Origin of the sequence: Jannaschia sp. R86511, from assembly GCF_042466345.1 — a bacterium.
Classification (GTDB): domain Bacteria; phylum Actinomycetota; class Actinomycetes; order Actinomycetales; family JBBAYJ01; genus Aquipuribacter.
On the sequence record NZ_JAXHCD010000001.1, the window covers coordinates 3,260,839 to 3,376,181 of the forward strand.

The window sequence follows — 115,343 nt, forward strand, 5'->3', positions numbered from 1 at the left end:
CGCGTGCAACCCGCTCGGACGGGGCGGTCGCCGTCGACCACCACCTGCGGGCGCGCTTCCTGGACCCCGCGCGGTCGCAGCGACCACCATCCGCCTGGCTGCCGGACGCCCGGTCCGTGCCCGACGCGGTCTGGACCGGCTACCTCGCGGGCATCGAGACCACCTACGGCCTGACCGCCTCCCGCCCGCTCGGCCTGCCGTCGTTCGAGCGGGACTTCAGCGCCGGCCCGGTGCCCGGCCAGGAGCGGCTGCGCACCTCCTACGCCCTGCTGCTGGACGAGCTGCGGGGCGCGGGCTGGCCGGCGATCGCGTGGTTCGGGCTGCTCACCCCGGTGCTGCTGGCACCGTCGGTCGCGATGCTGGCCGCCCGCGAGCTGCCGCACGCCCGCGCCTTCTTCACCGCCGACGCGGACGCCGGCGAGCGCGCCGTCTTCGAGCTGCTGACCACCGGCATGGGCGTGGGGGCCGTGAGCCCGGCGGTGTACTCCACCCTCGCGGCGGCCGTGCTCGGGGGCGAGACCGAGGCGGTGGTGACGTCGGTCCTGTTCGCCCTGGCGCGGACCGGTCTGGTGGCGGGCGGGCTCGGCACCGCCGGCGACGAGACCCAGGACGACCTGACGCGGTGGCTGGCCCTGTTCCTCCCCCTGGCCGGCATGGACGTGTACGCCGCGATCCGGGCGGGGACCGAGTGGAACCGCCACCCGGCCCTGGGCACCGTGCTGCTGCTGCAGACCCTGCCGGCCGTGACCGGCCTGCTCACCCTGGGTGCCACGGGCCTGCTCAAGGCCGCGGGCATCAGCCACGACTGGCCGTTCTGGCTGGCGTGGAGCCTGTTCACCGCGGGCCTGTGGCTCGGGGCCGGCATCCCGCTGTCGATCATGCTGGCCGACGACGGTTCGTGGCGGGCCTGGGTGCTGCACTCCCACCGCCGCCACCCGCTGGCGGACAGCGTGGTGGCCGCCGGCCTGCTGCCGCCCGAGCCGGTGGCGTCCGCCCGGGTGCTGGACGACTCCACGCTGTGGGCGGACCCGGACGCCCCCGCACCGGGCGACCTGGCGGGCATGGCCTACCCCCGGGGGACGTCGCCGCTGGTCCGCGTGTGGTGGCCCGGCCCGGGCGTCCTGACCGTGCGGTACGCCGACGACGTCGTCACGTTGCGCCGCGACGGCGGTGAGGTGACCGTGAGGCTGCCCGCCGGGACCGACGCCTCGGCGCTGGCGCAGCTCCTCGTCGCCGCGCTGCCCGGGGTCCAGGCCGAGGTGGACCAGCCCGGGGCCCCCTCCCCCGCGCTGCCCTGGCCGCAGTCCCTGGACGACCCCGGGGTCGACGGCTCGACGGCGGCCGAGGCCGTGGCGGCGGCCCGCTTCGTCACGGCCGGGTCCACGCGCAGCACCGCGCTGGTGCTGCGGCACTCCCCCCGCGCCGACCTGTCCACCCGCGCCGGTCTCGCGGCCCTCGACCCCGAGGCGTTCCCGGTGGTCCCCACCGCGGGGCTGGGTGACCTCGAGGGCAGCGGGCTGGGAGCCGCGGCCGACCTCGCGGTGCTGCTCAGCCTGGCCGCCGCGCCGTCCCTGGGCACGGTCACGGTCTCCGACGGCCTGCCCGCCCTGGCCGACCCCGCGGTGGGCGAGGTGGTGCAGACCTTCCGCCGGTGGAACCTCGACGAACGGCGGCTGGTGGAGTGGCAGCAGCTGGTCTCCGGCGGCGCCCCGGCCGAGGGCAGCCCGCCCGCGCCCCCGGACCCGCTGTGGCGCACCCCGCCCGCCGCCGGCTACGCGGCCCAGCCCGTGGGCGCCGACCTCGTCACCGCCATGGGCTGGGTCCCGCTGTGGCGCGCGTGGCTGCGCGTGGCGAGCGACCTGCAGGCCGACGCCGCTGCGCCGTTCGCGCTGGCCAGCACCCCGCTCGTGCGCTTCCCCGACGGCGCCGTGCGGCGGCCGACCAACGCCGAGCTCACCGAGGGCGTGCGGTACCTGCTCGACCTGGGGGCGACGTGAGCGAGGAGCGGGACCTGGCGCTGGGGCAGCGCGACGAGGACGGCGAGGACCTCGCCGCCCGCGCGTCGTCCGGGCCCGGCCAGCCGCCCCCGGACGCCGAGCTCGCGTCGTGGGCCCCCTCGCTGCTGCCCGCACGGACCGGGCGGGCAGCCGTCCCCCCGGCGGGCGACCGCGAGGTGCACCGCCCGGCCACCACCGTGGGCAGGCCGGCCTCCGCCCGGCACAACTGGGTGCCGATCGGCCCCCGCAACGTCGCCGGGCGGATGCGGGCGATCGTGTGCGGCGAGGACCCCGCGGGCGCTGACCCGCAGCTGTGGTTCGCCGGCTCGGCAGGCGGCGGGGTGTGGCGCTCCACCGACGGCGGCCGGCGGTGGGAACCGCTGCCGGGCTGGCACCGCCAGAGGAGCCTGTGCGTGGCCGCGATGGCGGTGGCCCCGAGCGACCGACGGTTCGTCTACGCCGCGACCGGCGAGTCCCGCCCGGGCAGCTTCATCGGGATGCGCGGGGTCGGGGTCGTGGTCTCCGAGGACGGCGGGCGGACGTGGACCAACCACGCGGTCGGGGCGGGCCAGAACCCGGTGCACGTCGGCGGGTTCGACGCCGTGGCGGTGCACCCGACGACACCCACCCACGCCTGGGCGGTCGGGCTCGACGGCGCCTTCCGCACCCTGGACGGCGGTCGGACGTGGGACCGCATCTCCCCCGCCCACCACACCGACGCCGTCTTCACCCCGGCGGGTGCCCTGTTCCTGGTCCCCGGCCGCGGCGGCGGGGCCGAGGGCGCCGTCCTGCGCCTGGACGACCCCGGCAACCCGAGCGCCGCCACCGTGACGGCGGCGCTGTCGCACCCCGACGCCCGCTCGGTGGTCCTGGCCGCCCGGGGCCTGCGCCGGGCCTGGCCCAGCGGGGGCAAGCTGGCGATCTCGCCGGGCTCGCCGGCCCGGGCCTACGTGCGCCTGGTCGACGAGGAGGGCCGGCACGCCGGGGTGTTCCGGAGCCTGGACGCCACCGCCGCCCGCGGGAGGGACCTGACCTGGACGCGGCTGCCCGAGCACGCCGACTGGCCGGCCGAGGGCCAGGGCATGTACTGCCTGTGCATCGCCGTGGCCTCCACGGGCGGGCACGACACCGTCGTCACCGGCATGGTGCTGCTGCACGCGGCCACCGACGCCGAGGGCCCGGCGGCCGGCGTGCGGTTCCACCGGGTCATGCACTGGGGGCTGCACTCCGAGGGGCTGCGCGCCCACCACGCCGACAACCACCACCTGACGGTGGCGGGCAACCCCGGCTTCGTCTGGCTGGCCAACGACGGCGGCATAGCGCGGGCCCCGGTGGCCTCCCTCGCCGCGACCGTCGAGCCGGACGGCACGCGCCCCCTGGGCCGGGGTGCCCCGGTGTGGGAGCGACGGGACGCCGGCATCAGCGGCGCCCAGGCCTACGACCTCGAGCAGAGTCCCCACTCCTCCACCGCGCTGGCGGTCGGGCTGCAGGACCACGGCACCTACCTGCGCTCGGGCGGGCTGTCCTGGCGGCCGGTGTTCGGCGGCGACGGCGGCTTCGCGGCGTTCGACCCCGACGACCCCTACCGGCTCGAGATCGGGTTCTACGCCGGGATGTTCTCGCTGCAGTACCCCGGCCTGCTGGACGCGCACTTCCCCGACGACGCCCGCGGGGCCGAGCCGGCGGTCGGTCGCCTTCTGGCCGCGGGGCTGGCCGACGACCCGCCCTTCGTGCCGCCCACCAGCCGGGACGGCCGGGACAGCGGTCGGGCCTTCCACGCCCGCCGGGGCCGTCTCTACAGCCTCAGCACCGCGCGCGGCGAGCTCTTCGTCACCGAGCCCGTCGGCCGCTCGTTCGCGCTGTGGGTCCGTCCCGCCGTGGCGGCGACGGCGGTGCCGGACCCGCCCCGGCCCCTGCGCAGCAGCCAGGCGATGCCGCCCGAGCCGCGGGTCGACGTCGAGGTGGCCGACACCGCCGGTGCCCGGGCGCTCGGCCTGGTGCCGGGGCGGAGCGTGACGTACGAGCACCTCGACGGGCTGGTCACCGACCGGTTGACGCTCTTCAGCCGGCTGGCGGCCCCCTACCGGGTCGGCGACGGCGACGAGGTCCGGATCACCCTGGACGGCACCGTGCACACCGCGCGCTTCACGGCCGCCGACGTCGCCGACCTCGCCGCCGTCACCGTCGGGGAGGTCCTGAGCAGGCTCGGCACGCTCGGCGGCGACCGGCTGGTGCCCGTCGCCTCGCTGTGGAACGTGCCCACCGCCATCACGCTGGTGACGCGCGGCAGCGGCCCCGGCCGGAGCCTGCGGCTGGGCGGCGACGCCCTGGACGCCCTGCCGGACGGGCTGTCCCGGCTGGGGCTGAACCCCGGCGCGTACCCCGGTGACACCGGCCGGCCGGCGTCGGTGATCCTCGCCCACGTCGGGGCGGACGACGCCGCCCGGGAGGTCAACCGCGACTTCTCCGCCGGCGCCGCCACGTTGGAGGTGACGGTCGACGGCGGCACCACACGACGGGTGCGCCTGGACGGCCCGACCTTCCCCGACCGCAGCCGCATCGGCACCGGACGGCTCGCGGCGGCGCTGCGCACCGCGCTCGCGGACGACCCGGTCGACGTCGTCGAGGGACCGCTGGACAGCTGGGTGCAGCTGGTCTCGGAGGCCGGCACGCGCGTGCTGCTGTCCGGCACCCTGGCCGACCACCTGTCGCTGCCCCCCGCCGGGGCGCCGCTGGTCCGGCTCGGCCCCAGGACCCGCGAGTCGGTGCACCTGGGCCGGCAGGTGCGCAACGCGGCCGGCACCCTCGACCTGCGGCCCGCCGCGGCGGCACCGCCGCTGGAGCTCGTCGTCTCCGACGGGACCAACGCCACGCCCCCGATGCCCGTGCGGCCCACGGACGTCGTGAGCCTGCGGGCCGTGACCCCGGAGGAGCTGTGCACGCTGCTGCGCCGCCACCTGGCCGCCAACCCGGCGGTGCGGGTCGGCGCCGACCTGGTCGTCGCACCCACCGAGGGCTGGGCCAAGGAGCCCACGTTCAGCCCGGCCGTGCCGGGGGTGGCCTGGGTCGCCTCCCGCGACGGCGGCCTGCACCGGACCCGGGACGGCGGCGCGCGCTGGGCCGACGTCACCGACCTGCGGATGCGCCTGGCCGACCTGGACGTCGAGGCCGTCGTCGCCCACCCCACCGACCCGTCGACCGCCTACGTCGGGCTCGCGGGCGAGGCCCGGCCGGTGGCGGCGGTCGGATCGGCGACGCCCGCCGAGGTCGCGGGCGGCCAGGCGGCCACGGTGTTCCGCACCGCCGACGGCGGCGCGCACTGGACGGCCCTGGGCCTGCCGGGCGCCGACGGCACGGGCGGGGTCGCCGTCGACGGGCTGGTCCTGGGCGTCAACGCCCTCGTGCTCGACCCCGCCGACGACGCGGTCCTGCTGGCCGCCACCGACGCGGGGGTCTTCCGCAGCCCCGACCGCGGGCTGACCTGGGCGCCCGTGAACGAGGGCCTGCCCAACGCCCCGGTGGTCGACCTCGCGGTCGACCGCGAGCGGCGGTTGCTGCGGGCCTGCCTGTGGAGCCGCGGCGTCTGGGAACGGCGCCTGGACGACGGGCCGCCAGACGACGTCCGGCTCGTCATCAGGGCCACCGAGGCCGACGACGGGCACCGGCCGGCCCGGCGGGCGCCCTCGTTCGGCACCGCCGCCGCCGGCCCGGTCACCCCCGGCTCCCCGGACCTGCGCGTCGTGCGGCGCCGGCCCGCCGCCCTCGGTCCGGACCCCACGGCCGACGAGCACGTGGACGGCGTCCTGGTCGACCTGGCCCTCGACGACGACGAGCTCGTCGCCGGGACCGCGGCCCACGTGGTCGTGCAGGTCTCCAACTACGGGCCCACCCCCGTACCGGTGGGCAGCCCGCCCGCTCCCGCCGAACGGGCACGGGTGGTCCTGCTGCTGGCCGAGGTGGACGCCGGCCCGCCCCTGCTGCCCGGTGACCTGTGGGCGCGGATCCGGGCCGGGACCCTGCCGGCGGGGGCGATGGGGGCCTGGACCGTGCTGGGCGACGGCGCGGTGCCCCGGACGATCGGGCCCGGCGACACCGGGGTCCTGAGCCTGCCCGTGGCGTGGCCGGCCCTGGTGGGGGTGCGCCGGGTGGGCCTGCTGGCGCTGGTGACGGCGCCGGCCGACCCGCTGCTCACGGGCCCGCCGGACGTCGAGACCCTCGTGGCCCGGGAGCGGCGCACGGCCTACCGCGAGCTGCCGGTCACCGGTCTGCCCGCCGACCGCACCCTGCAGCTGCGGACCACCGACGGCCGGGCGTTCTCGCTGGCGGCGCCCCCGGCGGCGGAGGCCCGCACGGCCCACACCGCGCTCGGGTTCGTCGCCGGCGACCTCGGCGGGGCCGGCGTGCTCGTCCGGACGGCGCCCACCGCCGCGGGCGACGAGGTGGCGCTGCCCACGGCGGACCCGGGCCCGGGCCTCGTCGTCCGCTCCGGTACGCCGCAGGCCGCCGCGCTGCTCCTGACCCCCGAGCCCGGCGAGGTGGCCTCGCCCACCGCGGTGACGCCCGGCGGGGTGGCCGGGATCATCTCGGCGCGGGCGCGCGCGGCCGGGGTCCCCGTCGAGGCGACGACGACGGACGTCGGCCTCCGGCTGCGCTGCCGGGGCGGCGTCCTCGTGCGCTGCTCCGGGCCCGCGGCGCCCGTGCTCGGCCTGACCGTGGGTGGTCCGGGGGCGCCGCAGCGGGACTCGGCCACCACCGGGTCCTTCGCCCTGGCGGGCGCGGCGAGCCTGACGCTGACCCTGGTCCTGCCCGCGGGCGGCACGCTCCCGGTACTCGTCGACCTCTCCGCCCCCCGCCTGGGCGGCCGGACCACGGTCCGCGCGCGCGACGTCGTCCGTGCGGTCGTCGAGGACCTGCGGGCCGCCGGTGCCGAGCCGCTGCTGCTGTGCCACACGGTCTCCGCGCTGGTGGTCCTCACCCCCGGGACGACGACGATGACGCTCGGCGGCACCGCCGCCGCCCCGCTGGGGCTCACGCCAGGGACCGGCGACTGGTTCGTCGGGGGCACCACGCCGGTCGACCTGACCGCCGGACCGGTGCTCGACGTCGCCGTCACGCGGCACGTCCTGGTGCGCTTCGACGCCGACCCCTCCCAGATCCCCGACCCGGCCCGCGCCCGGCACGCCGACGTCCGGCGCACCATCACGCGGGCGTGCGCGCTGGCCGACGTGCCCGTGGTGGCCGGCACCCCGACGGTGGACCTGCGCGTCGCGGACTCCACCGCCGGCCCCGGCCGGCACGACCCGGTGCTCGGCGACGCTCACCTCGCCGAGCTGGCGGTGACCACCGCGGCGGTCGCTGCGGCCGGTCGGCCCGGGCTCCTGCAGGTGCGCCCCGCGATTCGGCCCGACCGGCTCGTGGTCGGGGGCCCGAACTTCCTGTACGTGCGGGTGCGCAACCTCGGTACCGCCGACGCCGCCGACACCCAGGTGCGGGTGTTCCACCTGGTGGAGACCGGCGTCACCGTGACCGCCACCCAGGTGGCCGTAACCGCGCCGGGCGCGGCCGCCGTCGCCGGCCCCGGGGTGGCGGTGCCCGAGCTCGGCTGGGCCGCCGCGGGCGTGACGGCTGGCTCGCACCTGCTGCTGGTCGTCGTCGACCGGGTGGCCGCCCCCGTCGCCGTGCCCGCCGCCTTCGCCGACCTCGGGCAGGTGCGCCTGTTCGCCCGCCGCCCCGACGCCGCCCTCCGGCGCATCGACGTGGGGCCCTGACATGACCGACCGCCGGACACCGTCCGGGTGCAGCCCGCACCCACCAGCCAGGGAGTGACCATGCCCAGAGAGATCGACGTGCGACGCGAGCAGGGCCGCCCGGGGCGGGCCGGGGTGCGGGCCGGGGCCGTGGTCCCCGAGCGCCGTGAGGCGCTGCAGACCGCCGCGGAGGAGGCGTCCGCCCGCCTGCCGGGCGACCACGAGGTCCGCGTGGTCAGCTTCGACACCGACTCCGGCGGCGCCGCCGTGCTGGTGTCCGACGACGCGCCCGCGGGCGAGGGGGACTACGTCACCCGGGCGCTGCAGCACGTGCAGGTGGTGGGCGACGCCCTCGGCCTGACCCCCGGGCAGCCCGTGGAGTACGTGGCCGACCCCGGCTACCAGACGACCTCGACCGGAGGGGTGGCCGTCCACCTGCGGCAGCAGCTCAAGGGGGTGCCGGTCTACGACGCCGCCGAGACGGTCCGCTTCGGCACCGACGGCCGCCTCACCGAGGTGGCGGGACGCACCTACCCCGTGGGCGAGGACCTGGCCGTGTCCCCGCGGCTGACCGCGGCCGACGCCCTCGACGCCGCCGCCCGCCACCTCGCCACGGCCGAGGAGACCACGCCGGGAGAGACGCCGGTCGACGCGTTCGGCGAACCCGCGACCGAGCCGGTGCTCGACCTGACGGAGTTCAGCCACCGGCTGGTGACGGTCGCCCAGGACTCACCGGACCTGCCGACCGTCTTCGAGGCCACCGGCCTGGACGGGCCGGTGACGGTCTCGCTCATCTGGTTCCCCCTGGAGGACACCCTGCGCCTCGCCTGGCACCTGCGCGCCCAGGTGGTCGGCGGCCCCGAGTACCGGGTGGTCGTCGACGCCGCCGACGGGCGGACGCTGCTGGCCCGCCGGCTGACCCGCGGCCTCGGCGGCCGGGCCCAGATCGTGCTGGCCGCCGGTGGTCCGCGCACCGCGGTCGTGCTGCCGCTGGCCGCGGACTCGTACGGTCCCCCGCTGCCGCCCGACCTCCCGGACTCCTGGCCGGACCCCTGGCTGGTCGACGACACGACGTCGGGCAGCTGCGTGCGTGCCGTCAACGCGGGCTCCGGTGACGCCACCGTGGCCGGCAGCCGGCAGGGCGAGGAGGTCGTCTTCGCCGCACCGACGCAGGTGGGCTCGGACGACCAGCTCGTCGTCAACCTCTTCGCGTTCTGCTCCGCCATGCACGACGCGCTCTACCTGGTGGGCTTCCGGGAGGCCGACGGCAACTTCCAGCGCGACTCCATGGGCCGCGGGGGTCGCCCGGGCGACGCCGTCCTGGCCAAGGTCCACCCGGGCTCGGTCTGGGGCACCGCCAACATGGGGACGCGCTCGGACGGGCTCGCGCCGCTCATGAACATGGGCCTGGTCACCTCCACCGGCCGGCACACGGCGCTGGACCCCGACGTCGTCTACCACGAGTACGTCCACGGCCTGACGAACCGGCTCGTGGGCGGGCCGATGAACGACACGGCCCTGGACGCCGAGCAGTCCGGTGGCATGGGCGAGGGCTGGAGCGACTACGTCGCGTGCACCCTGCTGGGCAAGACGGTGGTCGGTGACTGGGTGGTCGACCGCTCCGTCGGCATCCGCCGCCAGCCCTACACCGACGACTACGTCGGTACCTACGCCGACGTCGGCACGCCCGACTACAGCCAGGTCCACGACATCGGGGAGCTGTGGTGCGCGGTGCTCATGTCGCTCGGTCGCCGGATCGGCACGTGGGAGTGCCTGCAGGTGGTGGTGGACGCGCTCAAGCTGACGTCGGCCAACCCGAGCCTGCTGGCCGCCCGCGACGCCATCCTGTTCGCCACCCGCCAGCGGGGCCGGGTGCGCGGCGACGACGACGCCGTGGCCGAGGTCGTGCACGCCGCCTGGGAGGTGTTCGCCCGCTACGGCATGGGGCCGGCCGCGCGTACCGACGGCGCCGCGCTCACCGGCATCGTCGCCGACTTCGACCCGCCGCCGCGGCCGTCCACCTCGACCGTGCGCGGGGAGGCCGGCCCGGGGCTGCCGATCCCGGACGACGACGTCGGCGGTGCCGTGTCCACCGTGTCCCTGCCCGAGGCCGGCCCGGTCCGCGGGCTCGTCGTGTCGGTCGACGTCGCGCACACCTACCGAGGGGACCTCGTGGTCACCCTCCAGGCTCCGGACGGGCGCACGGTCGTGCTGCAGGAGCGGACCGGGGGCCGCGAGCAGGACCTGCACGAGACCTGGGACGCGCGTTCCTTCCCGCCCCTGCAGGAGCTGTACGGGCTCGGTTCCGGCGGGTCGTGGTCGCTGCGCGTGGCCGACCACGCGGCGGTGGACGTCGGCACGCTGCGGCGGTGGTCCCTGGAGGCGGAGGTGGGTGAGCGGCGGCCCACGGTGCACGCGGTGGCCGCCCCGGGCCTGACGATCCCCGACGACGACAAGGCCGGCGTCCGCGTACCGCTGGTCGTCCGGGCCGAGGGCACCGTCAGCGACGTGGTGCTGTCGGTGGACATCACGCACACCCACGTCGGCGACCTGATCGTCGCCCTGCGCGCCCCCACCGGCAAGCGGCTGACGGTGCACCGGCGCCGCGGCGGCGACGCCGACAACCTCATCGCGAGCTACGGCAGCGGTCCCGATCAGCCCCTCGAGCCGTTCGTCGGGCTCGGCGCGGCCGGCACCTGGACCCTGGAGGTCTCCGACCGGGAGGGCCGCGACCTGGGCAAGCTCAACCGCGGGAGCCTCACCCTCGGCCTTTGACGACGGCGCGCAGCCGGTGGCCGCCGCCGGCGGGAACGGCCGCGCCCTAGTCTGAGCGGCCTCCGCCGCACCGGGCGGTCCTGGACAGGAGGGTGGACCGCGATGGTCGGGTCAGGTGGTCGCGTCCCGGCGACGCTGGAGTCCGTCGCCGCCGCTGCCGGCGTGTCCCGGGCCACCGCCAGCCGGGTCCTGACGGGCTCGCCGCGGGTGAGCGAGGACGCCCGGGCCAAGGTGCTGGCGGCGGCGAGCCGCCTGGCCTACGTGCCCAACGCCGCCGCCCGCAGCCTGGTCACCCGGCGCAGCGACACCGTGGCGTTCGTGGTGTGCGAGCCCGAGGACAAGTTCTTCTCCGACCCGTTCTTCTCGACCGTCCTCAAGGGCGCGCACCGGGTGGTCGCCGCGCACGGGCTGCAGCTGGTGTTCGTCCTGGTGGCCACCGACCCCGACCGCGACCAGCTGGAGCGGTTCGCCGCCGGCGGCCACCTCGACGCGGCCATGTTCGTGTCGCTGCACCACGGTGAGAGCATGCCCGCCCGGTTGCACGCGCTCGGCCTGCCCGTTGTGATGGCCGGCCGCTCGCACGATCCCGCCGCCGCCGGGCTGCCCGTGGTCGACGTCGACAACGCCGACGGTGCCGCCGCCGCCACGCGCCGGCTGGTGGAGCGCGGCTGCGCCCGGGTCGCGACCATCAGCGGCCCGGCCGACATGACCGGGTCGATGGACCGTCTCGCCGGCTGGCGGCAGGCGTTGACCGAGGCCGGCCGCGAGCCGGGCGACGACGACGTCGTGACCGGCGACTACACGGTCGAGAGCGGCCACCGCGGCATGCTCGCCCTGCTGGACCTCCGGCCCCGCGTGGACGGCGTGTTCGTCGCCAACGACCTGATGGCGGCGGGGGCGCTGCGGGCCGTCGCGGACCGGGGCCTGTCGGTGCCGGACGACGTCGCCGTCGTGGGCTTCGACGACGTCCCGATCGCGCAGGCCACCCAGCCGCCGCTCACCACGGTCCACCAGCCGATCGAGGAGCTGGGCCGCAGCATGGCGCAGTCGCTGGTCACGGCCCTGGTGGGGGGCGAGCCGTCGCCGCTGCACGTCCGGCTGCGCACCCACCTCGTGGTGCGTTCGTCCGCCTGAGGCGCACCGGGTGCGGCCACCCGCGCGCCGGCCGGCTGATCATGGGAACGCTCCCACGAATCTGACCCAGCCCCTTGACACCGTCGGAGGCGACGGTGGACTGTCGTCCCCGAGCGCATGGGAGCGCTCTCACACCTGCGCACGACAGTGGCGCCGGACCTCCAGGGGTTGCCTCGACGACGAGGCGGAAGGACTGATCACATGATGTCTGGTCGAGCACGCACGGCCATCGCGACGGTCGCGGCAGGAGCCCTCGTGGCTCTCGCGGGCTGCGGGAGCGGGGAGGCCACGGCCGCGGCCGAGGGCGGCGAGAGCGGCGGCACCGGGTCCACGGAGCTGACCGTCAGCCTCTTCGGCACCTTCGGCATGGACGAGGCCGGCCTCTTCGACCAGTACGAGGAGGAGAACCCCGGGGTCACGATCTCCTACGAGACGACCCAGGGCGAGGACACCTACTGGCCCGCGCTGCTGACCAAGCTCAACGCGGGCAGCGGCGCCGCGGACATCCAGGGCATCGAGGTGGCCCGGATCCGCACCGCCACGACCGACCTCGCCGACAAGTGGGTCGACCTCACGCAGACCGAGGCGGCCGACCAGCTGGGCGACTACGCGCAGTTCAAGCAGGACGCCGCCACCACCGAGGACGGCGCCGTCATCGGGCTCGGCACCGACATCGGCCCGACCGGCATCTGCTACCGCACCGACCTGCTCGAAGAGGCCGGCCTGCCGACCGACCCGGCCGAGCTGGCAGCGGCGATGGGCTCGTGGGAGGACTACCTCGCCCTGGGCGAGGAGTACAAGGCCGCGGCGCCCGAGGGCAGCGCCTGGACCGACTCCGCGGGCGGGCTCTACAACGCGATCATCTCCACCGAGACGGAGATCTACTACGACGAGGCGGGCGAGCTCGTCTACGACTCCAACCCCGCCGTGCGCGAGGCCTTCGACCTGGCCGCCACCGCGGCGGACAGCGACCTCACCGCCAAGTTCGCGCAGTTCGAGGACCCGGAGTGGAACCCGGGCTTCGGCAACGGCGCGTTCGCGACCATCGCCTGCCCCTCGTGGATGCTCGGCTACATCAAGGGCCAGGCCGGCGAGGAGGGCAGCGGCAAGTGGGGTGTGACCTCCCTGCCCGGTGGCGCGGCCGGCAACTGGGGCGGTGCCTACCTCGGGGTGCCCGCGAGCTCGGAGAACCAGGAGGAGGCGGTCAAGCTCGCCATGTGGCTGACCGCCCCCGAGCAGCAGGAGAAGGTGTTCGCCGCCGGCGGCAACTTCCCGTCGAACACCACGGCGATCGACGCGGTGGCGGACACCACGGACGAGTACTTCAGCGACGCCCCGATCGGGCAGGTCTTCGGTGACATCGCCAAGGCCGCACCGACCCAGATCCTCGGGCCGGACGACGGCGTGCTCAAGAACGAGATCACCAACGCGCTGCTGACCGTCGAGGTCAACGACATCGACCCCGACGAGGCGTGGACGTCGGCCCAGCGGGCCATCGACAACCAGCTCGGCTGAGACCGGGGTGGGCGGGCGCGCCCTTCCGCGCCCGCCCACCTCCCGAGCCCGTCCACCCGTCCGAGCCCGTCAGCGGCACCCGCGCGACCAGGTCGCCGGGCGTCCCGACCGAGGAGGCCGTCATGGCTGTCCAGACCCGTCCGCCGGCCAGCACCGACGACGCCCCCACCGCGCGCGCCCGCCCGTCCGCACCGCCCGTCGGGTGGCGCAGCCGGATCTTCCGCTTCGAGGCGAAGGCCGCGCCGTACCTCTACATCTCGCCGTTCTTCCTGCTGTTCTTCGCCTTCGGGCTGTTCCCCCTGGTCTGGACGGCGTGGATCAGCCTCAACGACTTCGAGCTCGGCTCCCCCATGGTGTTCGTCGGGTTGGACAACTACCGGTGGCTGTTCGACAGCCCGGAGTTCTACAACTCGCTGTGGCGCACCATCACCATCGGCATCCTGGCCACGGTCCCGCAGCTGATGCTCGCGCTCGGCCTGGCCCACCTGCTCAACTACCAGATGGTGGTCCGGAACTTCTTCCGGATCAGCATGCTGATGCCGTACGCGACCTCCGTCGCCGCGTCCACGCTGGTGTTCGCCCAGCTGTTCGGCCGCGACAACGGGTTCGTCAACTGGGTGCTGTCGTGGGTCGGCATCGACGCCGTCGACTGGCGCAACGGCGACCTGACCGCGCAGATCGCGATCGCCGTCATCGTCACCTGGCGCTGGACCGGCTACAACGCGCTGATCTACCTGGCCGGGATGCAGTCCATCTCCCAGGACCTGTACGAGGCGGCCTCGCTCGACGGCGCCAGCAAGTGGCAGCAGTTCCTGCACGTCACGCTGCCGGGCCTGCGCCCGACGATCCTGTTCACGATCGTCGTGTCGACCATCGGCGCCACCCAGCTGTTCGGCGAGCCGCTGCTGTTCGGCAACGGCCAGGCCGACGGCGGGGCGCTCGGGCAGTACCAGACGCTCGGGCTGTTCATGTACCAGCAGGGCTGGGACTACTTCCAGCTCGGCCGCGCGGCCACCATCGCCTGGGTCACCTTCGTCCTGGTGGTCGCGCTCGTCCTGCTCAACACCGGGATCGCCCGCTGGCGCACCCGCGACCGGAAGGCCACCCGATGACCGCGACGACCGTCCGCGACGCGGCGGCGGTGAGCCCGCTGGCCGACCGGCCCCGACGTCGGCGACGCCGCCGCAGCGGCGACCACGCCGGTCCCGTGGCCTACGTCCTGCTGGTGGTGACGGCGTTCCTGTTCCTCGCGCCGTTCTACTACATGGTCGTCGCCGCCAGCCGGCCGATGTCGGAGATGAACCAGTTCCCGCCGCCGCTCACCCCGGGCAACGGGCTGTGGCGCAACATCCTCAGCGCCTGGGACGCCCAGCCGCTCGGCCTGGCGATCTGGAACTCGCTGCTGGTGTCCGGCGTCATCACCGTGACCACCGTGCTGCTGTGCACCCTGTCCGGGTACGCGTTCGCCAAGCAGCACTTCACCGGCAAGAAGCAGCTGTTCGCCATCACGGTCGGCACGATGATGATCCCGCCGACGCTCGGCATCGTCCCGCTCTACCAGGTGATGGCCGCGCTCGACCTGACCGGCAAGCTGTCCGCCGTCGTGCTGCCCTCGCTGGTCACCGCGTTCGGCGTGTTCTTCATGCGCCAGTACCTGATCCAGTCCCTGCCCGACGAGCTCATCGAGGCCGCGCGGGTGGACGGGGCCACGTCGTTGCGGACGGTGTGGAGCATCGTGCTGCCGATCGCCCGACCGGGCATGGCCGTGCTGGCGATGCTGACGTTCATGGCCGCGTGGAACGACTTCTTCTGGCCGGTGATCGCGCTGGTCTCGTCCAACCCCACCGTGCAGGTGGCGCTGAAGAACCTAGGGAGCGGGTACGTGCCTGACCAGGCCATCATCATGGCGGGGACCCTCGTGGGGACCCTGCCCGTCGTCGTCGTGTTCGTGCTGCTCGGCCGCCAGATCGTCAGCGGCATCATGTCCGGGGCGGTGAAGGGGTGACCGCCGTCGAGGCCCGCCCCGCGCAGACGGAGCCGGCCGGCTCCCCCGCCGGGCTCCGCTTCCCGCCCGGGTTCGTCTGGGGTGCGGCCACCGCGGCGTACCAGATCGAGGGCGCGCACGACGAGGACGGCCGGGCGCCGTCGATCTGGGACACGTTCTCCCGCACGCCCGGCAAGGTGTTCGACGGCCACACCGGGGACGTCGCCGACGACCACTACCACCGCTACGTCGACGACGTGGCCCTGATGCGCCGGCTCGGCCTCGGCTCGTACCGCTTCTCGGTCGCCTGGCCCCGGATCACCCCCGGGGTGACCCCCGACTCGCTCGGTCCGGTCAACCGGGCCGGGCTGGGCTTCTACGACCGGCTGGTCGACGAGCTGCTCGCGGCGGGCATCACGCCGGCGGCCACGCTGTACCACTGGGACCTGCCCCAGGCGCTGGAGGACGGCGGCGGCTGGACCGACCGGCGGACCGCCGAACGGTTCGGCGAGTACGCCGCCGTGGTGGCGCAGCACCTGGGCGACCGGCTGAGCACGGTCATCACGCTCAACGAGCCGTGGTGCTCGGCCTACCTCGGCTACGCCAGCGGCGTGCACGCACCGGGCCGGACCGAGCCCGCGGCCGCGCTGGCCGCGGTGCACCACCTGAACCTGGCCCACGGCCTGGCGGCCCTGGCCGTGCGCGAGCACGCCCCCGACCTGCCGGTGGCCATCACCCTCAACCTGGCCTGGGTGCGCCCGGAGGACCCGGACGACCCGGCCGACCTCGACGCCGCCCGGCGCGTGGACGGCCTGCAGAACCGGGTGTTCCTCGACCCGGTGCTGCACGGGCGCTACCCGGCCGACGTGCTGGCCGACACCGCCCACGTCACCGACTGGTCGTTCGTGCGCGACGGCGACCTGGCCGTGGTGCACCAGCCGCTGGACGCCCTCGGGCTCAACTACTACTCCCCCACCGTGGTCCGGGCCTGGGACGGCGTGGGGGTGCGCGTCGAGGCCGACGGCCACGGCAGCAGCGCGTCCAGCCCGTGGGTGGGCAGCGGTGACCTGGAGTTCCCGGAGCCGGTCGGCCCGTTGACCGCGATGGGCTGGCCCGTGGACGCCGACGGCCTGCACCAGCTGCTCGTGCGGCTGCACACCGAGGCCCCCGGCGTTCCGCTGCACGTCACCGAGAACGGCGCCGCCTATCCCGACGTGCTCACCGCCGACGGGGCCGTGCACGACGACGACCGGATCGGCTACGTCGACGGGCACCTGCGCGCCGTGCACCGGGCCATCACCGACGGCGCGGACGTCCGCGGGTACTACCTGTGGTCGCTGCTGGACAACTTCGAGTGGGGCTACGGGTTCTCCAAGCGGTTCGGCATCGTCCACGTCGACTACGACACCCAGACGCGCACCCCCAAGGACAGCGCGCTCTGGTACGCCGAGGTCATCCGCCGCAACGGGCTGCCCGGGGCGTGAGCACCCGCCGACGACTGCCGGGGCGTGTGGGCCGGCCGACCGGGGGCGTCAGGAGGTGACGCAGGTCTCCAGCCCGCGGAGCACCTTGTCGAGACGGGCGGAGGCCTCCGGCGACAGGGCGACGAACTCGACCCCGAGCTCGAGGCCGTCCCCGTGGGGCTCGACCCGGACGACGTGCCCGGGCAGGACGGTCTCCCGGCCGTCCAGGACGGTCTGCACCTCGATCGGGGTGCCGGCCCCGACCCGGAGCGCGCGCGGCGTCACCACGCGGGTGCCGCCGGCCCCCAGGTCGGCGTGGCGGACGGTCATGCGGTCGGCCCCGAGCACGAGGACGGCGTCGACGACGAACGGGAACCGCTCGGTGCGGCGACGCTCGAGCTGGGCGGCGATGTCGCTCATGTCCTCGATGCGCCGCATGGTGCTGCTCATCGCCCGGTCGAGCGCCTCGACCACCTCGAGCTGACCGGCCGCGACCCGTCGCAGCGCCTCGGACGCCTCGTCGATGCCGCTGATGCCGGCGCTCATGCTCGTGATGCTGGTCGACACCGCACGGGCGTTGTTCTCGACCTCGGCGACGGTGGTGGCGATCTGCTCGGTCGAGCCCGCGGTCGCGGTGGCCAGCGCCTTGACCTCCTCGGCCACGACGGTGAAGCCGCGACCCGCCTCGCCCGCCCGGGCGGCCTCGATGGTCGCGTTGAGCGCGAGCAGCTTCGTCTGCCCGGCCACCCCCGCGATCGTGGCGGCCATGCCGGTGATGGACCGCAGCGACGAGGTGAGGGCCCCGACCACCTCGTCGGCCGCCCGGGCCTGGTCGACGACGCCCCGGGTGACGGCGTCGGCGGCGACGACGCGCTGGTCGATGGTCCCGGCGGCCGCCCGGACCGCGGCGACCTGCTGGACCACGTCGTTCAGCTCCTGGATGATCTCCCGCGACGCGGTGGTGATGACGGTCTGGGCCCGTTCGCGCGACTGCTTCTCGGCGGTCCTGGTGTGGATGAAGGTGGCCCGGATCTGCTCCTCCCGCTCCGCCGCCGCCGCGGCCAGGTCCGCCTGCTGGTGCGCGAGCTGCTCCCGGGCGCCGGCGACCGCGGTCCCGATGTCGCCGAACTCGTCCTTGCCGCCGGGCAGGGGCCTGGGCGTGAGGTCGCCGGAGGACAACGACGTCACGCCCGTGAGCACCAGCGCGACGTCGCTGCGGGTGCGCCACCAGACGGCCGCGGCCAGCCAGACCGCCACGAGCAGCCCGCCGAGCGAGACCAGCAGGGTGCGGGTCCGTCCCGCCTCCAGCCGGTCGATCCGGGCGCTCAGCAGGTCGTCGAGCACCTGCGTCGCGGACCCGGTCGCCGCGGCGGCCAGGTCGGCCAGCTGCTCGGGGTCGGCGGCGGCGGGCGAGTCCAGCGTCGTCGACAGCGTCGTCGACAGCGACGTCCCGAGGCGGCCGGCCTCCTCGGCCGCGAGCGTCATGTCGTCCAGCGGCGCGAGGCCGGCCGGGTCGGCGGCGGTGCTCTCGCGAGCGGTCGTCACGTCACCGGCCAGGGAGGCCCCGGCGCCGGACAGCGTGCCGGCCAGCACGGCCTGACGGGCGATGACGTCGGCGTCGGCCCCGGGGTCGGGGGCCGCGGCCTGCGCGGCGGCGACCAGGGCGCGAGGCAGCTGCACGACCAGGGAGTCCATGACGTAGAACGAGTCGAGGTCGGGGTCGAGGATCAGGTTCGAGCTGTTGCCCACCTCGGTGACGAGGGCCGCGACGGCCTCGGCCGTGTCGGCGCGACCCGCGGGGGTGCCGGCCTCGGGCGCCTGGACGAGCTCCTCGACGGCCACGAGCTGGTCGTCGACCCCGAGCCCGGGGTTCGCGGCGACCGCGGCGGCCAGGTCGACGGTGGACGGGTCCCGACCGGCGACGACGTCGGCGAGCACCAGCAGGGCCGGTTCCACGACCCTGACGCCGCTGCGCTCCTGCTCGGCGAACGACGCCTGGGCACCGACCGTCCGCGCGAAGGCGGAGGCGGACACCACTCCCGGGACCAGCAGGACGAGCACGAGCGCGACGAGCCGGGTGCTGGTGCGGAAGCGGTCGGTGACGGCCAGCGCAGGGCGCAGCGGACGTGGCGGCCGGGGCAGCGCACGGTCATCGGTCACGGGGCGGCTCCCGCCGGGTAGTCGGTTCTGCGGCACGTGGCGGGCGGAGCCCGCACCGACGACATCGGCACGAACGGTGGGGTACGCGCACGGACGTGGGCCGACGTCACCCGCCCGGGTCAGGCCCGGCGATCCGGTCGGCCCCGCTCGGGCCCGGACCGTCGGGGGCACCTCGTGGCACCATCGCTGTCGTGCTGACCGCCATCGTGCTGATCAAGACGACCACCGACCGCATCCCCGAGGTGGCGCAGGAGATCGCCGCGATCCCGGGGATCAGCGAGGTGTACTCCGTGACCGGTGACAGCAACCTCGTCGCCCTCGTACGGGTGCGCGAGCACGACGAGCTCGCCGACGTCATCGCCGACCGGCTGGCCAAGGTGGCGGGCGTCGTGGAGACCAACACCAAGATCACCTTCCGCGCGTACAGCCGCCACGACCTCGACGCCGCGTTCGCCATCGGCCTCGACTAGGTCGGGCGATCGGCCTCACGAGCGGGCCACGGCGCGAGAGGGCAGCAGCGGCTACGGCCCGGTCGTGCGCTCGGTGTAGAGCATGAACCAGTGGTCCCGCTCCGGGTCGTGGAGCATCTCGGTGTCCAGGTCGAGCCAGCCCCTCGACGGGTGTCGCACCCGCTTGAACGCGGACCGCCACACGCCGACCTCGCCGCTGTCCCAGCGTTGCTGGAACGCCGGGCTGCGCCCCAGCAGGTCCTCGAGCAGCCCCCGCAGGTAGGGGTCGTCGGGGTAGCGGGTCAGCGCGCCGCGCAGCTCGGCGGCGGCCACCCGCAGCAGCTGCTGCGTGCCGGCCTCGTCGAGGCTGTCGGTGAGCGCAGGGGACGTGAACGTCCGGTGGACGATGTTGCGGCCGTACGGCCCGGGCTCGGTCAGCGGACCGAACAGCTCCACGGCGGACGGGTTGGCAGCGACCACGTCGAGCCGGCCGTCGTGCACGGTCACCGGGATCACCGGGTCGAGGTGCGCCATCAGCCGCAGCAGCCCCGGCCGGACGGTGCGGGACGGCTCGGCCGGCTCGGGCGGCAGCTCGCCGGCGAGCCGGAACAGGTGGCCACGCTCGGCGTCGTCGAGGTCGAACGAACGGGCCAGCGCGGCCAGCACGTCGCGGGACGGACGCGGTGCCCGCCCCTGCTCGAGGCGCGTGTAGTACTCCACGGAGACCGACGCCAGCTCGGCCAGCTCCTGGCGTCGCAGCCCCGGGACCCGTCGACGGGAGGCCCGCGGACCGGCCGAGCCCCCGGACGGCGACATCATGGCCCGCCGCCGTCGGAGGAAGTCCCCGAGGTCCGGTCGTCCTGCGTCCTGCACGGCCCGAGTCTGCCCGCCCCGGCGTCCGGCGGGGTACCGCGAGGCTGGCCCTGCCGGTACCGGTCTCGTCGCGGCCTTCCTCCGGCGTCGCCCGCTCCCCATCGTGGTCTCGACGGCCTCTCGGATCGACCCGATCGCGTAGGCACGGACCGTCGGCGACGCACCTCGGAGGAACATCCCCATGACCGCACCGACCCGCACGATCGTCATGACCGGCGCCACCCGCGGCATCGGGCTGGAGGCCGCGCAGGACCTGCTGCGCCGCAGCCCCGACGCCCACCTGGTCGTCCTCGCCCGGGCTGCCTCGGCCGCGCAGGTGCTGCCCCGGTTGCTCGCGGTCTCCCCGCACGTGACCGCGGTCGACGTCGACCTGGCGAGCACCGCCGGCACCCTCGACGCCGCCGCACAGGTGGAGGACCTGCTCGACGCCGGCCGGCTGCCACCGATGCGCGGCCTGGTGCTGAACGCCGGGGTCCACCTGGACAGCGCCGCGCACGCCACGGCCGACGGCTACGAGAAGACCTTCGCGGTCAACGTACTGGCCAACCACCTGCTGCTGCGCCGCCTGCACCCCCACCTGAGGACGACGCCCGCCCGTGTCGTGGTCACCGTCTCTGACGCCCACTTCGGCGACCTCCGTCACACCGGCGGCATCTTCCCGCCCATCCGCTGGAGCACGCCGGAGCGGCTGTCGGAGCCCGGCGCGCACCCGCGGCCGACGACCGGGCGGGCCGGGCGGGCCGCGTACGCCACGAGCAAGCTCGCCGCCGTCTACCTGGTCCACGAGTGGGCCCGCAGGCTCCCCGAGGGGGTCGACGTCGTCGCCTACAACCCCAGCCTGGTCATCGGCACCGGGTTGGCCCGTGACGCCGGCGGCGCGTCCGGCTGGCTGATGGAGCACGTCGTGCCGGCGCTGGCGCTCACGCCGCTCGCGGACACCCCACCGGTCGCGGGCCGGCGGCTCGCCGACACCGTCCTCGGCACGACCAGGGCCGCCACCGGTTCCTACGTCCACCGCAGCCGGGTCGCCCCGTCCTCGGACGAGTCGTACGACGTCGACCGCGAAGCAGCGCTGTGGACCTGGCTGGAGCAGGCCGCCGGGGCGTGACTCACGACTCGCCGTGAGCGCAGGCCCGGATCGGCGGAACCAGGAGGTCGGGCGACCAGCCGGTCGGCCCGGATCAGCTGCCGGGTACGGGTGCCTCCGCCGGGTCGGCCCGGCGCTCGCACGACCTCGGCCACCTGACCTACCCGACGCCCTCTGGTCGGTCGGGCCGGGCCGCCTGACCGGGCGCCCTCGGCGGGACCCGCCTGCCCATCACTGCCCGGGCGCACCGGGCCCGGTCGGGGCGTGCATCCCCTCGGCCGCCGGACGGCCGCAGACCCGGCACAGCAGCACCGGCTCCAGGTCGTGCTCCGGGTTCTCGGCCCCTCCGTGCGACCACACGACCGGGGGCTCCTCCGACAGGTGCCGGTCACCGAAGGCCATGAGCAGGAGCAGCACCTCGCTGGCCTCCCGCCCGAGCCCGGTCAGGTGGTACTCCGAGCGCGGCGGCCGCTCGCTGTACGGGCGCCGCAGGACGAGCCCCGAGTCCTCCAGGGTGCGCAGGCGCTTGGTGAGGACGTCCCGCGGCGCCCCCGTGGCCCGGGCGATGCCGTCGAAGCGGTGCACGCCGAAGGTCAGCTCCCGCAGCACCAGGAGCGTCCACCGCTCACCGAGGACGTCCAGGCTGCGGGCGATCGAGCAGGGGCGGGGCGACAGGCTCACGCCAGCAGGGTACGCGAGTCGGTTGACAATCCAAACTCTCCATGCCTACCGTCATGTCAGTTGGACTTTCCAACTCACTTCGAGAGCGAGGACCCGCCATGACCACGACACCGGACCGCCACACCGCCCGCCCCGCCCCCGACCGGACGGGACGGCGGCTCGCGGACCTGTCCCCCACGCAGCGCGCCGTCCTGGCCAGGTGGGGCGTGGTCGTCGTGGTCTGGGGCGTGGTCGTCGCCGCCCTGTCGACCGCCGGCCTGCTGAGCAGGGTCCCGCTGCTCGTCCTGCCGACGCTGATCGCGGTCGGCATCGCCGTCCCGCTGCTCGTGGTCCGACGGTCACCCGTGCAGCGCAGCGTCGTGCGGGACCTCGACCTCGCCCACCTCACGCTGTTCAACGTCTGGCGGGTGCTCGCGGCCCTGGCGTTCTTCGCCGTGGGCGCCCAGGGCCTGCTGCCCGCCCGGTTCGTGACCAACGCCGCCTGGGGGGACCTCGTCGCGGGCGTCCTGGCCGGAGTGGTCGTCGTCGCGGGGACCAGGCTCGCCGGGCGGGGCCGTGTGCGGGCCTACACGGCCTTCCACGTCTTCAGCTTCGGCGACTTCGTCGTCGCCGTCGGCACCGGGCTCACCTTCACCCTGCTCGGCGACCCGCTCATGCGCACCCTGCTGGACACGCCGATGGCCCTCATCCCCCTCTGGGGGGTCCCGATCACCGGCGCGATCAGCCTGCTGGCGCTGCACCGGCTCCTGACCGCCCGGGCCTGAGGGGTCTACTCGTACCTGAGGGCTTCGATGGGCACCTTCCTGGCCGCTCGCACCGCCGGCATCGTGCCCGCGACGAACGCGATACCCATGATCAGGGCGACGACCGAGAGCACCGACAGCGGGGTGAACGCGATGAGCGTGAGACCGGGCAGGTCCCCCAGGAGCCCTTCGGCCAGGAGGCCGCTGGTCGCGGTGCCGACGACTATGCCGAGGACCGATCCGACGACGCTGCCGAGGAAGCCGATGAACACGGCCTCGACACTGAACATCGCGAAGATCTTCCGACCGCCCAGACCCACGGCCTTCATCAGCCCGATCTCCCGGGTGCGCTCCTGCACGCTCATGAGCAGGGTGTTGACGATGCCGAAGCCGGCCGCGACCAGAGCGATGGCGGCGAAGGCGTTCAGGACCAGGATCACTCCGTCGATCACGGTGCGGAAGGTGCCGATCTGCTCGCTCACGGTCTCGCTGTCGTAGCCGAGGTCCGTCAGCTCGTCCCGCAGGGTCGTGACGTCCTCGTCCGTCAGGTCGGGGTCGTGGGTCACGGTCGCTGCGGCGTAGCTGCTGGTCTCGGTCTCGCTCTGACCGGTCGACTGCAGGGCGTACAGCTCGTCGACCAGGGCGATGTTGGCGCTACCGGTGTTGGTCGTGCCGAGACCGGCTTCGGCCACGCCCACGATCTCCGCCTCCACCAGGTGCTGGACGTCTTCGCCGTCGGTGATGCCCACCGTGGCCGTCTCGCCGACGCAGCTGTCGGCGTCGTCGCACGACAGCGCGTCCAGGTAGTCGACCGGGATGACGAGCTCGAGGTCGCGGGAGTCGTCGTCGAGCTGGTCACCGGCGGCGAGCTGGAGGGTGGCGCCCGGCACGAACGAGCTGATGGAGAACTCGAAGGCGGTGTCGTCCCCGAGCCGGATGAAGTCGGTCCGGACGCTGACCTGGCGTTCCACGGACTCGACGTCGTCGAGGCCACGGAGCTGCTCGATCTCGTCCTCGGTGATCGCCTCGACGGTGCCGCCGGAACCGGGGCCAGGAGGCCCCGAGGTGTCCGTGACGAGGGTGGTGGCCGGGTCGTACTCCCGGATCCCCTCGTCGGTCTGGGTCGTGTCGTCAGGCGTCCTGCTCACCGTGAGGACGTTCTCCGCGCCGATCGCCGACACGGTCTCGGAGATGAAGGCGTTGATGCCCGTCCCGAGCCCGTTGGTGATCGTGATGGTGAAGGCGCCGATCACGATGGCGATCACGGTGAGGGAGGTGCGCAGCCTGCTGCGGAAGGTGGAGCGCACGGCCGAGCCGACGACGTCCGCCCGCTTCACGCGGCCAGCTCCGCCCGGGTGACCACGAGCCCGTCCTTGAGGTACACCTGCCGGTCGCAGCGAGCGGCCAGCGCCTCGTCGTGGGTGACCACGACGACGGTGATGGCCCGGTCACGGTTGAGGGCGAACAGCAGGTCCTCGACGACGCCTCCTGTGACGGAGTCGAGGTTGCCGGTCGGCTCGTCGGCGAAGATCACGCTGGGGTTGTTGACCAGGGCCCGGGCGATCGCCACGCGCTGCTTCTGCCCGCCGGAGAGGTCGGTCGCGCGGTTGCCGGCCTTGTCCGCCATCTCCAGCTGCTCCAGCGTCTCCATCGCCCGGCGACGACGCTCCCGGCGAGGCACCCCTGCCACCGTGAGCGGGAGCACCACGTTCTCCAGGACCGTGGCGCCGGGGACGAGGAAGAACTGCTGGAACACGAAGCCGAACGTCTCGTTGCGGGTCTGCTCGAGGTCGGCGGTCCTGAGCCCGGTGGCGTCCTGACCGAGCACGTGGACCGACCCCGCGCTCGGCTGGTCGAGCAAGGCCATGAGGTGCATGAGGGTCGACTTGCCCGAGCCGCTCTTGCCGACGACGGCCAGGGACTCCCCCAGCCGCGCCTTGACGTTCACACCTCGCAGGGCCGCGAACCTTCCGCCGCCCTCGCCGTAGTACTTGGTCAGGTTCTTGACCGCTATCGCTGCCGTGGCCATCTCGACGTCCTTTCCCTCGTGTGTGTCCCGACGCCACAACCCTTGCTCCCGGCGAGTCTCAGCGCGTCGTCCGAGGACCCTCAATGCGCCTGCCACCACGGGTGGACGCAGAGCGGTCAGCTACCGCGGACGCGGTAGGTGGTGGCGTCCCGGGGGTGGATGCGGCGTGGTCACCCGGTGGGCGACGATGGTCGGGTGACTCCCGCCCGCGAGCTCGTCGGACGCCCGGGGCGGACCGGCGTCGGTGCTGGGTGGCGGGCGCACCTGCTGACCGTGGGCGCCGGCGTCGTGGTGGTCGCCTCCGGCTTCGTCGCCGGCTCTCCCCCGTCGTCGCCGACCGCCCAGGTCCCGCCCTGGTACCTGGTCGTGATGCAGGTCTGCGCCGTCACGGCCCTGCTGGTGCGGCACCGTTGGAGCCACCTGGCGGTCGTCGTCACCGTCGGTGTGCTAGCGGTCGCCGAGGCCCTGGACGCCGTCTCGCTGGGCTTCTCCCTCGCGGTGGTCGTCTGCCTCGCGCCTCTCGTGGCGCGGCGGTCACGCGCCCGGTCGCTCGTCCTCGCTGCACTGATCCTCGTCGCCGTGGTCGTCCCGGCGCTGCTGGTCCGACCGGGGTCGGCTACCGACGGCACGCTCGTGCAGACGGCTCTGGTGCTCGGTCTCGCCACCGCCCTCGGCGACGCGTTGCGACTGCACCGGGAGCAGCTCGCCGGCTACGTGGCCCGGGCGGAACAGGCCGAGGCCTCCCGCGAGGCCGAGGCCCGGCGGCAGGTGACCGACGAGAGGCTCAGGTTCGCGAGGGACCTCCACGACGCGGTCGCTCACCAGATCGCGGTGATCAACCTGCACGCCGGAGCGGCCCAGCAGTCCCTGGCGCACCGCCCGGAGGCGGCGCAGCAGTCCCTCGCGATCATCCAGCAAGCGGCTCGCGAGGTGCTGTCGGAGATCAACTCGCTGCTCACGTGGCTGCGCCACGAGGAGGACGGCGACGTCACCGCCGCAGCCGAGACCCCGGACGGCCACCGTGGCCTCGCCGACGTCGGCCGCCTCGCCGACGCGATGACGGCAGCCGGGATGCCGGTGGACCTGGCGCAACGCGGACGGCCCGCCCGGCAACCGGCGCACATCGACCACATCGCCTACCGAGTGGCCCGCGAGGCGCTGACCAACGCCTACAAGCACGGCGACCGTTCGCGCGCCACGCTGTCGATGACCTGGACGGCCGACTCGTTGGTCATCGACTGCCGCAACCCCGTCGCGACGTCCTTGCCGGCCGGACCGCCGCGGGCAGGTCACGGTCTCACGGGGATGAAGGAGCTGGTCCGTACGGTCGGCGGAACCGTGGTCGCCGCAGCCACGGACGGCCGGCACCGGCTCGTCGTCACCCTCCCCCACCAGGAGCAGCCCACATGATCCGGATCGTCCTCGTCGACGACCAGGCCCTCATCAGGACCGCCATCAACAGCATCCTGGCCGGCACCACGGACATCGTCGTCGTCGGCGAGGCGGACTCGGGTGAGACGGCCCTCCGGGTGACGCTCGACCAACGACCGGACGTCGTCCTGATGGACATCCGGATGCCGGCCGGAGACGGCATCCAGGCCACGCAGGCCATCGTCGCCCGCCCCGAGCTGGCGGGCACGCGTGTCCTCGTCCTCACCACCTTCGAGGACGACGACAACGTGGCCCGCGCCCTCACGGCAGGCGCCAGCGGGTTCATCGGCAAGGGCATCGACCCGACGCAGCTGGTCGACAGCATCCGTGCCGTCCACCGCGGCGACGCGCTGCTGTCGCCCACCGCGACGCGGAGCCTGATCAAGCGGTTCCTCGACGGCACCCGAAAGGACCACCGGTCCCAGCCGTCGGTGACGCTGGACCTGTTGACCAGCCGCGAGGTCGAGGTGCTCCGGCACGTCGGTCTCGGCGAGTCGAACGACGAGATCGCCGCGGTCCTGTTCATCAGCTCGGCCACGGTCAAGAGCCACATCAACCGGAGCATGGCCAAGCTCGGCGTCCACGACCGGGCACAGCTGGTGGTCGCCGCGTACACGAACGGCCTCGTGTGAGCGACGGCACGGCCTCGACGCCGGCGACGCGGCTCGGTGCCCGTGCTCCCCTCGCGAGGTGCCGAGGTCGGAGGCAGCTTGCCCCCGGGGTCCTGGCGAGCCGATGACTTCTGGCCCGAGGCGACGTCTCCACAGGTGGTAGGACGCGCGGGTCGCAACGGTACCCGCACAGGAGCCACGGACAGGAGGCAGGAATGCGGGAGGACGCCGACCGCAGCAGGTGCAGCGCATGCTGAGGCACGTCACCCAGCACGTCCTCCTCCACCGGAGCGACCTGCTGAGGAACAACACCGTCGTGGTGCGGGGCCGATCGGGGGTGCTGCTGGTCGACCCCGGGATCACGAGCGCGGAGCTCGCGTGCCTCGTCGCCGACCTGCGCGACCTGGGCGAGACCGTCGCGGTGGGGTTCGCGACGCACCCCGACTGGGACCACGCGCTGTGGCACCCCGACCTGGGTGAGGTCCCCCGCCTGGCCACGGCCCGGTGCGCGGCGTTCCTGCGGGACCTGCGCGCGAAGCCCGACTGGCAGTCCCGCGTGGTCGAGGGCCTGCCCCCCGAGATCGCCGACCGGACGCCGACCGAGCTTTTCGGCCTGGTCACCGGGCTGCCCGACGGGACCACCCGGCTGCCCTGGGACGGCCCCGCCGTCCGCGTGGTCGAGCACCCCGCCCACGCCACCGGCCACGCGGCGCTGCTGGTCGAGGAGGCCCGCGTCCTGGTCGCCGGCGACATGCTGTCCGACGTCCTCGTCCCCATGCTCGGCGACGACGGCGACCCGGTGTCGGCCTACCTCACCGGGCTGGACCTGCTCGAGGCGCTGGTCGACGACGTCGACGTCGTGGTCCCCGGGCACGGCTCGGTCGGCACCGCCGAGCAGCTGCGCGCCCGCCTGGCGCTGGACCGGACCTACGTGGAGGCCCTGCGGGACGGCCGGCCGGTGGACGACCCCCGCATCGGCGCGTCGGCCGAGCCGGGGTGGGAGTGGGTCGCTGACCTGCACGACGCGCAGGTCCGCTCCATCGCCGCCCGCGAAGGCCGCACACCGCGGACTCACTGACGGGGGCCGGCCTCCACGCGCACGAGCAGCGACGCGACGACCGGCGTGAGCTGACGCCGGAGACCCCGCCCAAGCAGGAGCGCCCAGACCCATGCCGCCGGTCCGACGAACGCGACCTCGTGCCGCACGTGACCGGAGCCGGCAGCGTCCGCTGCAGCCCCAGGCGGGCGCCGACCAGCGGCACCTCGTAGACGCAGCGCCTGCCCGGCTCGAACTCGGTGACCAGGAACGGGGACGTGCGACCGGACAGGTCCGTCACCGTGCCCCGGGCCCCGACGACGAAGGGGCCCTCCGGCTGCGACCTCGGCATTCACCGCGCGGACGCCTCCTGAGCCCGACCCGGGGCGGGTAAAGGCCAGCTCACGCCGCGTCGAGCCAGGCCCCGATCTGCTGCTGCACCTCGGCCCGTGGCGTGCGGGTCGTGTCCAGCACCCATCCCCGGGTCCGCAGCCACGGCTCCGCGGCCCGGTAGCGGGCGACGGCGTCCAGACGCCACTGCCGCGCACCGGCCTCGACCTCGTCGGTCTCGATCCGGCGGCGCAGCTCCGGCTCCGCCACGTGCAGCAGGACGTGGCCCTGCACCACCCCGGCCGCCGCGACCCGCTCGAAGACCTCCTCGGCCCACGGACGGTGGAGCAGGCTCATCGGCGCCAGCAGGTCCCCGCCGTAGTGGGCCTGGAGCTGCACCGCGGTCTCGGCCACGAGCGCCCGCCAGGCCGGCCGGCTCTGGAAGTCGTCCACGGGCTCGACGATCAGGCGTCGCAGCAGGAACCCCACGAGCTCCGGGTCGAAGACCCGGGTGTCCGGCCGCGTGGCCGCACACCCCTCCGCCGCGGTCGTCTTGCCCGCGCCGAACGCGCCGTTCACCCACAGCAGCATGTGTCCCCCGAGCAGCCTCCGACGCCAGGACGGGTTCGCCCGGTGCCCTTCCCCACGGAACCCGGCCGCCTCAGAGCAGCGACCGCAGCAGGTGCAGGCAGCTCGTCACCGTCCGGGCTCGCACCTGCGCACGCCCGCCGCCCAGCCGGAGCTCGCGGTGCTCGGTGCCGTCCGGGCCGGCCAGAGCGACGTGGACGAGGCCGACCGGCTTGCCGGGCCGGGCTCCCCCGGGCCCGGCGACACCCGTCACCGACACCGCCAGGGTGGTGCCGAAGCGGGCGCGGGCCCCGCGCGCCATGGCCACGGCCACCTGCTCGCTGACCGCCCCGTGGGCCGACAGCAGGTCCGCCGGGACGCCGAGCTCGGCCGTCTTGACCTGGTCGCGGTAGGCGACCACCCCGCCCACGAGGTAGTCGGAGGAACCCGGCAGGTCGGCGAGCCGGCCCGCCAGCAGCCCCGCGGTGCAGGACTCCGCCGTGGCGACGGTCCACCCGCGCGCCCGCAGCCCGGCGGCGACGACCTCGTCCAGGGTCGACCCGTCGGTGCTGTAGACGGCCGTCCCGAAGTGCTCCTGCAGCGACCCGACCAGCCGGGCGTACGCGGCGTCCGCCTCGGGCCGGAACCGGGTGACCACCTCGAGGTCGCCGTCGCGCAGGCAGGTCGTCACCTCCAGGCCCGCCCCCTCGAGCGGGCCGTGGTCGGACTCGTGCCCGCGCAGCAGGTCGGCCAGCTCCGCCTCGGGCAGGCCGGTGGCCCGGACGGTCTCCTGCCGCAGCGACACCGGCTCGCCGAGCCGCAGCGCCGCGGCGACCACCGGGTCGGTCAGGGCGGCCCGCCACATGGCCTGCAGCTCCGACGGCGGGCCGGGGAGCACCAGGACGGGCGGGCCGCCGGCGTCCCCCGGCAGCACCAGACCGGGAGCCGTGCCCACCGGCTCCAGCACCCGGGCCCCGGCCGGTACCAGCGCCTGCTTGCGGGTGCCCGCGACCATCCCGGGTGACGTGGCGCTCCAGCCGCGGGCGGTCGACAACCGCGCCACCACCGCCGCGATCCGCCCCTGCAGCGCCTCGTCGACGACCGTCGGGCGGTCCAGGACGTCGGCGACCACCTGGACCGTCAGGTCGTCGGCGGTCGGGCCGAGCCCGCCGGTGGTCACCACGAGGTCGTGGCCGGCGCGCAGGTGGCGCAGCGCCGAGGCGAGGTCCTCGGGCCGGTCGCCCACGACGGTGACGGCGCCGATGTCGGCCCCCAGCTCGCGAAGCCGCTCGGCCAGCCACGGGCCGTTGGCGTCGGCCACCCGGCCGGTCAGCACCTCGGTGCCGGTGACGAGGACTGCTGCTCTGGCACCCATGCGGTGATCGTCCTACGCGCCCGGGCGCGCGGCACGGCGAGGACCGAGCCGAGCAGCATCCACGCCACCACGGCGATCCACACCGGGTCGTCGGCCACGGCGCACCACCTCCGAGGCGGCCAGCACGGCGCGGACCGGGTGCGCCGGGCCCGGGACCTAGGTCCCCGGACCGGTCCCGCCGCCGCCGCGAGGATGGCCGCGGGACGGCGAGGACGGGAGACGGACGTGAGCACGCTGCTGGTCGTCGAGTCGATGTGGGGCAACACCCGGCAGGTCGCGCAGGCCGTCGCCGCGCAGCTCGGTGACGACGCCCGGGTCGTGGACGTGGCCGACGCACCCACGACCCTGCCGCCGGACGTCGACCTGCTCGTGGTGGGCGGGCCGACGCACGCGTTCTCGATGAGCCGGGCCCGCACGCGTCACGACGCCGCAGCCCAGGGCGCGCCGGTGGCCGGGCTCGACGTGGGCATCCGGGAGTGGCTGGACCGGTTGCCGGACCACGACCCGGTGGACGTGGCGACGTTCGACAGCCGGGTGGGGTCGATGCGCCACACCCCCGGATCGGCCGCGAAGGCGGCGGCGCGGCAGGTCCGGCGTCGTCACCTGGGCCGTGTCCTGGACACGCAGAGCTTCTACGTCGCCGGTTCGGCCGGCCCTCTGCTGGACGGCGAGCTGGAGCGGGCAGGCGCCTGGGGCCGGTCGCTGCTGGCGCAGCGGGACCGTCCGGGCCGACGCCGCCGCTGAGCGCAGCCGCGCCGGGAGCGTGAACACGTCGGGGGGCGGGAGCGCCGGCGCGTGAGGGTGACACGCCTCACACCGGTCGGCGCTTGAGCCTGCCCTTGGGGCAGGGCTTCCCATGGCCGTGGGGCACCGACCGGTGACCTGTCCCACCGCCCTGAGGACCGCACGTGGAGCCGCCACCATGAGCCAGCACACCAGCAGCAGCACCACCACCGCCGCCGAGACGGACGTCGCGGCCGGTCCCCGCAGCTCCGGGGCCGTCATCGCGGTCGAGGACCTCGACGTGCGCTACGGGGACTTCCACGCCGTCCGGGGCCTGTCCTTCGAGGTCCAGCGGGGCGAGCTGTACGCGCTGCTCGGCACCAACGGCGCCGGCAAGACGTCGACCATGGAGGTCGTCGAGGGGCACCGCCCGGCGTCCTCGGGCACGGTCCGGGTGTTCGGCCGCAGCCCCTCGGACCGGCGGACGGTACGACCGAGGACGGGCATCATGCTGCAGGACAGCGGCTTCTCCCCCGACCTGACCGTGCTGGAGTCCGTCGAGCTGATCGGGCGCCTGACCGGGCGCCGGGACACCGCGCAGCGCGTGCTGGGCGTCGTCGACCTGGGCCACAAGACCGACACGATGGTGTCGCAGCTGTCCGGCGGCGAGAAGCGCCGGCTGGACTTCGCCACCGCGGTCTACGGCCGCCCCGAGCTGCTGATCCTCGACGAGCCCACCACGGGCCTGGACATCGCGTCCCGCGACGCGCTGTGGGCGGCCGTGGAGCAGCTGCGCGAGGACGGCGCGACCGTGGTCCTGACGACCCACTACCTGGAGGAGGCGCAGCAGCGCGCCGACCGCATCGGCCTGATGCACCGGGGCGTGTTCCGCCGGCAGGGCACCGTCGCCGAGCTCGTCCGGTCGCTGCCCGCGTCCATCCGCTTCCGGCTGCCGTCGCCGGCGCCGGCTCCGGCGGGCCTGACCCCGGCCGCCGACGGGTCCTACCTGCTGGAGACCTTCGAGCTGCAGCGTGACCTCAAGCAGCTGCTCAACTGGGCGGACGCCCACGCGGTCGAGCTGCAGGGCCTCGAGGCCGCCCCCACCCGCCTGGACGACGTGTTCCGGGCCGTCGACGCCGAACCCACCGGATCCTGAGAGAGACGAGGCCGCCACCATGCTGCTCATCGCCCGCAGCGAGCTGCTGCAGCTCCTCCGCAACCGCGCCGTCCTGGTCGCGAGCCTGCTCATGCCCGTCGCCGCCGCGGTGTTCTTCATCGCGCAGCGCGACGTGTTCCAGCGCATCGGCAGCCTCGGCTACATCGGCGCCGTGATCCTGATGACCATCGCGGCGTTCACCCTGTACGCCACCACGGTCACGACGCTGGCCGCGCGACGCCAGAACCTGTTCCTCAAGCGGCTGCGCTCGACCGCCGCCGGGGACCGGTCGGTCCTGTCGGGCCTGCTGCTGCCGGTGAGCCTCATCTCGCTGCTGCAGGTCGTGGTGCTGCTGGGCGTGTTCGCCGCGCTGACCGGCACCCCGGCCCGGATCCCGCTGCTGCTGCTCGCCGTGGTGGCGACGTTCCTCATGATGCTCGCGCTCGGCGTGGCCACCGCCGGGGTGACCCGCTCCCCCGAGCACGCCCAGGTCACCACCCTGCCCCTGAGCCTGGGCGTCATCGCCGTGGCCAACTGGGTGGCGATCACCGGTACCGAGGACCTGGGCCTGCTCAAGCGGCTGCTGCCCGGCGGGTCGGCCACCGAGCTGGTCGTGCAGGCGTGGAACGGGGGCACCCCGGTCGCCGACTCGCTGCTGCTGCTCGCCCCCACGGCGGGCTGGGTGGTCGTGGCCGTCGCCCTGGCCACCCGCATGTTCCGGTGGGAGCCACGCCGGTGACCGGCAGCGGTGGCCGGTCGGGCCTGGTTCTCTCGGTTCCGGTGTCCACCCGACCATCGGACGCCCTGCCCCGAGGGCAGGCTCAAGCCGAGGCCGTTGTGGCCCGCCTCACACGGGCGGCGCACGTCCGGGCGACGTGAGCCGCCGGGCGGCTCAGCCGACCCACGCCTGCCTGAGCGAGGTCCACATGTCGTCGAACGCCCCCTCCATGCTGCACAGCACGACGAGGTTGACGCCCTGCTCCGGCGACCGGCTGACGGCGCACTCCACCCCGGGGTCGCCGCCGCCGTGGCCGAAGCGGCCGTCGGGGGCCAGGTGCACGCCGTAGCCGCTGCGGTAGCCCGCGTCGCCCGTGTCCGCGTGCGGCTGCAGCAGCAGGTCCCGCAGCCCGCCCAGCAGGGTGCCGTCGTCGTAGGCGGTCAGGAAGCGGTCCAGGTCCCGGGCCGTCGCCAGCATCCCCCCGTCCCCGCCGCCGACCACGGGCACCCGGTAGACGTTGGAGCGCCAGGGCTCCTGCGGCGAGCGGCGCGGCAGATACCCCACGGCGACGTCGGGGTGCGCCTCGTCCAGGCGCAGGAAGCCGCTGGCCGTCATCCCGGCGGGCACCAGGACCCGCTCCTGCACCAAGTCGGCGAACGGCTGGCCGGTCAGCTCCTCCAGGACCAGCGCCAGCAGAACGAAGCCGGCGTTGCAGTACTGGTACCGGACCCCGGGGGCCCGGTCCGGCGGGAGGTCGGCGAACATCGGCAGGAAGTCGTCGGGCCGCTCCATCCGGTAGCTGGGCCGGTCGTCCCACAGGGCGCCGTAGTCCTCGCAGTACCGCGGGTGGTCCTCGTCCTCCTCGCAGTAGTCGGCGATCCCGGAGGTGTGGCAGAGCAGGTGGTGCACGGTGACGTCGCCGCGCAGGGTCGAGGGCCGGCGCGACGGCGGCAGGAGGTCCACGACGGGTCGGTCCAGGCCCGTCAGCAGGTCCCGCCGCAGCAGGTCGACCGTCGCCACCGCCGTCATCATCTTGGTCACCGAGGCCAGCCCGAACCGGGTGCGGGACGTGACCGGGGTGCCCGTGGCCCGGTCCGCCGGGCCGTAGCAGCCCTCGAGCAGCGTGCGTCCCCGCTGGGTCAGCAGCACCGTCCCGGCCAGGTCGCGCCGGTCCACCCAGGACCGGAACGTCGAGTCGAGCCGCTGCAGGGTCTCGTCGTCGAGCATGTGGCCACTGTCCCAGCCGCCCTGCCGACGGACCAGCGGTTGTGCCGGCAGCGGCCGGCGGCGCGGACCGTGGCGCACCGCGGACGACGGCGCCATGCTGGGCCGCACGGCCCGGCCGACGGCCCGGCCGACGGCCCGGAGGCGGAGGTGGTGGCGGTGAGCACGTTCGTCCTGGTGCACGGGGCCGGGGACGACGGCTGGTCCTGGCACCTGGTGGCGGCCGAGCTCCGGACGCGCGGGCACGACGTGGTGGTCCCGGACCTGCCCGCCGACGACGACTCCCTGACCCTGGTGGACTACGCGGACGCCGTGCTCCGGGCCGTGGGCGAGCCCCGCGAGGTGGTCGTGGTCGGGTACTCCTTCGGTGGCTTCACCGCCCCGCTGGTGGCCGACCGGCTGCCCACGAGGGTCCTGGTCCTGCTCGCCGGCATGGTCCCCGCCCCCGGGGAGGCGCCGGCGCAGTGGTGGGACGCCGTCGGCTACGGCGACGCGGTGACCGCGCAAGCCGGCCGGGACGGCGGGCTCACCGGCCACGAGGACCCCTACGTCGCCTTCCTGCACGACGTGCCGCGGGAGCTGGCCGACCAGGCCCTCGCGCGCGAGCGGGCCCACCCGTCACCGGCGGCCACCACGGCGGTCTGGCCGCTGGGCCGCTGGCCCGACGTGCCGACCCGGTTCCTGCTGTGCCGCGACGACCGGTTCTTCCCCGCCGAGCTGTTCCGGCGCCTGGTGCCCGAGCGGCTCGGTCTGGTGCCGGACGAGATGCCGGGCAGCCACTGCGTCGCGCTGAGCCGTCCGGTCGAGCTGGCGGACCGGTTGGAGGCCTACGCGCGCGACGCACCCACCCGCACCGGGTGAACCGGGCCCCGACCCGGCAAACCGGTTGCCGCGGCCGCCCCGGAGGGTTGCGATGGCCCCGTGGTCGACGTGCAGGGCTCCTGCGACGAACGCTTCCAGGCCGTGGCGGACGGCCTCGGCCTGCTGCTGGCGGGCGGGGACGTCGGGGGCTCGGTGGCCGTGCTGGTGGACGGCGAGCCGGTGGTGGACGTGTGGGGCGGCTTCGCCGACGCCGACCGGACGCTCCCGTGGCGACGGGACACCATCACCGACCTGTGGTCGGTGACCAAGACCATGACGGCGCTCGTCGCCCTGCTGCTCGCCGACCGGGGCGAGCTGGACCTCGACGCCCCCGTCGCGCGGTACTGGCCGGAGTTCGCCCGGGCGGGCAAGCAGGCGGTGCTGGTGCGCCACCTGCTGTCGCACTCGGCGGGCCTGCCGGACTGGGTCGGTCCCGTCGACCAGCTGTACGACTGGGCCGCGGTGACCTCGCGGCTTGCCTCCCTGCCCCCGCAGTGGGAACCCGGCACCGAGTCCGGTTACCACTCCCTCACCCAGGGGTTCCTCGTGGGTGAGGTGGTGCGGCGCGTGACAGGACTGAGCGTGGGGCAGGTGTTCGCCCAGCAGGTGGCCGGTCCCCTGGGCGCGGACCTGCACCTGGGCCTGCCCGCGGCGCACGACCACCGGGTCGCGCGGACGGTGCCCCCGCCCGGGCACGACGAGGACTACGCGGCGGCGGCAGCCGTCGGCGCGGCCCTGCCTGCGGGGGTCGAACCGGTGCGGGTGCGCGACGGCAACAGCGTCGCGTGGCGGCGCGCGCAGATCCCCGCGGCCAGCGGCTTCGGCAACGCCCGGTCCGTCGCCGAGGTGCAGTCGCTGCTCGCCTGCGCCGGCACCTCGGCCGGGGTCCGGGTGCTGTCACCCGCCGGCTGCGAGGTGGCGGGGCAGGTCCAGGTCGACGGCGTCGACCGGGTCCTGGGCGTCCGGACGTCCTGGGGCCTGGGGTACGCGCTGTTCGGCAGCGCGCTCGGCTGGGGCGGCTGGGGCGGCTCCCTCGTGCTGGTCGACCCGGCGGCGCGGATGGTGGTGGCCTACGTGACCAACCAGATGCGGGAGCCGGGTGACGACGACCGCGGCCTCGGGCTCGCTGTGGCCGCGCACGACGGTCGGGCCCCGGGGTAGGGCCCGACCGACGACGCGCTCAGCGGGGCCTTCTCACAGCCGCCGGCACTGGTCCTCCTTGTTGCCGCCGACGACGTTGCCGGTGCCGGTGGGGGCGGGCGAGTTCTCCTTGCACTGCAGGTTGCCGTTGATGCGGTTGGACGAGATGACCTGGGTGCCCCGGTTCGTGAACGACTGCACGTCCCCGGTCACCCGGTTGCTGCGCAGGTCGGCCGCCTTGCCCTGCTTGAGCTGGATGCTGCCGCCGACGGTGCTGGAGGCGACGTTGACCCGGGTGTGGCCCTCGGCCTGGATGTTGCCGACGACGTTGACCTTGCTCGCCCGGAGCGTGGCGTTGCCCTGCACGGTGATGGTGCCCTTGACCTTGGTGCCGGTCAGGGTGCAGGTCGCCCCCGACGGCACCCGCAGGTTGTCCACGGTGACGGCGCCGAGCGAGCCGCGGCAGGTCCGCTCGTCGGCGTGGGCGGGGGTGGCCGTGAGCAGGGAGGCGCCGAGGACGGCGAGGACGGCGGCGGCGGCGGCGAGGTGGTTTCGCATGACGGAGCCCTTCGGTGGGGGGCCGGGCCGGCGGTGGCGCGGTGAGGCCACTGTCCGCAGCGCTGGTGAGACAGCGATGGCAGGCCCGTGAGACGGCTGTCATCCCGGGGCGCGGCCCTGCGGCGGCCTAGAGCAGCCGCCCCCAGACCGGGCGCAGCAGCTCCAGGCTCGTGGCCGCGGCCGCGGCCGTCGGTCGGGCACCGTCGGCGACGGCGCGGTGGCCCACGGCCTGCATCAGCGCGGCGCCCATGGCGGTGACCAGGTCGGCCTGGCGCTCGAGGTCCTCCGGCCGCTCGTCGTCGCCGGCGCCGGCCCGCAGCCGGGTGAGCACCAGGCCCCGCACCTCGTGCAGCAGCGGCAGCAGCCGCTCGCCCTGCCGGCGGTACAGCGCGGGCGAGGCCGCGACCAGCCGCAGCCGCGCCAGCTCCAGCGCCGCGTCCGCCGGCGAGCCCTCGGGCAGCCGGACCAGCGAGACCGCGCCCGACAGCACTCCGATCCGGGGGTCGCTCAGGTAGTCGCGCACCCGCTCCTCGTCCAGCACGGGCAGGTCGAGGCCGAGCAGCGCGTCCTCCTTGGTGGGGAAGTGGTGGAAGAACGTCCGCTGGCTGATGCCGGCCGCCACGCAGACGGCGTCCACCGTGAGCGCGTCGGGACCGTGCTCGGTGGCCAGACGCACCGCGGCGGCCTCGATCCGACGGGCCGTGGCCCGGCCGCGGGCGTTGCTGCGGGAGCTGCTGCGGGCCGGCTGCACGTGGCCTCCTGCGTCACTCGTAGCGGAGCGCGTCGATCGGCGACTTCCGGGCCGCGGCGCGCGCCGGGAGCGTACCGGCCAGGAACGCGATGACCACGATCAGGGCGACGACCCCCAGCACGGACAGCGGCTCGAACACCAGCAGCTGCAGGCCCCCGAGGGCGGCCAGCGGGCCGTCGGCCAGCGTCGCGCTCAGGCCCGTGCCGACGCCGATGGCCAGCAGGGCCCCCAGACCGCTGCCCAGCAGGCCGATGAACGCGGCCTCGAGGCTGAACAGGGCGAACACCCGGCCGTTGCTCATGCCCATCGCCTTCATCAGGCCGATCTCGCGGGTGCGCTCCTGCACGGCCATGAGCAGGGTGTTGACGATGCCGAAGGCCGCCGCGAACAGGGCCACCGCCGCGAACGCGCTGAGCACGCCCGTGATGCCGGCGATCACCGTGGTCACTATGCCCAGCTGGTCGGCGACGGTCTGCCCGGTCATGCCGGCCTCGGCGACCCGGTCCTTGAGCGCCGTCAGCTGCGCCTCGTCCAGGTCCTCGTCGAAGCGGGCCGTCGCCACGGCGTAGCGCGCGGGCTGCTCGACCCCGGCCGCCTGCAGGTCGGCGAGCGCGTCTACCAGCGCGTCGTTGGCGCCGGCCCCCGCGGCGAGCAGGCTCGGGTTGGACACCCCCACCAGGGTGGCGTCGACCTCGTGCCGCTGCCCCAGGACGTCGGTCACGGCCAGGGTCACGCTGGCGCCGACCGCCTGCTCCGCCCCGCCCAGCCCGAGCGGTCCGACGTAGTCCACGGGCAGCACCACCTGCGGCCGGGCCCCGCCGCGGTCCAGCTGCTCCCCCGCCGCCAGGTCCGAGCGCGCGACCGAGGACGTCGGGGCCACGGACACCTCGTAGCGGTCCGTCGAGCCCGCCGCGGCCACCCAGTCCACCGTCACGGTGCTCAGCGGCTCGATGTCGCTCAGCCCGTCGACCTCGGCGAGGGCGGCGAGGTCCGCGTCGGTGAGCGCCCCGGCGGCCCCGGCGCCGGGCAGGGGCCCCGCCGCGGCACCCGTCGCGCCGGTCGAGCGCTCGGGGTCGAAGCGGGTGGGGCCGTCGCCGCCCGCCTGGGCGGTGGCCGTGACGACGAGCACGTCCTGCGCCCCGAGCGCGTCGACCTGGCGCGTGACGTAGTCGGTGACCCCCGCCCCGAGGGCCGTGGTCAGGGTCAGGGTCGACGCCCCGACCACCAGGGCCAGGACGGTCAGCGTGGTGCGGAGCCGGCTGCGCAGGGTGCTGGCAACGGCCGTCCGCACCAGGTCGCCGGTCCTCATGCCGCCACCGCCTCGTGCTGCTCGAGCCGGCCGTCCCTGACCGTCACCTGGCGGTCGCAGCGACCGGCCAGGTCGATGTCGTGGGTCACCAGCACCAGCGTGATGCCGCGTTCGGCGTTGAGGGCGAACAGCTCGTCGGCCACCACGGCGCCCGTCGCGGAGTCCAGGTTGCCGGTCGGCTCGTCGGCGAACACGACGTCCGGCCGGCCGACCAGGGCCCGGCACAGCACGGCCCGCTGCTTCTGCCCGCCCGACAGCGCGGTCGCGCGGTTGCCGGCCTTGTCCGCGAGGTCGAACTGCTCCAGCAGCTCCATCCCCCGCCGCCGGCGCTCGGCGGGCCGGACCCCGGCGATGGTGAGCGGCAGGACGACGTTCTGCAGCACCGAGGCGCCGGGGTCCAGGAAGAACTGCTGGAACACGAAGCCGAAGCGACGGTTGCGCAGGGCCCCGACCTGGCGGACCGTCAGGCGGGCCGCGTCCTGGCCGTCCACGAGCAGCGTCCCCGCGTCGGGGCGGTCCAGCAGGGCGGCGACGTGCATCAACGTCGACTTGCCGGACCCGCTGCGTCCCACCACCGCGAGCGCCTCGCCGTGGGCGACGCTCAGCGAGACGTCGGTCAGGGCGTCGAAGCGCGCGGTCCCGCTGCCGTACCACCGGCAGACCTGACGGAGCTCGAGCAACGGGGGCGTCGGTGACGAAGTCATGCCAGTCACTGTAGATACTTATGGTTGCTACTGCAATATCTCTGGGTCCTGGGGCCCTCGTGGCGGAGCCGCCCGGTCGTCTAGGGTTCGACCCACTGCCCCGGGCGCCCGGGAACCCTCGTCCCGACCGGGCCCAGGGAGGCGCCTGCGGCCCGTTGTCTTCGGTGGGAGGTGGGTGCGCCGTGGTCCCTGACGACCGACGCACCCGACGCCCCCGCCAGGACGAGACCGTCATCGACCTGCGCCAGGCCGCGGCGACCCGCAACCGCGGTGCCGACAGCCCGGAGGTCCTGCCCACGGTCGGCGACACGGACCTGGCGGCGGCCGACCAGGCCCTCCTCGACGCGGTCCGCCGGCACGGTGGCCCGGCCCTGCTCCCCGGGCTGCACGAGCTGGGCCGGCACGTCGGCGCCGTGGCGCAGCGGGCGCTGGCCGAGGCCGTGGAGGCCTCCCCGCCCCGGCTGCAGGCCTTCGACGGCCGCGGCGAGCGGGTGGACCGCGTGCTCACCCACCCGGGCTGGTCGCAGCTGCAGTGCCAGGGCACCGAGGCGGGACTGGCCGGGCGGCCGTGGCAGGCGGCCGGCGAGGGCCACGCCCACCTGGCGCGCGCCGCAGGGCTGCTGCTGTGGGCGCAGACGTCCGGCTCCTCGGCCATGGCCCTGAGCACCCACTACGCCGCCGCCGCCGCGCTCGTGGACAGCCCGGCGGCCGCGCAGTGGCTGCCGCGGCTGGCCTCCCGGCGCCTGGACACCGGCTCCCGCCGGGCGGCGGCCAAGCCGGGCTGCAGCGCCGGGGTGGCCGTGACCGAGCGCAGCAGCTCCGCCCCCGGGTCGTCGCCGGCCACCACCGCCACCCGCGCGCTGGGCGGCCCCGTGGAGGGCGGTCCGACCTGGCGGCTCAGCGGCCGCAAGTGGTTCGCCGGCAACGCCGACGCCGACGCGCTCCTGGTCACCGCCACGACAGAGCAGGGCACCGGGGTGTTCCTGCTGCCCCGGCGCCTGGACGACGGGTCGACCAACGGGGTCCGCACGCAGCGGCTTCGCCCCGGGCACGCCTACCGGGCCTGGGTCGTCGGCGACCTGGAGCTGGACGCGGCCTGGGCGGTCCGGCTGGACTCCGGACCCGGTGCCTCGCCGCTGCAGGCGCTTCAGGCGGCCCGGTCGCTGGACGCCACCGTGCTGGCGGCCGCCGACGCCCGGGCCCTGCTGTCCCGGGTGGGGCACCACGCCCGGCACCGCGTGGTCCCCGGCGGCCCGCTGGACACCGCCCCCCTGGCCCGGACCCTGCTGGCCGACCTGGCCGTGGAGTCCGAGGCGGCCACCGTGCTGGCCCTGCACCTGGCCGCGGCCACGGACGCCGCCCACCCCGACGGCGGCCCCGGCGCCCCAGGCGGGCCCGGCACCGGTGACGCGGCCGAGGCGGCCGCCCTGCTGCGCCTGGCCGCCCCGGTCGGGGCGGCCTGGGCGTCGCGGCGCGCCCCGCAGGTGGCGCTCGAGGCGCTGGAGTGCCTGGGCGGGGCCGGCTGGGACGACGACTCGGACGTGGCCCGGCTGCTGCGGGACTCCTCGGCCGTGCTGGCCGGGGCGACCGGCAGCGGCCTGGCCCTGGAGGCGGTCCGCGTGGTCGCCGACGACGCCGACGCCGTCGAGGCCTTCGTGGCCGAGTGCGAGCGCTCCCGCGGCGGGCACCCGCGCCTGGACGCCGCCGTCACGGGCTGCGTCGACCTGCTGCGCACCGCCGGCAGCGAGGCACGGCAGGACCTGGCGGCGGTGCAGGGGGCCGCCCGCTGGCTGAGCGAGCGGCTGGCCGTCACGCTGCAGGCCTGCCTGGTCGTCCGGGCCTGCCCCAGCCCCGTGGCCGAGGCCTACCTGGCCGCCCGGCTGGACGGGGCCGGCACCCGTGGGCTCGGCACCCTCCCGCTCGGGGCCCGCCAGACGGCCCTGGTCGTGGACCGGGCGCTCGGCGACGCCTGAGCCCACCTGCCCTTGGCGGCCCCGCTCGGTCCCCACGGCGTGCGGTGCTCGCCGGGGCGTGGACAATGAACAGCCCGCCCGGACGTCCGGGCGGGGTCGAAGGGATGCAGTTGTGATGGATGTGTGGCCGGGTCACCCCTACCCGTTGGGCGCGACGTACGACGGGAGCGGCACCAACTTCGCCGTCTTCTCCGAGGGGGCGACCAAGGTCGAGCTGTGCCTGCTCGACGACGCCCGGCGCGAGCGCGAGCGGATCCAGATGCCGGAGGTCGACGGCTTCGTCTGGCACTGCTACCTGCCCGGCGTGCAGCCCGGGCAGCGCTACGGCTTCCGCGTGCACGGGCCGTACGACCCGTCGCAGGGCCTGCGCTACAACCCGAGCAAGCTGCTGCTGGACCCGTACGCCAAGGCCATCGAGGGCATGACGGACGCCGACGAGTCGCTGCACAGCTACCGGTTCGGCAAGGACGAGAACAAGATCCAGCGGTTGGACTCGCGGCTGCACACCATGCACTCGATCGTCGTCAACCCGTACTTCGACTGGGGCAACGACCGCGCGCCGCGGCTGGAGTACCACGAGACCGTGGTCTACGAGGCCCACGTCAAGGGCATGACCCAGCTGCACCCCGGCATCCCGGAGTCCATCCGCGGCACCTACGCCGGCATGGCGCACCCCGCGATGATCGACCACCTGCGCGACCTGGGGGTCACCGCCGTCGAGCTGATGCCCGTGCACCAGTTCGTCCAGGACGGGCACCTGCAGGAGAAGGGGATGCGCAACTACTGGGGCTACAACACTATCGGCTTCTTCGCGCCCCACAACGAGTACTCCGCCACCGGCCAGCGCGGCCAGCAGGTGCAGGAGTTCAAGGGCATGGTCAAGGCCCTGCACGCCGCCGGCATCGAGGTCATCCTCGACGTGGTCTACAACCACACCGCCGAGGGCAACGAGAAGGGCCCGACGCTGGCCTTCCGCGGCCTGGACAACAAGGCGTACTACCGCCTGGTGGAAGGCGACGAGAAGCACTACTACGACACCACGGGCACCGGTAACAGCCTGCTCATGCGCCACCCGCACGTGCTGCAGCTGATCATGGACTCGCTGCGCTACTGGGTGACCGAGATGCACGTCGACGGGTTCCGGTTCGACCTGGCCTCCACCCTCGCCCGGCAGTTCCACGAGGTCGACCGGCTGTCCAGCTTCTTCGACCTGATCCAGCAGGACCCGGTCGTCAGCCAGGTCAAGCTGATCGCCGAGCCGTGGGACCTGGGCGAGGGCGGCTACCAGGTCGGCAACTTCCCCCCGCTGTGGACGGAGTGGAACGGCATCTACCGCGACACCGTCCGCGACTTCTGGCGCGGCGAGGCGGGCTCGCTCGGCGAGTTCGCGAGCCGGATCACCGGGTCCTCGGACCTGTACGCGCACTCCGGGCGCAAGCCGATCGCCAGCATCAACTTCGTCACCGCCCACGACGGCTTCACCATGCGCGACCTGGTGTCGTACAACGAGCGTCACAACGAGGCCAACAACGAGGACAACAACGACGGCGAGAGCCACAACCGCAGCTGGAACTGCGGCGTGGAGGGCCCCACGGACGACTCCCAGGTCGTCGCGCTGCGCGAGCAGCAGCACCGCAACTTCCTGGTCACGCTCCTGCTGAGCCAGGGCGTGCCGATGATCGCGCACGGCGACGAGATCGCCCGCAGCCAGGGCGGCAACAACAACGGCTACGCCCAGGACAGCGAGATCACCTGGATGGGCTGGGACCTCGACGAGTCCCAGGAGATGCTGCTGGAGTGGACCCGGCGGCTGGTCGCCATGCGCCACGGGCACCCCGTGTTCCGACGTCGCCGGTTCTTCTCCGGCACCGGCAGCCCCGACACCGCCGCGGCCGAGAAGGACGGTCACGTCACCGACGACATCGCCTGGCTCAAGATGGACGGGCGCCGGATGGACGACGGCGACTGGAACAACGGCTACGCGCAGTCGGTCATGGTGTTCCTCAACGGCGACGCCATCCACGAGCCGGACGCCCGGGGCGAGCGGATCGTCGACGACAGCTTCCTCATGCTGTTCAACGCGTCCCCGCACGACCTGCCGTTCACGCTCCCGGGCCAGGAGTACGGGCACAGCTGGCACGTGGTCGTCGACACCGGCGACCTCGAGCACCTGCCGCCGCGCACGCACTCCTACACCGGGTCCGCGGAGTCGGCCCGGCTGTCCAGCGAGCGCGACGCCGAGGCGCTGCCGCACCTGGAGCCGGGGGCGACGCGCGACGTCAAGGCCCGCTCGGTCGTGGTCCTGCGCAGCGACAAGCGGGGCGAGGCGTGAGCACAGCCGGCGGCCCGGCGGCCCGGCCGGTGCTGAGCACGTACCGGCTGCAGGTGCGGCCGGAGTTCGGCTTCGACGACGCCCTGGCCGTCGTGGACCACCTGGACGCGCTCGGCGTCTCGCACGCGTACCTGAGCCCGGTGCTGCAGGCCTCCCCCGGCAGCGCCCACGGCTACGACGTGGCCGACCACTCCCGCATCAACACCGAGCTCGGCGGCCAGGAGCGCCTGCGGGCGCTGGCCGACGCGCTGCACGCCCGGGGCATCGGCGTGATCGCCGACGTCGTCCCCAACCACATGGACGTGCCCAGCCCGCTGTGGCACAACCGCGCCATGTGGTCGGTGCTGCGCGACGGGCCGGGCTCGCCCTACGCCCGCTGGCTCGACGTGGACTGGACCGTGCCGCAGCGCGCCGTGCTGATGCCGCTGCTGGGCGCCCGGATCGGTGACGTCCTGGACGCCGGCGAGCTGACCCTGGACACCGCCGACGTGCCCGTGGGCGAGGACGGGGCGATGCGGACCGAGACCGTGCTGCGCTACTACGACCACGTCATGCCGGTCCGCGCGGGCACCGAGGACCTGCCGATGGCCGAGCTCGTCGACCGGCAGTGGTACCGGCTGGCCTACTGGCGGGTCGCGGACGAGGAGCTGAACTACCGCCGCTTCTTCGACGTGGACACCCTCGCCGCGGTCCGTGTGGAGGACCCCGAGGTGTTCGAGGCCACCCACCGCGTGCTGCTGGACCTGCACGCCGAGGGCGTCCTGGACGGGTTCCGGATCGACCACCCGGACGGCCTGGCCGACCCGCGCGGCTACCTGGCCCGCCTCGCGGCGGCCCGCGGGCCGGAGGGCGACCGGCCCTGGGTCGTGGTGGAGAAGATCCTGGAGGGCGAGGAGCAGCTGCCCACCGACTGGGTGTGCGACGGCACCACCGGCTACGACACGCTGCGCCGCATCACCGGGGTGCTGGTCAACCCGTCCGCCGAGGCGCCGCTGACCCTGCTGCACGCCGAGCTGGGCGAGGGCTCCCTGGGCGACGACTTCCACCAGCTGGTGGACACCGCCAAGCGCGAGGTCGTGCACGGCGGGCAGTACGCCGAGGTCCACCGCCTGGTGGACCTGCTGGTCGAGATCTGCGCCGACGACGTCCACCTGCGCGACCACACCCGTCGGGCGCTGGAGGACGCCGTCACCGAGCTGCTGGTGGCGATGGACCGCTACCGCGCCTACGTCGTGCCGGGCGAGGCGCCGGACGCCGAGGCCGTGGCCGTGGTGTCGGAGGCCGCCCACCGGGCCAGCGCGAACCTGACCGAGGACCGGCAGGCCACCCTCGACCTGGTCGTGGACCTGGTGCTGGGCCGGGACCTGGTGCCCGGGGCCGACGGGGCCGAGGGCACCGAGGGCGACGACCGGGGCGGGGTGGCCGGCCTGGCTCGCCGCCGCGAGCTGGTCGTCCGCTTCCAGCAGACCTGCGGCCCGGTGATGGCCAAGGGCGTGGAGGACACCGCGTTCTACCGCTGGCAGCGCTTCGTCGCGCTCAACGAGGTCGGCGGTGACCCCTCCCGGTTCGGGCTGACGCCGGAGGAGCTGCACGCCTTCGCCGAGACGCAGGCCACGACCTGGCCGTCGACCATGACGACGCTGTCCACCCACGACACCAAGCGCAGCGAGGACGCCCGGGCCCGGCTGGTCGCGGCCGTGGAGGACCCCGAGCGCTGGGTCGAGGCCGTGCGCGGCTGGCACGAGGCGGCCGCCGGTCACCGCACCGGTGACCTGGTCGACGGCGACACCGAGCTGCTGCTCTGGCAGACCCTGGTCGCCACCTGGCCGATCAGCGAGGAGCGCCTGCTCGGCTACCTGACCAAGGCCACCCGCGAGGCCAAGACGCGCACCACCTGGACGGCCCCGGACGAGGCGTACGAGCAGGCCGTGGCCGACCTCGCCCGCGGCGTGCTGGGCGACGAGGCGCTGAGCGCTGACCTCGACTCGTTCGTGGCCGGCATCGAGCCCTGGACCCGGGCGGTCACGCTGGCGCAGAAGGCGCTGCAGCTGGTGCTGCCGGGCGTGCCCGACGTCTACCAGGGCACCGAGGTCGTCGACCGGTCGCTGGTCGACCCGGACAACCGGCGCGCGGTCGACTACGACGACCGGCGGGCGCGGCTGGCCCACCTGGACTCCGGCGGGGCGGCCCGGGACCTGGACGACGAGAAGCTGCTGCTGACCTCCCGGGCGCTGCGGCTGCGTCGGGAGCGACCGAGGGCCTTCGTGGGTCCCGACGCCGGCTACGAGCCCGTGGCGACCTCCAGCGGCAACGCGCTGGCCTTCGCGCGGGGCCGGGCCGGTGACGCCGACGTGGTGCTGGTGGTGACCCGCCGGCCGGGCGAGCTGGACCGGCTCGGCGGCTGGGGCCGGCACACCGTCCACCTGCCCGACGGGCGGTGGGAGGACGTGCTGACCGGCACCACCTGGCCGGGCGGCGGCACGGCGCTGGCCGAGCTGCTCGACGTCCTGCCGGTGGCCCTGCTGCGGCGGACGTGAGGCCGCGACCGCTCGGGCGTGACGGGGCCCACAGCCGGTTCACCCGGCAGGGTTTCGCCTCGCCGGTCGGCGCGTGGCAGGGTCGTCCCCGATGAGCCACACCTTCGCCGTCTGGGCGCCCTCGGCCGGCGCCGTCGACCTCGTCCTGGTCCGGGACGCGACCGGCCCGGACGACGGCCAGCGCACCGTCAAGCCGATGAACCGGGCCGACGGGGGCTGGTGGCACCTGGCCGTCGGCGGGGCCGGCCACGGCAGCGACTACCTGTTCTCGGTCGACGGCGGCGACCCCGTCCCGGACCCCCGGTCGGCCTGGCAGCCGTTCGGGGTGCACGGGCCGAGCCGGCTCTTCGACCCCTCGACGCACCACTGGGGCGACGACGGCTGGCGCGGGCGCGACGTGCGCGGTGCGCTGCACTACGAGCTGCACGTGGGCACGTTCACCCCCGAGGGCACCCTCGACGCGGCCGTCGGCCGACTCGACCACCTGGTGGCCGCCGGGGTCGAGGTCGTCGCGCTCATGCCGGTGGCGGCGTTCCCAGGTCGTTGGGGCTGGGGCTACGACGGCGTGCACCTGTTCGCGGTCCACGACCCCTACGGCGGCCCGGCCGCCCTGCAGCGCCTGGTGGACGCCTGCCACGCCCGCGGCCTGGCCGTCAGCCTCGACGTCGTCTACAACCACCTCGGTCCCGCCGGCAACTACACCTCGGTGTTCGGGCCGTACTTCACCGACGCGCACGAGACGCCGTGGGGCCAGGCGGTCAACCTGGACACCGAGCACGCGGCCGAGGTGCGGCGCTGGATCTGCGACAACGCGCTGCGCTGGTTCCGGGACTTCCACGTCGACGCGCTGCGCCTGGACGCCGTGCACGCCATGGTCGACGACAGCCCGCGGCACATCCTGGCCCAGCTGGCCGACGAGACGGCGGCGCTGGCCGACGGCCTGCGCCGGCCGCTGTCGCTGGTCGCCGAGTCCGACCTGAACGACGCCGTCATGGTGACCCCGACCGCCGACGGGGGCCTCGGCATGACGGCCCAGTGGGACGACGACGTCCACCACAGCCTGCACGCCCTGCTGACGGGCGAGCGCCAGGGCTACTACGCCGACTTCGGCAGCCCCGAGGTGCTGCGGACGGTGTGGCGGGAGGCGTTCTGGCACGCCGGGCGCCACTCGTCGTTCCGCGGCGGGACGTGGGGCGCGCGCGTGCCCGAGGGCGTGTCCGGGCACCGGTTCCTGGCCTTTGCGTCCAACCACGACCAGGTGGGCAACCGGGCGACCGGTGACCGGCCCGCGGCCGGCATGTCGCCCGGCGAGGTCGCGGCGTCGCTGGCCCTGGTGCTGACCTCCCCGTTCACCCCCATGCTGTTCATGGGCGAGGAGTGGGGCACCCGGCAGCCGTTCCAGTTCTTCACCGACCACGGCGACCCCGACCTGGCCCGGTCCGTCAGCGAGGGCCGGCGCCGGGAGTTCGCCTCGCACGGCTGGGACGCCGACGAGGTCCCGGACCCCCAGGACCCCGCCACCCGCGCCGTGTCCGTCCTGCCCTGGGGCGAGGAGGAGCACGGCACCCACGCCGGCCTGCTGGCCTGGACCCGGGACCTGGCCGCGCTGCGCCGTCGTGAGCCCGACCTGCGCGACGACGACCTGGCCTCGGTGGACCTCGAGGCGGGCCCGCCCGACGAGGACCGCGACGACGAGCGGCCGGAGTGGCTGGTCGTGCACCGCGGCTCCTGGCGCGTCGTGGTCGTCCTCGCCGCCCGCGAGACCCGCGTCCCGCTGCACGGTGGCGGCCACGTCGAGCGGCACTGGGGCCCGGCCCGCGCCGACGGCCACACCGTCGTCGTCGACGGCCCCGGCGTCGCCCTCGTCCGCCTGCACCCCTAGCCGCGATCAGCGCACCCACCCACCCCACCTCGCCCACCTCGCCGAGAAGGCCGGATCAGCCCACCCACCTCGCCGAGAGGGCCGGATGAGCTCACCCAGCGGCCCGGACCGCGACGATCCGGCCCTCTCGGCGCACGCCCGGGGTGGGCACAGCCTCCCCGGCACCGGTCCGCCGAGAAGGCCGGATCGGCCTCCCCACTTCGCCGAGAAGGCCGGATCAGCACGCACAGCGGCCCGAACCGAGACGATCCGGCCTTCTCGGCGGGGCCGGGCCGGGCGGCCGGGGGGACCGGGCGGCGGGGCAGGGCGGCCGGCCGGGGCCGGCAGGTCCAAGGGCGGCGGCTCGGGGTCAGGTGGGGCGGGGCTCGCGGGCCAGGGCGGTGAGGCGGCTCAGGGCGCGCAGGTACTTCTTGCGGTAGCCACCGGCCAGCATCTCCGGGGTGAACAGCTCCGACAGCGGCACGCCCGAGGTCAGCAGCGGCAGGCCCCGGTCGTACAGCCGGTCGGCGAGGACCACCAGGCGCAGCGCGACGTTCTGGTCCGGCAGGGCCGTCACGTCGGACCAGCCGACCTCCTGCACACCGTCCAGCATGGTCCCGTAGCGGCTCGGGTGGACGGTGGCCAGGTGCTCGCACAGCGCGCCGAAGTCGTCGACCGTGGCCCCGTCCCGGGAGCGCAGCGCGGCGACCTCGTCGGCCGAGGCGGGGACCGGGGCCCGGGGGGCGCCGCGGTGGCGGTAGTCCTCGCCGTCGACCGTGACGACCTCGAACAGCCGGCCCACGGCCTGGATCTCGCGCAGGAAGTCGTCGGCCGCGAACCGGCCCGTGCCGAGCGCGTCGGGCAGCGTGTTCGACGTGGCCGCCAGCCGGGTGCCGGAGTCGGCCAGCTCCCGCAGCAGCCGGGCCATGAGCACCGTGTCGCCGGGGTCGTCGAGCTCGAACTCGTCGATGCAGACCAGGTCGGCGCCGGACAGCGCGGCCACAGCCCCGCGGAAGCCGAGCGCCCCGGCCAGGTTGGTGTACTCCACGAACGTGCCGTAGTACCGCCGCCCGGACGCCTCGTGCCAGGCCGCCGTCAGCAGGTGCGTCTTGCCCACGCCGAAGCCGCCGTCCAGGTAGACGCCCTGCGCCGCGTCGGCCGTGCCGCCGCGGGAGGTGTCCCGCCGGCCGAGCAGGCGGGCCAGCCCCCCGCCCCGGCCGCGGTCGTCGGCACCCGCGCCGGTGGCGGCCGCGAAGCGCTCCAGCCGGGCGCGTGCGGCGGCCTGCGACGGCTGGGCCGGGTCCGGCTCGTAGGTGGCGAACCGGGCCTGGGCGAACCGCGGCGGGGGCACCAGGTCCGCCAGCACGCGGTCCCGGTCCAGGGACGGGTGGCGGTCCACCAGCCGCCCCGACCCTGCACGCACGAGGCAGCACGCTACGGGAAGCGTGCGGCGCCCGCCGGAGTTGGCAGGATGGACGCACCAGCCGCACCGACGAAGGAGACGCAGTGCCCATCGAGCACGACACCGCAGCCCGGCTCGCCGCCTACGCCCACCCCGAGCGCCTCGTCACCACCGACTGGCTCGCCGAACGGATCGGCACCCCCGGCCTGGTCGTCCTGGAGTCCAGCGAGGACGTCCTGCTCTACGAGACCGGCCACATCCCCGGTGCCGTCAAGATCGACTGGCACACCGAGCTCAACGACCCGGTGACCCGTGACTTCGTCGACGGGGCGGCCTTCGCCGAGCTGATGAAGGCCAAGGGCATCAGCCGCGACGACACCGTCGTCGTCTACGGCGACAAGAACAACTGGTGGGCCGCGTACGCCCTGTGGGTGTTCAGCCTGTTCGGCCACGCCGACGTACGCCTGCTCGACGGCGGCCGCACCAAGTGGGAGGCCGAGGGCCGGGCCTACACCACCGACGCCCCCACCGTCCCGGCCGCCGAGTACCCGGTGGTCGAGCGCGACGACGCCACCCTGCGCGCGTTCATGCCCGACGTCGTCGCACACATCGGCAAGCCGATGGTCGACGTCCGCTCGCCCGAGGAGTACACCGGCAAGCGCACCCACATGCCGGCCTACCCCGAGGAGGGCGCGCTGCGCGGCGGCCACATCCCCGGGGCGCAGTCGGTGCCGTGGGCCCGCGCGGTCGCCGACGACGGCGGCTTCAAGACCCGCGAGGAGCTCGAGGCGATCTACCAGGGCGAGAAGGGGCTGTCCCCCAGCGACGACGTCGTGGCCTACTGCCGCATCGGCGAGCGCTCCAGCCACTCGTGGTTCGTCCTGACCCACCTGCTGGGCTTCGAGAAGGTCCGCAACTACGACGGGTCCTGGACCGAGTGGGGCAACGCCGTGCGCGTCCCGATCGTCAAGGGCGAGGAGCCGGGGGCCGCGTGAGCGGGCTGCCCGGGCGCTTCGACGCCGTGGTGGAGGACTTCGAGGCGCTGGAGGAGCGGGAGCGCCTGGAGCTGCTGCTCGAGTTCGCCAACGGCCTGCCCGACCTGCCGCCGCACCTGGCCGAGCACAAGGACCTGATGGAGCCGGTGCCGGAGTGCCAGTCCCCCGTCTTCGTCCACGTCGAGGTCGACGGCCGCGGCCCGCAGGCACCCGTGCAGGTGTACCTGAGCGCCCCGCGCGAGGCGCCGACCACGCGTGGCTTCGCGGCCATCCTCGCCGAGGGCATGACGGGCCTGGACGCCGAAGGGGTGCTGAGCGTGCCCGACGACGTCCCCGACCGGCTCGGCCTCGACCGGGCCGTCAGCATGCTGCGGCTGCGGGGCATGTCCGGCATGCTCGGCCGGATCCAGCGGCAGGTGCGTGAGAAGGCCGGTGTCTGACCTGGACGTCCTGCTGGGCCCGGGGGCGCACGACCCGGCGCGGCTCGACCGGTCCGACGTCGCGGCGCTGGCCGCGGCCTACGACTGGCCCGAGCCGGCGCCGGGTCGGGCCACCTGGGTGCGGGCCAACATGGTGGCCAGCCTGGACGGGGCGGTCGCCGGGGACGACGGCCGCTCCGGCAGCGTCAGCAGCGACGTCGACCGGGAGGTGTTCCGGGTGCTGCGGGGCCTGGCCGACGCGGTCCTGGTCGGGTCCGGGACCGCGCGCACCGAGGGCTACGGTCCGGCCCGGCCGCACCCGGACCTGCAGGACCGACGACGGGAGCGCGGCAGCGCCGAGGCGGCCGTGGTCGTGCAGGTCACCCGCTCCGGTGACGTCGAGGCCGGCCAGGGCATGTTCGACGGACCCCACCACGGCCTGGTGGTGATGGCCGACGGTGACGACGAGGCCGTGCGGCGGGCCCGCGGCACGGCCGGGGCGGACCAGGTGCTGCTGGCCGGGCACGTCGACCACGGCGGGGTGGACCTGGCCGCGGCGCTGGAGCAGCTGGCCGGGCGCGGCCTGACCCGGGTGCTGTGCGAGGGCGGGCCGTCCCTGCTCGGCGCGCTGGCGCAGGCGGACCTGCTGGACGAGCTGTGCCTGACGACGAGCCCGGTGCTGGTGGCCGGCGGCGCGGACCGGGTGGTCACGGGAGCCGGGGTGGACCCGCGCGACTACCGGTTGGCCTCGCTGCTGCACGCCGGCTCGACGCTGCTCACCCGGTGGGTGCGCGAGCGCTGACGCGGGCGAAGGCGCGCCTCGGGGACCCCGCCGGGCCGGCGGCCTGGGTGACGGGACGACGCCCGCACCGTTGTCGGTGCCGTCACCTAGGGTCCCGGCCATGCTGGACCACCTGGGAGTGCCGGTCGCCGACGTCGAGGCCTCGAAGACGTTCTACCTGACCGTGATGTCGCCGGCCGGCTGGCACGAGGCGGTCCGCATCCCCACCGACGCCGGCCCGGTGGTGGGCCTCGCCGCCGCACACGGTCCGCCAGCGTTTCTGGCTGAGCCCGTCCTCGGGACCCGAGACCCGCGAGCTGCACGTGGCGTTCTCGGTGGCCGACCGAGCGGGCGTGGACGCCGTGCACGCTGCCGCCCTCGCGGCCGGCGCCGAGGTGCTGCACGCCCCCCGGGAGTGGCCGGAGTACCACCCCGGCTACTACGCCGTGTTCCTGCGCGACCCGGACGGGCACAACGTCGAGGCCGTCACCCACCACTGACGCAGGTGCGGGAACGACTGCTCTCCCGGTCTGCCGAGGGGCGGTGCGATCAGCCGCCCAGCCCGAGCTCGGTCCGTAGGTACTGCTCGACCACGCGCTCCCACCGCTCGGGGTCCACGTTCCACTCCTGGCAGTGCCGGGCCCCGCGGAACGCGACGTGGGTGACCAGGTCGGGCCGCGCCTGGGCCAGCGCCCGCGACGGCCCCGAGGGGACGAACTCGTCGTCGTCGGAGTGGATCACGAGCATGCGGTGGCGCAGCTCGTTGGCCCGGGCCACCCAGTCGAAGCGGTCCAGCTCGACCGGCCCCTCGACCCCGAACAGCTTGTCGGCCTGCTTCTGGCCCAGCAGCTCCAGGCCGAGCCGGGCCATCCACACGGGGACCCGGTTGACCTTGGCCTGGTGGTCCAGCACGTCGGCCCACGACACCACCGGGGCGTCGAGCACCACGGCGCTCACCACGTGCAGCAGCCGGGAGCGCGACAGCAGCTGCAGGACGATCGCCCCGCCCATCGACCAGCCGAACAGGACCACGTGCGAGGCGCCCCGGCGCAGCGCGAGCCGGATGGCGTGCTCGATGTCCGCCCACTCCGTGTCGCCCAGGTGGTATCGCCCACCGGGCAGGGCCGGCGCGTCGGCGTCGTTGCGGTAGCTGGGCACCACGGTGGGGATGCCCATCCGGTGCAGCACCGGCACGGCGCGCAGGCACTCCTCCCGCGTGGCGCCCCGGCCGTGGACCAGCACCGCCCAGGTGTCGCCGCCCGGCAGCCCCGGCGCGGGGGGCACGACCCACGCCGGCAGCGGCCCGACCTCGCCGTCCAGCACCACGTCCTCGTGGTCCAGGCCCAGCGCGCTGGTCGGCGTGCCGGCGTAGTAGTACGGGTTCCAGCGGGCCGGGCCCACCTTCATGGGGCCGTCGACCTCGACCAGCTCCCGGGTCACGGTGGGGCCGTCGGCCCGGATCACCTCGCCCAGCAGCGCGTGGCTGGTGCCGCCGGCCAGCCGCAGCCCGAACCGGCCCCGGGCCACGGTCTCGTCGGTCGCCCGGACGGTGACCGTGCCCGGTCCCACGCTCAGCACCTCGGTGTCATCCGGCTTGAGCCGCTCCGGGGTCAGCACCCGCCGCACGAAGTAGGCCGCCACGGCGCTGACCAGCGCCGAGAACAGCAGCCCGGCCGCCAGCGCCGAGCCGGCGACCACGAGCGCCCCGGTCAGCGGTCTGGCCGCGGGCGCGGTCCGGGTCTCCGGCGGGACGGGCTGGGAGCGGGGGCGGCGTCGCACGGGCCGAGTCTGGCAGGAGCACCGGCCCGTTGCGGAACAGCGCACGCGACCGGCTCGTTGGCACCGGCAGGAGCGACGCCGGTACGCGGCGCGTGCCACGGAGAGGGGTACCTGACATGCTCGGTTTCTCGAGGTCGTCCGACCGCACCGGCGCCGACGAGGCGGCCGCGCCCGCCGAGGAGCAGGCCCGCTACCCCAAGGCCCGCACCGACGCGGAGTGGCGGGAGAAGCTGTCGCCGCAGGAGTACCAGGTGCTTCGCCTGGCCGGCACGGAGCGTGCGTTCACCGGTGAGTACACCGACACCAAGGACGTCGGGGTCTACTCCTGCCGCGCCTGCGGCACGGAGCTGTTCCGCAGCGAGCAGAAGTTCGAGAGCCACTGCGGCTGGCCGTCGTTCTACTCCGCCCTGGCCGGCGACGCCGTGGAGGAGATCACCGACACCTCCATGGGCATGAGCCGGACCGAGGTCCGCTGCGCGGCCTGCGGCTCCCACCTGGGCCACGTCTTCGCGGGCGAGGGCTACGACACCCCGACCGACCTGCGCTACTGCATCAACTCGATCAGCATGGACTTCCGGCCCGGCACCACCGCCTGAGCCCCGCTCAGACCCGGAAGCGGGCCACCTGGGAGCTCAGCCCGGTGGCCATCCGGGCCAGGTCGTCCACGGCGGCCCGGGTCTCCCGGGCCGCCTCGTCGGTGCTCTCCGCCGCCTCGGCCACCCCGGCGATCCCCGCGGCGATGTCGCCGGACCCGGCGGCGGCCTGCGACACCCCGCGCGACATCTCGGCCGTGACCGCCGTCTGCTCCTCGACCGCGGAGGTGATGGACACCTGCAGGTCGTTGATCGAGCCGATCACCTCGGCCAGGCGGGACAGCTGGTCGGTGGTGCTGGCGGTGCCCGCCTGGATGGCGCCCACCCGGGTGCCGATGTCCTCGGTCGCCTGACCGGTCTCGTGCGCCAGCTCCTTGACCTCGCTGGCCACCACGGCGAAGCCCTTGCCGGACTCCCCCGCCCGGGCGGCCTCGATCGTGGCGTTCAGGGCGAGCAGGTTGGTCTGCTCCGCGATCGAGGTGATGGCGGCGACCACGCTGCTGATCTGGTCGCCCGAGGACCCCAGCTCGGCCATGGTCCGCTCGGTGGCGGCCACCACCTGGACGGCGTCGGCAGCGACCCGCGCCGCCTCGCCCGCCGCGCGGGCGATCTCGTCGATGGACGCGGTCATCTGCTCCGACCCGGCGGCCACGGTCTGCACGTCGGAGGACACCCGGCCCGCGGCCTGCGACACCGCGGCGGCCTGCTCGGCGGAGCGCCGGGCCCCGGCCTCTATCTGCTGGGAGGACCGCGTCAGCTCCTCCGCCGCGGCTGCCAGCGCGTGCGCCCCGGCCGCCACCTCGGAGACCAGGCCCCGCATGGTCGTGGTCGCGCGGTCCAGCGCCTCGCACGTGAGGCCGACCTCGTCGGTGGCGGTCACGCCGGAGCGGACGGTCAGGTCACCGTCGGCCAGGGCGGTGGCGACGTCCTGGAGCCGTCGCAGCGGCCGGGTCAGCGACCTGACCACCAGCCCCGCCAGCGTCAGCAGCAGCACCACGGCCGCAACCGTCGACATGAGCAGCACGGCCACCGCGGTGCGGCGCTGCTCGGCGACGTCGGCCTCGGCCGCCTCCGCGAAAGCGGTCACGGCGTCACCGACCTGGGGCAGCCGGGCCTCCAGGTCGTCGAACCCGACGAGGAACTCGGGGTAGGCCGCCCCGGCCGCGTCGACGTCGTCCTCGGCCAGCGCGACCAGGGCCTCGGCGCGGGCGAGGTAGTCGGTCACCCCCGGCATGACGTCGGCGACCGCGGCGTCCACGGCCGGGTCGAGGTCCGCGTCGGCCACGGCCGCCAGGCGGTCGGTCATCAGGGCGCCGTGCTCCTGCAGGTCGGCGGCGGCCACCGCGTACGCCGGCCCGCCGCTCTCCCGCATCGCCTGCAGCACGTCGGCGCGGACGGCGTCGTGCATCATGTCCGCCTCCAGGCCGGCCCGGGTGGCGTCCGCGGCGGCCAGCAGCTGGTGGCTGGTGCGCTCGGTCCCGAGCAGCCCGTCCATGCCGACGGCCCCGGCCACCACGGCGGCGAGCGCGGCGACCACGACGAGCGCGGCCATCCGGCTGCGGATGCTGCGGTCGGACAACCAGGCCATCGGCCCCCGGGCGGGGACCGCCTCGGTCGTGGTGCTGGACATGGTCGCTCCTCGGGGGACGGTGGGCCCCGCCCGCGCGGGTGGGGCCGGTCCGTGGATCGACGGCCCGACAGCCGACCTTGACCGCGGCGACCGGATCTCGGCCGGCCGGTCTACCCTGCGCCTGTGACGCACGTGCTGGCCCGGGCGGGCATCGAGGACCTGGCCGCGCGGCAGCTGTACGAGCTGCTGCGGCTGCGGAGCGAGGTGTTCGTGGTGGAGCAGGACTGCGTCTACCCCGACCTGGACGGGCGGGACCTGGAGGCGGGCACCGAGCACCGCTGGGCCCACGAGGCCGACCGGCCGGAGCAGGTGCTGGCCTACCTGCGGGTGCTCGTGGACCCCGGGGCGAGGCGGATCGGGCGGGTCGTCACCAGCCCGGCCGCGCGCGGTCGCGGGCTGGCGGGCGAGCTGGTGGCCGCCGTGGTGACCGAGCACGGCCCGGGCACCCGGCTGGTGCTGGACGCCCAGAGCCACCTGGCCGACTGGTACGCCCGGTTCGGCTTCGGCCGCGACGGCGACGACTTCGTCGAGGACGGCATCCCGCACACGCCGATGGCCCGCCCCGCCGGCTGAGCGGGAGGGCGCCTCAGGGCAGGGTCTGCACCAGCGCGTCGAGGTCCGCCCGGGGCCCGGTGAAGAACGGCAGCTCCTCGCGGACGTGGCGCCGCGCCTCGGTGGCCCGCAGGTCGCGCATCAGGTCGACGATGCGGTGCAGCTCGTCGGCCTCGAACGCCAGCAGCCACTCGTAGTCGCCGAGGGCGAAGGACGACACCGTGTTGGCGCGGACGTCCGGGTAGGGCCGGGCGGCCTTGCCGTGGTCGATGAGCATCTGGCGCCGCTCGTCCTCGGGCAGCAGGTACCACTCGTAGCTGCGCACGAACGGGTAGACGCAGCAGTACCCCCGCGGGTCCTCCCCCGCCATGAACGCCGGCACGTGCCCGCGGTTGAACTCGGCCGGCCGGTGCAGGCCCATGACCGACCACACCGGCGAGAGGTGCCGGCCCAGGCCGCTGCGGCGAAGGGCGTGGTAAGCGGCCTGCACCGTCTCCACCCGGGGCGCGTGCCACCAGACCATCAGGTCGGCGTCCGCGCTCATCCCGCCCAGGTCGTACCAGCCCCGCACCACCAGGTCCTGCTCGGCCTGCAGCGGGGCCAGGGCCTGCTCCACCTCGGCGACCAGACCGGCCCGGTCGCCGCCCGGCAGCGCCTCGGTGGAGGCGAACACCGACCAGGCCGTGTACCGGATGGTCGCGTTGATGGAGTCGGCGGCGGCCTGGGCCTCGGGGGTGTCGTGGTGGCTCATGGGCCCAGTATCCCGCCGGGGCCCGGTTCGCGGCGGACCGGGGCCTCAAGCCAGGACGGCCGCCGCGGCGGACCGGCCCGACCCGATGCACGCGGGCACGCCCACCCCGTCGAGCCACGCCCCGGCGACGGCGAGGCCTGGGACGGCGGCCACCTCGGCGCGGACGGCGGCCACCCGGGCGTGGTGCCCGACGGTCTGCTGCGGCAGCGCCCCGCCCCAGCGGACCACCTCGGCCGCCGACACGTCGGGCTCGCCCTGGAGGCCGTCCACGGCCAGCAGCGTCCGCAGGTCGCGGCGGGCCAGCGCGACCAGGTCCGCGTCGGCCAGGTGCAGCACGTCCTGCTCGCCGCGCCGGCCGTAGGACACGCGCACCAGCTGACGGTCGGGGACGGCCTCGGCGAGCCAGTCCCACTTGCGGCTGCTGAACGTGACGGCCTTGGCCCGGACCCCGGCCGCAGCCGCCTCCCCCGGGGGGACCAGCAGGCCTGAGCGCAGCGGCACCGGCGAGCGCAGCGCCAGCGCGACGACACCGACCGAGACCACCGGGACCTCGGCCAGCTGCTCGGCGGCGCCCGGCACCGGGCCGGCCAGCAGCCGGCGGGCCGGGACCACGGGCAGGGCGAGCACGACCGCGTCCGCGGCCAGCGTCCCGACGCCGGTGCCCGCCTTGGCGTCGGCGGGCGAGCCGTGCACCGACCAGCCGGACGCGGTCCGCCGGACCTCGTGCACCAGGCACCCCGTACGTACCTCGGCTCCGTCGCGGCGCAGCCGGTCGACGGCCGTGGCGACCAGCCGGGCCATGCCGCCCCGCAGGCCCGTGAAGACCGGCGCCCCCGGCACCGCCGCCGCCCCGGCCGCCGCCACGGCGTCGGCGAACGGCCGGCCGGCGCGCCACGCCTGCCACAGGGCGGGCACGGTGGAGCGCAGCGACAGCTCCTCGGTCAGCCCGGCGTGCACCCCGCCCAGCAGCGGCTCGACCAGCACGTCGAGCACGGCCCGGCCCGCCTCGGCCACGACGGCCTCGGCCACGCTGACGTCCTCGGCCGCGCCCCCGCCCCCGGCTCCGGCGTGCGCCCCGGCCCCCGCCCCGCCACCGCCACCGCCACCGGTCGACGACCCGTCCCGGGCCCGGGCGGCCATGGCCGCCCGGGTCAGCGCCACCTCCTCCGGGCGCAGCGCCACCGCCAGGTCCGTGGCGTCACCGGGCACGCCCATGACGGTGCCCCCGGGCAGGGCGCGCACCCCGTCGCGGCGCCAGACCGCCGGCCGGGCGCTGCTGGGGCTGACGAGCTCGTCGCCCAGACCGAGGCGGTGCACCAGGTCGACGCCCTCGGGCCGGCGGGCCAGCAGGGCCTCGACGCCCACGTCCAGGGGCGCACCCGCCAGCCCGCCGCGGCGGACCAGGCCGCCGGCGACCGGGCCGGCCTCGAGCACCGTGACCCGCGCCCCGGCCCGCACGAGGTCCAGCGCGGCGGCCAGGCCGCTGGCCCCGCCGCCGACCACGACCACGTGCTGCGGCCTCATGCGTCCCGTCGCTCCCGCAGGGCCTGCGTCTCGGCCGTCCGGTCGAAGCCGTGGACCAGGTCGACCAGCCGGGCCAGCTGGTCAGGGTCGGTGGCCGGCAGCACGCCGTGGCCGAGGTTGAACACGTGGCCGGGCGCGGCCAGGCCCGCCCGCAGCACCTCGGTGGCCTTGTCCGCCACCACGGGCCACGGCGCCAGAAGCAGCGCCGGGTCGAGGTTGCCCTGCACCGGCCGCGGGGTCCCGGCGGCCTCCAGCCGGGCCAGCGCCTCGTCCAGACCGAGGTGGGCGTCGACGCCGACCACGTCGGCGCCCGCGGCGGCCAGGGCGGGCAGCAGGTCCTGGGTGCCCGTGCCGAAGTGGATCCGCGGCACGTCGGTGACCTTCGCCAGCACCCGGGCCGAGTGCGGCGCCACGAAGCGCTCGTAGTCGCGGCGCGACAGCGCGCCCGCCCAGGAGTCGAACAGCTGCACCGCGGCCGCCCCGGCGTCGACCTGCACCCGCAGGAACCGGGCGGTGATGTCGCCCACGGCCTCCAGCAGCGCCGCGAACAGGCCGGGGTCGGCGTGCATCATCGACTTGGTCGCCGCGTGGTCCCGGCTCGGGCCGCCCTCGACCAGGTAGCTGGCCAGCGTGAACGGGGCCCCGGCGAACCCGAGCAGCGGGGTCTCGCCCAGCTCGGCCCGGGTCAGCCGCACGGCCTCGGCCAGGAACCCGAGGTCCGCTGGCGGCAGCGCGGCCAGGGCGTCCACGTCGGCCGCCGTGCGCACCGGCGCGCCCATGACCGGCCCGGTGCCGGGGACGATGTCCACGTCGACGCCGGCCGCGTGCAGCGGCACGACGATGTCGCTGTAGAGCACGGCCGCGTCGACGCCGTAGCGGCGGACCGGCTGCAGGGTGATCTCCGCGACCAGCTCGGGCGTGCGGCAGGCCTGCAGCATGGCCGTGCTGCCGCGGGCGACCTTGTACTCCGGCAGCGAGCGGCCGGCCTGCCGCATGAACCACACCGGGGTGCGCTCGACGGGCTCGCCTCGGGCGGCGCGGACCAGGTCGGGGGTGCTCACGTCCCGATGGTGTCACCTGCCCGCAGCCGGCCCGGACACGCCCGGGCCGTACCGCCGCTGGGCCCCGTGCGCGACCTACTCTGCCGTGGTGACCTCCATCCGGTCCTCGGCGTCGTCGTCCGCCGTGTTCGACGAGGCGGTGGCCGCGCTGCGCCGGGTCCAGGTGCGCCCCGAGGTCCGGCTCGACGAGATCCCCGCGCCGCGCCGGGTGGCCCCGTTCGCCCACGCCGTCGAGGGTCACGTGGACCTCTCCTCGCTGCGCGCGACGGACGACGACGAGGACGGGGACGACGCCGAGGAGGCCGGCGGGCGGTTCGTGCTGCTGCACGACCCCGACCGGCCCGAGGCGTGGGGCGGTGACCTGCGGGTGATCGCCCTGGTCAAGGCCGTCGTGGAGCCGGAGCTGGCCGAGGACCCGATGCTGGCCGACGTCGCCTGGGCCTGGCTCGGGGAGGCGCTGGTGGCCCCGGACGCCCCGGCGCACCGGCTGGGCGGCACCGTCACCCGGGTGGTGTCGGAGAGCTTCGGGTCGCTGTCGGACCGGCCCGCCGCGATCCAGGTGGAGCTGCGCGCGTCGTGGACCCCGCTGGGCCCGCTGGAGGCGCAGCTGGGCGCCTGGGCGGACGTGCTGTGCCGGCTGGCCGGGCTGCCGCCGCTGCCCGCCGGCGTCAGCGCCCTGCCCCGCCGCCGCTGACCCGGACGTCGCGTCGCCCGTCGTCCCGTCGTCCCGTCGCACGCGGTCCTCAAGGTCGCGCTCCGCTGCGCCGATGAGCCATTCGGTGAGGCAGACGCCTGCCACCGGACGAGGAGGCACCCCATGACCACCGTGGTCGAGCGCGCTCGGATCCCCCTGACCCGGGGGCGGTTCCACGCCGCCGTCGTCGCGGGCTCCCCCGGCCTGCGCGAGTCGCTGGCGCGGGTCCTCACCTCGCTGGGGGCCGCGGACGTCACCACCGTCGGCCTCGCCGAGGAGGCGCGCTCGCTGGGGCGCGGCACCCCCACGTCGCTGGTCGTCGTGGAGTGCCAGCTGCCCGACGGCTCCGGCATCGCCGCGGTGGAGACGCTGCGCTCGATGGGCTGGACCCGCACGGTCCTGCTGTCGCAGTCGACCGACCCCTTCACCGTGCGCGGTGCCCTGATGGCCGGCGCGCGGTGCTTCCTGGTCACCAACCGGCCCACGACCCCGACCGGCCAGCCCGGTCACGTGGACCCGGGCGTCGAGCAGCTGTCGGCGCGCGAGGTCGAGGTGCTGGCCCTGGTCGCGGACGGTCGCTCCAACAAGGAGGTCGGCGAGTCGCTCGGCCTGTCCGCCCTCACCGTCAAGAGCCACCTGGCCCGGATCGCCCGCAAGCTGGGCACGGGCGACCGCGCCGAGATGGTCGCCATGGCCATGCGGGCCGGCGCCGTTACCTGAGCGTCCCGGGACGCCGCCGCGGCACGCCCGGACCCCCCTCGGCGGAGGCCGCGCGGGGCTAGAGTCAGCAGCGTGCCGCAGGACCCGTTCTCGGGGCTCGCCGACGACGAGCGCACCGCCGTGCTGGCCCGGATGCGGCCGCGGTCCTACGCCGCGGGCACGCTGGTCTTCCTCGAGGGGCAGGCCGGTGACGGGCTGCACGTCATGACCTCCGGGCACGTGATGGTGCGGCGCAGCACCGACGACGGCGACCTGGTCTCGCTCACGGTGCTGGGCGCCGGGGACTCCTTCGGGGAGCTGGCCCTGCTCGCACCGCACGCGCGGCGCACCGCCGACGTCGTCGCCCTGGACGAGGTCACCACCCTCGTGCTGATGCGCAAGGACCTCGACCTGCTGCGCGCCCGCTACCCGCGCCTGGACCGGGGGCTGCTGCTCGTGCTCGTCACGCAGGTGGAGCGCCTCAGCGAGCAGGTGCTGCAGGCCCTGCACACCCCCGTCGAGCAGCGTGTCGTGCAGACCCTGCTGCGCCTGGCCGGGCTGTACGCCAGCGGCGACGGGCCCGTCACCATCCCGATCCGGCAGGAGGACATCGCCTCCATGGCCGGCACCAGCCGCCCCACCGTCAACCGGCTGGCGCGGCGGCTGGAGGTCGAGGGCGTCCTGCGGCTTGGTCGCGGCCGGACCGTGGTCCTCGACCGCGACCGCCTGGCCCGCTCGTGAGCGCCGGCTGCGGCACCTGCCACGCGCCCCTGGCGCCCGCGGCGAGGTTCTGCAGCCACTGCGGTGCCGCCGTCGGCGACCCCCCGCGGGGCGCCGAGCGCCGCCGGGTCAGCGTCGTGTTCGCCGACCTGTCCGGTTTCACCGCCCTGACCGAGGCGCACGACCCCGAGGACGTCCGCACCGCGGTGGAGGAGTTCTTCGCCCTGGCCCGCGACGCCGTCGAGCGCTGGGGCGGTCGGATCGACCAGTTCGCCGGCGACGGGGTCATGGCGGTGTTCGGGGACCGGGTCGCGCACGAGGACGACGCCGAGCGCGCCGCACGTGCCGCCCTGGCCGTGCGTGACGCCGCACCCACGGTCCAGGTGCTGCGCGACGGTCGGCCCGCCCCGGGCGCCCCGGTGCTGTCGGCGCACGTGGGGGTCGCGACCGGGACGACGGTCACCGCGGCCGTCACCGCCGCCAGCGGCGTGACCTCGCCGATGGGGGACGCCGTCAACGTGGCCGCGCGGCTGCAGGCCGACGCCGATGACGGGCAGGTGCTGTGCTGCGGTACCACGGCCCGGCTGCTGCCCGCCCACGTGGCGCGGACGCCGCTGGGTCAGCGCCGGCTGCGGGGCCGGGCGGGCCCGGTCGAGGTGTTCGCCCTCGGCGGGGCGGCCGCGGCGTCGGCGACCGCCCCCGCGCGCCGCAGCGCGCTGGTCGGGCGCCGGCACGAGCTGGCGGACCTGCGGGCGGCGTGGCGCCGGCTGCACGACGGCGACGGCGGTGACGCCGTGCTCGTCGTCGCGGAGGCCGGCGCCGGCAAGACCCGGCTGCTGGAGGAGCTGCGGGGGCTGGTGGTCGCCGACCGGCCGGACGTGCAGTGGTGGGAGGGGCGCACCGAGGCGCTGGGGGCGACGGCGGCCCACGCCCCGCTTCGGCAGGTGGTGGCGGCCGCCGCGGGGGTCGACGACACGGCGGACGAGGAGGCCGTCCGGCGGCGGCTGCGACTCCTCGTGGACGACCTGGACCTGGGCCGGGAGGACGTGCTGGGCCCGCTGCAGCGGCTGCTGGCCGCGCCGGACGCCGAGGAGGAGGCGCAGGACCGCGAGGGGTTCCGCCGCCGGCTGCCGCTGGCGCTGGAGCGGCTGCTGCTGACGGCGGCCCGGCGGGCGCCGGTGGTGCTGTGCCTGCAGGACCTGCACCGCGCGGACCCGTCGACCACGCAGCTGCTGACCGCGCTGGTCCCCCGGCTGCGCCGCGACGTGCTGGTGGTGGCCAACGCCCGACCGGCCCCGCCCGCCGCGAGCGGCAACGGCCCGGGCACCGTCGTCCTGGCGGGGGCGCGGACCATGGCGCTGTCGGACCTCGACGAGCACGACGTGGCCCGGCTGGTGGCCTCCCGCCTGGGCGGGGACGTCGACCCCGACCTGGTGCGCCTGGTCCACGCCCGCAGCGGCGGCAACCCGTTCTTCGCCGAGGAGGTGCTCAACCGGCTGCTGGACCAGGTCGGCCTGGTGAACGGGCCCCAGGGCTGGACCCGCTCGGACCCGCGGGCCGGTGACGGGGTGCCCGACACGGTCGAGGGCGTCATCGCCGCCCGGCTCGACCTGCTGCCCCCGGACGCCCGCCGCTGCCTGCAGCAGGCCGCGGTGCTGGGCCGCGAGGTCACCACGGCCGACCTGCTCGGCCTAGGCACCACGGTGACCGCCCCCGACGACGCCGCCGCCGCCGACGGCCCCCCCGCGCCCGGACCGGCCCCGGTCGAGACCGCGGTCGAGACCGTGGTCCAGGCCGTGGCGGACCTGCCGGGCGCGCTGGCCGTGCTGGTGGCGGCCGACCTGCTGCAGCCGGCGGGACCCGCCCGGTTCCGGTTCAAGCACGTGCTCACCCAGGAGGTCGCCCGCTCCGGGCTGAGCCGGCCCCGGCGACGGGCGCTGCACCTGGCCGCGGCCCGGACGCTCGCGGCCCGTCCCGGTGGCCGCCGGGCGGAGCTGGCCGAGCGGCTGGGCCAGCACTACCGCGAGGCCGGCGAGGTGGAGCCGGCGGTGGTGCACCTGTCGGAGGCCGCGGCGGGCGCGCTGGACCGCTACGCCGTGGCCGAGGCCGACGCCCTGTACGCCGAGGCGTACCGGCTGCTGCTGGCCGACGGCGACGCCGCCCGGCGGGTCCGGCTGCTGGGGCCGCTGCTGGTCCGCTGGGCGCTGGTCCACTACTACCGGGGGTCCTGGCACCAGGCGACGGAGCTGCTGGTGCGCCACGACGACGACCTGCGGGCCTGCCCCGACCCGGCGGTACGGGGCCTGTCGCTGGCCTGGCGCGGGTTCTCCGCCGCCATCGCCCGCTCGGCCGTGGACGAGGCGGTGGCGCTGCTGGACGAGGCGGTGGCGACGGGCCGGGCGACCGACGACGCCGAGCTGCTGGCCACGGCGGCGACCTGGCGCGCCTGGGCCCTGTTCCTGGCCGGCCGGCACGCCGAGGCGGTGGCGGACGCCCGGACCGTGCGGCAGGTCGCGGACCGGCTCACCGACCCGCGCTTCCCGCTGGTCAAGTCCGCCGGCGCCCGCGGCCTGGCCCACATCGGCCTGGGCGAGGTCGAGCAGGCCCGGCAGGTGGCGGACTGGCTGGTCGACACCGGCAGCCGGACCGGCAGCACCCGCGCCACGTCGATGGGCCTGTGCGTACGGAGCCTGGCCGCCCTGGTGGCCGGGGAGGCCGATGTGGCCGCGGACACCGGCGCGCAGGCGGTGGCGGCGGCCACCGACCCGATCTACACCGACATGGCCCGGCTCATGGCCGTGCACGGCATGGTCGCGGCGGGCCGGCTCGAGCAGGCCGGGGCCGTGCACGCGGACATGGTCGCCTCGTGCACCGCGCTGCGCCTCGACGGGCTGCTGCTGGCCGTGGCGTCGGCCGACGGCGTGCTGCGGCTGCAGCAGGGCCGGCTCGGTGAGGGCATGCGCCTGCTGGAGGGCGCCATCACCCGGGCCGACGCCGACGGCAGCCGGTTCCTGGCCTGCCTGGCCCGGGTGTACCGGGCTGCCGTGCACGCCCGGGTGGCCACGGGCGCCGCGGCCGTGCCGGTCCGGGCCGTGCTGCGCAACCCCGGCTTCGTGGCCCGTCACGCGTTGCCCGCCCGGCGCCGGGCCGCCACGGAGCTGACGGACCTGCTGGCGACCCTGCCCGAGCGCGGCGGTGCCGGGCTGCGCGGGCTGGTGCACATCGAGCTGGTCGCACTGCTGCGCCAGCGAGGTGAGGCCGTGCGGGCCGACGAGCTCGACCGCGGTGACCCGCTGCTACCCGGCCGGGGGACCTCGACCATCACGGGTACCTGACGTCGATGCCGCCGGTGACACCGTTCTCCATCGGCTCGTAGCGCACGATCGCGCCCGCGTCGTCGAGCACCCGCCGCATCCGGAAGGTCATCCGCCAGTCCACGGGCACGGTGTCGCTCGTGACCCGTGGCTGGTCCGGGAAGCAGTGCGGTGGCCCCGACAACGTGCTCGTGCTCACGCTCTTCCCCCGCACCTGCGCCTGCAGCCACGAGGTGCCGTCGGCGAAGTCGCTGATCCAGAAGCTGTCCGCGGTCGCCGACATCCGGACCGACGAGACCCCGGAGCAGGACCCTTTGGTCATCGACCGGTCGTCGGTCACCGTCCACTCCGCCCGACCCCGGTAACCGTTGGACGCGTCCACGTCGATCCGCCGGGTCTGGCTCCCGGTCCAGACGGTCGTGCCGGAGGCGTCGGTCCGGGATCCGCTGGAGGGCGCCGTCTGGACGACGGAGCCGGCGTACCGGTGGAAGGTCGGCTCCGGCTCCGGCTCCGGCTTCGGCTCCTCCTCCTCCTCGTCCTCGTCCTCGGCGGGGGTCACGGTGATGGTGCGGGTGACGGTCGGCGAGGTCGTGCCGTCCCGGCTCGCGACGGCGCGCAGGGTGACCGTCGCCGGCTCGGACAGACCCTCGGTGCTGGTCCAGGCCGCGCAGGCCACGCCGTTGTCGACCGTGGTCGCCTGAGCCGAGGCGGGGCTGCCGGGGCCGTCGAAGGTGAGGTCGACGGTGGCCCCGGCGACCGCGTCGTCCACCTCGTCGGTCACGGTGACGCAGACGTCGAGCGCGGCCCCGGACTCGACGGTGCCGGGCAGCGTCGGGAACAGGACGGCCGTCAGGGCCGGCTCGGGCCGCAGGTCCAGGGTGAACGACGTCCGCGTGGCGCGCTCCAGGTCGGTGGGGTCCGGCAGGCCCGGGGGCACGGCGCCGGGCAGGGCGCGCGCCAGGTCGACGTGCAGGCCCACCTGGGGGGTCCGCGCGTCCTCGTCTGCCCCGCGGTCGATGGTCAGCGTCCGCCGCCCGACCGCGTCGGTGACGCCGTCCAGCTGCTCCTGCCCGGCGACGGTGCCACCGGTCACGACCGCCCCGTAGGCGAACGGGCCCAGGTCGATGCGCTGCGGCGTTGCACCGACGTCGCCCCCCTGGGCGACGACCTCCAGGCGCGCGGCGAAGGTCACCTCGACGAAGCGGTCGTCCGCGTCGACGTGCTCCGGGGCGTCCAGCTGTTGCACGACCGCCCGCAGGCAGAAGGGCCGGTGCGCGGGTCCCGACGCCCCCGGGGAGAGGACGGCCGCCATGGCCGGCGACGGGTCCTCCCCCAGGTCCTGCAGAGCGGCGAGCAGCGTGAGAGGCACCCTGACCCAGTCCCGGATGTCGGAGGCCAGCGCGGTGCAGGTCGGCAGCAGGTACCGGTCGCCGAGGGCCACGGTGGCCTCCCGCAGCGACGTGAACGAGGCCGTGCGCTGCGCCGTCAGGCCCTCGTCGTCGAGCAGACCGAGGCACTGCACCATCTCCTCCCACTGCGAGGCGCGGCGACCGGCGTCGCCGAGCTCGTCGACGCTGTCGGCCGCGGCGACGAACGGGGCCACGGCCCCGTCGTGCCAGGCGTGCATGGTGGCGACCAGGGACGCCGTCACCGTGGCCGGGTCGGCCCCGGCCCCCAGCTGCTGGACGTAGGCGCCGACCAGCAGCTTGTACTGGTTGGCCTCCGGGTGGCTGGTGCTCACCGACGGGCAGCCGACGATGCCGGGGGTCCCCACCCCCGCCCCCGAGAAGTGCGGCACGTCGACGCGGGCCGCGCCGCCCGGGCCGCGCCGCCACGGGACCGGCGTGGCGGCCGACGGGTCGTCCTGCCAGCGCACGGCGACAAGGGGTTGGGTGGTGCCGCCGCCGGGCACCCGCAGGTCCAACGTGGCCGGCCGGTCGAACTGCAGCCCGCTCGGCTGCAGGTCCACCCCGACCAGGGCCCGGCCCAGCAGGTCGGAGGACGTGAAGCCGGTCGTGGCGGTCAGGGTGATCCGCACCGGCTCGGCCAGGGCGCCCGCGGGGACCGTGAGCACGGCGGCGTCACGACCCTCCGGGGCCAGGCGCACCGTCCCGCCGGCGGCGCCCACCACGGCGGACCCCGTCACGGGGCGGGCCGGGGCGGTCGAGGTCGGCGCCGCCGACGGCGTCGTCGGCGCGGCCGTGGGGGACGTGGGGGGCCGCACCGGGTTGGTGGGCCGTGCGGTCGGCCGGGAGGTCGCGGTGGACCTCGCGGACGGCGCCGGTTCGGGGGACGCCGACGGCCGGGGAGACTCCGTCGGCCGGGTGGACGCCGACGGCCGGGTGGACGCCGTGGGCCGGGTGGACGCCGACGGCCGGGCGGACGCCGACGGCCGGGTGGACGCGCCCACCGGGGTCACGCGCCCCGGGGCCCCGTCCGCCCCGTCCGCCCCGTCCGCCCCGACCGCCCCGTCCGCCCCGTCCGCCCCGTCCGGGGTGCCCGGTCCACCGTCGTGGTCACCTCCGGCGATGGCCGGACCCGCCGGGTCGTCCGGCTGCCCCGCGGCGGCCGGAACGACCCGCACGTCGTCCGCGCCCGCCAGCCAGACCAGGGCCGACGCGGTGAGGGCGACGGCCAGGACCGCGGCCAGCAGCCCCCTCAGCCGTGGCGTCCCCGGCAGCCTGCGGCCCCGACCAGGGGCTGGTGTCGTCGTGGCGTCCATGTCGACCTCCTCCGTGGGCACCGGGTCGGCCGGGGCCACGAGGTGATCGTCGGCACGCGGGCGCCACAGTTCCGTCGCCGGCGCGACACAACGCGGACCCGGTCGGTGCCCACGGTCCGGCGGCCCCGCGGCGGCCCGTCGTAGGGTCGGGACGTGACGGAGGGCGGGGAGCCGGGCCACGGGCTGCGGGTGCGGGGCCTGTGCCGTCGTTACGACCAGGTCGACGTGCTCCGCGACTGGGACCTGGACGTGGCTCCCGGGCAGGTCGTGGTGCTGGTCGGCGGCAACGGCGCCGGAAAGTCCACCGCGCTGCGGTGCGTGGTCGGGGCGGACCGGCCGGACGCGGGCGAGGTCGAGCTCGACGGCCGTCCTCTCGAGGACCGCTCCCCCGCCTCGCGCCGGGCGGTTGCCTCGTCCCTGGACGACGCCGACCTGCTGGACGACCTGACCGTGCGCGAGCACCTCGACCTGCTGGCGCGGGCGCACGGCGTGCCCCACCCGGACGGTGAGGTCGACGCGGCCCTGGCCGGGCTCGACCTGGCCGACCTCGCCGACCGGCTGCCCGCGACGCTGAGCTCGGGCCAACGACGCCGGGTCCTGCTGGCCGCGACGGCCGTGCGCCCCTGCCGGCTGCTGGTGCTCGACGAGCCCGAGCAGCGGCTCGACGCCGCGGGGCTTCGCTGGCTGCGACAGCGGCTGCGGACCGTGGCCGGGCGGGGCGCGGCCGTGCTGGTGGCCAGCCACGAGCCCGGTCTGGCGGCCGACGTCGGCGGCCGGGAGGTGCGTCTGGGTGCCTGAGGCCCCCGGGACGGGCCGCGGCCCCGACGCCGACGCCGCTAACGCCGACGACGCCGACGACGCGGCCCGGCGGCTCCTCCGGGTGCGGCGCGAGGCGGCCCGTCGCCGCCGGCCGTCCTGGCGGGAGCGGCTGACCGGCTGGTACCTCGGCCTGCTGACGGTCGCGGTGGTGGGCGCCATGGCCGTCGCCGCCCTGCTGCACGTGGGCGCGGGCGTGACGTGCACGGCCCCGGCGCCCTGCCTGACCCCATCGGCGCGACCGCTGCTCGCCGCCGGTCTGGCCGTGCTGGCGCTGGGGGCGCTCCTGCTCGCCGGGCGACGCCTGGGCCCGGTGAGCGCCTCACCCGGCGAGGTGACCTGGCTGCTGTCGTCCCCCGCGGCCCGGGGCCGGCTGCTGCGGCCGGCGCTGCTGCGGGTCCTGCTCGTCGGTGCCGTCCCGGGCGCTGCGGCCGGGACGGTGGTCGCACTGGTCGGCGCCGGTCCCACCGGGCCCGGTGGGGCGCCGGCCGCGGCCGCGTCGGTGCTGGCAGTCGCCGCAGCGGCCGGGGCCGCGGTCGCCGTCGCGGCGCTGTCGGCGCTGGTCCTGCGCCAGGCGGCGGCTCCCGGCCCGCGAGCCCGGTCCGGCCGGGACCAGCAGCACCTCGGCCGGTCGGTCGTCGCCGTCGGGGCGGCTGCGTGCGCCGTGGCCGTGCTGCTGCCCGGGGCCCTGCCGGCGACCGGCCTGTCCGCCGCCACCGCCGCGCTTCCGTTGCTGGGCCCGGGGTTGCTCGCGGCGGCCGCCCTGGCCGTCGCGGCGGTCCGCGCGCTGGACCGGCTCCCCGTGACGGCGCTCACCGCGGGGGCCTCGGCGCGCCACGACGTGAGCGGTGCCTGGCGCCGTCTGGACACCGACGCCCTGCTGCTGGACGGCGGGAATCCCACGACCTCCCGACGCCCGTCGCGGTTGGCGCGCACCGGTGGGGTGTGGTCGGCGCTGGTGGTCGTCGGGGCCCTCGGGGCGACCGCACGACCCGAACGCCTGCTCGACGCCCTGGTCTGGCTCGTGCTCCCCCTGGTCGTCGCGTCGCTGCTCGGCCCGTCGGTCGGTGCCGCCGCAGCCACCGCCGCGGCCCTCGTGCTCGGCTCGCGCCTGGCCGGACCGCTGCGGCGCACGACCCGCTCCACCGCCCTGACGCGGGCGCTGCCGCCCGACGGCCGGGCCGCCCGGGCCGCGCTGCTGGTGGCCCCGACGGCCCTGCTGGGGCTGTGGGCCCTGCTGGCCGTGCCCGTCCTGGGCCAGCCCTGGTGGGCGGCGCCCGTCGTCGCGCTGGCCGCGGCCGCCGGGACCGTCCGGGCGGCGTCGCCCGCGCCCGGCCTGGCCGGTGCCGTGGTGATGACCGAGGCCGGACCCATGGCGCTGGGCACCGTCGGCGACCCGCTGCGCGGCGCCGACGCGGCCGCGCTGGCGGTGCTGCCGCTGCTGCTCGGGGCGCCGGCCTGGGCCGTCCTCGCCGCCCCGGCCGCGCTGCTGGTCCTGCTGCTCCGCACCGGGCCCCGCTGAGGCCTCCCCTACTGTGTCGGGGTGCCCGACCCTCTCGCCGACCCGTTCCAGGTGCCCGAGCCCGCCTCCGCGCAGCCGGGGCCCGCAGCCGACGGGGCCGCACCGGCGACGGACCGGGCGCCGTCCAGCGAGCCCGCGGAGGCCGTGGCGGCCGACGGCACGCCGGAACCGGCCGAGCCGGCCGCGGTCCCGGTGCTGAGCGCCCCGCGGGACGGCACCCCCGACGTGATCACCACCCAGGAGGCGCTCGACGCCGCCCTCGCCCACCTGCGCGAGGCCGTGGGCCCCGTGGCCGTCGACGCCGAGCGCGCCTCCGGCTACCGGTACGGCCAGTCCGCCTACCTGGTGCAGCTGCGCCGCGCCGACGGCCCCATCGTCCTGCTCGACCCCGTGGCCAAGCTCGACCTGACCGGGCTGGCGGAGGTGCTGGACGGGCCCGAGTGGGTGCTGCACGCCGCCTCGCAGGACCTGCCGTGCCTGGCCGAGCTCGGGCTGCGTCCCCGCACGGTGTTCGACACCGAGCTGGGCGCGCGCCTGGCCGGGCTGCCCCGGGTCGGCCTGGCCGCGGTCACCGAGCACTACCTGGGCATCGGCCTGGCCAAGGAGCACTCGGCCGTCGACTGGTCGACCCGCCCCATGCCGACCACCTGGCTCACCTACGCGGCACTGGACGTCGAGCTGCTGCTGGACGTGCGCGACGCCCTGGCCGCCGACCTCGAGCAGCAGGGCAAGCTCGACTGGGCCCACGAGGAGTTCGCGGCCGTGGCCGCGGCCGGGCCCCCCGCCCCCAAGGTCGACCCGTGGCGCCGGACGTCGGGGGTGCACAAGCTGCGCTCACGACGCGCGCAGGCCGTGGTCCGCTCCCTCTGGTACGCCCGCGAGGAGCAGGCCCGTCGCCGCGACGTGTCCCCCGGCCGGGTGCTGCCCGACGCCGCGGTGGTCAACGCGGCCACGCAGCAGCCCCGCACCACGGCCGCGCTGGCCGCCCTACCCGTGTTCTCCGGCCCGGCCAACCGCCGGCTGGGCCGCTACTGGCTGGACGCCATCGACACGGCCATGGCGCTGCCGGAGTCGGAGCTGCCGGGCCCGCCGCCGCGCAGCGACGGCCCGCCGCCGGTCCGGGCCTGGGCCGACCGCGACCCGGTCGCCGCGGCCCGGCTGGCCCGGGTCCGCACGGCCCTGGCCCGGCTCGCCGAGCAGCACACCCTGCCGCTGGAGAACCTGCTCACCCCCGACACCGCCCGCCGGCTGGCCTGGGACCCTCCCGGCACCACCGCCGACGACGTGGCCGGGTTCCTGCGGGCGCGCGGCGCCCGCGCCTGGCAGGTGTCGCTCACCGCCCCCGTGCTGGCCGACGCGCTGGTCCGGGCCGCCGCGAACCAGGCCGGCACCTCCCCCGAGGCCCCCGGCAGCGACGGGGCCCCGGAGGCCGACGCCTCCTAGGGGACGACCGCACCCGGGGCCGACGGGGTGACGGCTCGCGCGTGGTCGCCGCCGTGGTTGCCCGGTAGTTACTGAGGAGTAACATAGGTCGGGACGCCCGTGAGGACGCGGGTGCCCAGACCGAACCGGGAGGCTCCGTGCCCACCACCGTCAGAGATGTCGTCTTCGTCGACGGCGTCCGCACCCCCTTCGGCAAGGCCGGGGACAAGGGGATGTACGCCCAGACCCGCGCGGACGACATGGTCGTGCGCTGCATCCGCGGCCTGCTCGAGCGCAACCCCTCGCTGCCGCCGGCGCGGATCGACGAGGTCGCGGTCGCGGCCACCACCCAGACCGGTGACCAGGGCCTGACCATCGGCCGCACCGCCGCGCTGCTCGCCGGCCTGCCGAAGTCGGTGCCGGGCTTCGCGATCGACCGGATGTGCGCCGGCGCCATGACGGCCGTCACGACCACCGCGTCCGGCATCGGCTTCGGCGCCTACGACGTCGCCGTGGCCGGCGGCGTCGAGCACATGGGCCACCACCCGATGGGCTCCGGCGTCGACCCCAACCCGCGCTTCGTCGCCGAGCAGATCGTCGACCCGTCGGCGCTGGTCATGGGCGCGACCGCCGAGAACCTCCACGACCGGTTCCCGCACATCACCAAGGAGCGGGCCGACGCCTACGCCGTGGCGAGTCAGACCAAGCTGGCCGCCGCCTACGAGGCCGGCAAGGTGCAGCAGGGCCTGGTCACCATGGCCACCCGCCACGCGGAGCGCGGCTGGGGCCTGGCCACGGCCGACGAGCCGCCGCGCCCCGGCACCACCGTCGAGGACCTCGCGTCCCTCAAGACCCCCTTCCGCCCCCACGGCCGCGTGACGGCGGGCAACGCCGCCGGCCTCAACGACGGCGCCACCGCGTGCCTCATGGCCGAGGCGGGTACGGCCCGCGAGCTGGGCCTGACCGCCCGGATGCGCCTGGTCGGCTACGCCTTCGCCGGCGTCGACCCGTCGGTGATGGGCGTCGGCCCGGTGCCCGCGACCGAGAAGGCGCTGAAGCGCGCGGGCCTCACGATCGACGACATCGGTCTCTTCGAGATCAACGAGGCCTTCGCCGTGCAGGTGCTGGCGTTCCTCGACCACTTCGGCATCGCCGACGACGACCCCCGCGTCAACCCGTGGGGCGGCGCCATCGCCGTCGGTCACCCGCTGGCGTCCTCCGGGGTGCGGCTGATGAGCCAGCTCGCCGACCACTTCGAGGCCCACCCCGAGGTCCGCTACGGCCTGACGACCATGTGCATCGGCATCGGCATGGGCGGCACCGTCGTCTGGGAGAACCCGCACCACGCCGACGCCGGCGACTGGGCCCGTCCCGCCACCACCACCGACCCCCAGGAGGGCGACGCCGCGTGAGCACCTCGACCGAGACCCGGTACGACCGGGACGAGATGACCACCCTGTTCGCCGACGAGGTCGTGACCAGCACCCACGTCCAGCTCGTCCCGCTGGTCGACGGCGGCCACCTGGCCCTGCTGACCCTGGACAACGGCCACGACCACACCAAGCCCACGACGTTCGGCCCGGCCGGGCTGTTCGGCATCGGTGACGCGCTCGACTCCCTGGCCGAGGGCATCGGCTCCGGCCAGGTGCGTGGCGTCGCGCTGACGGGCAAACCGTTCATCTTCGCCGTCGGGGCCGACCTCAAGGGCACCGGCCAGGTCGTCGCCCGCGAGCAGGCGCTCGCCGTGGCCCGCCTCGGCCACGACGTGTTCCGCCGGTTCGGCGAGCTGGGCGTGCCCACGTTCGCCTTCGTCAACGGCGCGGTCATGGGCGGCGGGCTGGAGATCGCCCTGCACTGCACCCACCGCACCATCTCCTCCGGGGTGCCCGCCGTGGCCCTGCCCGAGTGCTTCCTCGGCCTGGTCCCCGGCTGGGGCGGCACGTACCTGCTGCCGCGCCTGATCGGCGTGCCCGGCGCGCTGACGGTGATGGTCGACAACGCCCTCAACCAGAACCGGATGCTCAGCGGGCCCAAGGCGTTCGGCCTCGGCATCGCCGACGTCATGTTCGAACCGGCCGACTTCCTCGAGCGGTCGATCGCCTGGGCCGCCGACGTCATCGCCGGCCGGGTCGCGGTGGAGCGCACCGACCACACCGCCGACGCCGCCACGTGGGACGGCGCCGTCGCGGCCGCCCGCGCCGGGGTGGAGGCCCGCCTCGGGGGTGCCGCCCCGGCCGCCCCGCGGGCCATCGACCTGGTCGAGGCCGCCCGGACGAACGACCGGGACGCCGGGTTCGCCGCCGAGGACGAGGCCCTGGCCGACCTCATCGTGTCGCCGCAGTTCCGGGCCGGGATGTACGCCTTCGACCTGGTCCAGCGCCGCGCCAAGCGTCCGGTGGGGGTGCCCGACAAGGCCCTCGCCCGCCCGGTCGGCTCCGTCGGGGTGGTCGGCGCCGGCCTGATGGCCTCGCAGCTGGCGCTGCTGTTCGTCCGCCGGCTCAAGGTGCCCGTGGTCATGACGGACCTCGACCAGGGCCGCGCCGACGCCGGCGTCGCCCGCGTCCACGGCGAGCTCGACACCCTGGCGGGCAAGGGCCGGATCGGCCCCGACGAGGTCAACCGGCTCAAGGCGCTGGTGACCGCCGGCACCGACCACGCGGTCTTCGCCGGCTGCGACCTGGTCATCGAGGCCGTCTTCGAGGAGATGCAGGTCAAGAAGGACGTGCTGGCCAGCCTGGAGCGGGTCGTGCGCCCCGACTGCGTGCTGGCCACCAACACCTCGAGCCTGTCCGTGGCCGAGATGGCCGCCGACCTGCAGCACCCCGAGCGGATGGTGGGGTTTCACTTCTTCAACCCGGTGGCGGTCATGCCGCTGGTGGAGATCGCCCGGGCCCCCCGGACCGACGACGCGACGGTCGCCACGGCCTTCGCCGTCGGCAAGCAGCTCAAGAAGTCGTGCGTGCCGGTGCAGGACGCACCCGCGTTCGTCGTCAACCGGCTGCTGATCCGGATGCTGTCCGAGGCGTTCGCGGCCGTGGACGAGGGCACCCCGCCCGACGTCGTCGACGCCGCGTTCCGCCCCCTGGGTCTGCCGATGTCACCGCTGGTGCTGCTGCAGCTGGTCGGCCCGGCCGTCGCCCTGCACGTGCTCGAGAGCCTGCACGAGGCCTTCCCCGACCGGTTCACCGTGTCGACCACGCTGCAGCAGGTCGTCGAGGCGAAGCAGCCGGGCATCTGGTCGTGGGACGAGCGCGGGAAGCCCTTCCTGGCCGAGGAGACCCTGGCCCTGCTGCCCACCGGTGGCACGCCCAGCACCCCCGACCAGGTCCGCGAGCGGGCCCTGTCCGCCCTGGCGCAGGAGGCCGGGCTGCTGCTGGCCGACGGTGTGGTCGCCGACCCGCGCGACATCGACCTGTGCATGATCACGGGGGCCGGCTGGCCGTTCCACCTGGGCGGGCTGCTGCCCCTGCTGGACCGTGACGGCTACAGCGAGCGGGCCGTCGGGCGTCGCTTCCTGCCCGCCGGGGCGGCGAGCCTGCCCGCCTGAGCACTCGGGCCGCGTCGCCGACGCCGGTCGCCGCAGCACGCTCCGTGCACCAGGGAGCACCTGCGGTGACCGGCGTCGGTGCATCCGGGTGATGTGCCCGCCGGCCGGCCCCGGCGGGTTTGTCCCCGTCGGACGAGCGGGGAGGCTGAGGGCGTGACCGACACCGCCGCCACCCGCCGCACCCGGGCGGAGCTGCGGCAGGCCGTGCTCGCGCTGGCCGTGCTGGACGACGTCGACCTGGAGCCCCGGGACGACGGCGTGGTGCTGGCCGCGGGCGGCGAGCTCGGCTGGGACGACGTGGCCGCCGCGCTCGGCCCGTGGGCGGCGCTGCCGGACCACCCCGTCACCCGGCGCCGGCTGCGGCTGGCCACCGAGGTCGTGGGGGTGCTCGCGGTCGGCGGCCCCGACGCGCTGCTGGGCACCTGCCACGCGCACGGCGAGCCGGTGGCGACCGCGGCCATGGGGTGCGGGCCGGACTGGGTGCGCGAGGCCGTCCCCGGGGACGTCCTGGCGCTCGGGCTGGGCGTCAGCGACCTGGCCGGGGTCGCCGGCCCGCACCCGCTGCCCCCGATGCCGGGTCTGCTCGGTGCGCTCGGGCCCCGCCTGCAGGTGCGCTGGGTCGAGGTCCGCGAGGACCTGGAGCGGCTCGGCGGGCTGGTGCAGGAGCGGCTGCTGCGGGACCAGCGCGAGGGCCGCCCGCTGGTGCTGCGCCCGACGGGGACGGCCGACGTCGTCACGCTGCTGGGCAGCCGGAGGCTGCGCACGTCGCTGGCCGAGGGGGACGGGACCGGCATGCGCGCCGTCGCCGTCCCGGTCCGCGACCGCGGCTGGTTCGACCTGGCCCGGATCGACCCCGCCTACATCGGCGCGGCCTGGACGGCCAGCGAGCCCCTGGAGCGGGCGTTCGACCGTCCCGTGCTGGTCACCGCCGACGCGGTGAGCGCGCCCGTGGTCTCAGGTGACGTCCTCGCCGGTGTCCTCGCCGACCCGGCCGGACAGAGCCTGGACCGGCACCTCCGGCGTCGCTGAGCCGTCGCCGGCCGCGTCGGTCCCGCTGACCGCGCCCGTGCGGGTGGCCACCTCCACGACCCGGCGGGCCACGTCCTGCGGCGTCAGGCCGCTGCGGGCCAGCACGTCGGCGCGGGACATGTGGTCGAAGAACTCCTGCGACAGGCCGAACCCGACGACCGTGGCGTCCACGTCGGCGTCGGCCAGGGCCTGGCGCACCGCCGCGGCGACACCACCCACGCGGCCGCCGTCCTCGACCACGGCCACGACGCGGTGGCTGCGGGCCAGGTCGACCAGCGAGGCGTCGACCGGCTTGACCCAGCGCGGGTCCACGACCGTGCAGTCCAGCCCGTGCGCGGCCAGCCGCTCGGCCACCTCCAGGCACAGCGGGGCCATGGCGCCGACGCTGACCAGCAGCACCTCGGGGGCCTCGCCGCGCGGGGTGCGCAGCACGTCGGTCTGGCCGTGGCGGGCCAGCGCGGGCACGTCGGCCGCGACCGCGCCCTTGGGGAAGCGGACCACCGTCGGGGCGTGGTCGACGTCCAGGGCCTCGCGCAGCTCGGCGCGCAGGGTCGGCTCGTCGCGGGGCGCGGCCAGGCGCAGCCCGGGCACCAGCTGCAGCACCGACATGTCCCACATGCCGTTGTGGCTGGCCCCGTCGTCACCGGTCGCCCCGGCGCGGTCGAGCACGAAGGTCACGCCCGCCTTGTGCAGGGCGACGTCCATCAGCACCTGGTCGAAGGCCCGGTTGAGGAACGTCGCGTACACGGCCATCACCGGGTGCAGGCCGGCCAGGGCCATGCCGGCGGCGCTGGTGGCACCGTGCTGCTCGGCGATGCCGACGTCGACGATGCGGTCGGGGTGCGCCTCGGCGAACGGCTTGAGCCCGACGGGGATGAGCATGGCGGCGGTGATGCCGACCACGTCCTGCCGCTCCCGGCCGACGGCCACCATCTCGTCGGCGAACGCGGCCGTCCACGACGGCTTGGCCTCGCTGAGCGCGCGGCCCGTCAGGGGGTCCATGGCGCCGATGCCGTGGAAGCGGTCGGCGTCGTCGGCCTCGGCCAGCTCGTAGCCGCGGCCCTTCTGGGTGATCACGTGCACGATCACCGGACCGCCGAAGCGCTTGGCCCGCTCCAGGGCACGCTCGACGGCGACCCGGTCGTGACCGTCGACCGGACCGACGTACTTGAGGCCCAGGTCGCTGAACATGCCCTGCGGCGACATGTAGTCCTTGACCGCGGCCTTGGTCGCGTGCAAAGCGCTGTACAGCCAGCGCCCGAGCCGGCCGCGCCGGGTCAGGCTGTCCCGGCCCCAGTGCAGCACCCGCTCGTACCGGCGGTCGGTGCGCAGGCCCTCCAGGTGGGTGGCCAGGCCGCCGATCGTCGGGGAGTAGGACCGGCCGTTGTCGTTGACCACGACCACCACGGGCCGCTCGGGGTCGTGGGCGATGTTGTTCAGCGCCTCCCACGACATGCCCCCGGTCAGGGCGCCGTCCCCCACGACCGCCACGGCGTGACGGTCACGCACCCCCTGCACCTGGAAGGCGCGGGCGATGCCGTCCGCCCAGGACAGGGCCGTGGAGGCGTGGGAGTTCTCGACCACGTCGTGCTCGGACTCGGCCCGGCTGGGGTAGCCGGAAAGCCCGCCCCGGCGGCGGAGCATCGAGAAGTCCTGCCGCCCGGTCAGCAGCTTGTGCACGTAGGCCTGGTGGCCGGTGTCGAAGACGATCCGGTCGCGCGGGGAGTCGAAGACCCGGTGCAGCGCCAGGGTCAGCTCGACGACGCCCAGGTTCGGCCCCAGGTGCCCGCCGGTGGCGGTGACCGAACGGATCAGGTGCTCGCGGATCTCACCGGTCAGGGTGTCCAGGTCGTGCTCGTCCAGGGCGCGCAGGTCGGCGGGGCAGGTCACCCGCGGCAGCACCCGGGCAGGGCCCACCGTGGCCTGGGGCACACCCGGCACAGCTGCGGCGGGTGGCACGGGGACCTCGGCGTCGGTCGAACCGGCCTGGTCGTTCCTGTCCGTGATGATCACTCCCTCGCCTACGGCGGGCGTGGCGCCCGGCCGACGAGACCTCGTCGGGTCGTCGGTCGCTCCACGATACGTGGCCCCCGGCCCGCCTGCTCCCCGCGACCTCGGTGCGCCGGGGACCTGCACACGATCTCCACGCCGGTCCCGAGGTCATAGCGCGAGGTCAGAGCCCGACCTCACAGCCCGACGTCAGAGCCGCGGCACCCAGCGGCTGCCCTGCAGCGCCCCGGCGAGCAGCTCGCAGCCGCGGGCGGCGGCCCGCAGCCGGGTGCCCTCGCTGTGCAGCACCTCCAGCACCTCCTCGACCGTGCCGGTGGACACGCCCTGCGCGCGCAGCTCGGCGCGGCCCTGCGCCAGGGCCACCGTGCTGGCCTCCAGCTGGGCGCCGACGTGCCGGCTGGCCAGCCAGGCCAGCACGGGCGGGTGCTTGAGCAGCACCGGGTGCTCGCGGTACTCCGGCGGGCAGACGTCCAGCAGCCAGCCGACCGCCCGGTCCACGAACCCGGGGGTCCCGGGCGGCGGCACCACCCGAGGCCACCCGGGCGGGACCCGTCCGGAGGCCGAGCGGGTGTGCTCCGACCGCGCCCCGCGCGGACCCTCGTGGCCGCTCACGGGGCCGGCGGGTGCGCGTGGGCGGCCGCCAGCTCCCGCAGCCGGCCCACCGCCGCCGCCGCGTCGTCGGCGCCGTAGACGGCCGAGCCGGCGACGAAGACGTCGGCCCCGGCCTCGGCGCAGCGGCCGATGGTGTCCTCGGACACGCCGCCGTCGACCTGGACCCGGACCTCGAGCCCGGCGGCGTCGACCGCCCGCCGCACCCGGCGCATCTTGGGCAGGACGACGTCGAGGAACTGCTGGCCGCCGAACCCGGGCTCGACCGACATCACCAGCACCATGTCGAACTCCGGCAGCAGGTCCTCGTAGGCCTCGAACCCGGTCCCGGGCCGCAGCGCGAGCCCGGCGCGGGCCCCGGCCGCCCGAAGCTCGCGGGCCGTGCGCACGGGGGCGTCGGAGGCCTCGGCGTGGATGGTGACGCCGTGCGCGCCGGCCTCGGCGTAGTCGACGGCCCACCGGTCCACGTCGGTGATCATCAGGTGGCAGTCGATCGGCACGGGGCTCACGGCGGCCAGCGCCTTCACCACGGGCAGCCCGAGGGTCAGGTTGGGCACGAAGTGGCCGTCCATGACGTCCACGTGGGCCCAGTCGGCGTCGGCGATCCGGTGCAGCTCGTCGGCCAGCCGGGCGAAGTCGGCGCTGAGGATGCTGGGGGCGATCAGGGGTGCGGCCACAGGCCGCAGACTACGACCGGTCCCCGACGCGCCGCCGCCCGCCGGGGGTCAGCGGCGCCGCAGCAGGGCCAGGAACATGCCGTCGGTGCCGTGGGCGTGGGGCCACAGCTGCACCGACGTGCCGGCGGCGGCGCCGGTCACCGGACGACCCACGGCCGCGTCGAGGACCTCGGCCGTGGGCAGCAGCTCGACCTCGACGCCCTGCTTGCGCGCGGCGCGGACGGCGTCCTCGACCACCACGGTGGTCTCGGCCAGGTGCGGGGAGCAGGTGACGTAGGCGACGACCCCGCCGGGACGCGCCGCCTGCAGGCCCGAGGCCAGCAGCGACCGCTGCAGCTGGGCCAGCCCGGCCAGGTCACCCGGTGTGCGGCGCCAGCGGGCCTCGGGCCGCCGGCGCAGCGCCCCGAGCCCGGTGCAGGGGGCGTCCACCAGCACCCGGTCGTAGCCGCCGGGCTCGTCCTCGCCGACCTCGCGGCCGTCACCGGTGCGGACCTGCCACACCCGCTCGGCCCCGCGGACGGCCTGCTCGACCAGCCGGGTCCGGTGCTCGGCCAGCTCCACGGCCACGCCGGTGGCGCCGTCCCGCATCGCCAGCGCCGACAGCAGGGACGACTTGCCACCGGGGCCGGCGCAGAGGTCGAGCCACCGCTCCCCCGACCGGCCGGGGTCCGGCTCGCGGACGTCGCGCGGCTCGTCGTCGTCCAGGCCGGCCCCGACCAGGGCGGCCGCGACCAGCTGGCTGCCCTCGTCCTGCACCCGGGCCCGGGAGTCGCGGACGGCACGCAGACCGCCCGGCGAGCCGGCCGCCATGGTCACGGCGAAGGGCGACCAGGCGCCGGCCGAGCCGCCGTCGGCCAGCAGGTCGGCGACCTCGATCAACCCCGGACGGGCCAGCAGGCTGACGTCCGCGGGGGCGTTGTCGGCGGCCAGCAGGTCCTCGAGCTCCTCGGCGGCGCGGCCGTGGCCGACCAGGGCCTGGCGCAGCGCCCGCACGATCCACTGCGGGTGGGAGTGGCGGGTGGCCAGCGTGGCGTCGCGGTCCTCGCCGTCGGCCGGGGCGATCTCGTCCAGCCAGCCGGCCAGGTCCTTGTCGGTGATCTTGCGCAGGCAGGCGTTGACCAGCCCGGATGAACCGATGCCGAGCTCCTGCCGGGCCAGCCCCACGGTGGAGGCCACCGCGGCGTGGTCGGGCACCCGCATGCTCAGCAGCTGGTGGGCACCGAGACGGAGCACGTCCAGCGTGGGCGGGTCGAGCTTGTCGAGGGGCCGGTCCACCACCCGGGCCAGGACCTGGTCGTACAGGCCCTGAAGCCGCAAGGTGCCGTAGGTGAGCTCGGTGGCGAAGGCCGCGTCACGGCCCACCAGCCCCTCCCGGCTCAGGGCGCCGGGCAGGACCAGGTTGGCGTACGCGTCGTCCTGACCCACCTGGCGCAGCACGCGGAAGGCCACGGTGCGCGGGGCGTCGGAGCCCCGCAGCCGCTCCCGCGCGGGGGCGCGGCCGGCCCGGTCGGGACCGCCGCCGTCGCGGCGGGGGCCCGGGGGGCCGCCGCGCCGGGGTGCGCCGGTGCCGTCGGGACGCCCCCGGTCGGGACGCCCCCGGTCGGGGCGGTCGGGGCGCTCGGATCGGTCGGGTCGGTCGGGGCGCTCAGGCATGGGGGTCCTCGTCGGTGGTCGTGGCTGCGGGCTCCCCCAGGACGGTCTCCGGGCCCGGACGGGCCCCGCGGGCCCAGTCCCCCGCCGGCATGGCCCGCTTGCCCTCCGGCTGGACGGTGCTCAGCCGCACCGGGACCGTGCCGGTCCCGACCAGCACCTCGCCGTCGGCGACCCGGACCCGCCCCGGCGCCAGCGGCTCGGCCGTCGCCTCGACCGGGACCACCGGGCCGAGCTTGAGCCGGCGTCCCTGCAGCGTGGTCCACGCGCCCGGCGCCGGCGTGCAGCCCCGGACCAGGCGGTCGACCGCGACCGCCGGCCGGGTCAGGTCGACGCGGGCGTCCTGCACCCCGATCTTGGGCGCCAGGCTGGCCCCGTCCGCAGGCTGCGGCACCGGCTCGACGGCGCCGTCCTCGAGCGCGTCCACCACCTGCACCAGCAGCTGGGCCCCGGCGGTGGCCAGCCGGTCGAGCACGTCACCGGCGGTGTCGTCGGGGCGCAGCCGCTCGGTCATCGTGGCCAGCACCGGGCCGGTGTCCATGCCCTCGTCCAGCCGGAACACGGTGACGCCGCTGATGTCGTCCCCGACCATGATGGCGTGCTGGACCGGGGCGGCGCCGCGCCAGGCCGGCAGCAGCGAGAAGTGCAGGTTGACCCAGCCGTGGGTGGGCACGTCCAGCGCCCCCCGCGGCACCAGCGCGCCGTAGGCGACGACGGGCACGCAGTCGGGTCGCAGGTCGGCCAGGGCGGCCTGGAACTCCGGCTCGCGGGGGTGCCGCGGGGCCAGCACGGGGACGCCGTGGGACTCGGCGAGCACCCGGACCGGGCTGGGCCGGGAGCGGCGGCCGCGCCCGGCCGCGGCGTCGGGCCGGGTGACGACGCCGACGACGTCGTGCCGAGAGGCCAGCAGGGCGGCCAGGCTGGGGACCGCGACCTCGGGGGTGCCGGCGAGGACGAGCCTCACTCAGCGCGCCGCACCGAAGGTGGAGTGGGGGCTCACGCGCACGGTCGGCGCCTGCAGCCCGGCCCACTCGGCCTCGCGGATCATCCGCATGGCCTGCTTCTTCTGCTCGCGGTCCAGCCGGTCGATGAACAGGATCCCGTCCAGGTGGTCCGTCTCGTGCTGCACGGCCCGGGCCAGCAGCGCCGAGCCCTCGACCGTGACGGGCTCGCCGTGCATGCTCCAGCCCTTGGCCACGACCCGCATGGCGCGGGGGGTGTCGGCGTAGATGCCGGGGAAGGACAGGCAGCCCTCCTCGCCCTCCTGCATCTCGTCGGACAGGTCCAGCGACGGGTTGACCAGGTGGCCGAGCTCGTCGTCGACGTACCAGGTGAACACCCGCAGCCCGACCCCGATCTGGGGCGCCGCGAGCCCGGCGCCGGGCGCCTCGAGCATGGTGTCCTCGAGGTCCTTGACCAGCTGCCGGAGCTCCTTGTCGAACGTGGTGACCTCGACCGCGGGGGTCCGCAGCACGGGGTCGCCGAAGAGCCGGATGTTCTTGAGCGCCATGGCGTCCAGTGTAGGAGCGCCACGACCCCGCCCCCGTCGCCTGCCGTCGTGACGCGACCGCACCGAGGCCTCGGACCTCGTCGCGCCGTGCCCGGGCTCACGCCTCGCCGAGAAGGGCAGCGGACAGCTCGGTCGTACTGGGCACGATGTCCCGGACCGGCTGTGGCAGGGCCTCGTAGGACGCGACGGCCATGGGAGCCGTGCTGCCGGCCAACGAGTACCTGACCACCCGGTCGTTCCGCCCCCCGCACAGCAGGATGCCCACGGTCTCGGCGTGCTGGGCCGGCCGACGCAGGTTGTCCTCGACCCAGGCGACGTAGAAGCCGAGCTGTCCGGCGTGCTGCGGCGCGAACGTGCCGGTCTTGAGCTCGACCACGACGAACCGGGACTGAGCCCAGTTGAAGAACAGCAGGTCGATGTGGAAGTCGTCGCCGTCCACCTCGAAGTGCCACTGCCGCCCGACGAACGCGAAGCCGTGGCCGAGCTCGAGCAGGAACGCCTGCAACCGGTCCATCAAGGCCGTCTCGAGCTCACGCTCCCCGGCCCGGCCGGCCAGGTCCAGGAAGTCGAAGACGTACGGGTCCCGGAGCATCTGCTGGGCCAGGTCGGTGTCCGCGGCGGGCAGCCGGTCCTCGAAGTTGGAGGGAGCCGCACCGGCCCGCTGGTGCAACCGAGCCTTGATCTGGTGCGCGAGGACATCACGCGACCAGCCGTGCTGCACGGCCGCTGCGGCGTACCAGTCCCGCTCCCGGGGCCCGTCGATCTTGTCGAGCAGCACCGTCACATGGCCCCACGGCAGTAGTGCAACGCCCTGCTGCACTTTCTCCAGGTCCTCGTACTCCGCGGCCAGGCTGCGCATGTAGAACAGGTTCCGACGCGACAGCCCTCGCATCCCCGGGAACTCGACCCTCAGATCGACCGAGAGCCGCTCGACGACCTTGCTCCCCCATCCCTCCTCGACGCGCCGGTCGAGGATCAACCGGCCGAGCCGCCAGTAGAGGGACACCAGCTCGGTGCTGGCGGCCCGGGTCGCCCGGATGCGGGAGGTGCGGACCTCGGACTTCACCTGCTCCAGCAGGTCCCCGTAGCCGGCAGGGAAGACTTCGTCACGCATGTCCTGACGGTACGAGGACGGGTGGACACAACCGACGGCCTCAGCCCGCCGAGCAGCGCCCTCGAATCGTCGCCACGCCGGGCCCCGTCAGGTCGTCGCAGCAGACCTCCCGGCCCGCCATGGCCATGGTCAGCGCGAGGGTCGTGCCGCGGACCAGCGGGCCGTCACCGGTGGCGAAGGGGCCGTCCGTGGCCTCCAGCCGGAGCCCGCCGGCGTTGCTGAGGCCCGGGACGGTGAAGTCCCGGCTGGCGACGAAACGAGCCACCTCGGTAACCGTCTCGACGGGCGGCCTGCGGGGCAGACCGAGTGGGCGGCGGACGTCCTGGGCGTGGACCACGACCTCGCCCAGCCATGCGGCCGTGTCACTCGTGGGACCGGTGGAGCTCGTGACCACACGGCGGAAGCGCGACAGCGTCTCCGCCGGGGTGGCGCCCCGGTGCTCGACCATCCGGCGCTGGTTGTGCCGGTCGGTGTCGAACCGGGCCCCGACGACGCTCACCAGCCACCGCAGCCGCCCGACGGAGGCCGCCGCGGTCAGGTGGGCGACGACGTCCTCGACGGTCCACCCCTCGCACAGCGACGGGTGGACCCACTGCGCCTCGTCGAGGCCGGCGAGGTCGTCGGCCAGGGCGGCGCGCTCGACGTGGGTGGCGGCCCAGAGGCTGCGGCGGGCGGCGGTCGAGCTGGTCATGGGTCCTCCGGTGCGGGGGTGCGGTCGCTGACGGAGGGTCGACCGGGGTCGGGAACGCGAGTCATCGGTCCGCCCGCCGCAATCGGTCCAGGTCGTGCGCGTCGCCCCGTCCGCCGCAGTCAGTCCAGGTCGTGCGGGTCGACCCGGACGACGAGCCGTCCGGGCGCCTTGGCGGCGGACCGGCCGGCCAGCAGGTCCTTGACCGCGCCGACCACGACGTCCGCGGGCCCGGTGAGCAGCAGCTGCCAGCCCTCCCCGTCCTCGGTGGGCGCGGGCCCGAGCACGGTCGGCCGCGCGGTCGCCGGACCGGCCGACGCCGCGACGGGGTCCGGCAGCAGCGTGCTCTCGCCCCGCAGGTCGGCGGCCACGTCGGCCAGCACGTGCTCGGTCGACAGCAGCCGCGCCACCGTCCGGGCCGGGGGCAGGCCCACCTCGGTGCGCTCGTCGCACAGCCGCTCCGCCAGGGCCTCCGGGGCGTCCTGGACCAGGGCCTGGACCACCCGGTGACCGGGGTCGGCCACCACGACCAGGCGGCCGTCGGCGTCGGCCGGGCGGACCAGGGCCGCGACGGCCAGCCAGCGGCGCAGCGTCTCCTCCTCCACCGCCAGCCCCCGGCGCGACAGCGCCAGGTCGCCGTCCAGGACGAGGGCCGCGGCGTAGCCGTCCACGGCCGGCGGCTCGGTGCCGGGGGTCGCCACCACCAGGCGCGGCGTGCCGGGGACCGCCGCGCTGCGCTGGCCGGCACGGCTGAGCGTGACCGGCACCCCGGGGAAGGCGCGGCCGAGCTCCTCCGCGGAGCGGGTGGCGCCGACCACCCCGGCCCGCACCTGGGTGCCGCTGCACTCCGGGCACACCCAGGCGTCGTCGTGACGGGTGCACCAGCGGCAGGCGAGCTCGCCGGACGCGCCGACGACGGCCAGCGGGCCCGAGCAGCGGCGGCAGCGCACGGCGTGCCGGCAGCGACGGCACTGCAGCGCGCTCGCCCAGCCGGTGCGCGGCACGGACACCAGCACCGGCCCAACCCGCAGCGCCTCGGCCATCACCCGGTGGGCGAGGCGCGGGACGCGGGCGTGCACCTCCAGCGGGTCGGCCGGGTCGGGCACGACGACGCGGGGCGCGGCCCGGCGACGGGCGGCCCGGTCGGGGGCGACGTCCTTGACCCGACCCGTACGGACCCACCACTGGCTGCGGGCCGACCGGGAGTGCGACACCAGCGCCAGGGCGGCCCCGGACCCCTCGGCCCGCAGCAGGGCCGCCAGCGCCGAGTCCCAGCCGGGGGCGTGCGGCTCGACGTGGCCGTCGTCGCCGTCGTCCCACACCAGGACCAGCCCGGGCCGCAGCACGGGCGCGAACACGGCCGACCGGGTGCCGACGACCACGCGGGCCCGACCCAGGCGCAGCCGCAGGAACGACCGCCAGCGGGCCGCCGGGCCCAGGCCGTGGTGCAGGGCGACGACGGGCAGGTCCGGGCCGAGCGCCTCGGCCAGCACGACCGTGCAGGCCTCGACGTCGACCACCTCGGGCAGCACGACCACGGCGTCCCGGCCGGAGTCGAGGGCGGCCCGGACGGCCGGGACGACCGCCGGCCACGGCTCGGCGTCCAGCGGCAGCCGGACCGCGGCGCGGGGGCCCTCCCCGGCGCGCACCCGCTGCAGGAACGCGGGCCCGGCCACGCACGACGCCCAGGGGCCCGGGTCAGGGTCGTCGGCCTGCGGCTCCTCGGCCCCCGCCTCGTCGGCCCCCGGCTCCTCGGCCACCGGCTCCTCGGCCACCGCCTCGTCGAGCACCGCCTCGTCGAGCACCGCCTCGTCGGGCACCGGCTCGTCGGCCAGCAGCAGCCGCTCGGCCGCGGCGTGCCGGGGCGGGACGGCCGCCCGCAGCACGTCGGCCAGCGTGCCCGCGGTGGCGTCCGCCACCGCCCGGGCCAGCGTGGCCACCTCGGCCGTGAGCGGCGGGTGCGGCGTCACGACCCGGCGCACCGGCCGAAGCCCCGAGCCGTCCCCCTCCCCGACCGCGAGCACCCAGCCGTCCTCGGTGCGCCCGGCGAACGGCACCACCACCCGCGCCCCGGGGCGCACCTGGTCGACCAGGGCGGGCGGGACGGCGTAGGAGAACGGGTGGTCCAGGTGGGCCAGCGGCACGTCGACCACGACCGAGGCGACCGGGCCCCCGGCGTCCGGGGCGGGCGGGCCCGACCGCGAGCCCGCTCGCCGCCTCGGCGCAGGGCCGAACAGGGCCTGCTGCGCGGCCGGCCCGCTCACCCGCGCCGGTGGTCGCGGCTCAGAGGCCCGTGGCGCTACGGAGCGCGTCGACCCGGTCGGTGCGCTCCCAGGTCATGCCGGGCAGCTCACGGCCGAAGTGCCCGTAGGCGGCCGTCTGGGCGTAGACCGGACGCAGCAGGTCGAGGTCGCGGATGATGGCGGCCGGACGCAGGTCGAACACCTCGCGGACCGCTGCCGTGACCCGGTCCAGCGGGACGGTCTCGGTATCGAAGCACTCGACGTACAGCCCGACGGGCGCGGCCTTGCCGATCGCGTAGGCGACCTGCACCTCGCAGCGGGTGGCCAGGCCCGCCGCCACGACGTTCTTGGCCACCCAGCGCATGGCGTAGGCCGCGGAGCGGTCCACCTTGGACGGGTCCTTGCCGCTGAACGCGCCACCGCCGTGGCGGGCCATCCCGCCGTAGGTGTCGACGATGATCTTGCGGCCGGTCAGGCCGGCGTCGCCCATCGGGCCACCGATCTCGAAGCGTCCCGTCGGGTTGACCAGCAGGCGCATGCCCGAGGTCTCCAGCCCGACGTCGGCCAGCACGGGGCGGATCACGTGCGCCTCGATGTCGGGCGCCAGCATGCTCTCCAGCGAGATGTCGGCCGCGTGCTGCGTCGACAGCACGACCGTGTCGATCGCGACGGGCGTGGTGCCGTCGTAGGCGATCGTCACCTGGGTCTTGCCGTCGGGGCGGAGGTAGGCCAGCTCGTTGCTCTTGCGGACCTCGCTGAGCCGCGCCGAGAGTCGGTGCGCCAGCGCGATCGGCAGCGGCATCAGCTCGGGCGTGTCGTCGCAGGCGTAGCCGAACATCAGGCCCTGGTCGCCCGCGCCCTGGGCGTCGAGCGGGTCCTCGGCACCGGAGGTCCGCAGCTCGTGGGCCTTGTCGACGCCCTGGGCGATGTCCGGGGACTGCTGCCCGATGGACACCGACACGCCGCAGGAGCTGCCGTCGAAGCCCTTGACGGAGGAGTCGTACCCGATCTTGAGCACCGTCTCGCGGACCACGCGCGGGATCTCGACGTAGGCCTCGGTCGTGACCTCGCCGGCGACCTGCACCAGGCCGGTCGTGACGAGGGTCTCCACCGCGACCCGGGAGCGGGGGTCCTGCTCGAGCATGGCGTCGAGGATCGCGTCGCTGATCTGGTCGCAGATCTTGTCCGGGTGGCCCTCGGTGACGGACTCGGACGTGAACAGGCGGTGGCTCATCAGGTCTCCCACGGGTGGCACCGTCGAGGGTGCGCATCTGGTGCTGGACGGCGCCGGCTCACCCGGCCTCGCTCACCCTAGAGGGTGGCGATCGGTCCGACCGGCGGTACCGGCCAACCGGTGGACGAGGGCGTCCAGGACGGTCTCGGCCACGGCGCGCTTGTCGGTCGTGCCCGTGGCCGCGACCTCGGTCGCGGGCTGCCCGGCCCGGCCCGGGGCCAGCACGTGCACCGCGTTCTGCTCGCTGCCGAACACGGCCCCGCCGGACACGTCGTTGACCACCAGCAGGTCGCAGCCCTTGCTGCGCAGCTTGGCCTCCGCGTGGTGGCGGACGTCGCCGCTGTCGTCACCGGTCTCGGCCGCGAAGCCGACCACGACCAGGCCGGGGTGCGGTCGGTCGTGGGCCACGGTGGCCAGCACGTCGACCGTGCGGACCAGGCGCAGCGTCGGGGCGTCGGTCCCGGCACCCTTCTTGATCTTGGTGCCGGAGACCGTGTCGGGCCGGTAGTCGGCCACCGCGGCCGCCATCACCAGGGCGTCGGCGTCGACGACGGCGGCCGTCACGGCCTCGAGCAGCTCCTGCGCCGAGCCGACGCGGGTCATCCGCACCCCCGACGGCAGGGCCGTCTCGACGTGCGCGGCGACGAGGTGCACCTCGGCGCCGCGGTCGCGGGCGGCCTCGGCCAGCGCCACGCCCTGCCGCCCGGAGGAGGCGTTGCCCAGGAAGCGCACGGGGTCCAGGGCCTCGCGCGTGCCCCCGGCGCTGACGACGACACGGCGCCCGGCGAGGTCGGCGGGACGTCCCGGCGCCGCCGTCCCGGCCAGGACGGCGCGGACGTGGCCCAGCAGGTCCTCCGGCTCGGGCAGCCGGCCCGGGCCGCTGTCGGAGCCCGTGAGCCGCCCGACCGCGGGGTCGACGACGGTGACGCCGCGCTCGCGCAGCAGGGCCACGTTGGCGCGGGTGGCGGGGTGCTCCCACATCTCGGTGTGCATGGCCGGGGCCAGCAGCACCGGGCAGGTCACCGTGAGCAGCGTGCTGGTGAGCAGGTCGTCGGCCAGGCCGTGGGCCGCGCGGGCCAGCAGGTCCGCGGTCGCCGGCGCCACCACGACCAGGTCGGCGCCGCGCCCGATCTGCACGTGCGGCACGTCGTGGGCGTCGGTCCAGACGTCGGTGGCCACGGGGTGGCCGGACAGCGCCGACCAGGTGGGCTCACCGACGAAGCGCAGCGCCGACGCGGTGGGCACGACCGTGACGTCGTGCCCGTCCGCGCGGAGCAGGCGCAGCAGGGTCGCGGCCTTGTAGGCCGCGATGCCCCCGCTGACACCGAGGACGACCCGCAGGGGTCTCAGTCCTCGGTGGCGGGCGGGTTGGCCTCGATGGTGAGCAGGCCGGCGTCGATCTCGCGGAGCGCCACCGACAGCGGCTTCTCCTGCACGTGGGTCTCGACCAGGGGGCCGACGTACTCCAGCAGGCCCTCGCCCAGCTGGGAGTAGTACGCGTTGATCTGACGGGCGCGCTTGGCCGCGTAGATGACGAGGGAGTACTTCGAGTCGACCGTGGTGAGCAGGTCGTCGATGGGCGGGTTGGTGATGCCCTCGGGGGCAGCAGGTGTTCCGGGCACTGAGGACTCCAGACGTCGGGTGCTCCGGTCCGCGGACGGCGCTGACGCCGTGAAGAGCCGGGTCGGGCTCAGTCGCGGACCGGCAATCCCATCAATGATACGAGGTCTCGGGCGGCCTGGCTGACATCGTGGTTGACGATGGTGCGGTCGAACTCCGGCTCCGCCGCCAGCTCCACCCTCGCGGTGGCCAGCCGGCGCTCGCGCTCGGCCTCGTCCTCGGTGCCGCGCCCGACCAGCCGCGCGACCAGCTCCTCCCACGTCGGCGGGGCCAGGAAGACGAACTGGGCCTGCGGGTAGCTGGTGCGGATCTGCCGGGCGCCCTGCAGGTCGATCTCCAGCAGGACGGGGCGGCCACCGGCCAGGGCCTGCTCGACCTCGGCCCGCGGGGTGCCGGAGCGCTGCAGGCCGTGGACCAGCGCCCACTCCAGCAGCTCACCGCCGGCGACCATGGCGTCGAAGCGCTCGTCGGACACGAAGTGGTAGTGGACGCCGTCCACCTCACCGGGCCGCGGGCGCCGGGTGGTGGCCGACACGGAGATGGCCACCTCGGGGTAGCGGCGCCGCACCTCCGCGGCCACGGTGCCCTTGCCGACCGCCGTGGGGCCGGCCAGGACCGTGACGCGGGGCGCCGACGAGCCGCCGTCCCCGGCCGGGGCAGGGGACGGCGTCGGGCCTGAGGTCACTTGCCGCCGAAGCGCTCGATGAGGGAGGCGGTCTGGTTGGCACCGAGACCACGGACGCGGCGCGTCTCGCTGATGCCGATCTCCTCCATGATCGCCTTGGCGCGGACCTTGCCGGTGCCCGGCAGGGCCTCCAGCAGGGCGGCGACCTTCATCTTGCCGATGACGTCGTTGGTCGTGCCCTCCTTGATGACCTCGGCGAGCGTCGCGGACGAGTTCTTGAGCCTGTTCTTCACCTCGGCGCGCTCCCGACGAGCGGCGGCGGCCTTCTCGAGCGCGGCGGCGCGCTGCTCGGGCGTGAGTGTGGGAAGGGGCACGTGACACCTCTGTTGTCTGTCGGTCGGTGAGATCGGTCGGTGTTGGTGCTGTCCTGGTCCAACGTGTCGTGCGTGGTCGCCGGTTCCGGCCCTGACGGCCCGGTGATCACCGGCAGGAGGTGAACGTACCCATGCCCCCGCCCCTGGTCCAACACGGTCCGGGTGTCGGCCTCCCCGGGCCGTGCGCCAGGGGCCGGACGGGCCCGGTCGTGCTGGTCACGGGGCCAACGAGGCGGCCAGGTCCGTGGCCAGCCGGTCGGCCGCGCGGCGCAGGTCGGCGACCTGCGGACCGGCGTTGAGGACCTCCCGGCTGGCGCTGGGGACCAGCAGGTCGGCCAGCGGCGCCAGGTGGCGGGCGACGTCGTCGGCGGTGGCGCCCTGGGCCCCCAGACCGGGCAGCAGCAGGTGACCGCGGACGGCCTCGAGGTCGACCCCCGTCGCGCCCAGCTGGTCGCCCACCGTGGCGCCGACCACGAGGCCGACGGGCCCGGGCGGGCGGCGGCCGTCGGCACCGGCCGCGGGGGCGAGCCGGTCGTTGTCCGCGGCGGCCCGCGCGGCCACCTCGGCCGCGACGCTGGGCGAGACCCCGTCGGCGGGCCGGGCGTGCTGCACCGACGCGCCCTCCGGGTTGGAGGTCAGGCACAGCGCGAACACGCCCCGGCCGTGGGCGCTCGCGGCGTCCACCAGGGGCGCCAGGCTGCCGTAGCCCAGGAACGGGGACACCGTGACGGCGTCCGCGGCCAGGGGCGAGCGCGGGTCGAGCCAGGCGTCGGCGTAGCCCGCGGCGGTCGAGCCGATGTCGCCGCGCTTGGCGTCGGCCAGGACGAGCTGCCCGGCCGAGCGGCAGTCGGCCAGCAGCCGCTCCAGCACGGCCAGGCCCGCCGAGCCGTGCCGTTCGAAGAAGGCCACCTGGGGCTTGAGCAGGGCCGTGCGACCGGCCAGCGCCTCCAGCACCGTGCCGCAGAACCGCTCCAGGCCCGCCACGTCGTCGGCCAGGTCCCAGCGGGCCAGGGTGGCCGGGGCGGGGTCGATGCCCACGCACAGCGGCCCGTGCCGGCGCAGCGCGGCCTGCAGGGCCGGCGCGAACGGCCGCTCGGGCGTGGTGGTCAGGGGCTGCGTGCTCATGCGTGGCCTCCGCTGCGGACGGCGTCGTGGGCGGCCCCGACCAGCTGCGACAGCGACGTCGCGCCGCGGGCGGCGGCCCAGCCGGCCAGCTCGGCCTGCACCCGGGCCGGGGCGGACGGGTCGCCGAAGGTGACGGTGCCGACCTGCACGGCGGCGGCCCCGGCCAGGACCAGCTCGGCGGCGTCCCGACCGGTCCGCACGCCGCCGACCCCGACCACCGGGGCGGTGGGGAGCAGCCCGGCCCGCATGGCCGCCGTGACCTGCCAGATGCAGCGCACGGCGACGGGCCGGATGGCCGGGCCGGACAGGCCGCCGGTGACCCGCGAGAGCACGGGCGCGGCGCGGTCGACGTCGATGGCCACGCCCAGCAGCGTGTTGACCATGACCAGGCCGTCGGCCCCCGCGGCCAGCACCGACGCGGCGATGGCGACGATGTCGGTGACGTCGGGCGACAGCTTGGCCAGGACGGGCACGCGGGGGTCGGTCGCCGCCCGGACCGCGGACACCACGTCGGCGGCCGTGCCCGGGTCGCAGGCGAACACCAGACCGCGGTTGGCCACGTTGGGGCAGGAGATGTTGACCTCGACCGCGGCGAGCACGCCACCGTCGGTGCCCGGGGCGCCCAGCTCGCCGCCGCCCGACGTCGCGTCCCGCACGGCGGTGGCGACCTCGACGAACTCGCCCACGTCCTCCCCCGCGACGCTGACCACGGCGCGGGCGCCGCGCCGGGCCAGCCACGGCAGGTCGGTGGCCAGGAACGACGCGACCCCGGGGCCCTGCAGGCCGATCGAGTTGAGCATCCCGGACGGCGTCTCGGCCATGCGCGGGGTGGGCCGGCCGGAGCGCGGGTCCCGCATGATCGTCTTGGTGACCACGCCGCCCAGCGCGGTCAGGTCGAGGTAGGGGTCGAGCTCGCGGCCGGCCGCGGCGCAGCCGCTGGCGGTCAGCACGGCCCCGGTCAGGTCGACGGGGCCGGCTGGGGCGACGAGCCGGGCGGACAGGTCCACGGCGGCGCCCGGCCCGACCGGGTCGACGGCGCTCACGCGGCCCCGCCCTCGGGTGCGCCGACGGCGTCGGCGGGCACGGAGGCCCCGTGGGCGCCCACGCAGTCCCAGCGGACCCGCTCGGCGTCCAGCACGGGGCCCTCGGTGCAGGAGCGGAGCATCCGGGTGCGGCCGTCGGCCCCGCGGACCGGCAGCACGCAGGTCATGCAGATGCCGATGCCACAGGCCATGGCCTCCTCGACGGCGACCTGGACGGTGACGGGACGGCCCGAGCCCTGCGTCGCGCGGCCGGCGGTGGTGGCGACCGCGGCCAGCATGGCCATGGGACCGCACGCAGCCACCCCGGTCGCGGTGCCGGCGGACGCGGGCGGCTCGGCGAGCAGGTCGGCCAGGGCGTCGGTGACGCGCCCCTGCCGTCCGGCGCTGCCGTCGTCGGTGGTCACGTGCAGCCGGCCCCCGGTGGCCTCGACGGCGGCCCGGATGCCGTCGACGTCGCACAGCCGCTCGGCGTCACCGGCCCCCGCGACGGCGTCCACCACCACCCCGGCCGGGACCGAGGCCGCGGTCCAGGCGAACGGCGCCGAGCCGTAGCCGCCGCCCACCAGCACGAGGCGGCCGGAGGCGGGCAGGTCGAACCCGGTGCCCAGCGGACCCACCACGTCGACCACGTCCCCCACGTCCCGCGCGCAGACCCAGGCCGTGCCGGGCCCGTGGGCGGCGACGACGACCTCGACGGTGCCCGCGACCGGGTCCGCCCGGTGGACGCTGAACGCCCGCCGCAGCAGCATGGCCGAGGACGTCGGGTCGCCCACGGCCACCGCGACGAACTGCCCCGGCCGGGCCCGCGACGCGGCGGGCGCGGCCAGCACCAGGTGCCGGTAGACCCCGGTGTCGGCGGCGGCCACGACGGCCGCGCGCTCCTGCGCCGGGACCGGGACCTCGGCGGGCACCGACGGCGCCGACGTCACCGGTGGCCCTCCCGCTCCCGCGAGATCTGCGCGGCGTGCTGCTGCAGGCTCATCACGTCGAACCCGCCGCCGATGACGGCCTCGATGCCCTGCACCGCCGCGGACAGCTGCTGCACCGTGGTGATGATGGGCGCGTCCACCGTGGTGGTCGCGGCCCGGATGTCGTAGCCGTCGGCGCGGGCCGCCCGCCCGGACGGGGTGTTGACCACCATGGCCACGCCGCCGTCCAGGATCAGCTGGGTGATGGTCGGCTCGCCGGCCGGACCGGGGCCCTGGCTGTGCTTGCGGACCACGGTGCTGGCGATGCCGTTGCGGCGCAGCGTCTCCGCGGTGCCGGCCGTGGCGAGGATCTCGAAGCCGAGCGCGGCCAGCCGGCTCATCGGGAACAGCATGGCCCGCTTGTCGCGGTCGGCGACGGACACGAACACCCGACCGCTGGTGGGCAGCCCGCCGTAGGCCGCGGCCTGGCTCTTGGCGAAGGCGCGGGGGAAGTCGACGTCGATGCCCATCACCTCACCGGTGGAGCGCATCTCCGGGCCGAGCATGGAGTCCACGACCGCCCCGGTGGTGGTGCGGAACCGCTTGAACGGCAGCACGGCCTCCTTGACCGACACCGAGTTCGGCGGGTGGCTGGCGCCGTCGCCGACCGTCGGCAGCATGCCCTCGGCCCGCAGCTCGGCGATGGTGGCGCCGACCATGATGCGCGAGGCGGCCTTGGCCAGCGGCACGTCGGTGGCCTTGGACACGAACGGCACGGTTCGGCTGGCGCGGGGGTTGGCCTCCAGCACCAGGACGGTGTCACCGACCAGCGCGTACTGGACGTTGAGCAGGCCGCGGACGCCGACGCCGTGGGCGATGGCCTCGGTGGCGTGCCGGACCTGGGCGATCACGGCCGCGCCCAGCGTGACCGGCGGCAGCACGCAGGCGGAGTCGCCGGAGTGCACGCCGGCCTCCTCGATGTGCTCCATGACCCCGCCGATGAACACCTCGGTGCCGTCGCACAGCGCGTCGACGTCGATCTCGACCGCGTCGTCCAGGAACCGGTCCACCAGCAGCGGGTGCTGCGGGCCGACCCGGACCCCGGTCTGCCCGGCGCGGGCGATGTAGCCCTCCAGCGCCTCGGCGTCGTCGACGACCTCCATGCCGCGCCCGCCCAGCACGAACGAGGGCCGCACCAGCACCGGGTAGCCGATCCGGGCGGCCACGTCCTGCGCCTCGTCGAAGCTGGCCGCGGTGTCCCACATCGGGGCGGGCAGGTCGGCCCCGGCCAGGACGTGGCCGAACGCGGACCGGTCCTCGGCCAGGCGGATGGCGTCGGGGCTGGTGCCCAGGATCGGCACGCCGGCGGCGGCCAGCTCGTCGGCCAGGCCGAGCGGGGTCTGCCCGCCCAGCTGGACGACGACGCCGAGCAGCTCGCCGGAGCGCGCCTCGGCGTGGACGACCTCGAGGACGTCCTCGACCGTCAGCGGCTCGAAGTACAGCCGGTCGGAGGTGTCGTAGTCCGTCGACACGGTCTCGGGGTTGCAGTTGATCATGATCGTCTCGAGGCCCGCGTCGCGGAGGGCGAACGCGGCGTGCACGCAGGAGTAGTCGAACTCCACCCCCTGCCCGATCCGGTTGGGCCCGGAACCGAGGATGACGACCTTGCGGCGGTCGGAGGCGACGACCTCGTCCTCCTCGTCGTAGGAGGAGTAGTGGTACGGGGTCAGCGCGGCGAACTCCGCGGCGCAGGTGTCGACGGTCTTGAACACGGGCCGCACGCCCAGCGCGTGGCGGAGGCCCCGGACGACGGGCTCGGCCATGCCGCGGATCGCGGCGACCTGCTCGTCGCTGAACCCGTGCCGCTTGGCCAGGCGCAGCGTGGCCTCGTCCAGGTGCGCGGCGTCGGCGACCTGGTGGGCGACGTCGCTGATCAGCTGCAGCTGGTCGAGGAACCAGGGGTCGATGCCGGACGCGTCGTGCACGGCCTCGACCGTCGCCCCGGCCCACAGCGCCTGCTGCACCGCGAGCAGCCGGTCCTCCGTCGGCACCCGGGTCGCCTCGACCATGGCGGCCAGGTCGACGGTGACGGCGTCCAGGCGCGGGAACGCGAACGCCGAGCCGCGCCGCTCCAGCGAGCGCATCGCCTTCTGCAGCGCCTCGGTGAAGCTGCGCCCGATGGCCATCGCCTCCCCGACCGACTTCATGGTCGTGGTCAGGGTGCGGTCGGCGGACGGGAACTTCTCGAACGCGAACCGGGGGATCTTGACCACGACGTAGTCCAGCGTCGGCTCGAAGCTGGCCGGGGTGGACCCGGTGATGTCGTTGAGGATCTCGTCCAGGGTGTAGCCGATGGCCAGCCGCGCGGCGATCTTGGCGATGGGGAACCCGGTCGCCTTGGACGCCAGGGCGCTGGAGCGGGACACCCGGGGGTTCATCTCGATGACGACGACCCGGCCGTCGGTGGGGTCGACGGCGAACTGGATGTTGCAGCCGCCGGTGTCGACGCCGACGCCGCGGATGATGGCCAGCGAGATGTCGCGCAGCCGCTGGTACTCCCGGTCGGTCAGGGTCAGGGCGGGGGCGACGGTGATGGAGTCGCCGGTGTGCACGCCCATCGGGTCGACGTTCTCGATCGAGCAGACGACCACGACGTTGTCAGCGCGGTCGCGCATCAGCTCGAGCTCGTACTCCTTCCAGCCCTTGATGCTCTCCTCGACCAGCACCTCGTGGGTGGGGCTGGCGGCCAGGCCGGCGACGACCATCCGACGCAGCGTGGGCTCGTCGTCGGCGAAGCCGGAGCCGAGCCCGCCCATGGTGAACGAGGGCCGCAGCACGACCGGGTAGCTGAACTCCTCGGCCGCGGCGAGCGCGCCGTCCAGGTCGTGCACGATCCGGCTCCGGGCGCTCTCGGCCCCGGCGGCGGCCACGACGTCCTTGAACTTCTCGCGGTCCTCGGCCTTGTTGATCGCCTCGATGTCGGCGCCGATGAGCTCGACGCCGTACCTGTCGAGGATGCCGGCCTCGGCCAGCTGGATGGCCGCGTTGAGCGCGGTCTGCCCGCCCAGGGTCGGCAGCAGCGCGTCGGGGCGCTCGGCGGCGATGATCCGCTCGATGACCTCGGTGGTGATGGGCTCGACGTAGGTTGCGTCGGCGAACTCGGGGTCGGTCATGATCGTCGCGGGGTTGCTGTTGACGAGGATGACCCGCAGGCCCTCCTCGCGCAGCACGCGGCAGGCCTGGGTGCCGGAGTAGTCGAACTCGCAGGCCTGGCCGATGACGATCGGGCCGGACCCGATGACCAGGACGCTGCTGATGTCGGTGCGCTTGGGCATCAGGCGCTGCCCTCCTCGTCGGTGGTGACGGCTCGACCGCGCTGGGGGTCGGTCGAGGGGTCGGTGGTCATGACGTCCACGAACCGGTCGAACAGGTAGCCGGCGTCGTGCGGGCCGGCGGCGGCCTCGGGGTGGTACTGCACGCTGAACGCGCGCCGGTCCAGCAGGCGCAGGCCCTCGACCACGTCGTCGTTGAGGCCGACGTGGCTGACCTCGACCCGGCCGAGCCCGCCGACCGGGGCCTCGACGGGCCCGTCCAGCGGGGCGTCGACGGCGAAGCCGTGGTTGTGCGCGGTGATCTCGACCCGGCCGGTGGCCCGGTCCAGGACCGGCTGGTTGATGCCGCGGTGGCCGTAGCCGAGCTTGTAGGTGCCCAGGCCGAGCGCACGGCCCAGCAGCTGGTTGCCGAAGCAGATCCCGAAGAACGGCAGGTCCCGCTCGAGGACCTGCTGCAGCAGGTCGACCGGGCCCTCGGTGGCGGCCGGGTCGCCGGGGCCGTTGGAGAAGAACACCCCGTCCGGGCTCACGGCCAGCACGTCGGCCAGGGTCGCGGCCGCGGGCAGGACGTGGACGTCGACGCCGCGCTCGGCCAGCCGCAGCGGGGTGGCCGTCTTGATGCCCAGGTCGATGGCGGCCACCGTCAGCCGCCGCTCGCCGACGGCGGGCACCAGGTAGGCGTCGGCGGTGGTGACCTCGCCGGCCAGGTCGGCCCCGGCCATCGAGGGTGACTCCCGCACGATGCCCAGCAGGTCGTCGACCGGTCGGTCCGCGGCGGGGCCGGAGAACACGCCGGCCCGCATCACGCCGCGCTCGCGCAGGTGGCGGACCACGGCCCGGGTGTCGACGCCGGCGATGCCGACGGTCCCCTGCTCGCGCAGCTCGTCGTCCAGGGTGCGCCGGGCCCGCCAGCTGCTGGAGCGCGGCGAGGCCTCCCGCACCACGTACCCGGCGACCCAGACCCGGCGGGACTCGCCGTCCTCGTCGTTGACGCCGGTGTTGCCGATGTGCGGCGCGGTCATGACGACGACCTGGCGGTGGTACGACGGGTCGGTGAGGGTCTCCTGGTAGCCGGTCATGCCGGTGGCGAAGACGGCCTCGCCGACGGTCTGGCCGACGGCGCCGAACGGCCGGCCGCGGAAGACGCGGCCGTCCTCCAGGACGAGCAGCGCGTGGGTGGTCGAGGGGCTGGTGCTCATGGCTGGCCTCCGGGGACGAGGGGCTGCAGGGTGGCGGCGAGGACGGCGGCGTCGGCCCACCGTCGGGGGCGGAAGCCGGTGTCGAGCTCGGTGCCGCCGCAGCTCCAGCGGACGACGAGCAGGCCGTCACCGACCGTGTACTTGCCGGCGATACCGGTCTCGACCCGCACCGCCCGGACGTCGGCGGCGGGGACGAAGACGTCGGGGGCGCCGTCGCGCTCGAACCAGAGCCCGGCCGGCCAGGCCTGCAGGGTGGCACCGGAGCGCACCCCGAGGCCGTGGACGACGACCCGGTCGAGCCAGTCGCCGGCCCGCACGCTGGAGACGTAGGTGCCGTCGACCGGCTCGAGCAGGGCCGCACCCCGCTCGGCCGGCGGGACGAGCGCGGGGGCTGCGACGTCGCCCTGGCGCCGGGCCCGGCCCCGCCAGCCCCACCACATCAGGGCGAACAGGACGGGCACGACGAGCAGGACGACCAGGCCCGCGACCCACTGGCTCATGCGGCGCCCCCCGCGGCGGCCGGCTCGAGCGGCACCGGGCGGCCGTCGAGCACCGTGGCCCGGCCGCGCAGGAACGTGGCGACCACCCGGCCGGGCAGGCGGTGGTCCCGGAACGGGCTGTTGCGGCCGGAGGTCTGCTGGGCTCGGGGGTCGACGGTCCAGGCCGCGGCGGGGTCGTGCAGCGTGACGTGCGCCGGGGCGCCGACCACCAGGCCCAGACCGTGGGCGTGCCCGCCCAGGGCGGGGTCGTCGAGCCGGCCGATGCGGGCCGGGGCGGCCGACATCCGCTCGGCCACGCCGGCCCAGTCGAGCAGGCCGGTGTCGACCAGGGTCTGCTGCACCACGGCGAGCGCGGTCTCCAGGCCGGTCATGCCCATGGCGGCCGCGGCCCACTCGCAGTCCTTGGCCTCGGTGGGGTGCGGCGCGTGGTCGGTGGCGATGCAGTCGACCGTGCCGTCGGCCACGGCCTCGCGCAGGGCCTGGACGTCGGCCGCGGTCCGCAGCGGCGGGTTGACCTTGTAGACCGGGTCGTAGCTGCGGACCAGCTCGTCGGTCAGCAGCAGGTGGTGCGGGGTTACCTCGGCGGTCACGGGCAGGCCGCGCTGCTTGGCCAGGCGGACGATCTCGACGCTGCCGGCGGTCGAGACGTGGCAGACGTGCACCCGGGAGCCGACGTGCGCGGCCAGCAGCACGTCGCGGGCGATGACGGCCTCCTCGGCCACCGCGGGCCAGCCGGTCAGGCCGAGCACGGCGGACACCTCGCCCTCGTTCATCTGCGCGCCCTCGGTGAGGCGGGGGTCCTGGGCGTGCTGGGCGACGACGCCGTCGAAGGCCTTGACGTACTCCAGGGCCCGGCGCATCAGGACGGGGTCGGACACGCAGTGCCCGTCGTCGCTGAACACCCGCACCCGGGCGGTCGAGGTGGCCATGGCGCCCAGCTCGGCCAGCCGGCTGCCGGCCAGGCCGACCGTGACCGCACCCACCGGTCGCACGTCGCACCAGCCGGCCTGCTGGCCCAGCCGGTACACCTGCTCGACGACGCCGGCGGTGTCGGCCACCGGGCTGGTGTTGGCCATGGCGTGCACGGCGGTGTAGCCGCCGGCGGCGGCGGCCCGGGTGCCGGACTCCACGGTCTCGGCGTCCTCCCGGCCGGGCTCGCGCAGGTGGGTATGCAAGTCGACCAGCCCGGGCAGGGCCTGCAGGCCGTCGGCGTCCAGCACCGTCGCCCCGCTCACCTCGGCCCGTCCGGCGCCGGTGACCTCGGCGATCAGCCCGTGGGCCAGGACCAGGTCGGCGGGGGTGCCGTCGGGCAGCCGGGCGCCGCGCAGCAGGTAGGTGGTCTGCTCGCTCACGTGTCGTTCCCCTCTCCTGCCAGCAGCAGGTACAGCGCGGCCATCCGGACGGACACGCCGTTGGTGACCTGGTCGAGCACGACGGCGCGGGCGCTGTCGGCGGCGTCGGCGCTGATCTCCAGGCCGCGGTTCATCGGGCCGGGGTGCATGACGATCGCGTGGTCGGGCAGCAGGTCCAGGCGGCGGGCGTCCAGGCCGTAGCGGCGCGAGTACTCCCGCTCGGACGGGAAGAACGCGGCGTTCATCCGCTCCCCCTGCACCCGCAGCATCATGACCGCGTCGAGCGTCGGCAGGACCGCGTCCAGGTCGTAGGACACCTCGCACGGCCAGGCGTGCACCCCGTACGGCATGAGCGTGGGCGGCCCGACCAGCACCACCGAGGCGCCGAGGGTGTGCAGCAGGTGCACGTTGGAGCGCGCGACCCGGGAGTGCAGGACGTCGCCGACGACGGCGACGCGCAGCCCGGCCAGGTCGCCGGTGCCGCCGGCCAGGTGACGGCGCAGGGTGAACGCGTCCAGCAGGGCCTGGGTGGGGTGCTCGTGCGTGCCGTCGCCCGCGTTGAGCACCGCGCCCCGGGTCCAGCCCATCGCGGCGAGCCGGTGCGGGGCGCCCGAGGCCGGGTGCCGGATGACGACCGCGTCGGCCCCCATGGCCTGCAGGGTCTCCGCTGTGTCCTTGAGGCTCTCGCCCTTGGACACGCTGGAGCCCTTGGCCGAGAAGTTGATGACGTCCGCCGACAGCCGCTTGGCCGCGGCCTCGAACGAGATCCGGGTGCGGGTGGAGTCCTCGAAGAAGAGGTTGACCACCGTCCGGCCGCGCAGCGTGGGCAGCTTCTTGATCTCGCGCTGCTGGGTGGCGGCCATCTGCTCGGCCGTGTCCAGCAGGTGCACCGCGTCGGCGTGCGACAGGTCGGCCGTGGACAGCAGGTGCCTCACGCGGCACCGCCCCCGTCGCCGCGGTCGGCCGCCGGGGTGCCGAGCGGGCGCAGGATGTCCACGCCGTCGCTGCCGTCGGTCTCGCGCAGCCGCACCGCGACGCGCTCGTCGGCAGCCGTGGGCAGGTTGCGACCGACGTGGTCGGCGCGGATCGGCAGGTCCCGGTGGCCCCGGTCGACGAGCACGACCAGCCGGATCGCCCGCGGTCGGCCCAGGTCCGCGACGGCGTCCAGCGCGGCCCGGATGGTGCGGCCGGAGAACAGCACGTCGTCGACGAGCACCACCACACGGTCCGTGACGTCGACCGGCACCTCGGTGACGGCCAGTCCTCGCGTCGGGTGCTGACGCAGGTCGTCGCGGTACATCGTCACGTCGAGGGAACCGGTCGGTGGGCGCACCCCCTCGACCCGCTGGAGGGCCTCGGCGATCCGCTCCGCCAGCGGGACCCCACGCGTCGGGATGCCGAGCAGGACGAGGTCGGCGGCCGAGCGGTTGCGTTCCAGCAGCTCGTGCGCGATCCGCTGCACCACGCGGTCGATGTCGTCGGCGCTGACGACGGTGCGTTCGTAGGTCTGGTCCGACGGCATGTCGGGTGGACCTCCTTCCCCGCCTCACGGGACGGGACTTAAAGGACGTCGGTCGGGGCGAGCGTAGCGCGTGGGGCCCCCCGACCGGTCACGGGTCTCGAGCCGATGGGACTAGCCCGGAACGGTGACTGAGCGTGCGGGTCGGCTTGACCCCCGGCGTCACTCTCCGTGATATTGAGCAAGTGGCAACCGACTACGCACGTGCCCTCGGCTCGCGACTGCGCGCGATCCGCACCCAGCAGGGTCTGTCCCTCCACGGCGTGGAGGAGAAGTCCCAGGGCCGGTGGAAGGCCGTCGTGGTGGGCTCCTACGAGCGCGGCGACCGAGCCGTCACCGTGCAGCGCCTGGCGGAGCTCGCCGACTTCTACGGCGTGCCCGTGCAGGCCCTGCTGCCCGACGGCGCCCCCGCCGGCTCCGGCGAGCCGCCGCCGCGCCTCGTGCTGGACCTCGAGCGGCTGATGAACGTGCCCGCCGAGAAGGCCGGCCCGCTCGCCCGCTACGCCCAGACCATCCAGTCCCAGCGCGGCGACTACAACGGCAAGATCCTGTCGATCCGCGCCGACGACCTGCGCTCCCTGGCCGTCATCTACGACCTGGCCCCCGCCGCCCTGGTCGACCAGCTGATCAGCTGGCAGGTCCTGGACGCCGACGCCCGCCGCGCCGTCCTGGACTGAGGACCGACCTCGTGCCGGGCCGCGCACGCGGCCCGGCACGTGCGCGCCTCAGACCTCGAGGGTGGCCTTGAGGCTGCGCAGCCGGGCCAGCAGGCCGTTGACGAACGCGGGCGACTCGTCGGTCGACAGCTCGCCGGCCAGGGTCACGGCCTCGTTGATGACGACGTCGTCGGGCACGTCGTCGTTGTGCACCAGCTCCCAGGTGGCGATCCGCAGGATGATGCGGTCCACGGCGGGCATCCGGTCCAGGGTCCAGCCGTGGGCGTAGGTCGACAGCGCCTCGTCGATCCGTTCGGCGTGGGCCACCACCCCCTCGACGAGGGTGACGGCGTACTCCGGGACGGGCGGCTCGCCGCCGGCGATCCGGGTGGCGAGCAGGCCGATCGGGTCCAGGCGCCGCTGCTCGGCCTCGAACAGGACGTCGAGGGCCCGCTTGCGCGCCTTGTGCCGCGCGCTCAGCTGACGCGCCCGAGGTAGTCCCCGGAACGGGTGTCGACCTTGACCTTGGTGCCGGACTCCAGGAACAGCGGGACCTGGATCTCGCGGCCGGTCTCCAGGGTGGCGGGCTTGGTGCCGCCGGTGGACCGGTCGCCCTGCAGGCCGGGGTCGGTGTGGCTGATGACGAGCTCGACCGAGGCCGGGAGCTCGATGTACAGCACGGTGCCCTCGTGCACGGCGACCGTGGCCACCTGCTGCTCGAGCAGGAACCCGGCCGCCTCGCCCGCCGTGACCCGCGGCACGTAGACCTGGTCGAAGGTGCTCTGGTCCATGAACACGAAGTCGTCGCCGTCGGCGTACAGGTACTGCATGTCCCGCTTGTCCACCGTCGCGGTCTCGACCTTGACGCCGGCGTTGAAGGTCTTGTCGACCACCTTGCCGGACAGGACGTTCTTGAGCTTGGTGCGGACGAAGGCCGGACCCTTACCGGGCTTCACGTGCTGGAACTCCACCACCGACCAGAGGTTCCCGTCGATGTTGAGCACCAGGCCGTTCTTGAGGTCGTTGGTCGTCGCCATGGTGGGTGATCCTATCGGTCGCCGGCTGCAGCACCGGCCGCCCGAACAGCCACCCCTGGCCCCGCTCGCAGCCCAGGTCGAGCAGCAGCTCGGCCTCCGACGTCCGCTCCACGCCCTCCGCCGTGACGGCCGCGCCCGTGCTGCGGGCCAGGTCGACGACGCGCGCCACGGCCGCCAGCCGGTGCGGGGCGGAGTCAACGCCGCTGACCAGGGAGCGGTCGACCTTGACGAACGCGGGCTCGAGCATGCGCACGTGCTGCAGGCTGGTGGCCCCGGACCCCAGGTCGTCCAGCGCCACCTGCACCCCGGCCCGGCGCAGCTGGAGCAGCTCGTCGCGCACCAGCTCCAGGTCGTCCAGCGTCAGCTGCTCGGACAGCTCCAGGAGCAGCCGGTCACCGGCCACCCCGAAGTCCCTCAGCGTCCGCAGCACCTGCTCCACGAAGCCGCGCTGCAGCAGCGTGCTGCGCGAGACGTTGACGCTGGTCGGCACCACGAAGGGCGAGGCGGCCAGGCGCCGGCAGGCGCTGCGCAGCACGAACCCGTCCAGGGCCGGCATGGCGCCGACCGTCTCGGCCAGGTGGAGGAAGTCGCCGGGCAGCAGCAGGCCGAGGCGGGGGTGGGCCCAGCGCACCAGCGACTCGGTGCCGGACAGCCGGCCGTCGGCCAGCGACACGATGGGCTGCTGGGCGATCGCGAGCCGGTCGTGGCGCAGCGCGCCCAGCAGCTCCGTGGTGGTGGCGGCCGGGCCCGACCGGGTGGGGGCGGGGCCCTGGGCACGCCCGCGCTGCCTGCTCCCCAACCCCATGACGGGCAGCCTGTCGCAGCCGTGCGCCGATGGGAACGGTTGGGCGGCGACCCGGTCCGAAGGTCGCGGCCCGCCTCCGCCGATCGGGGGATGCCGCCCGGTGCCGCCCGGTCAGCCGTGCCGGGCGGCGACGGCCCGCAGGGCCAGGGCGTAGCCCTCGGTACCGAACCCGGCCACGACCCCCGTGGCGACCGGGCTGACGACGCTGTGGCGCCGGAAGGCCTCCCGGGCGTGGGGGTTGCTGATGTGCACCTCGACCAGCGTGAGGCCGGCCCCGCCGACCAGGGCGGCCGCGTCGCGCAGGGCGTAGGAGTAGTGGGTGAAGGCGGCCGGGTTGATCACCACGTGGCGGCCGGTGTCCACGGCCTCGTGCAGCCAGCGGACCAGGTCGGCCTCGTCGTCGCTCTGCCGCACCTCGGCCGCCAGCCCCAGCTCGGCGGCGGTGCGCTCCACGAGCGCGACCAGGTCCGCATGGGTGGCGTGGCCGTAGACCTCGGGCTCCCGGGTGCCCAGGCGTTGCAGGTTGGGCCCGTTGAGCACCAGCACGCGGGGGCCGCTCACGAGTCGCTGACCTCGACGTAGGCCGCCTGCAGCAGCGACGGGTCGGGGCCCTCGAGCCGGGTGGGCCGGCCCGAGCCGTCGAGCACGACGAAGCGCAGCAGGTCGCCGCGGTTCTTCTTGTCCTTGCGCATCGCGTCGTACAGCGCCGACCAGCGGTCGCCGCGGTAGACGATGGGCAGGCCCAGCCGGGTCAGGATGGTGCGGTGCCGGTCGACGACCCGCTCGGGCAGGTGACCGGCCAGACGGCCCAGCTCCGCGGCGTAGACCATGCCGACGCTGACCGCGGCGCCGTGGCGCCAGGAGTAGCGCTCGACCAGCTCGATGGCGTGACCGAAGGTGTGCCCGTAGTTGAGCACCTCCCGCAGGCCGGACTCCTTGAGGTCCTCCGACACCACGGCCGCCTTGACGGTGACGGAGCGCTCGATGAGCTCGGCCAGGACGGGCGAGTCCCAGCGGACGGCCTCCTCGGGCTGGGTCTCCAGCACGGTGAGGATGTCCGGGTCGGCGATGAACCCGCACTTGACGACCTCCGCCAGCCCGGCCCGCAGGTCGAAGTCGGGCAGCGTCTGCAGCGCCGACAGGTCGGCGAGCACGCCCGCCGGCGGGTGGAAGGCCCCGACCAGGTTCTTGCCCTCCGTGGTGTTGATGCCGGTCTTGCCCCCGACGGCGGCGTCGACCATGCCGAGCAGGGTGGTCGGGACGTGGACGACCTTCACGCCGCGCAGCCAGGTGGCCGCGACGAACCCGGCCAGGTCGGTGACCGCTCCCCCGCCGACCCCGACGACCGCGTCGGAGCGGGTGAACCCTGCCTGACCGAGGACCTGCCAGCAGAAGGAGGCGACCTGGGCGTTCTTGGCCTCCTCGCCGTCGGGCACCTCGGCGGTGACGGCCTCGTAGCCCAGCGCCGCGAGGTCCTCTCGCACGGCGTCGCCCGTGCTGCGCAAGGCCCGCGGGTGCACGACCAGGACGCGCCGCACGTCGGTGCCGAGCAGCGCGGGCAGCCGGTCCAGCAGCCGGTGGCCGATGACGACGTCGTAGGGCTGGGCGCCCTCGACCCGGACGACCGTCGCCGCGCTCACGCCGGGCTCCCGGCCGGACGAAGGTCGGTGAACGCGGTGAGCACCTGCGCCGCCACGCCGTCCGGGTCCAGCTCGGTGGTCATGACCACGAGGGTGGCGACCTCGGTGTAGACGGGGCGCCGCTCGTCCATCAGCCGCAGCCAGGTCGCGCGGGGGGCGTCCAGCAGCAGCGGGCGCGGGGCGTCCATGCCGATCCGCTTGGTCGCGGCGGCCAGGCCGACGTCGAGGAACACCACGCGCTGGTCGTGCAGCAGCTCACGGGTGGCGGGGTCCATCGGCGCTCCCCCGCCCAGGGCCAGGACACCGCGGTGCTCGGCCAGGGCCGTGGCGACGGCCGTTCGTTCCAGCTCGCGAAACGCGGGCTCGCCCCGGTCGTAGAAGATCTCGGGCACGGTGGCCCCGGCGGTGCGCTCGACGTCGGCGTCGGTGTCGCGGGCCTGCACGCCCAGCCGGGCGGCCAGGGCGCGGGCGACGCTGGTCTTGCCGGAGCCGGGCGGGCCGACGAGCACGACCAGCGGTGCGTCCACCCCCGGGGTCGGGGCGGTGGCGGGTGCAGTCATCAGGTCCTCGTCATCGGATGGTGAGGGTGTCCAGGTAGGCGCGGACGTTGCGGGCGGTCTCGCCGACGCTGTCCCCGCCGAACTTCTCCAGCAGCGCCTCCGCCAGGACGAGGGCCACGGCGGCCTCGGCCACCACGCCGGACGCCGGCACCGCGCAGACGTCGGAGCGCTGGTTGATGGCCTGCGCGGCCTCGCCCGTGGACACGTCGACGGTGTCCAGCGCCCGCGGCACCGTGCTGATCGGCTTCATCGCGGCGCGCACGCGCAGCACGTCACCGGTGCTCATGCCGCCCTCGGTGCCACCGGCCCGGCCGGTCCGGCGCCGCAGCCGGCCGTCGCCACCGGTCTCGATCTCGTCGTGGGCCACCGAGCCGCGGCGGCGGGCCGTGGTGAACCCGTCGCCGATCTCGACGCCCTTCATGGCCTGGATGCTCATGACGGCGCCGGCCAGGCGGCCGTCGAGCCGGCGGTCGGCGTGCACGTGGCTGCCCAGACCCGGCGGCAGGCCGTAGGCCAGCACCTCGACCACCCCGCCCAGGGTGTCGCCGTCGCGGCGGGCCTGGTCGATCTCCTCGACCATGGCCGCGCTGGTGGCCACGTCGTGGCAGCGCACCGGGTCGGCGTCGAGCGCGTCGACGTCCTCGGGCGCGGGCAGCGGCGTGCCCTCCGGCACCGCCACCGACCCGATGGCCACGGTGTGGCTGAGCAGGCGGACGCCCGCGGCCTGCCGCAGCAGGGCCGCCGCGATCGTGCCGAGCGCCACGCGGGCCGCCGTCTCGCGCGCGCTGGCGCGCTCCAGCACCGGACGGGCGTCGTCGAAGGCGTACTTCTGCATGCCCACCAGGTCGGCGTGGCCGGGCCGGGGCCGGGTCAGCGGGGCGTTGCGGGCCTGGCCGGCCAGCTCGGCGGCGTCGACCGGGTCCGGGCTCATGACGGTCTGCCACTTGGGCCACTCGGTGTTGGCCACCTGCACCGCGAGCGGCCCGCCCATGGTCACCCCGTGGCGCAGCCCGCCCAGGAAGCTGACCTGGTCCTGCTCGAACTTCATCCGGGCGCCGCGGCCGTGACCGAGTCGGCGACGGGCCAGGACGGCGGCGACGTCGTCGGAGGTGACCTGCACCCCGGCGGGCACCCCCTCGACGACGCCGACGAGGGCGGGGCCGTGGCTCTCCCCGGCGGTGATCCAGCGCATGGTCCTCATCGTGTCAGACGCACCGGACGCCGCTGCGTGGTGGCCGTCGCTCGGACGGCCACCGCGCAGGCGGGGCGGGCGGGGTGGGGCTCAGGAGAGCTGGAAGCTGAGGCTGGCCCCGGTCGACACGGTGTAGGTGGTGGAGCCGACCTGCAGGGTGACGGTCTCGGGCGTGGCCTCGCCGTCGTAGGACAGGTACCGGACCGTGATCTCGAAGCCGCCGCTCGTGGTCGCGATGGTGGTCGAGTCGGTGACGTCGGTCTCGGGGTCCAGGTCGACAGTGCGCTCCTCGCCGTTGACCAGCAGGGTCAGGGTCAGGGCCTCGGCGTCGTCCTCGTCCACCTCGAACACGTTGACGAAGACGACGCTGTCGATCTCGTCGGCCAGCTTCTCGGCCTCCTCGAGCAGGTCCGCGTAGCGCTCCTGCACGTCGGCGAGCTCGTTCTCCAGGGCGGAGTCGTCGCCGGCGACCTCGAGCCGCGTCTGCAGGTCGGCGATCTCGGCCTCCAGCTGGGCGACGCGCTCCTCCGAGGCCCGGAGGGCGTCCAGCGCCTCGGTGTCGACGGGCTGGGTCACCACGATCCCGCCGCCACCACCCGTGCTGCCGCCGCCGGGGCTGACGGGCGTGACGTCGGTGACCGGGGTGACGTCGACGTCGACCGACCCGCCGTCCGCGGCCTCCTCGTCCTCGCCCTCCTCGCTCGAGCTGGCGTTGTCCACCAAGGGGACGAAGATGTTGCGGCTCCGGACGGCCGAGACCGGCAGCGGCTCGACGACCTCGGCCGCGGACGGCTCCGGGCTGGGCTCCACGGCCGCGGGGGCGGGGGGCGCCGCGACGGGCACGTCGTCCTCGCCGCCGGGCGCCAGGACCAGGGCCGCGGCCCCGCCCAGCACGCCGAGGGCGACGACGCCGGCGGTGACGACGATGGCGACGGTGCGGCCGCGGCCCTGCACGACGGGCTCGGGCTCGGGGGCGGGCGTGGGTGCGCTCGGCTGGCCGAACGTCGACGGGGTGGTGGTCATGTCTGTCTCCTGCTCAGTCGGTCGCGGGGACCGGGGCGTCGATGGAGTCCACGCTGTCGGGGTCGACGAAGACGAAGACGCGGGCGGTGATGGACGTGGTGACGGTGCCGGGGTCCACGTCCTCCTCGTCGATGGCGGTGATGGTCAGCCCGTCCACCAGGACCGCACGCGAGATGTCCGCCTGCAGCGCCTTGAGGAACAGGTTGGTCTCGAAGAAGCCGCCCCGGGTGTCGATGGTGATCGGCACGGCGGCCAGCACGGCGCCGGCGGGCGCACCCTCGACGACGGTGACCCCGGCCGCGGCGTCGGCCGGCTCCGCCGAGGCCTCGGTCGACGGCTCCGCGCTCGGCTCGGCACTCGCCTCCGCCCCGGCCTCGGCGCCCTCGTCGGTCACCTCGGTGACCGCGTTGGGGTCGACCACGGCGCTCACGGCGCCCGTCGTGATGCTGCTCAGGACGATGTCGACGTCGTCGGCCGACTCGTTGACGGCGCGGATCAGACCGGCGAGCGCGGGCTCGTCGGGCAGCGCCTGCCGGATGGCGGCCAGCTCGGCCTGCCGGGTCGGCAGGTCGGCGTACTCCTGACGCAGCTGCTCGATGCGGACCTCGAGCTGGGCGTTGGACTGCTCGGCCGCGACCGTCTGCTCACGGGTGTCGGCGGCCTCGGCGCGCTCCGGCTCGATGGCCAGGAACCAGGCCCCGGCCGAGAGGGCCACGCACAGCCCGAGCGTCCCGAGGGACCACGCGGACGTCTTGGTCAGAGCCATGTCACTGCCCTTCCTGGGCGTAGCGGTCGGAGAAGGCGCCGGGGGCGACCTTCGAGGTCGCCGTGAAGTCGACCCACGGGTCCTCGCCGGTGTCGTCGTCCAGCGTCGCGTCGGTGAAGAAGACGTAGTCGAGGTCCTTGATCCCGTCCATGGCGTCCAGCCAGGTCGCCACGTCCGGGTAGGACAGGGCGCGGCCGGTGGTCGAGACCTCGGCGACGGTGTCCTGCGGGGCCAGCGGGTCGGCCGTCAAGGAACCGGGCGCGACCGTGGCGGCGGTGATGGTCTGGAACCAGACGGTGTCCGGCGCGCTCTGCCCGATCTGCGACAGGTACCGGTACCACTCGACGTCGGAGGCCATGGCCGTGGCCAGGGCGCTCTCGGCGCGGCCCACGCTGGCCAGGATGGCCGGCACCTGCGCGAACTGGGCGGCCTCGGCCTGCAGCTCGACGGTGCGGGCCTGCTCGGCGGCGAGCTCCTCCTGCGCGGCGGCGGCGTCGGCCGCGGCCAGGTACCAGCCGGCGCCGAGCCCGGCCGAGACCGCGACCAGACCGACGACCATCCAGCCACGGGCCCTGGCGAAGCGACGACGCTCGGCGATCTCCGGCGGCATCAGGTCGACGCGCGCGACCGGGTACTCCCCGGTCAGCGGGACGACGGTCTCGCGGCTGGTCTCCTGCTGCTGCGTGCTCATCGGTTGGCTCCCATGGCGAGGCCGACGGGCACGGCCGCCAGCGGTTGCACGAGCGCGAGCTGCGCGTCGTCGAGGCCGGTCCGCCCCAGCCGCATGGTCTGCATGGGGTTGCCCTGCACCACGGGGATGCGGACGCCCTGCTCGAGGCGGGCCGCGAAGCCCCGCAGCGTGGAGCCGCCGCCGGACAGCACCACCCGCTCGGGCGGCGTGCCGGCGAAGGAGGACCGGAAGTAGTCCAGCGAGCCGCGGATCTCGTCGACCAGCGCCTGGGCGGAGCCGTCGATGGTGCGCACGGCGTTGGGGCTGACCCCGGGGCCGGCGTCCAGGCCGGTGCTCTGCTTGATGCCCTCGGCCTCGGCCAGCGAGGTGCCGAGCCGCTCGGCCAGGGCGTCGGTCAGGTCGTTGCCGCCCATCAGCAGGATGCGGACGAAGTGGGGGACGCCGGCGGTGTGCACGACGATGTTGGTGACCCGGGCGCCGACGTCGACCAGGACCTCGGTCCGGGTGTCGTCCAGGCCGCGGGCGCCCAGCGAGCGCAGCACGGCGAAGCTGGTCAGGTCCACCGAGGTGGGTCGCAGGCCGGCGCGCTCGACGCAGCGCACGTTGCCCAGGACGCTCTCGCGGACGGCGGCGACCAGCAGGCCCCGCAGCATCCGGCCGCGCGGGCCGTGCACCTCCTCCAGGGGGTGGAAGTCCAGCACCGCGTCGTTGACGGGCATGGGCAGCTGGTCGGCCACCTGCAGCGGCAGGCTCTTGCGCAGCTCCGCCGGCGGCAGCCAGGCCACCTCGACGGTGCGGACGACGACGCGCTGGTTGGCGATGCCGAGCACCACGTCCTTGCGCGAGAACTTGGTGGCGGCCCACAGCTCCCGGATCGCCTCGGCGACGGCGACGGGTTCGACGACCTCGCCGTCCCTGACCGACCCGGGCGGCACGGCCACCTGGCCGAACTTCTCCAGCGTCACCCCGTGACGTCCGAACGACAGCTCGGCGGCGCGTACGCCTGACGTCCCGATGTCGAGACCGATGGCGCTTCGTGCGGCCACGGCGCGTCTCCTTCACCTCTGCGACGGGGCCGACGCATCGACCCCCGGGCGGCGGTCCTCCCGCTTCCCAGGGCAGACATCGGCCGTGCCGGGGGGCGCTTGAGCGGCGACGTGCCGGTCGGTGGCCCCCGGGCGCCACGGTCACCCGTCCGGGTCATCCCCGGCTGCCGCACCGGGTCACGCCCGGACGCAGCGGGTGGGTCGGCAGGTGGGTCAGCGCAGACCGGCGGTGCGCAGGTACGCGTCCGCGATGCCGCCGCCGAAGCCGATCGCGAGCCAGGCCCCGACGATCATGTACGGGCCGAACGGGATCATCGTCTTGCGGTTGCCCAGGCGCAGGGCGATGAGCGCGATGCCCACCACGCCGCCCAGCAGGAAGCCGAGGAACGTGCCCACCACCAGGTGGGCCCAGCCGTACCAGGCCAGGGCCGTGCCCAGCACGCCGGCGAGCTTCACGTCGCCGAAGCCCATGCCGCCCTTGTAGAGCAGCGCCAGCAGGTAGAAGAACGCGAAGCTCGCCACCGCCCCGATGGCCGCGCGACCCAGCGCCCACCAGTCCCCCGTCGCCGCTGACGCGATGGCCAGCAGGACGAGCATGACCGGGTAGCTCGGCAGGACGATCGCGTCCGGCAGCCGCCTGACGTCGACGTCGATGAGCGACAGGGCGATGCTGACCGCGGCCAGGTACAGCAGGGCGGGCAGCACCCACGGGGTCGGTCCGGTGGTCAGCACGGCCGCCACGACTCCGGCGAACGCGAGCGCCGTCGCCAGCTCGACCAGCGGGTAGCGCGGGCTGATGGGCTCGCCGCAGTCGCGGCACCGGCCACGCAGCAGCAGCCACGACAACACCGGCACGTTGTCCCGGGCCCGGATCGCCGCGCCGCAGCCCGGGCAGGCGCTGGGCGGCGAGACGACGGACTCCCCGCGCGGCACCCGGTGGATGACCACGTTGAGGAACGAGCCGATGATCGCCCCGAACGCGCCCGCGGCGACGACCGCCAGCACCAGCAGGGGCAGGTCGGGACCGGCGACGTCGACCACTGCGTTCACCGGCCCATCCCAGCACGGGGGCGCGGCCGCCGGGTGGCGGCCGCGCCGTGGTGCCCCGGCCGGGGCCGGACGACCGGCTCAGGAGCCGGGGAGCTCACGGGTGTCACGGGTGACGGAGGGGGCGGCGTTGGGCGGGGCGTTCCACTTCTGCCGGCCGCTGCCGTCGCAGGTCTCGGCGATGATGCTCGACCACTGGTGGATCGAGGTGTCCGGGGCCCCGGTGTTGGGCGGGCCGACCGACATGCACCGGTTGTTGGTGTCGACGATGGTGTAGGAACCGGAGTAGTCCGAGACCTTGCGGTTGACGGTCCACTTCTGGTTGTTGGGGATGGTGCCGGTGGCGCAGGGCTTCATGAGCACGAAGCCGCCGTTGCTGGCCGGGGACTGCACGCAGTACTTGGCCCCGCCGGCGTCCACCGCCTGCTGGTAGCTGCGGTTGCTCGACGTCGTCCGGGTGTACAGCTGCTTGGTGGCGTCGTCCCACAGCAGCGTCTCGTTCCAGCCGACCGCCGAGACCGGGTCCTGCTTGCAGGGGAACGCGATCATGGACTGGTAGTTGACGTTCCAGTTGCTGATGTCGAAGCAGCGGCCGAACTCGAAGAAGTTGACCCACTGGAACGGCGTGTTGACGAAGTTGCCCTCGATGTCGCCGACCGAGCCGGCGCCGACGCGGGCCTCCGGGCGCCAGGTGGAGCGGCGGTTGTAGCCGGCGCCGCAGGAGCCCGTGGTGGCGTTGACGAACGACCCGGCCGTGTTGTCGGTCGCCACGATCAAGCAGTGCCGGCTGGTGGTGTCACCGGCCAGGCGGCCCTGGAACTGGGCGCCGTCGTTGTAGCCCCACTTCTGGTCGAAGCCGTTGCCGCAGGTGCGCAGCTGGACCTGCCGGTCGTTGCCGGTGCCGACCGCCGTCACGCACAGCGAGGTGCCGGTGTAGGAAGGGTCCAGCGTCAGGGCGAGCGCGATCGTGAAGTCCTTGCGCCAGGACCAGAGCTGACGGCCCTGGCCGGGCTGGCACAGCTGCACCGTCAGCCGGGTGTTGACCGCAGGCGCCTCGCTGCCGGCGTCGAAGCACAGGTCACGGCTGGCGGCGTTGCCGTCGTAGTAGGTGTGGATGAGCCCGCCGGCGACGTTGGCGTTGGTCAGCTGGAAGTCGTAGATGGTCTCCAGCCGCCGGTTGCCGTCGGTCTCCTCCCGCTGCGGCACGCCCTCGCCCAGGCCACGGGACTGGATCAGCGCGAACGTGGGGGTCAGGGTGGGGCCGCCGCCGGCCGCGCAGGCCAGTGCGTTGTCCGCCCGCCAGGTCTCGTTGCGTCCGGCCGGGTCCTCGGAGTAGTAGCGGATCTCGACGTCGTAGCTCAGGTCGCCGGGCGAGGCGCCCAGCTCACCGGTCAGGTGGCCGAACTCCTCCCCCGTCACGCAGGGGAGACCGCCCCGGTCGCCGACCAGCTTGGTCGCGTCCAGGGGGTCCGCGGCCGTGGCGGCGCGGATCTGGCCCAGGGCGACGTCGATGCCGGCCTCGGCCGCGTGGACGGTGCGGACGTTCTTCTGACCGAACTGCACGGGCCCGACCTGCGAGATGATGGTGCCCAGCAGCAGCAGGCTGATCGACGTCGCGATCAGCATGGTCAGCAGGACGAACATCATGGCGGCGCCGTCGTCGCTGTCGCGCAGGCCGGCCCCGGTACGGAGCCGGGCCTCCAGCGCGCGGTGGAGACGCACGAGGGCGCTGCTGCGGTGCTGGTTCACGATCGTCCCACTCCCTGGTTCATGCAGACCTCGCTGTCGCTGCGGCCGTCGGCGTCCTGGTCGGCGTTGGTCCCGGTGTCCGGTGTGGTGTTGCGGGCCACGAAGGTCGTGTCCAGCTGCTGCACCGGGGTGGCGGGCTGCTCGACGTCGACCGCGACGGTCAGGCGCTGCCGCACGTAGGTGTCGTCGGCGGGGCGGACCAGCCACGGCGAGCCGGCCCGCGGCACGACGTCCACCGCCAGGGTCGTCCAGCCGGTCAGCCCGAGCGCCCCCTCGGTGTTCCAGCTCCGGACCTGGACCGCTCGGGCGGAGGTGTCCAGCCGGTACTGGGTGCAGAACGGCCTGGCCCCGGCCTCCGTCGAGTCGGTGAAGTACTCGAGGTACCAGTCGCCCCCGGACAGCACCTGGCGGTTGAGCGCCGTGGCGTAGGGCACCTCCTTGTCCAGCCGGTTGTAGAGCCGGTTCAGGTCGGTCATGGCCTCGCCGCTGGCGGTCACCCGCACCGTCGAGCGGCTCATCGCGCTGATCCCCGCCGTGAGGATGACGAGCAGGATCGAGAAGATGAACATCGCGACCATGAGCTCGACCAGGGTGAAGCCCGCGTCGTCGCGCCGGGCGACGCTACGCAGCCGGGTCAGCACGACGTCCCCGGCCGCAGCTGGATGGTGCCGTCGGCCGTACGGCCCAGGCTGTCGGTCACCCGGTAGGTGAACGAGCTGTTGTTCGGGTTCTGGTTGTTCGAGGTGCGGTAGACCACGACTCCGTCGGGTTCGGGCCCGGACCGCAGCGTGTAGCGGTTGTTCGGGGCGGTCCGGATGGTGATGCTGCTGCCGTCCACCCCCGGACCGGTGACCAGGGCGAGCAGGTCGATGCTCACGTTGCGGTTCCTCTGGTTGGGGAAGCAGGCCGTGCCGGAGGCGGCCGTGGGGGCCGGCGGGGCCGGGATCGTGATTGTCACGTTGGCCGAGGAGCTGAGCCCGCCGCTGACGACCTCGTAGACCAGCGAGTCGCTCGTCGCCGTGGTGCTCGGGTCCACCGTGTAGCGGACCTGGCCGTTCACCACGGCCACCGTGCCGTGGGAGGGACCGTTCGTGACGGTCACGGTGCCCGAGGCGAAGGCGGTGTTGTCGTTGCCGCGCACGTTGATGTCGACCGCCGAGCCCCGGACGGCCTGAGCCGTGTCGTCCACGGCGGTGGGAAGCGGCGGGATGGTGATGGTGACCGTCGCCGTCGCCGTCAGCGGTCCGTTGGTCACGCGGTAGACCAGCGAGTCGCTCGTCCCCGGCGTCATCGGCGTGGCCGTGTAGCGCACCTGGCCGTTGACGACCTGGGCCGTGCCGCGGGACGGGGCCGTCACGATGGTGACGGTGGCGGCCGCGAACTCCGGGGAGTCGTTGGACCTCACGTTGAAGTCCACGGGACCGGTCCGCGAGGCGCCGTAGGCGTCGTTGGCAGCCGTGGGCGGGGCGACGGTCACCGTGACCACGGCCTCGGCCGTCTGCCCGCTCAGGTCGGTGATCCGGTAGCGGAACGTCTCGGTCCCCGCGAACAGCGCCGGCGCGGTGTAGCTGATGACGCCGCCGGAGATGCTGATGGCGGCCCCGCTGGCCGGGGCGGTCACGATGCTGACCGCGTTCGTCCCGTGCCACTTCGCGTTGACCGGGCTGAGCACGGTGACGGGGCGGGCCACGCCGCGCGTCCCGGTCAGGGCGAGGTTGGCGGCGGTCGGGACGGGCGGGCGGTTGACGGTGACCGTGACGAAGACCTCCTCGGACACCAGGCCGGAGGAGTCGGTGAGCTTGTAGACGAAGCCGTCGACGCCGTGGTAGTTGGCGTTGGGCGTGTAGGTCATGGTGCCGGTGGCCTGGCTCGCGGACAGCACGCCGTTGGCGGGCTGCTGGGTCACGCCGACCGGGTTGGTGGCGAAGCCGTTGTCGCCCGGGGAGTCGTTGGTCAGCACGTTGAAGCTGGCGCTGACGGTGTTGAACGCGAC

General features: G+C 75.4%; 96 protein-coding genes and 1 pseudogene (2 of these 97 only partly in view). 40 read left to right on the plus strand and 57 right to left on the minus strand.

What is annotated here, in order from left to right; all coding sequences use genetic code 11:
• From SJY06_RS15295 to SJY06_RS15330, 8 genes are all read left to right on the plus strand, one after another.
• Positions 1-1,997 carry the 3' end of a hypothetical protein gene (locus SJY06_RS15295; RefSeq protein ID WP_380168399.1) on the plus strand. It extends 2,347 nt beyond the left edge of the window, so only the last 1,997 of its 4,344 coding nucleotides appear in the window; the start codon falls outside the window, past its left edge; the stop codon is at positions 1,995-1,997.
• Positions 1,994-7,765 (plus strand): hypothetical protein, encoded by a 5,772-nt coding sequence (locus SJY06_RS15300; protein WP_380168400.1) that lies wholly within the window; start codon positions 1,994-1,996, stop codon positions 7,763-7,765. Before SJY06_RS15295 ends, SJY06_RS15300 begins: the two co-directional genes overlap by 4 nt.
• A 60-nt stretch (positions 7,766-7,825) precedes the next feature.
• Positions 7,826-10,519 carry a M36 family metallopeptidase gene (locus SJY06_RS15305; RefSeq protein ID WP_380168401.1) on the plus strand — a complete coding sequence of 898 codons (2,694 nt, stop codon included), beginning with the start codon at positions 7,826-7,828 and terminating at the stop codon, positions 10,517-10,519.
• A gap of 102 nt (positions 10,520-10,621) precedes the next feature.
• On the plus strand, positions 10,622-11,653 hold the full coding sequence (locus tag SJY06_RS15310) for a LacI family DNA-binding transcriptional regulator (RefSeq protein ID WP_380168402.1): 1,032 nt from the start codon (positions 10,622-10,624) through the stop codon (positions 11,651-11,653).
• A 255-nt stretch (positions 11,654-11,908) separates the two neighbouring features.
• Positions 11,909-13,168, plus strand: a complete 1,260-nt coding sequence (locus SJY06_RS15315; RefSeq protein WP_380168403.1) for an ABC transporter substrate-binding protein — start codon at positions 11,909-11,911, stop codon at positions 13,166-13,168.
• Positions 13,169-13,290: 122 nt separating this feature from the next.
• Positions 13,291-14,280, plus strand: coding sequence for a carbohydrate ABC transporter permease (locus SJY06_RS15320; protein ID WP_380168404.1), 990 nt, complete (start codon positions 13,291-13,293; stop codon positions 14,278-14,280).
• Positions 14,277-15,173, plus strand: coding sequence for a carbohydrate ABC transporter permease (locus tag SJY06_RS15325; RefSeq protein WP_380168405.1), 897 nt, complete (start codon positions 14,277-14,279; stop codon positions 15,171-15,173). The genes SJY06_RS15320 and SJY06_RS15325 overlap by 4 nt, the downstream gene beginning before the upstream one ends.
• Positions 15,170-16,636 carry a GH1 family beta-glucosidase gene (locus SJY06_RS15330; protein ID WP_380168406.1) on the plus strand — a complete coding sequence of 489 codons (1,467 nt, stop codon included), beginning with the start codon at positions 15,170-15,172 and terminating at the stop codon, positions 16,634-16,636. The genes SJY06_RS15325 and SJY06_RS15330 overlap by 4 nt, the downstream gene beginning before the upstream one ends.
• Before the next feature lie 48 nt (positions 16,637-16,684).
• Here SJY06_RS15330 and SJY06_RS15335 read toward each other — a convergent pair whose 3' ends face one another.
• Positions 16,685-18,775 carry a methyl-accepting chemotaxis protein gene (locus SJY06_RS15335; protein WP_380168407.1) on the minus strand — a complete coding sequence of 697 codons (2,091 nt, stop codon included), beginning with the start codon at positions 18,773-18,775 and terminating at the stop codon, positions 16,685-16,687.
• Positions 18,776-18,966: 191 nt separating this feature from the next.
• Here SJY06_RS15335 and SJY06_RS15340 point away from each other — a divergent pair, with 191 nt between their 5' ends.
• Positions 18,967-19,245, plus strand: coding sequence for an Lrp/AsnC family transcriptional regulator (locus tag SJY06_RS15340; RefSeq protein ID WP_380168408.1), 279 nt, complete (start codon positions 18,967-18,969; stop codon positions 19,243-19,245).
• Positions 19,246-19,296: 51 nt separating this feature from the next.
• Here SJY06_RS15340 and SJY06_RS15345 read toward each other — a convergent pair whose 3' ends face one another.
• Positions 19,297-20,097: a helix-turn-helix transcriptional regulator gene (locus tag SJY06_RS15345; RefSeq protein ID WP_380168409.1), complete on the minus strand. Its 801-nt coding sequence runs from the start codon at positions 20,095-20,097 to the stop codon at positions 19,297-19,299.
• 181 nt (positions 20,098-20,278) lie between these two features.
• Between SJY06_RS15345 and SJY06_RS15350 the strand changes: the two genes are divergently transcribed.
• Positions 20,279-21,205 (plus strand): SDR family NAD(P)-dependent oxidoreductase, encoded by a 927-nt coding sequence (locus tag SJY06_RS15350; RefSeq protein ID WP_380168410.1) that lies wholly within the window; start codon positions 20,279-20,281, stop codon positions 21,203-21,205.
• A 210-nt stretch (positions 21,206-21,415) separates the two neighbouring features.
• On the opposite strand, the gene SJY06_RS15355 is transcribed toward SJY06_RS15350, so the two are convergent.
• Positions 21,416-21,865, minus strand: a complete 450-nt coding sequence (locus SJY06_RS15355; protein ID WP_380168411.1) for a winged helix-turn-helix transcriptional regulator — start codon at positions 21,863-21,865, stop codon at positions 21,416-21,418.
• A 98-nt stretch (positions 21,866-21,963) separates the two neighbouring features.
• Here SJY06_RS15355 and SJY06_RS15360 point away from each other — a divergent pair, with 98 nt between their 5' ends.
• A complete protein-coding gene (locus tag SJY06_RS15360; protein WP_380168412.1) occupies positions 21,964-22,629 on the plus strand; it encodes a hypothetical protein in 666 nt (221 codons plus the stop codon).
• Positions 22,630-22,634: 5 nt separating this feature from the next.
• On the opposite strand, the gene SJY06_RS15365 is transcribed toward SJY06_RS15360, so the two are convergent.
• Together SJY06_RS15365 and SJY06_RS15370 are read right to left on the minus strand one after the other, a co-directional pair.
• On the minus strand, positions 22,635-23,945 hold the full coding sequence (locus tag SJY06_RS15365) for an ABC transporter permease (protein WP_380168413.1): 1,311 nt from the start codon (positions 23,943-23,945) through the stop codon (positions 22,635-22,637).
• Positions 23,942-24,637 (minus strand): ABC transporter ATP-binding protein, encoded by a 696-nt coding sequence (locus SJY06_RS15370; RefSeq protein ID WP_380168414.1) that lies wholly within the window; start codon positions 24,635-24,637, stop codon positions 23,942-23,944. The genes SJY06_RS15365 and SJY06_RS15370 overlap by 4 nt, the downstream gene beginning before the upstream one ends.
• Before the next feature lie 195 nt (positions 24,638-24,832).
• Here SJY06_RS15370 and SJY06_RS15375 point away from each other — a divergent pair, with 195 nt between their 5' ends.
• From SJY06_RS15375 to SJY06_RS15385, 3 genes are all read left to right on the plus strand, one after another.
• Entirely contained in the window at positions 24,833-26,047 is a 1,215-nt protein-coding gene (locus SJY06_RS15375) for a sensor histidine kinase (RefSeq protein ID WP_380168415.1), read from the plus strand.
• Entirely contained in the window at positions 26,044-26,700 is a 657-nt protein-coding gene (locus tag SJY06_RS15380) for a response regulator (RefSeq protein ID WP_380168416.1), read from the plus strand. Before SJY06_RS15375 ends, SJY06_RS15380 begins: the two co-directional genes overlap by 4 nt.
• A 229-nt stretch (positions 26,701-26,929) precedes the next feature.
• Complete coding sequence (locus SJY06_RS15385) at positions 26,930-27,757, plus strand: MBL fold metallo-hydrolase (protein WP_380168417.1); 828 nt, start codon at positions 26,930-26,932, stop codon at positions 27,755-27,757.
• Positions 27,758-28,117: 360 nt separating this feature from the next.
• On the opposite strand, the gene SJY06_RS15390 is transcribed toward SJY06_RS15385, so the two are convergent.
• Both SJY06_RS15390 and SJY06_RS15395 read right to left on the minus strand, forming a co-directional pair.
• The gene (locus SJY06_RS15390; RefSeq protein ID WP_380168418.1) at positions 28,118-28,636 is read right to left on the minus strand and encodes a hypothetical protein; all 519 of its coding nucleotides are present in this window, start codon (positions 28,634-28,636) and stop codon (positions 28,118-28,120) included.
• Positions 28,637-28,706: 70 nt separating this feature from the next.
• Positions 28,707-29,987: a competence/damage-inducible protein A gene (locus tag SJY06_RS15395; protein WP_380168419.1), complete on the minus strand. Its 1,281-nt coding sequence runs from the start codon at positions 29,985-29,987 to the stop codon at positions 28,707-28,709.
• Positions 29,988-30,212: 225 nt separating this feature from the next.
• Here SJY06_RS15395 and SJY06_RS15400 point away from each other — a divergent pair, with 225 nt between their 5' ends.
• The 3 genes from SJY06_RS15400 to SJY06_RS15410 all read left to right on the plus strand — a co-directional run bounded on the left by SJY06_RS15400 (position 30,213) and on the right by SJY06_RS15410 (position 32,605).
• Positions 30,213-30,731: a flavodoxin family protein gene (locus tag SJY06_RS15400; RefSeq protein WP_380168420.1), complete on the plus strand. Its 519-nt coding sequence runs from the start codon at positions 30,213-30,215 to the stop codon at positions 30,729-30,731.
• Between the two features lie 178 nt (positions 30,732-30,909).
• Positions 30,910-31,866 carry an ABC transporter ATP-binding protein gene (locus tag SJY06_RS15405; RefSeq protein ID WP_380168421.1) on the plus strand — a complete coding sequence of 319 codons (957 nt, stop codon included), beginning with the start codon at positions 30,910-30,912 and terminating at the stop codon, positions 31,864-31,866.
• Between the two features lie 19 nt (positions 31,867-31,885).
• Complete coding sequence (locus SJY06_RS15410; RefSeq protein WP_380168422.1) at positions 31,886-32,605, plus strand: ABC transporter permease; 720 nt, start codon at positions 31,886-31,888, stop codon at positions 32,603-32,605.
• Between the two features lie 153 nt (positions 32,606-32,758).
• Here the strand turns inward: SJY06_RS15410 and SJY06_RS15415 are convergent, their stop codons facing one another.
• Positions 32,759-33,811, minus strand: a complete 1,053-nt coding sequence (locus SJY06_RS15415; RefSeq protein ID WP_380168423.1) for a serine hydrolase domain-containing protein — start codon at positions 33,809-33,811, stop codon at positions 32,759-32,761.
• A gap of 156 nt (positions 33,812-33,967) precedes the next feature.
• Between SJY06_RS15415 and SJY06_RS15420 the strand changes: the two genes are divergently transcribed.
• Both SJY06_RS15420 and SJY06_RS15425 read left to right on the plus strand, forming a co-directional pair.
• A complete protein-coding gene (locus SJY06_RS15420; protein WP_380168424.1) occupies positions 33,968-34,669 on the plus strand; it encodes an alpha/beta fold hydrolase in 702 nt (233 codons plus the stop codon).
• Positions 34,670-34,729: 60 nt separating this feature from the next.
• Complete coding sequence (locus tag SJY06_RS15425; protein ID WP_380168425.1) at positions 34,730-35,830, plus strand: serine hydrolase domain-containing protein; 1,101 nt, start codon at positions 34,730-34,732, stop codon at positions 35,828-35,830.
• Positions 35,831-35,863: 33 nt separating this feature from the next.
• On the opposite strand, the gene SJY06_RS15430 is transcribed toward SJY06_RS15425, so the two are convergent.
• The 4 genes from SJY06_RS15430 to SJY06_RS15445 form a co-directional block, all read right to left on the minus strand.
• Entirely contained in the window at positions 35,864-36,367 is a 504-nt protein-coding gene (locus tag SJY06_RS15430) for a hypothetical protein (RefSeq protein WP_380168426.1), read from the minus strand.
• Positions 36,368-36,494: 127 nt separating this feature from the next.
• Positions 36,495-37,118, minus strand: coding sequence for a helix-turn-helix domain-containing protein (locus SJY06_RS15435; protein ID WP_380168427.1), 624 nt, complete (start codon positions 37,116-37,118; stop codon positions 36,495-36,497).
• Positions 37,119-37,131: 13 nt separating this feature from the next.
• Positions 37,132-38,427 carry an ABC transporter permease gene (locus SJY06_RS15440; RefSeq protein WP_380168428.1) on the minus strand — a complete coding sequence of 432 codons (1,296 nt, stop codon included), beginning with the start codon at positions 38,425-38,427 and terminating at the stop codon, positions 37,132-37,134.
• Positions 38,424-39,131 (minus strand): ABC transporter ATP-binding protein, encoded by a 708-nt coding sequence (locus SJY06_RS15445; RefSeq protein ID WP_380168429.1) that lies wholly within the window; start codon positions 39,129-39,131, stop codon positions 38,424-38,426. Before SJY06_RS15445 ends, SJY06_RS15440 begins: the two co-directional genes overlap by 4 nt.
• A 182-nt stretch (positions 39,132-39,313) precedes the next feature.
• On the opposite strand from SJY06_RS15445, the gene SJY06_RS15450 reads away from it, so the two are divergent.
• The 4 genes from SJY06_RS15450 (at position 39,314) to treZ (ending at position 47,855) form a co-directional block, all read left to right on the plus strand.
• Positions 39,314-41,104: an acyl-CoA dehydrogenase family protein gene (locus tag SJY06_RS15450; protein ID WP_380168430.1), complete on the plus strand. Its 1,791-nt coding sequence runs from the start codon at positions 39,314-39,316 to the stop codon at positions 41,102-41,104.
• A 115-nt stretch (positions 41,105-41,219) separates the two neighbouring features.
• Complete coding sequence (glgX, locus tag SJY06_RS15455; protein ID WP_380169718.1) at positions 41,220-43,436, plus strand: glycogen debranching protein GlgX; 2,217 nt, start codon at positions 41,220-41,222, stop codon at positions 43,434-43,436.
• Complete coding sequence (gene treY, locus SJY06_RS15460) at positions 43,433-45,973, plus strand: malto-oligosyltrehalose synthase (protein WP_380168431.1); 2,541 nt, start codon at positions 43,433-43,435, stop codon at positions 45,971-45,973. The genes glgX and treY overlap by 4 nt, the downstream gene beginning before the upstream one ends.
• 91 nt (positions 45,974-46,064) lie before the next feature.
• On the plus strand, positions 46,065-47,855 hold the full coding sequence (gene treZ, locus SJY06_RS15465; protein ID WP_380168432.1) for a malto-oligosyltrehalose trehalohydrolase: 1,791 nt from the start codon (positions 46,065-46,067) through the stop codon (positions 47,853-47,855).
• A 349-nt stretch (positions 47,856-48,204) separates the two neighbouring features.
• Here the strand turns inward: treZ and zapE are convergent, their stop codons facing one another.
• Positions 48,205-49,257 carry a cell division protein ZapE gene (gene zapE, locus SJY06_RS15470; protein ID WP_380168433.1) on the minus strand — a complete coding sequence of 351 codons (1,053 nt, stop codon included), beginning with the start codon at positions 49,255-49,257 and terminating at the stop codon, positions 48,205-48,207.
• An 83-nt stretch (positions 49,258-49,340) separates the two neighbouring features.
• Here zapE and SJY06_RS15475 point away from each other — a divergent pair, with 83 nt between their 5' ends.
• The 4 genes and pseudogenes from SJY06_RS15475 to SJY06_RS15490 all read left to right on the plus strand — a co-directional run.
• A complete protein-coding gene (locus tag SJY06_RS15475; protein ID WP_380168434.1) occupies positions 49,341-50,231 on the plus strand; it encodes a sulfurtransferase in 891 nt (296 codons plus the stop codon).
• Entirely contained in the window at positions 50,228-50,671 is a 444-nt protein-coding gene (locus SJY06_RS15480; RefSeq protein ID WP_380168435.1) for a SufE family protein, read from the plus strand. Before SJY06_RS15475 ends, SJY06_RS15480 begins: the two co-directional genes overlap by 4 nt.
• Complete coding sequence (locus SJY06_RS15485) at positions 50,664-51,452, plus strand: dihydrofolate reductase family protein (RefSeq protein WP_380168436.1); 789 nt, start codon at positions 50,664-50,666, stop codon at positions 51,450-51,452. Before SJY06_RS15480 ends, SJY06_RS15485 begins: the two co-directional genes overlap by 8 nt.
• A gap of 230 nt (positions 51,453-51,682) precedes the next feature.
• A pseudogene (locus SJY06_RS15490) lies at positions 51,683-51,931 on the plus strand (VOC family protein); the annotation flags it as partial.
• Between the two features lie 49 nt (positions 51,932-51,980).
• Here SJY06_RS15490 and SJY06_RS15495 read toward each other — a convergent pair.
• On the minus strand, positions 51,981-53,210 hold the full coding sequence (locus tag SJY06_RS15495; RefSeq protein ID WP_380168437.1) for an alpha/beta hydrolase: 1,230 nt from the start codon (positions 53,208-53,210) through the stop codon (positions 51,981-51,983).
• Positions 53,211-53,326: 116 nt separating this feature from the next.
• Here SJY06_RS15495 and msrB point away from each other — a divergent pair, with 116 nt between their 5' ends.
• Positions 53,327-53,806, plus strand: a complete 480-nt coding sequence (gene msrB / locus SJY06_RS15500) for a peptide-methionine (R)-S-oxide reductase MsrB (protein ID WP_380168438.1) — start codon at positions 53,327-53,329, stop codon at positions 53,804-53,806.
• Positions 53,807-53,813: 7 nt separating this feature from the next.
• Here the strand turns inward: msrB and SJY06_RS15505 are convergent, their stop codons facing one another.
• A complete protein-coding gene (locus tag SJY06_RS15505) occupies positions 53,814-55,433 on the minus strand; it encodes a methyl-accepting chemotaxis protein (protein ID WP_380168439.1) in 1,620 nt (539 codons plus the stop codon).
• Positions 55,434-55,556: 123 nt separating this feature from the next.
• On the opposite strand from SJY06_RS15505, the gene SJY06_RS15510 reads away from it, so the two are divergent.
• A complete protein-coding gene (locus SJY06_RS15510; protein ID WP_380168440.1) occupies positions 55,557-56,006 on the plus strand; it encodes a GNAT family N-acetyltransferase in 450 nt (149 codons plus the stop codon).
• Between the two features lie 13 nt (positions 56,007-56,019).
• Here SJY06_RS15510 and hemQ read toward each other — a convergent pair whose 3' ends face one another.
• From hemQ to hemE, 3 genes are read right to left on the minus strand one after another with little or no spacing between them, the layout of a single operon-like run.
• Positions 56,020-56,736: a hydrogen peroxide-dependent heme synthase gene (gene hemQ, locus SJY06_RS15515; RefSeq protein ID WP_380168441.1), complete on the minus strand. Its 717-nt coding sequence runs from the start codon at positions 56,734-56,736 to the stop codon at positions 56,020-56,022.
• A gap of 45 nt (positions 56,737-56,781) precedes the next feature.
• Positions 56,782-58,260 (minus strand): protoporphyrinogen/coproporphyrinogen oxidase, encoded by a 1,479-nt coding sequence (locus tag SJY06_RS15520; RefSeq protein ID WP_380168442.1) that lies wholly within the window; start codon positions 58,258-58,260, stop codon positions 56,782-56,784.
• Positions 58,257-59,321 (minus strand): uroporphyrinogen decarboxylase, encoded by a 1,065-nt coding sequence (gene hemE / locus SJY06_RS15525; protein WP_380168443.1) that lies wholly within the window; start codon positions 59,319-59,321, stop codon positions 58,257-58,259. The genes SJY06_RS15520 and hemE overlap by 4 nt, the downstream gene beginning before the upstream one ends.
• Before the next feature lie 88 nt (positions 59,322-59,409).
• Here hemE and SJY06_RS15530 point away from each other — a divergent pair, with 88 nt between their 5' ends.
• The 4 genes from SJY06_RS15530 (at position 59,410) to SJY06_RS15545 (ending at position 64,769) form a co-directional block, all read left to right on the plus strand.
• Positions 59,410-60,015: a DUF3000 domain-containing protein gene (locus SJY06_RS15530; protein ID WP_380168444.1), complete on the plus strand. Its 606-nt coding sequence runs from the start codon at positions 59,410-59,412 to the stop codon at positions 60,013-60,015.
• A gap of 123 nt (positions 60,016-60,138) precedes the next feature.
• On the plus strand, positions 60,139-60,735 hold the full coding sequence (locus SJY06_RS15535; RefSeq protein WP_380168445.1) for a response regulator transcription factor: 597 nt from the start codon (positions 60,139-60,141) through the stop codon (positions 60,733-60,735).
• A 72-nt stretch (positions 60,736-60,807) separates the two neighbouring features.
• The gene (locus SJY06_RS15540; RefSeq protein WP_380168446.1) at positions 60,808-61,455 is read left to right on the plus strand and encodes a Crp/Fnr family transcriptional regulator; all 648 of its coding nucleotides are present in this window, start codon (positions 60,808-60,810) and stop codon (positions 61,453-61,455) included.
• Entirely contained in the window at positions 61,452-64,769 is a 3,318-nt protein-coding gene (locus SJY06_RS15545; protein ID WP_380168447.1) for an ATP-binding protein, read from the plus strand. The genes SJY06_RS15540 and SJY06_RS15545 overlap by 4 nt, the downstream gene beginning before the upstream one ends.
• Here SJY06_RS15545 and SJY06_RS15550 read toward each other — a convergent pair.
• Positions 64,756-67,509 carry a hypothetical protein gene (locus SJY06_RS15550; RefSeq protein ID WP_380168448.1) on the minus strand — a complete coding sequence of 918 codons (2,754 nt, stop codon included), beginning with the start codon at positions 67,507-67,509 and terminating at the stop codon, positions 64,756-64,758. The two genes, SJY06_RS15545 and SJY06_RS15550, sit on opposite strands and share 14 nt — an antisense overlap.
• A 114-nt stretch (positions 67,510-67,623) precedes the next feature.
• Between SJY06_RS15550 and SJY06_RS15555 the strand changes: the two genes are divergently transcribed.
• The 6 genes from SJY06_RS15555 to SJY06_RS15580 all read left to right on the plus strand — a co-directional run bounded on the left by SJY06_RS15555 (position 67,624) and on the right by SJY06_RS15580 (position 75,806).
• The gene (locus SJY06_RS15555) at positions 67,624-68,268 is read left to right on the plus strand and encodes an ATP-binding cassette domain-containing protein (protein WP_380168449.1); all 645 of its coding nucleotides are present in this window, start codon (positions 67,624-67,626) and stop codon (positions 68,266-68,268) included.
• Positions 68,261-69,808 carry a DUF6297 family protein gene (locus SJY06_RS15560; RefSeq protein WP_380168450.1) on the plus strand — a complete coding sequence of 516 codons (1,548 nt, stop codon included), beginning with the start codon at positions 68,261-68,263 and terminating at the stop codon, positions 69,806-69,808. The genes SJY06_RS15555 and SJY06_RS15560 overlap by 8 nt, the downstream gene beginning before the upstream one ends.
• A 21-nt stretch (positions 69,809-69,829) precedes the next feature.
• Positions 69,830-71,251 carry a ribonuclease D gene (locus tag SJY06_RS15565; protein WP_380168451.1) on the plus strand — a complete coding sequence of 474 codons (1,422 nt, stop codon included), beginning with the start codon at positions 69,830-69,832 and terminating at the stop codon, positions 71,249-71,251.
• Positions 71,252-71,388: 137 nt separating this feature from the next.
• A complete protein-coding gene (locus SJY06_RS15570) occupies positions 71,389-72,642 on the plus strand; it encodes a thiolase family protein (protein ID WP_380168452.1) in 1,254 nt (417 codons plus the stop codon).
• On the plus strand, positions 72,639-74,777 hold the full coding sequence (locus tag SJY06_RS15575) for a 3-hydroxyacyl-CoA dehydrogenase NAD-binding domain-containing protein (RefSeq protein ID WP_380168453.1): 2,139 nt from the start codon (positions 72,639-72,641) through the stop codon (positions 74,775-74,777). Before SJY06_RS15570 ends, SJY06_RS15575 begins: the two co-directional genes overlap by 4 nt.
• A gap of 153 nt (positions 74,778-74,930) precedes the next feature.
• Positions 74,931-75,806, plus strand: a complete 876-nt coding sequence (locus tag SJY06_RS15580; RefSeq protein ID WP_380168454.1) for a hypothetical protein — start codon at positions 74,931-74,933, stop codon at positions 75,804-75,806.
• On the opposite strand, the gene dxs is transcribed toward SJY06_RS15580, so the two are convergent.
• From dxs to pyrR, 23 genes are all read right to left on the minus strand, one after another.
• On the minus strand, positions 75,732-77,738 hold the full coding sequence (gene dxs, locus SJY06_RS15585) for a 1-deoxy-D-xylulose-5-phosphate synthase (protein WP_380168455.1): 2,007 nt from the start codon (positions 77,736-77,738) through the stop codon (positions 75,732-75,734). The genes SJY06_RS15580 and dxs overlap by 75 nt on opposite strands.
• Positions 77,739-78,005: 267 nt before the next feature.
• Positions 78,006-78,341 carry a hypothetical protein gene (locus tag SJY06_RS15590; RefSeq protein ID WP_380168456.1) on the minus strand — a complete coding sequence of 112 codons (336 nt, stop codon included), beginning with the start codon at positions 78,339-78,341 and terminating at the stop codon, positions 78,006-78,008.
• Positions 78,342-78,424: 83 nt separating this feature from the next.
• The gene (gene rpe, locus SJY06_RS15595) at positions 78,425-79,102 is read right to left on the minus strand and encodes a ribulose-phosphate 3-epimerase (protein ID WP_380168457.1); all 678 of its coding nucleotides are present in this window, start codon (positions 79,100-79,102) and stop codon (positions 78,425-78,427) included.
• A 48-nt stretch (positions 79,103-79,150) separates the two neighbouring features.
• Entirely contained in the window at positions 79,151-80,755 is a 1,605-nt protein-coding gene (locus tag SJY06_RS15600; RefSeq protein WP_380168458.1) for an RsmB/NOP family class I SAM-dependent RNA methyltransferase, read from the minus strand.
• Entirely contained in the window at positions 80,748-81,716 is a 969-nt protein-coding gene (fmt, locus tag SJY06_RS15605; RefSeq protein ID WP_380168459.1) for a methionyl-tRNA formyltransferase, read from the minus strand. Before fmt ends, SJY06_RS15600 begins: the two co-directional genes overlap by 8 nt.
• Positions 81,717-82,262: a peptide deformylase gene (def, locus tag SJY06_RS15610; RefSeq protein WP_380168460.1), complete on the minus strand. Its 546-nt coding sequence runs from the start codon at positions 82,260-82,262 to the stop codon at positions 81,717-81,719.
• Positions 82,263-82,359: 97 nt separating this feature from the next.
• Complete coding sequence (locus SJY06_RS15615; protein WP_380168461.1) at positions 82,360-83,376, minus strand: YhcG family protein; 1,017 nt, start codon at positions 83,374-83,376, stop codon at positions 82,360-82,362.
• A 40-nt stretch (positions 83,377-83,416) separates the two neighbouring features.
• Positions 83,417-84,067: a maleylpyruvate isomerase family mycothiol-dependent enzyme gene (locus SJY06_RS15620; RefSeq protein ID WP_380168462.1), complete on the minus strand. Its 651-nt coding sequence runs from the start codon at positions 84,065-84,067 to the stop codon at positions 83,417-83,419.
• A 119-nt stretch (positions 84,068-84,186) separates the two neighbouring features.
• A complete protein-coding gene (locus SJY06_RS15625) occupies positions 84,187-86,328 on the minus strand; it encodes a hypothetical protein (RefSeq protein WP_380168463.1) in 2,142 nt (713 codons plus the stop codon).
• Positions 86,329-86,347: 19 nt separating this feature from the next.
• Positions 86,348-87,541 carry a methionine adenosyltransferase gene (metK, locus tag SJY06_RS15630; RefSeq protein ID WP_380168464.1) on the minus strand — a complete coding sequence of 398 codons (1,194 nt, stop codon included), beginning with the start codon at positions 87,539-87,541 and terminating at the stop codon, positions 86,348-86,350.
• A 72-nt stretch (positions 87,542-87,613) separates the two neighbouring features.
• Positions 87,614-88,891, minus strand: coding sequence for a bifunctional phosphopantothenoylcysteine decarboxylase/phosphopantothenate--cysteine ligase CoaBC (gene coaBC, locus SJY06_RS15635; RefSeq protein WP_380169719.1), 1,278 nt, complete (start codon positions 88,889-88,891; stop codon positions 87,614-87,616).
• Positions 88,888-89,163 carry a DNA-directed RNA polymerase subunit omega gene (rpoZ, locus tag SJY06_RS15640; protein WP_380168465.1) on the minus strand — a complete coding sequence of 92 codons (276 nt, stop codon included), beginning with the start codon at positions 89,161-89,163 and terminating at the stop codon, positions 88,888-88,890. The genes coaBC and rpoZ overlap by 4 nt, the downstream gene beginning before the upstream one ends.
• Positions 89,164-89,231: 68 nt before the next feature.
• Positions 89,232-89,846 carry a guanylate kinase gene (gmk, locus tag SJY06_RS15645; RefSeq protein WP_380168466.1) on the minus strand — a complete coding sequence of 205 codons (615 nt, stop codon included), beginning with the start codon at positions 89,844-89,846 and terminating at the stop codon, positions 89,232-89,234.
• The gene (gene mihF / locus SJY06_RS15650; protein ID WP_380168467.1) at positions 89,843-90,160 is read right to left on the minus strand and encodes an integration host factor, actinobacterial type; all 318 of its coding nucleotides are present in this window, start codon (positions 90,158-90,160) and stop codon (positions 89,843-89,845) included. Before mihF ends, gmk begins: the two co-directional genes overlap by 4 nt.
• Positions 90,161-90,376: 216 nt before the next feature.
• Positions 90,377-91,285: an orotidine-5'-phosphate decarboxylase gene (gene pyrF / locus SJY06_RS15655; RefSeq protein ID WP_380168468.1), complete on the minus strand. Its 909-nt coding sequence runs from the start codon at positions 91,283-91,285 to the stop codon at positions 90,377-90,379.
• The gene (locus SJY06_RS15660) at positions 91,282-92,328 is read right to left on the minus strand and encodes a dihydroorotate dehydrogenase (protein ID WP_380168469.1); all 1,047 of its coding nucleotides are present in this window, start codon (positions 92,326-92,328) and stop codon (positions 91,282-91,284) included. The genes pyrF and SJY06_RS15660 overlap by 4 nt, the downstream gene beginning before the upstream one ends.
• Positions 92,325-93,257 carry a hypothetical protein gene (locus SJY06_RS15665; RefSeq protein WP_380168470.1) on the minus strand — a complete coding sequence of 311 codons (933 nt, stop codon included), beginning with the start codon at positions 93,255-93,257 and terminating at the stop codon, positions 92,325-92,327. The genes SJY06_RS15660 and SJY06_RS15665 overlap by 4 nt, the downstream gene beginning before the upstream one ends.
• The gene (gene carB, locus SJY06_RS15670; protein ID WP_380168471.1) at positions 93,254-96,571 is read right to left on the minus strand and encodes a carbamoyl-phosphate synthase large subunit; all 3,318 of its coding nucleotides are present in this window, start codon (positions 96,569-96,571) and stop codon (positions 93,254-93,256) included. The genes SJY06_RS15665 and carB overlap by 4 nt, the downstream gene beginning before the upstream one ends.
• The gene (gene carA / locus SJY06_RS15675) at positions 96,571-97,767 is read right to left on the minus strand and encodes a glutamine-hydrolyzing carbamoyl-phosphate synthase small subunit (RefSeq protein WP_380168472.1); all 1,197 of its coding nucleotides are present in this window, start codon (positions 97,765-97,767) and stop codon (positions 96,571-96,573) included. Before carA ends, carB begins: the two co-directional genes overlap by 1 nt.
• A complete protein-coding gene (locus tag SJY06_RS15680) occupies positions 97,764-98,267 on the minus strand; it encodes a hypothetical protein (protein WP_380168473.1) in 504 nt (167 codons plus the stop codon). The genes carA and SJY06_RS15680 overlap by 4 nt, the downstream gene beginning before the upstream one ends.
• Entirely contained in the window at positions 98,264-99,619 is a 1,356-nt protein-coding gene (locus tag SJY06_RS15685; protein ID WP_380168474.1) for a dihydroorotase, read from the minus strand. The genes SJY06_RS15680 and SJY06_RS15685 overlap by 4 nt, the downstream gene beginning before the upstream one ends.
• The gene (locus SJY06_RS15690; RefSeq protein WP_380168475.1) at positions 99,616-100,554 is read right to left on the minus strand and encodes an aspartate carbamoyltransferase catalytic subunit; all 939 of its coding nucleotides are present in this window, start codon (positions 100,552-100,554) and stop codon (positions 99,616-99,618) included. The genes SJY06_RS15685 and SJY06_RS15690 overlap by 4 nt, the downstream gene beginning before the upstream one ends.
• On the minus strand, positions 100,551-101,141 hold the full coding sequence (gene pyrR / locus SJY06_RS15695; RefSeq protein ID WP_380168476.1) for a bifunctional pyr operon transcriptional regulator/uracil phosphoribosyltransferase PyrR: 591 nt from the start codon (positions 101,139-101,141) through the stop codon (positions 100,551-100,553). Before pyrR ends, SJY06_RS15690 begins: the two co-directional genes overlap by 4 nt.
• 182 nt (positions 101,142-101,323) lie before the next feature.
• Between pyrR and SJY06_RS15700 the strand changes: the two genes are divergently transcribed.
• Positions 101,324-101,815 (plus strand): helix-turn-helix domain-containing protein, encoded by a 492-nt coding sequence (locus SJY06_RS15700; protein WP_340290635.1) that lies wholly within the window; start codon positions 101,324-101,326, stop codon positions 101,813-101,815.
• 48 nt (positions 101,816-101,863) lie between these two features.
• Here the strand turns inward: SJY06_RS15700 and nusB are convergent, their stop codons facing one another.
• From nusB to SJY06_RS15775, 15 genes are all read right to left on the minus strand, one after another.
• On the minus strand, positions 101,864-102,274 hold the full coding sequence (gene nusB, locus SJY06_RS15705; protein WP_380169720.1) for a transcription antitermination factor NusB: 411 nt from the start codon (positions 102,272-102,274) through the stop codon (positions 101,864-101,866).
• A complete protein-coding gene (efp, locus tag SJY06_RS15710) occupies positions 102,271-102,831 on the minus strand; it encodes an elongation factor P (RefSeq protein WP_380168477.1) in 561 nt (186 codons plus the stop codon). Before efp ends, nusB begins: the two co-directional genes overlap by 4 nt.
• Entirely contained in the window at positions 102,737-103,636 is a 900-nt protein-coding gene (locus tag SJY06_RS15715) for an EAL domain-containing protein (RefSeq protein WP_380168478.1), read from the minus strand. Before SJY06_RS15715 ends, efp begins: the two co-directional genes overlap by 95 nt.
• A 111-nt stretch (positions 103,637-103,747) precedes the next feature.
• Positions 103,748-104,197: a type II 3-dehydroquinate dehydratase gene (gene aroQ / locus SJY06_RS15720; protein ID WP_380168479.1), complete on the minus strand. Its 450-nt coding sequence runs from the start codon at positions 104,195-104,197 to the stop codon at positions 103,748-103,750.
• On the minus strand, positions 104,194-105,276 hold the full coding sequence (gene aroB / locus SJY06_RS15725; RefSeq protein WP_380168480.1) for a 3-dehydroquinate synthase: 1,083 nt from the start codon (positions 105,274-105,276) through the stop codon (positions 104,194-104,196). The genes aroQ and aroB overlap by 4 nt, the downstream gene beginning before the upstream one ends.
• Complete coding sequence (locus SJY06_RS15730; protein WP_380168481.1) at positions 105,273-105,836, minus strand: shikimate kinase; 564 nt, start codon at positions 105,834-105,836, stop codon at positions 105,273-105,275. The genes aroB and SJY06_RS15730 overlap by 4 nt, the downstream gene beginning before the upstream one ends.
• Positions 105,837-105,846: 10 nt before the next feature.
• Positions 105,847-107,028 carry a chorismate synthase gene (gene aroC / locus SJY06_RS15735; RefSeq protein ID WP_380168482.1) on the minus strand — a complete coding sequence of 394 codons (1,182 nt, stop codon included), beginning with the start codon at positions 107,026-107,028 and terminating at the stop codon, positions 105,847-105,849.
• Positions 107,029-107,118: 90 nt separating this feature from the next.
• Positions 107,119-108,051, minus strand: a complete 933-nt coding sequence (locus SJY06_RS15740) for a hypothetical protein (RefSeq protein ID WP_380168483.1) — start codon at positions 108,049-108,051, stop codon at positions 107,119-107,121.
• A gap of 13 nt (positions 108,052-108,064) precedes the next feature.
• Complete coding sequence (locus tag SJY06_RS15745; RefSeq protein ID WP_380168484.1) at positions 108,065-108,817, minus strand: hypothetical protein; 753 nt, start codon at positions 108,815-108,817, stop codon at positions 108,065-108,067.
• A 1-nt stretch (position 108,818) separates the two neighbouring features.
• Positions 108,819-109,508 carry a PilN domain-containing protein gene (locus tag SJY06_RS15750; RefSeq protein WP_380168485.1) on the minus strand — a complete coding sequence of 230 codons (690 nt, stop codon included), beginning with the start codon at positions 109,506-109,508 and terminating at the stop codon, positions 108,819-108,821.
• Complete coding sequence (pilM, locus tag SJY06_RS15755; RefSeq protein ID WP_380168486.1) at positions 109,505-110,554, minus strand: type IV pilus assembly protein PilM; 1,050 nt, start codon at positions 110,552-110,554, stop codon at positions 109,505-109,507. Before pilM ends, SJY06_RS15750 begins: the two co-directional genes overlap by 4 nt.
• Before the next feature lie 213 nt (positions 110,555-110,767).
• Complete coding sequence (locus SJY06_RS15760; RefSeq protein ID WP_380168487.1) at positions 110,768-111,604, minus strand: prepilin peptidase; 837 nt, start codon at positions 111,602-111,604, stop codon at positions 110,768-110,770.
• Between the two features lie 78 nt (positions 111,605-111,682).
• Positions 111,683-113,323 (minus strand): ricin-type beta-trefoil lectin domain protein, encoded by a 1,641-nt coding sequence (locus SJY06_RS15765; protein ID WP_380168488.1) that lies wholly within the window; start codon positions 113,321-113,323, stop codon positions 111,683-111,685.
• A gap of 23 nt (positions 113,324-113,346) precedes the next feature.
• Positions 113,347-113,991 carry a type II secretion system protein J gene (locus SJY06_RS15770; RefSeq protein ID WP_380168489.1) on the minus strand — a complete coding sequence of 215 codons (645 nt, stop codon included), beginning with the start codon at positions 113,989-113,991 and terminating at the stop codon, positions 113,347-113,349.
• Positions 113,985-115,343 carry the 3' portion of an Ig-like domain-containing protein gene (locus SJY06_RS15775; RefSeq protein WP_380168490.1) on the minus strand. The gene runs 654 nt beyond the window's last position, so only the last 1,359 of its 2,013 coding nucleotides appear in the window; the start codon falls outside the window, past its right edge; its stop codon occupies positions 113,985-113,987. The genes SJY06_RS15770 and SJY06_RS15775 overlap by 7 nt, the downstream gene beginning before the upstream one ends.

What these genes read in the sequence shown, in the direction of transcription:
- SJY06_RS15305 (WP_380168401.1), top strand. Translation starts at nt 7,826, where the DNA reads ATGCCCAGAGAGATCGACGTGCGACGCGAGCAGGGCCGCCCGGGGCGG.
- SJY06_RS15310 (WP_380168402.1), top strand. Translation starts at nt 10,622, where the DNA reads ATGGTCGGGTCAGGTGGTCGCGTCCCGGCGACGCTGGAGTCCGTCGCC.
- SJY06_RS15320 (WP_380168404.1), top strand. Translation starts at nt 13,291, where the DNA reads ATGGCTGTCCAGACCCGTCCGCCGGCCAGCACCGACGACGCCCCCACC.
- SJY06_RS15325 (WP_380168405.1), top strand. Translation starts at nt 14,277, where the DNA reads ATGACCGCGACGACCGTCCGCGACGCGGCGGCGGTGAGCCCGCTGGCC.
- SJY06_RS15350 (WP_380168410.1), top strand. Translation starts at nt 20,279, where the DNA reads ATGACCGCACCGACCCGCACGATCGTCATGACCGGCGCCACCCGCGGC.
- SJY06_RS15360 (WP_380168412.1), top strand. Translation starts at nt 21,964, where the DNA reads ATGACCACGACACCGGACCGCCACACCGCCCGCCCCGCCCCCGACCGG.
- SJY06_RS15370 (WP_380168414.1), bottom strand. Translation starts at nt 24,637, where the DNA reads ATGGCCACGGCAGCGATAGCGGTCAAGAACCTGACCAAGTACTACGGC.
- SJY06_RS15380 (WP_380168416.1), top strand. Translation starts at nt 26,044, where the DNA reads ATGATCCGGATCGTCCTCGTCGACGACCAGGCCCTCATCAGGACCGCC.
- SJY06_RS15385 (WP_380168417.1), top strand. Translation starts at nt 26,930, where the DNA reads ATGCTGAGGCACGTCACCCAGCACGTCCTCCTCCACCGGAGCGACCTG.
- SJY06_RS15390 (WP_380168418.1), bottom strand. Translation starts at nt 28,636, where the DNA reads ATGCTGCTGTGGGTGAACGGCGCGTTCGGCGCGGGCAAGACGACCGCG.
- SJY06_RS15395 (WP_380168419.1), bottom strand. Translation starts at nt 29,987, where the DNA reads ATGGGTGCCAGAGCAGCAGTCCTCGTCACCGGCACCGAGGTGCTGACC.
- SJY06_RS15405 (WP_380168421.1), top strand. Translation starts at nt 30,910, where the DNA reads ATGAGCCAGCACACCAGCAGCAGCACCACCACCGCCGCCGAGACGGAC.
- SJY06_RS15410 (WP_380168422.1), top strand. Translation starts at nt 31,886, where the DNA reads ATGCTGCTCATCGCCCGCAGCGAGCTGCTGCAGCTCCTCCGCAACCGC.
- SJY06_RS15415 (WP_380168423.1), bottom strand. Translation starts at nt 33,811, where the DNA reads ATGCTCGACGACGAGACCCTGCAGCGGCTCGACTCGACGTTCCGGTCC.
- SJY06_RS15430 (WP_380168426.1), bottom strand. Translation starts at nt 36,367, where the DNA reads ATGCGAAACCACCTCGCCGCCGCCGCCGCCGTCCTCGCCGTCCTCGGC.
- SJY06_RS15440 (WP_380168428.1), bottom strand. Translation starts at nt 38,427, where the DNA reads ATGAGGACCGGCGACCTGGTGCGGACGGCCGTTGCCAGCACCCTGCGC.
- SJY06_RS15445 (WP_380168429.1), bottom strand. Translation starts at nt 39,131, where the DNA reads ATGACTTCGTCACCGACGCCCCCGTTGCTCGAGCTCCGTCAGGTCTGC.
- glgX (WP_380169718.1), top strand. Translation starts at nt 41,220, where the DNA reads ATGGATGTGTGGCCGGGTCACCCCTACCCGTTGGGCGCGACGTACGAC.
- treZ (WP_380168432.1), top strand. Translation starts at nt 46,065, where the DNA reads ATGAGCCACACCTTCGCCGTCTGGGCGCCCTCGGCCGGCGCCGTCGAC.
- msrB (WP_380168438.1), top strand. Translation starts at nt 53,327, where the DNA reads ATGCTCGGTTTCTCGAGGTCGTCCGACCGCACCGGCGCCGACGAGGCG.
- SJY06_RS15505 (WP_380168439.1), bottom strand. Translation starts at nt 55,433, where the DNA reads ATGTCCAGCACCACGACCGAGGCGGTCCCCGCCCGGGGGCCGATGGCC.
- hemQ (WP_380168441.1), bottom strand. Translation starts at nt 56,736, where the DNA reads ATGAGCCACCACGACACCCCCGAGGCCCAGGCCGCCGCCGACTCCATC.
- SJY06_RS15520 (WP_380168442.1), bottom strand. Translation starts at nt 58,260, where the DNA reads ATGAGGCCGCAGCACGTGGTCGTGGTCGGCGGCGGGGCCAGCGGCCTG.
- SJY06_RS15535 (WP_380168445.1), top strand. Translation starts at nt 60,139, where the DNA reads ATGACCACCGTGGTCGAGCGCGCTCGGATCCCCCTGACCCGGGGGCGG.
- SJY06_RS15600 (WP_380168458.1), bottom strand. Translation starts at nt 80,755, where the DNA reads ATGCCTGAGCGCCCCGACCGACCCGACCGATCCGAGCGCCCCGACCGC.
- def (WP_380168460.1), bottom strand. Translation starts at nt 82,262, where the DNA reads ATGGCGCTCAAGAACATCCGGCTCTTCGGCGACCCCGTGCTGCGGACC.
- SJY06_RS15615 (WP_380168461.1), bottom strand. Translation starts at nt 83,376, where the DNA reads ATGCGTGACGAAGTCTTCCCTGCCGGCTACGGGGACCTGCTGGAGCAG.
- SJY06_RS15620 (WP_380168462.1), bottom strand. Translation starts at nt 84,067, where the DNA reads ATGACCAGCTCGACCGCCGCCCGCCGCAGCCTCTGGGCCGCCACCCAC.
- metK (WP_380168464.1), bottom strand. Translation starts at nt 87,541, where the DNA reads ATGAGCCACCGCCTGTTCACGTCCGAGTCCGTCACCGAGGGCCACCCG.
- pyrF (WP_380168468.1), bottom strand. Translation starts at nt 91,285, where the DNA reads ATGAGCACGCAGCCCCTGACCACCACGCCCGAGCGGCCGTTCGCGCCG.
- carB (WP_380168471.1), bottom strand. Translation starts at nt 96,571, where the DNA reads ATGCCCAAGCGCACCGACATCAGCAGCGTCCTGGTCATCGGGTCCGGC.
- carA (WP_380168472.1), bottom strand. Translation starts at nt 97,767, where the DNA reads ATGAGCACCAGCCCCTCGACCACCCACGCGCTGCTCGTCCTGGAGGAC.
- SJY06_RS15680 (WP_380168473.1), bottom strand. Translation starts at nt 98,267, where the DNA reads ATGAGCCAGTGGGTCGCGGGCCTGGTCGTCCTGCTCGTCGTGCCCGTC.
- pyrR (WP_380168476.1), bottom strand. Translation starts at nt 101,141, where the DNA reads ATGCCGTCGGACCAGACCTACGAACGCACCGTCGTCAGCGCCGACGAC.
- efp (WP_380168477.1), bottom strand. Translation starts at nt 102,831, where the DNA reads ATGGCGACGACCAACGACCTCAAGAACGGCCTGGTGCTCAACATCGAC.
- SJY06_RS15715 (WP_380168478.1), bottom strand. Translation starts at nt 103,636, where the DNA reads ATGGGGTTGGGGAGCAGGCAGCGCGGGCGTGCCCAGGGCCCCGCCCCC.
- SJY06_RS15730 (WP_380168481.1), bottom strand. Translation starts at nt 105,836, where the DNA reads ATGACTGCACCCGCCACCGCCCCGACCCCGGGGGTGGACGCACCGCTG.
- aroC (WP_380168482.1), bottom strand. Translation starts at nt 107,028, where the DNA reads ATGCGCTGGATCACCGCCGGGGAGAGCCACGGCCCCGCCCTCGTCGGC.
- SJY06_RS15740 (WP_380168483.1), bottom strand. Translation starts at nt 108,051, where the DNA reads ATGACCACCACCCCGTCGACGTTCGGCCAGCCGAGCGCACCCACGCCC.
- SJY06_RS15745 (WP_380168484.1), bottom strand. Translation starts at nt 108,817, where the DNA reads ATGGCTCTGACCAAGACGTCCGCGTGGTCCCTCGGGACGCTCGGGCTG.
- SJY06_RS15750 (WP_380168485.1), bottom strand. Translation starts at nt 109,508, where the DNA reads ATGAGCACGCAGCAGCAGGAGACCAGCCGCGAGACCGTCGTCCCGCTG.